This is a genomic window from Nostoc sp. JL34 (assembly GCF_017114945.1).
Lineage (GTDB): Bacteria > Cyanobacteriota > Cyanobacteriia > Cyanobacteriales > Nostocaceae > Nostoc.
In genome coordinates this window covers 173014-288356 of the sequence record NZ_JABXKQ010000044.1, presented here as the reverse complement: position 1 = coordinate 288356, position 115343 = coordinate 173014, and the positions used below count along the sequence as shown (strand labels likewise).

66 protein-coding genes, 2 tRNA genes and 4 pseudogenes (1 of these 72 running past the window's edge) are annotated in these 115343 nt (G+C 40.9%); 46 read left to right on the top strand and 26 right to left on the bottom strand.

The genetic code is table 11. The features are described from left to right. Window positions 1-39: 39 nt before the first annotated feature. On the bottom strand, window positions 40-765 hold the full coding sequence (cysH, locus tag HWQ44_RS09325) for a phosphoadenosine phosphosulfate reductase (protein ID WP_292717803.1): 726 nt from the start codon (window positions 763-765) through the stop codon (window positions 40-42). Window positions 766-1340: 575 nt separating this feature from the next. Continuing rightward, on the bottom strand, window positions 1341-2930 hold the full coding sequence (locus tag HWQ44_RS09320) for a DHA2 family efflux MFS transporter permease subunit (protein ID WP_292717801.1): 1590 nt from the start codon (window positions 2928-2930) through the stop codon (window positions 1341-1343). Window positions 2931-3215: 285 nt separating this feature from the next. Between HWQ44_RS09320 and HWQ44_RS09315 the strand changes: the two genes are divergently transcribed. Continuing rightward, window positions 3216-3812, top strand: coding sequence for a TetR/AcrR family transcriptional regulator (locus HWQ44_RS09315; RefSeq protein WP_292717799.1), 597 nt, complete (start codon window positions 3216-3218; stop codon window positions 3810-3812). A 257-nt stretch (window positions 3813-4069) separates the two neighbouring features. On the opposite strand, the gene patD is transcribed toward HWQ44_RS09315, so the two are convergent. Next, the gene (gene patD / locus HWQ44_RS09310; RefSeq protein WP_292717797.1) at window positions 4070-4423 is read right to left on the bottom strand and encodes a heterocyst frequency control protein PatD; all 354 of its coding nucleotides are present in this window, start codon (window positions 4421-4423) and stop codon (window positions 4070-4072) included. A 296-nt stretch (window positions 4424-4719) separates the two neighbouring features. On the opposite strand from patD, the gene HWQ44_RS09305 reads away from it, so the two are divergent. Next, window positions 4720-6990: a bifunctional (p)ppGpp synthetase/guanosine-3',5'-bis(diphosphate) 3'-pyrophosphohydrolase gene (locus HWQ44_RS09305; protein ID WP_292717795.1), complete on the top strand. Its 2271-nt coding sequence runs from the start codon at window positions 4720-4722 to the stop codon at window positions 6988-6990. Window positions 6991-7089: 99 nt separating this feature from the next. Here HWQ44_RS09305 and HWQ44_RS09300 read toward each other — a convergent pair whose 3' ends face one another. After that, window positions 7090-8286 carry a HAMP domain-containing sensor histidine kinase gene (locus tag HWQ44_RS09300; RefSeq protein ID WP_292717861.1) on the bottom strand — a complete coding sequence of 399 codons (1197 nt, stop codon included), beginning with the start codon at window positions 8284-8286 and terminating at the stop codon, window positions 7090-7092. 427 nt (window positions 8287-8713) lie between these two features. On the opposite strand from HWQ44_RS09300, the gene HWQ44_RS09295 reads away from it, so the two are divergent. Beyond that, window positions 8714-11713 carry a type ISP restriction/modification enzyme gene (locus HWQ44_RS09295; protein WP_292717793.1) on the top strand — a complete coding sequence of 1000 codons (3000 nt, stop codon included), beginning with the start codon at window positions 8714-8716 and terminating at the stop codon, window positions 11711-11713. Here the strand turns inward: HWQ44_RS09295 and HWQ44_RS09290 are convergent. Beyond that, complete coding sequence (locus HWQ44_RS09290; protein WP_292717791.1) at window positions 11691-11996, bottom strand: hypothetical protein; 306 nt, start codon at window positions 11994-11996, stop codon at window positions 11691-11693. The genes HWQ44_RS09295 and HWQ44_RS09290 overlap by 23 nt on opposite strands. A gap of 301 nt (window positions 11997-12297) precedes the next feature. On the opposite strand from HWQ44_RS09290, the gene HWQ44_RS09285 reads away from it, so the two are divergent. From HWQ44_RS09285 to HWQ44_RS09270, 4 genes are all read left to right on the top strand, one after another. Further along, the gene (locus HWQ44_RS09285) at window positions 12298-13014 is read left to right on the top strand and encodes a trans-aconitate 2-methyltransferase (RefSeq protein WP_292717789.1); all 717 of its coding nucleotides are present in this window, start codon (window positions 12298-12300) and stop codon (window positions 13012-13014) included. 415 nt (window positions 13015-13429) lie between these two features. After that, on the top strand, window positions 13430-14509 hold the full coding sequence (locus tag HWQ44_RS09280) for a M4 family metallopeptidase (protein WP_292717787.1): 1080 nt from the start codon (window positions 13430-13432) through the stop codon (window positions 14507-14509). A gap of 135 nt (window positions 14510-14644) precedes the next feature. After that, entirely contained in the window at window positions 14645-14944 is a 300-nt protein-coding gene (locus tag HWQ44_RS09275) for a protealysin inhibitor emfourin (RefSeq protein ID WP_292717785.1), read from the top strand. Between the two features lie 100 nt (window positions 14945-15044). Continuing rightward, complete coding sequence (locus HWQ44_RS09270) at window positions 15045-15956, top strand: DUF4437 domain-containing protein (protein ID WP_292717783.1); 912 nt, start codon at window positions 15045-15047, stop codon at window positions 15954-15956. 5 nt (window positions 15957-15961) lie between these two features. On the opposite strand, the gene HWQ44_RS09265 is transcribed toward HWQ44_RS09270, so the two are convergent. Continuing rightward, window positions 15962-17461, bottom strand: coding sequence for an amidohydrolase family protein (locus HWQ44_RS09265; RefSeq protein ID WP_292717782.1), 1500 nt, complete (start codon window positions 17459-17461; stop codon window positions 15962-15964). Window positions 17462-17578: 117 nt separating this feature from the next. Here HWQ44_RS09265 and HWQ44_RS09260 point away from each other — a divergent pair, with 117 nt between their 5' ends. From HWQ44_RS09260 to HWQ44_RS09250, 3 genes are all read left to right on the top strand, one after another. Continuing rightward, window positions 17579-18373 carry an aspartyl/asparaginyl beta-hydroxylase domain-containing protein gene (locus tag HWQ44_RS09260; RefSeq protein ID WP_292717780.1) on the top strand — a complete coding sequence of 265 codons (795 nt, stop codon included), beginning with the start codon at window positions 17579-17581 and terminating at the stop codon, window positions 18371-18373. 221 nt (window positions 18374-18594) lie between these two features. Next, window positions 18595-19602, top strand: a complete 1008-nt coding sequence (locus HWQ44_RS09255; protein WP_292717778.1) for a zinc-binding dehydrogenase — start codon at window positions 18595-18597, stop codon at window positions 19600-19602. A 38-nt stretch (window positions 19603-19640) separates the two neighbouring features. After that, complete coding sequence (locus HWQ44_RS09250; RefSeq protein WP_292717776.1) at window positions 19641-20039, top strand: nuclear transport factor 2 family protein; 399 nt, start codon at window positions 19641-19643, stop codon at window positions 20037-20039. 29 nt (window positions 20040-20068) lie between these two features. Here the strand turns inward: HWQ44_RS09250 and HWQ44_RS09245 are convergent, their stop codons facing one another. Together HWQ44_RS09245 and HWQ44_RS09240 are read right to left on the bottom strand one after the other, a co-directional pair. After that, window positions 20069-20545, bottom strand: coding sequence for a hypothetical protein (locus tag HWQ44_RS09245; RefSeq protein ID WP_292717774.1), 477 nt, complete (start codon window positions 20543-20545; stop codon window positions 20069-20071). Window positions 20546-20663: 118 nt separating this feature from the next. Continuing rightward, on the bottom strand, window positions 20664-23060 hold the full coding sequence (locus HWQ44_RS09240; protein WP_292717772.1) for a response regulator: 2397 nt from the start codon (window positions 23058-23060) through the stop codon (window positions 20664-20666). A 766-nt stretch (window positions 23061-23826) separates the two neighbouring features. Here HWQ44_RS09240 and HWQ44_RS09235 point away from each other — a divergent pair. The 11 genes and pseudogenes from HWQ44_RS09235 to HWQ44_RS09180 all read left to right on the top strand — a co-directional run bounded on the left by HWQ44_RS09235 (window position 23827) and on the right by HWQ44_RS09180 (window position 72212). Further along, a pseudogene (locus HWQ44_RS09235) lies at window positions 23827-24194 on the top strand (IS5 family transposase). A gap of 24 nt (window positions 24195-24218) precedes the next feature. Continuing rightward, window positions 24219-24395: pseudogene (locus HWQ44_RS09230) on the top strand (DUF6444 domain-containing protein); the annotation flags it as partial. A 797-nt stretch (window positions 24396-25192) separates the two neighbouring features. Next, window positions 25193-31933 (top strand): type I polyketide synthase, encoded by a 6741-nt coding sequence (locus HWQ44_RS09225; protein ID WP_292717770.1) that lies wholly within the window; start codon window positions 25193-25195, stop codon window positions 31931-31933. Beyond that, window positions 31930-42900, top strand: a complete 10971-nt coding sequence (locus HWQ44_RS09220; protein ID WP_292717768.1) for a non-ribosomal peptide synthetase — start codon at window positions 31930-31932, stop codon at window positions 42898-42900. Before HWQ44_RS09225 ends, HWQ44_RS09220 begins: the two co-directional genes overlap by 4 nt. Then, window positions 42897-47159: a beta-ketoacyl synthase N-terminal-like domain-containing protein gene (locus HWQ44_RS09215; RefSeq protein ID WP_292717766.1), complete on the top strand. Its 4263-nt coding sequence runs from the start codon at window positions 42897-42899 to the stop codon at window positions 47157-47159. Before HWQ44_RS09220 ends, HWQ44_RS09215 begins: the two co-directional genes overlap by 4 nt. 64 nt (window positions 47160-47223) lie before the next feature. Beyond that, a pseudogene (locus tag HWQ44_RS09210) lies at window positions 47224-65918 on the top strand (non-ribosomal peptide synthase/polyketide synthase); the annotation flags it as partial. Window positions 65919-66078: 160 nt separating this feature from the next. Then, complete coding sequence (locus HWQ44_RS09200) at window positions 66079-66894, top strand: phytanoyl-CoA dioxygenase family protein (protein ID WP_292717764.1); 816 nt, start codon at window positions 66079-66081, stop codon at window positions 66892-66894. Between the two features lie 217 nt (window positions 66895-67111). Beyond that, window positions 67112-67906 carry a hypothetical protein gene (locus HWQ44_RS09195; RefSeq protein WP_292717762.1) on the top strand — a complete coding sequence of 265 codons (795 nt, stop codon included), beginning with the start codon at window positions 67112-67114 and terminating at the stop codon, window positions 67904-67906. Between the two features lie 180 nt (window positions 67907-68086). Beyond that, the gene (locus tag HWQ44_RS09190; RefSeq protein ID WP_292717760.1) at window positions 68087-69193 is read left to right on the top strand and encodes a zinc-binding dehydrogenase; all 1107 of its coding nucleotides are present in this window, start codon (window positions 68087-68089) and stop codon (window positions 69191-69193) included. A 41-nt stretch (window positions 69194-69234) separates the two neighbouring features. Further along, window positions 69235-70056 carry a pyrroline-5-carboxylate reductase gene (proC, locus tag HWQ44_RS09185; protein WP_292717759.1) on the top strand — a complete coding sequence of 274 codons (822 nt, stop codon included), beginning with the start codon at window positions 69235-69237 and terminating at the stop codon, window positions 70054-70056. A 128-nt stretch (window positions 70057-70184) separates the two neighbouring features. Beyond that, window positions 70185-72212, top strand: a complete 2028-nt coding sequence (locus tag HWQ44_RS09180) for an ATP-binding cassette domain-containing protein (protein ID WP_292717756.1) — start codon at window positions 70185-70187, stop codon at window positions 72210-72212. Between the two features lie 156 nt (window positions 72213-72368). Here the strand turns inward: HWQ44_RS09180 and hpsU are convergent, their stop codons facing one another. The 4 genes from hpsU to HWQ44_RS09160 all read right to left on the bottom strand — a co-directional run bounded on the left by hpsU (window position 72369) and on the right by HWQ44_RS09160 (window position 75873). Then, window positions 72369-72950: a hormogonium polysaccharide biosynthesis acetyltransferase HpsU gene (gene hpsU, locus HWQ44_RS09175; protein ID WP_292717754.1), complete on the bottom strand. Its 582-nt coding sequence runs from the start codon at window positions 72948-72950 to the stop codon at window positions 72369-72371. Window positions 72951-72994: 44 nt separating this feature from the next. Beyond that, entirely contained in the window at window positions 72995-73951 is a 957-nt protein-coding gene (locus HWQ44_RS09170; protein ID WP_292717752.1) for a glycosyltransferase family 2 protein, read from the bottom strand. Window positions 73952-73975: 24 nt separating this feature from the next. Beyond that, window positions 73976-74911, bottom strand: a complete 936-nt coding sequence (locus HWQ44_RS09165; RefSeq protein WP_292717751.1) for a glycosyltransferase family 2 protein — start codon at window positions 74909-74911, stop codon at window positions 73976-73978. A 134-nt stretch (window positions 74912-75045) separates the two neighbouring features. Beyond that, window positions 75046-75873, bottom strand: a complete 828-nt coding sequence (locus HWQ44_RS09160; RefSeq protein ID WP_292717749.1) for a hypothetical protein — start codon at window positions 75871-75873, stop codon at window positions 75046-75048. Between the two features lie 396 nt (window positions 75874-76269). Between HWQ44_RS09160 and cobU the strand changes: the two genes are divergently transcribed. The 17 genes from cobU (at window position 76270) to HWQ44_RS09075 (ending at window position 94053) form a co-directional block, all read left to right on the top strand. Further along, window positions 76270-76845, top strand: a complete 576-nt coding sequence (cobU, locus tag HWQ44_RS09155) for a bifunctional adenosylcobinamide kinase/adenosylcobinamide-phosphate guanylyltransferase (RefSeq protein ID WP_292717747.1) — start codon at window positions 76270-76272, stop codon at window positions 76843-76845. A gap of 52 nt (window positions 76846-76897) precedes the next feature. Continuing rightward, on the top strand, window positions 76898-77317 hold the full coding sequence (locus HWQ44_RS09150; protein WP_292717745.1) for a hypothetical protein: 420 nt from the start codon (window positions 76898-76900) through the stop codon (window positions 77315-77317). 593 nt (window positions 77318-77910) lie between these two features. After that, entirely contained in the window at window positions 77911-78162 is a 252-nt protein-coding gene (locus HWQ44_RS09145; RefSeq protein WP_292717744.1) for a CTB family bacteriocin, read from the top strand. A 167-nt stretch (window positions 78163-78329) separates the two neighbouring features. Beyond that, a complete protein-coding gene (locus tag HWQ44_RS09140; RefSeq protein WP_292717743.1) occupies window positions 78330-78581 on the top strand; it encodes a CTB family bacteriocin in 252 nt (83 codons plus the stop codon). Window positions 78582-78749: 168 nt separating this feature from the next. Further along, complete coding sequence (locus tag HWQ44_RS09135; protein ID WP_292717742.1) at window positions 78750-78992, top strand: CTB family bacteriocin; 243 nt, start codon at window positions 78750-78752, stop codon at window positions 78990-78992. 191 nt (window positions 78993-79183) lie between these two features. After that, window positions 79184-79435, top strand: a complete 252-nt coding sequence (locus tag HWQ44_RS09130) for a CTB family bacteriocin (protein WP_292717741.1) — start codon at window positions 79184-79186, stop codon at window positions 79433-79435. Window positions 79436-79602: 167 nt separating this feature from the next. Further along, window positions 79603-79848: a CTB family bacteriocin gene (locus tag HWQ44_RS09125; protein ID WP_292717740.1), complete on the top strand. Its 246-nt coding sequence runs from the start codon at window positions 79603-79605 to the stop codon at window positions 79846-79848. 293 nt (window positions 79849-80141) lie between these two features. Next, complete coding sequence (locus HWQ44_RS09120; RefSeq protein ID WP_292717739.1) at window positions 80142-80459, top strand: hypothetical protein; 318 nt, start codon at window positions 80142-80144, stop codon at window positions 80457-80459. A 120-nt stretch (window positions 80460-80579) separates the two neighbouring features. Then, window positions 80580-82730: a peptidase domain-containing ABC transporter gene (locus HWQ44_RS09115; RefSeq protein WP_292717738.1), complete on the top strand. Its 2151-nt coding sequence runs from the start codon at window positions 80580-80582 to the stop codon at window positions 82728-82730. A 24-nt stretch (window positions 82731-82754) separates the two neighbouring features. Continuing rightward, window positions 82755-84158 carry an HlyD family efflux transporter periplasmic adaptor subunit gene (locus HWQ44_RS09110; protein ID WP_292717737.1) on the top strand — a complete coding sequence of 468 codons (1404 nt, stop codon included), beginning with the start codon at window positions 82755-82757 and terminating at the stop codon, window positions 84156-84158. Window positions 84159-84479: 321 nt separating this feature from the next. Next, window positions 84480-85139 carry a hypothetical protein gene (locus HWQ44_RS09105; protein WP_292717735.1) on the top strand — a complete coding sequence of 220 codons (660 nt, stop codon included), beginning with the start codon at window positions 84480-84482 and terminating at the stop codon, window positions 85137-85139. 147 nt (window positions 85140-85286) lie between these two features. Then, the gene (locus HWQ44_RS09100; protein WP_292717733.1) at window positions 85287-85964 is read left to right on the top strand and encodes a response regulator transcription factor; all 678 of its coding nucleotides are present in this window, start codon (window positions 85287-85289) and stop codon (window positions 85962-85964) included. 113 nt (window positions 85965-86077) lie between these two features. Then, window positions 86078-87967 (top strand): CHASE2 domain-containing protein, encoded by a 1890-nt coding sequence (locus HWQ44_RS09095; protein WP_292717731.1) that lies wholly within the window; start codon window positions 86078-86080, stop codon window positions 87965-87967. Between the two features lie 328 nt (window positions 87968-88295). Next, entirely contained in the window at window positions 88296-88685 is a 390-nt protein-coding gene (locus HWQ44_RS09090) for a hypothetical protein (RefSeq protein WP_292717729.1), read from the top strand. A gap of 263 nt (window positions 88686-88948) precedes the next feature. Continuing rightward, window positions 88949-89908 carry a ribonuclease Z gene (locus HWQ44_RS09085; protein ID WP_292717727.1) on the top strand — a complete coding sequence of 320 codons (960 nt, stop codon included), beginning with the start codon at window positions 88949-88951 and terminating at the stop codon, window positions 89906-89908. A gap of 572 nt (window positions 89909-90480) precedes the next feature. Further along, on the top strand, window positions 90481-92694 hold the full coding sequence (locus tag HWQ44_RS09080) for a polysaccharide biosynthesis tyrosine autokinase (protein ID WP_292717725.1): 2214 nt from the start codon (window positions 90481-90483) through the stop codon (window positions 92692-92694). Window positions 92695-92907: 213 nt separating this feature from the next. After that, window positions 92908-94053, top strand: coding sequence for a SpoIID/LytB domain-containing protein (locus HWQ44_RS09075; protein ID WP_292717857.1), 1146 nt, complete (start codon window positions 92908-92910; stop codon window positions 94051-94053). Window positions 94054-94154: 101 nt separating this feature from the next. On the opposite strand, the gene HWQ44_RS09070 is transcribed toward HWQ44_RS09075, so the two are convergent. Further along, a complete protein-coding gene (locus HWQ44_RS09070; protein WP_292717723.1) occupies window positions 94155-95453 on the bottom strand; it encodes a hypothetical protein in 1299 nt (432 codons plus the stop codon). 358 nt (window positions 95454-95811) lie between these two features. Between HWQ44_RS09070 and HWQ44_RS09065 the strand changes: the two genes are divergently transcribed. Continuing rightward, window positions 95812-96291 (top strand): hypothetical protein, encoded by a 480-nt coding sequence (locus HWQ44_RS09065; protein WP_292717721.1) that lies wholly within the window; start codon window positions 95812-95814, stop codon window positions 96289-96291. A 91-nt stretch (window positions 96292-96382) separates the two neighbouring features. Here the strand turns inward: HWQ44_RS09065 and HWQ44_RS09060 are convergent. The 7 genes and pseudogenes from HWQ44_RS09060 to HWQ44_RS09035 all read right to left on the bottom strand — a co-directional run bounded on the left by HWQ44_RS09060 (window position 96383) and on the right by HWQ44_RS09035 (window position 101968). Next, window positions 96383-96454 (bottom strand) — tRNA-Gln (locus HWQ44_RS09060). 300 nt (window positions 96455-96754) lie between these two features. Further along, entirely contained in the window at window positions 96755-97552 is a 798-nt protein-coding gene (locus HWQ44_RS09055) for a WecB/TagA/CpsF family glycosyltransferase (RefSeq protein WP_292717855.1), read from the bottom strand. A 497-nt stretch (window positions 97553-98049) separates the two neighbouring features. Next, complete coding sequence (locus HWQ44_RS33520) at window positions 98050-98295, bottom strand: hypothetical protein (RefSeq protein WP_334727367.1); 246 nt, start codon at window positions 98293-98295, stop codon at window positions 98050-98052. A 33-nt stretch (window positions 98296-98328) separates the two neighbouring features. Next, window positions 98329-98412 (bottom strand) — tRNA-Leu (locus HWQ44_RS09050). A gap of 106 nt (window positions 98413-98518) precedes the next feature. Beyond that, the gene (locus HWQ44_RS09045; RefSeq protein WP_292717853.1) at window positions 98519-99643 is read right to left on the bottom strand and encodes an alpha-hydroxy acid oxidase; all 1125 of its coding nucleotides are present in this window, start codon (window positions 99641-99643) and stop codon (window positions 98519-98521) included. A gap of 245 nt (window positions 99644-99888) precedes the next feature. Further along, window positions 99889-100813: pseudogene (locus HWQ44_RS09040) on the bottom strand (hypothetical protein). 276 nt (window positions 100814-101089) lie between these two features. Then, window positions 101090-101968, bottom strand: a complete 879-nt coding sequence (locus HWQ44_RS09035; RefSeq protein ID WP_292717719.1) for a M48 family metallopeptidase — start codon at window positions 101966-101968, stop codon at window positions 101090-101092. A gap of 199 nt (window positions 101969-102167) precedes the next feature. Between HWQ44_RS09035 and HWQ44_RS09030 the strand changes: the two genes are divergently transcribed. Continuing rightward, the gene (locus HWQ44_RS09030; protein ID WP_292717718.1) at window positions 102168-103409 is read left to right on the top strand and encodes an acetate kinase; all 1242 of its coding nucleotides are present in this window, start codon (window positions 102168-102170) and stop codon (window positions 103407-103409) included. 128 nt (window positions 103410-103537) lie between these two features. Here HWQ44_RS09030 and HWQ44_RS09025 read toward each other — a convergent pair whose 3' ends face one another. The 3 genes from HWQ44_RS09025 to HWQ44_RS09015 form a co-directional block, all read right to left on the bottom strand. Next, window positions 103538-104497, bottom strand: coding sequence for a hypothetical protein (locus HWQ44_RS09025; protein WP_292717716.1), 960 nt, complete (start codon window positions 104495-104497; stop codon window positions 103538-103540). Continuing rightward, on the bottom strand, window positions 104484-105320 hold the full coding sequence (locus tag HWQ44_RS09020; protein WP_292717714.1) for a hypothetical protein: 837 nt from the start codon (window positions 105318-105320) through the stop codon (window positions 104484-104486). The genes HWQ44_RS09025 and HWQ44_RS09020 overlap by 14 nt, the downstream gene beginning before the upstream one ends. A gap of 102 nt (window positions 105321-105422) precedes the next feature. Beyond that, entirely contained in the window at window positions 105423-105929 is a 507-nt protein-coding gene (locus HWQ44_RS09015; protein ID WP_292717712.1) for a hypothetical protein, read from the bottom strand. A gap of 526 nt (window positions 105930-106455) precedes the next feature. Here HWQ44_RS09015 and HWQ44_RS09010 point away from each other — a divergent pair. The 4 genes from HWQ44_RS09010 (at window position 106456) to ftsH3 (ending at window position 110520) form a co-directional block, all read left to right on the top strand. Next, on the top strand, window positions 106456-107241 hold the full coding sequence (locus HWQ44_RS09010; protein ID WP_292717711.1) for a hypothetical protein: 786 nt from the start codon (window positions 106456-106458) through the stop codon (window positions 107239-107241). A gap of 97 nt (window positions 107242-107338) precedes the next feature. Further along, window positions 107339-107758 carry a GNAT family N-acetyltransferase gene (locus HWQ44_RS09005; RefSeq protein ID WP_292717709.1) on the top strand — a complete coding sequence of 140 codons (420 nt, stop codon included), beginning with the start codon at window positions 107339-107341 and terminating at the stop codon, window positions 107756-107758. 12 nt (window positions 107759-107770) lie between these two features. Continuing rightward, a complete protein-coding gene (locus HWQ44_RS09000) occupies window positions 107771-108565 on the top strand; it encodes an aminotransferase class IV (RefSeq protein ID WP_292717707.1) in 795 nt (264 codons plus the stop codon). 113 nt (window positions 108566-108678) lie between these two features. After that, window positions 108679-110520, top strand: coding sequence for an ATP-dependent zinc metalloprotease FtsH3 (ftsH3, locus tag HWQ44_RS08995; protein ID WP_292717705.1), 1842 nt, complete (start codon window positions 108679-108681; stop codon window positions 110518-110520). Between the two features lie 528 nt (window positions 110521-111048). On the opposite strand, the gene HWQ44_RS08990 is transcribed toward ftsH3, so the two are convergent. The 3 genes from HWQ44_RS08990 to HWQ44_RS08980 form a co-directional block, all read right to left on the bottom strand. After that, window positions 111049-111267 carry a hypothetical protein gene (locus HWQ44_RS08990; RefSeq protein ID WP_292717851.1) on the bottom strand — a complete coding sequence of 73 codons (219 nt, stop codon included), beginning with the start codon at window positions 111265-111267 and terminating at the stop codon, window positions 111049-111051. A gap of 612 nt (window positions 111268-111879) precedes the next feature. Continuing rightward, window positions 111880-112338 carry a type II toxin-antitoxin system VapC family toxin gene (locus tag HWQ44_RS08985; protein WP_292717704.1) on the bottom strand — a complete coding sequence of 153 codons (459 nt, stop codon included), beginning with the start codon at window positions 112336-112338 and terminating at the stop codon, window positions 111880-111882. Beyond that, complete coding sequence (locus HWQ44_RS08980) at window positions 112335-112601, bottom strand: Arc family DNA-binding protein (protein ID WP_292717702.1); 267 nt, start codon at window positions 112599-112601, stop codon at window positions 112335-112337. Before HWQ44_RS08980 ends, HWQ44_RS08985 begins: the two co-directional genes overlap by 4 nt. Window positions 112602-112839: 238 nt before the next feature. On the opposite strand from HWQ44_RS08980, the gene HWQ44_RS08975 reads away from it, so the two are divergent. Then, window positions 112840-113304: a hypothetical protein gene (locus tag HWQ44_RS08975; protein WP_292717700.1), complete on the top strand. Its 465-nt coding sequence runs from the start codon at window positions 112840-112842 to the stop codon at window positions 113302-113304. Window positions 113305-113316: 12 nt separating this feature from the next. Beyond that, on the top strand, window positions 113317-115343 hold the 5' portion of the coding sequence (locus HWQ44_RS08970; RefSeq protein ID WP_292717698.1) for a hypothetical protein. Its footprint extends 25 nt past the window's final position; the window shows 2027 of its 2052 coding nt (coding positions 1-2027); the start codon lies at window positions 113317-113319; its stop codon lies beyond the right edge, outside the window.

The window sequence follows — 115343 nt, the reverse complement described above, 5'->3', positions numbered from 1 at the left end:
TTTGTCTAATACTAATGACAAATGACAAATGACCAATGACTAAATATGAATTCCGCATTCTGTTTTATCACTTCCCCGCCAGCGTCCGGCGCGTTCGTCTTCGCCTTCACCTACTTTGGTGGTGATGGGTTGGTCGCCGATGCTGGGATAACCTTGGTCGTGGAGGGGATTGTAGATGACTCCATGTTCAGCCACGTAAACCCAACTGTCTTGACGTGTCCAGGTAGCTATGGGATTTACTTTCAGCCGACCTTTACCGTCAAATTCAAATATGGGCATATTCGCACGGGTTACTGCTTGGTCACGGCGGCGTCCGGTGATCCAAGCGACGCTGTTGAGTTCGTCTAGACCCCGTAGCAATGGTTCAATTTTTGTAATGTGGTGGAATTTGGCAATATCCTTGTCCCAAAGTTTGTCACCGTATTTGGCTTCAAAGGCTTCGCGGGTATCTACATCTGGAGTTTTGAAAGTTTGCAGATCCAGGTTGTAGATTTGTATAGCTTTGCCTACTAATTCCAGGCTTTCAGGAAAGTGGTGCAAGGTATCGAGAAAGATCACAGGAACGGGATGCTTCAGTTCACTGTAAAGAATATGGGTAATTATCATGTCATCCACGTTAAAGGCGCTTGTTTGCACCAGTCCCGTTGGGATATTTTCTATAGACCATGCCAGTATTTCTTTAGGAGTGGCAGTTTCAAATTGCTCATTTAATTTTTCTAAGTCAAAAGCGATCGCTTGGTTTTTAGATGCCGTGGAGACTGTCATGATAATCTTCTATTCAAATATTTTTACCTTGATTAATTTTGATCTTATCCCATAAAGGCGCGTATTCCGCTCGGAGATAAGGTAATCATTTCGTTCGGAAATTACTACATTGTGGGAATGGGGATAAGGGACAAGAAAAATAACCATATCTAATGCCCAGTAAAAATTGTTACGTACGTAAAAATAAAAGATTTACTAAGAAACTTTACGGTAATTTAAGTTTTACAAGACTTTTATAGATATTTATACTGATTTTGATATGGTTAAGGAACTATTAATAAAAGGGATTTTACTTAAATGAACAATGCAAAATTCAGCAATCCATTAGGCCAGTCTATAATTATGGGCGCTTTAATGGTATTAACCAGCGTTGGCATTATTACAATCATGAACTTTTTCTAAAATCAATATTTCTAATTTTAGCAATAAAACTTCACATAGTCCCGCTCAAAACTGAGTGGGACTTTTACTTTTTTTATGCCGATACATCCGTGTGTATTAACTTTTTGCTGTGATTTTCAGCGTTTTTACGTAGTTTTATTTCCAATAGGGATGCGATCGCAATTTCCTTTAGCTTAGTGACCGACTGGCGCTTTCACTCCTGCACCGCCTTTACCCAGGAATAATAATAGGGGTAATGAGCAAAGGAATCCTATGCCTACGACTCGAAAGCAATCTGCGTAAGATAAAACAGCAGCTTGAGTATCTACTGTTTGACTTAATAAAGCGAGTGCTTGTTGTTGTGCTGTTGCTGCATCAATGCCTTGTCCTTGAAGTGCCCCATTGAGCAAGTCGAGACGTTGACTGGTTTCTGGGTCATAAGGGCTAAGTTTTGCTAACAGGATATCTCGATGAAAAGTCTGTCTGCGGTCAAGCAGAGTAGTAAGTAAAGCAATGCCGATACTGCCACCTAGTTGTCGAGTTAGGTTGTAGAAACCAGAACCAGCAGAAATATCTTTTTTGGGTAGCGGCCCTAAAACTGCCAAACTCAAAGGGAGAAACATAAATACAGTAAAAGCTCCGCGCCATACCAATGGCCAAAATAAATCGTCTGTCCCGCTTTGTGGGGTAATAGCTGCCAATTGAAACATGACTCCAGATGAGCCGACAGCACCGATCGCAATTAAAAATCGGGCATCAACGATACTAGTCAGTTTGCCTAATAAAACCATCCCGATCGCAGACGCTAAAGCACCAGGCGCTAACAATAGTCCTGTCTGCGTTGCTGTAAAGTGCAACACACTCTGAGCAAATATCGGCACAGCGAAGAGTGCGCCATAAAGCCCCATACCTACCACTGCTGAGAGAACGCTTCCCGCAGCTAAAGAACGGTGACGCAAAACTCTCAAATCCACAGCCGGGTGATCGGTTTTCAGTTCTCGCCAAATAAACAACCCCAAGCCGATAATACCGAGGATAGTCAGAGAGACGATGAAACGAGAGGAAAACCAGTCGTCTGTTTCCCCTTCTTCTAATACAGTTTGTATGCTACCCACAGCCACGATTAAAAACCCAATTCCCCACCAATCAACAGCTTGGTTTTGGGTATCGCTCTTGTCTTTATTCTTTGGCAAAAACGCCAAAGACATGGCTACTGCAATGATCCCAAAGGGAATATTGACAAAGAAAATCCAGCGCCAGCCTAAACCATCTACTAAGAATCCTCCTAAGGTTGGGCCAATTGCCGGGCCAGCAATCACACCCACGCCAAAAACTGCTTGGGCTAAACCTTGTTCAGCTGGGGGAAAAGTCTCGAACAAAATCGCCTGGGCTTTCGCTAGCAATCCGCCACCGCATAAACCTTGGAGAATTCGAGCCGCAATCAACATTGGTAGATTGAAGGATAGCCCACATAAAATAGAGGAAATCGTAAAACCAATCAGTGAGAAGATAAAGTAGGTTTTACGCCCAAAGTAATCTCCCAACCATGCAGATAAGGGAATTAAGACGACATTAGCGATCGCATATCCGCTAACTATCCAACCCACTTCACTGACAGTTGCACCCAAAGTTGCTTGGATATCAGTGAGAGCTACGTTGACAATACTAGTATCAATTACTTCTAAGATTGCACCAAGAGAAGCCGTAAATGCGATCGCCCACTTCAATGGCCCGTGGACATAACCAAATTCGTCAAAACTAGAATGTTTAATGTTGGTAGCCATTATTTAGCACAAGTAATATTTGGGAGATGTCAAGCAATGCCTTGGTTGGCCAAAGCTAAAATTAAGTATTGTATATATACGCTACGGTAGCGTATCATATAAAAACGGTCAAGAGAGTTTTCCATGAAAAGTGGCAGAAATACCTATGCTAAAGATGGATGGTCATTGCTGCTGTTTTAGTGCATGGGAAATGATTTCTGGACTGATTTATTCCCATCTGGTATGTTCTATGCCCAAAAATAGGAGCAAATGGCCAAGAAGATATTGCTTGGGGATGATATTTTTATGAGTAAGCAAATTAATAGCACCTCTGGACGCCCACGCAGCATCCAGGCCGACCAAGCTATTCTGCAAGCGACCTTGGATCTGCTTGCAGAGGTAGGATATGAAAGTATGAGTATAGAAGCGATCGCTTCTCGTGCTGGAGTTGGTAAAACAACCATCTATCGGCGTTACACTTCCAAAGAAGAACTAGTTGCAGACGCAATAGAAAGTTTGAGAGATGATTTAGCGATCCCCGATACTGGCAGCTTTTGGGGAGACATGGATATCCTGATTAATAATGCCGCCAAAAAAATAGATAGTCCCCTTGGTCGTCAGACACTCGCATTAATCATCAGTACAGCTTCTAGCAATCCTCAGTTTGCAGAGGTCTATTGGACAAAATATACAAAACTCCGACGTGAAGCCTTTTCTAAAGTACTTGAGCGTGCCAAGTCTAGAGACGAAATTCAGAATAATGCAGACGTAGAACTCATTATCGACCTGGTGAGCGGCTCATTATATTATGCACTGATCTTTAAACCCACAACCGAGCCAGTAGAAGCATACATGCGCCGCACCATAAATCTTCTCCTCAAAGGTATTGGGCATGGGGCATAGGGCATGGGGCATGGCGAATGCGAACAAGACTAAGATAAGGCTTCCTTAGATCAGAACTTTACAGGGACAACGAGAATAACCAATGCCCAATGACGGCAGTTGCTCCACTTGGGGAAACCCCATCGCTTTTAGCGTCTCCCCTTGGGAGAAGACCGCACTGCCTCCCCAATGCCCAATTCAACTTGTTAGCAAAATAACTTTTCACTATAGGTCATAAATGAGATGATGGAGAAATTAGAGAAAAAGGTGAACAATTGTTATTTTTCTCCCTCCGCTTCTGGTTGCAGAATGGCATCACAATATTGAATGAGGGTTGTCAAGCGATCGCTAATCGTTTGAAGTCTCGTTTGTGCAGTAGATGCCTGCCGCGCTCCTTGGAAAAACATTACATCTATTGCCAACAAGCGCAATTGCTTGCTCATTTCCGTTTGATAAGACTGTACTCGCCAGTTTTCATCAGCCAAAGGCACAATTTGTTGCCCAAAAAATTGCTGCAACGAGGCTACACGCTGCCGCAGTTCGGGCGCAACGATTTGAGTAGTTGTGGCATCAGAGCGGAATTGCTCTAACAAGGTTACGAATACCAGATATTTCTCACGGTTTAAAGACATCCAGTGCTAGTTAAGATAGTATTAATGTCAAGTAATTTTTCTTCTACAATAAACTTTCTTAAAGACTTATCACCACTAAAAGCCTCAAATTCTGGTTTGAGGCTTTGTTTGCCATCAATGGATTTTCTTTTTTTATGATCCTTGAAACTGAAACTGGATGATTACCATTAGCAATTGGAAAATCATCCTTAAACTGTTTTTTCTACCCTATTTCGGGCAACAGCATCTTTTTAAGGCGATGCTGCCAGTTTTATTTATTTTTCACTTATCTACCGATCCACTCTAAACCCAATTGTATGAGCAGCATAGCTATAAATTCATCAGTTGATCTAGCCATTCCGGAATGGTTGAAAAAATGTTTGAAGGAGTCATCGACAACTAGCGGCGCAACAGAAGATGACCGAAGGTATAGTGATACTGTATTAATTGGTCGCGCATTTGAATTTGCTTACCAACTGCATCAAGGTCAATACCGCAAATCGGGAGAACCATATATTGCTCATCCCGTTGCTGTTGCTGACTTGCTGCGTGACTTGGGAGGTAGTGCTGCTATGATAGCAGCTGGATTTCTCCATGATGTCGTTGAAGATACAGAAGTTACAAGTCAAGAAATAGAAGAACGCTTTGGCCCAGAAGTACGGCAATTGGTTGAAGGTGTCACCAAGCTTTCTAAGATCAATTTCACTAGCAAAACCGAAAGCCAAGCCGAAAACTTCCGGCGGATGTTTTTGGCAATGGCGCAAGATATTCGGGTAATTGTGGTGAAATTGGCAGATCGTTTGCATAATATGCGAACTTTACAATATATGTCAGAGGCCAGCCGCCGCCGCAGTGCCCAAGAAACGCGAGATATCTTTGCACCCTTAGCTAATCGCTTGGGGATTTGGCGGATTAAATGGGAACTGGAAGATTTGGCTTTTAAATATTTGGAACCGGAAGCTTTTCGCGAAATGCAGCAGCATGTTTCTGAAAAACGGACGGCGCGAGAAGAGAAATTGGCCAAAGCGACAGACATTTTGCGAGAACGTTTGCACCAAGCCGGAATCCACTTTCAGGATCTCAGCGGTCGTCCCAAGCACCTTTATAGCATTTACCAAAAAATGCACCGCCAGCAAAAGGAATTTCACGAAATTTACGATTTGGCGGCACTGCGGATTATTGTTCAAACCAATGAAGAATGCTATCGGGCGTTGGCGGTGGTTCATGATGCTTTTCGCCCAATTCCTGGGAGATTTAAGGACTATATTGGACTACCAAAGCCGAACCGTTACCAGTCATTGCACACTGGGGTGATTGGACTAACTGGCCGTCCTTTGGAGGTGCAAATTCGGACAATCGAAATGCATCATATCGCTGAATATGGGATTGCCGCCCATTGGAAGTACAAAGAAACAGGTGGTTCTAGTATTAGCCATTTGACAGCGACAGATGACAAGTTTGCTTGGCTGCGGCAGCTGCTGGAATGGCAAACTGATCTCAAGGATGCACAAGAATATCTTGATAGTGTCAAAGACAATCTATTTGAAGATGATGTCTATGTCTTCACCCCTAAGGGCGATGTTGTCCCTTTAAGTCCTGGTGCTACTACTATAGATTTTGCTTATCGCATTCATACAGAAGTGGGAAACCATTGTGCAGGGGCGCGGGTGAATGGGCGAATGGTGCCACTGTCAACGCGGCTGCAAAATGGCGATATTGTAGAGGTTATGACCCAAAAGAACTGCCATCCGAGTTTGGATTGGTTGAACTTTGTCAGGACTTCAGCGGCGAAATATCGGATAAAACAATGGTACAAGCGATCGCGCCGGGAAGAAAATGTCGCCCGTGGAAGAGAATTATTAGAAAAGGAACTTGGTAAAACTGGCTTTGATAGTTTGCTAAAGTCAGATGCGATGGAGACTGTCGCCGAAAAGTGTAACTATCACAGCGTAGACGATTTACTTGCAGGTTTGGGTTACGGAGAAGTGACGTTGAACCTAGTGCTAAATCGCTGGCGAGAAGTAGCGAAGGGACAACAACCAGTTTCTACTGTGTCGCCATTTATCCCCAAAGAACCAACTACATCAAAAGCTTTGCGAGATGCACCTGCAACTACTTCCCGCTCCACTGATTCGCCAATTTTTGGGGTAGAGGGGTTGGTGTATTATTTAGCTGGGTGTTGTACCCCGATTCCTGGCGAACCAATTATTGGTGTGGTGACGCGAGGTAGGGGGATTTCAATTCATCGCCAAGGCTGCCATAATCTGGAGACTGTGGAGTATGAGCGCTTAGTACCAGTTAGGTGGAACCCAGCCGCCGAAAATAGCGGTCGTCCGCACACGTACCCAGTAGATGTTCAAATTGAAGCCCTTGACCGCGTAGGGGTGCTAAAGGATATTTTGTCACGGTTGAGTGACCAAGGAATTAATGTCCGCCATGCTCAGGTGAAAACCTCTATTGGTCAACCTGCATTGATGGACTTAGGAATAGATATACGCGATCGCTCTCAACTAGAGCAAGTGTTCGTCCAAATTAAGAAAATGAGCGACATTTTAAATATCCGCCGCGTTGGTCAAATCGACGAGTAGATGTGCCAATTGTAGGGTGCGTTACACTGCGTTAACGCACCAATTTAAGTTGCGATTTTACTCTCAAGTTTTAAATTTTGAATTGTAGCAAAGCGACAGTTATACCTGAGCGATTGCTTCTAATGGCAAAAGTACTGTAAATGTAGACCCTTTTCCTAGCTGTGAATCTACTTTAATTTCACCATCCATTAACTGAACCAATCGAGAGACTATTGCTAAGCCTAATCCTGTACCATCAGAACTTTGCACTTTGGGAGCAGTTACTTCTCGAAAATAGGGATTGAAGATTTGTGCTTGAGCATCTGGAGAAATACCAATACCACTATCAGTAACGGAGATAGCCCACTGGTGTTGAGATACCGTCCAGCACTGCAAATGAATTGAACCAGATTCTGTGTAGCGAATTGCGTTACTTAGCAGATTTGTCAGAATTTGCTGAAGCCGAAGAGGATCTGTGATAACTTGACTTGGGGCGCGATCGCATTCAACAACCAAGGATAATTCTTTAGTACGCACTAGTGGGTCAATCATATCTAAAACTGAGTTGATTAAAATACCTATATCGGTTATAATCGGCTGCAATTTCATCTGTCCGGCATCATAGCGCGAAATTTTCAGAGTATCGTTAATTAACCGGACAAGAAGTCTACCACTCTTAAGAACTCGCTCGATACTTTCAAGATTTGCATAGGTGTCCTTGATTTCTGGCTGTTGACGCTGCTGGCGCAGAAATAAGTCTGCGTAACCGATAATTGAAGTCAGGGGCGTTTTCAGTTCATGAGCTAAATGAGAAAGATTATCTTTATTAGCACGAACCAAACGAGTTAGCTCTTGGTTAGTCAACCGCAACTGACTTTGGAGTTGTTTAAGCTCTTGTAATCGTCCTTGAGTATAACTGTTAAAGCAACGAGCGATCGCTTCATCAATTACTGTATCAATCAGGCGAACAGCCCTTAGCACCTCTTGTGCAGATCCCTGTAATAAGTCTTCTTCTAAAAAAGAAAAAATCACAAACCGGAGTAAACGATACTCTCGCGCAATTTCCGCTGGCTCAAATCCTTGTTGGGCGCGAAGTGTGCCGTGTTCTAAACTTGCATCTACTACTGTCTGCAAATCGCTGGTTGCAGATTCAGAAAGTACTGTTGCTAATGCTTTCAAAACGCGGGGTAAGCTATCTCGTACAGCTTTGAAAGTAAGTTCATTAGTAGCTTCAATTTGTTGATCCTGGTAAACTGCTTCTACCCATTGATCAAGAATGGCATCACTTTTTGTAATTAGAGTCTGACTAAAATCCATCTTTTGCACAACCAAAGACAGCGAAGCTTTTTCCATTAGAGGTAGATTAGTACGTTTAATGTCAAGTTCGCACCTGACAGAAGATAGAGGTTAGTGAAAAGATCAGGTTCTTGCTGAACTAATCGTTTTAGCTGATTTCATCATAAATGCAAGAGCGATCGCTTAACCAAGTAGATTGTGGTTACAGAGTAAAATAACTCAACATAATTAAGTTTTTTACTATCTTATTTATCTAACTTTATTAAGAGATGTAAAAAACCAATATTTCTACTTTTTATATAATTCTAATTTGCAAATATTTACATCAGTATACTTACAAGAGTATAGATGTACTACCATACATAAAATCCGTGCTATTAGCAATCTATAATTTTTTTACCGAGGCTACATTAAGCATGAGCTAAAAAATATAAAAGTTTGATAAAGTATGTCCAAACTTCTGGTTAGTCAATATCACACAGAAGTAGAAAGAATTATTCAATATGGCGGTTCACGTAAAGAAACATCGATTCGGGTTGCATTTCAAAACTTAGTTAATGAATATTGCAAACCTAGAGAATTTAGGGTTATTCCCGAACTAGATTATAAAACACCTAGCGGCAAACTTGTTTATCCAGATGGCACTGTTAAAGATGCTTTACGTTTGGATTGGGGCTATTGGGAAAGCAAGGATGAATACGATAATCTCGACGAAGAAATTAGCAAAAAACTTATAAAAGGCTACCCAGATAGCAACATTCTGTTTGAAGACTCGCAAACAGCAGTTTTAATTCAGAGTGGACAAGAAACCATGCGCGTTCCGATGAAAGATACTGCGGCGCTGGATAGTATAATTACATATTTTATAAATTATGTTCGCCCAGAAGTTAAAGATTTTCGTGAGGCGATTGAAATTTTTAAGGAAGATTTACCGGCTGTTTTAAATGCTTTGCGTAACTTAATCGAGAGTCAAATCGAAACAAACGCAGCTTTTAAAATAGCCAGAGCTAAATTTTGGGGTATCTGCAAAGAATCAATTAATCCTGAAGTTACTTTGCTGGATATTAGAGAAATGATGATTCAGCATATTTTAACTGAAGATATCTTTATTAGCATCTTCAATGAATCTCAGTTTCATCGAGAAAATAATATTGCTCGTGAATTAAAAGGGGTGATAGATACCTTTTTTACAGGTAGCACTAAAAAAAATACTCTTGGTACTATTGAGCGTTACTATGGAGTCATTAGAAGAACTGCTGCGAATATTTACAATCATCATGAAAAGCAGAAGTTTTTAAAAGTGCTTTATGAGAATTTCTATAAAGCATATAACCCGAAAGCGGCTGACAGGCTAGGAATTGTATATACGCCAAATGAAATCGTGCGTTTCATGATTGAAAGTGTAGATTATTTAGTTCATAAAAATTTTGGTAAGCTGCTTGCTGATAAAGATGTCGAAATTTTAGATCCGGCTACAGGAACAGGCACTTTCATTACTGAATTAATTGATTATTTGCCTAAAAACACTCTGGAATATAAATATAAGAATGAAATTCATTGTAATGAAGTAGCGATTTTACCATATTACATCGCTAACTTAAACATTGAATATTCCTATAAGCAAAAAATGGGTGAATATCAAGAGTTTGAAAATATTTGTTTTGTCGATACGCTGGATCATACATCATTTGCCGGCAAACAATTAGATTTATTTTCTATGAGTATAGAAAATACAGAGAGAATTAAACGGCAAAATGAAAGCACAATATCGGTGATTATTGGGAATCCTCCATATAATGCAAGGCAAGACAACTTTAATCAAAATAATGCTAATCGTGCTTATAAAGCAATAGACAAGCTTATAAAAGAGTCTTATATCAAATATAGTAAAGCCCAAAATCGGATTGTACTTTATGATATGTACACTCGTTTTATGCGTTGGGCTACTGATAGATTAAGTAAAAATGGAATTTTAGCATTTATCACTAATTCATCTTTTATTGACGCTAGGACATTCGACGGACTTAGAAAAGCTGTTAGTGATGAATTTAGTGAGATTTATATTGTTGATTTGCATGGAGACATTAGAGAAAATCCTAAGCTATTAGGTACGACACATAATATTTTTGGTATTCAAACTGGCGTTGCAATTATTTTTATGATAAAGAGGCAAGTAAGCAATGGTACACCTTGCAAAATATTTCATACTCGCCGCCCAGATTTTGATACAGCAGAGGAAAAGTTAAGGTTTTTAACTGAAACTAAGTTTACTGATATTCATTTTGATCATATTACCCCAGATAAAAATCATAATTGGATTAAACAATCTGATAATGATTTTGAAAATCTTTTACCATTAATTGATAAAGATGTAAAAGCTGGCAAAGGACAAAAAGCTGTATTTAATTTGTTTACAATAGGAGTTGTTACAAATAGAGATGAATGGGTATATGATCTTAGTTATCCGATTTTAACAGAAAAAATTAAACTAATGATAGGAGTGTATAACTTATCTGTTCAAAATAAAACTATGGATCACTCTATTAAATGGAGTTCTTCACTAGAAAGTTATTTGCATAGCGGAAAACAAGTTAGTTTTAACAAAAGGTTAATTCAGTTATCTCTATATAGGCCATACTTTAAGCTATATCAATACACAGAAAAAACTTTCAATCATAGATTAACTCAAAATCATTATGATATATTTTTTGAAACCTTAAATAATCACAATCAATTGATTGGTATTTCTAATATTGGCTCAAATAAACCTTTTCACTGTCTTGCATCAGATTTATTAATTGACTTGCACCTAACAGGAGATTCTCAATGCCTTCCTCTCTACCGCTACGACAAAGACGGGAACCGCATCGACAATATCACCGATTGGGGGTTAGCACAATTCCAAACTCACTACAACGACTCGACAATTACCAAGTTAGATATTTTTCACTACACCTACGCAGTCTTACATAATCCCGCCTATCGCACCAAATACGAAATTAATTTGAAACGAGAATTTCCCCGCATACCCTTCTATGATGACTTTCACCAATGGGTTAACTGGGGTAAACAGTTGATGGATTTGCACATCCATTATGAAACCGTCCAACCCCATCCTTTAAAACGAATTGATTTACCTCTCGCTAAAAATAGGACACCAAAGGCAAAACTCAAAGCCGATGCAGTCAATGGAAGCATTATTTTAGATGATGTCACCACTCTAGAAGGTATCCCCAAAATTGCTTGGGAATATCGCCTTGGCAACCGTTGTGCTTTAGAATGGATATTAGATCAATACAAAGAAAAGAAACCTAAAGACCCGACAATTGCTGAAAAATTTAATACATATCGCTTTGCAGATTACAAAGAACAGGTAATAGATTTACTACAAAGAGTCTGCACCGTCAGCGTGGAAACAATGCAGATTATTCAACAGATTCAGGTGTAATCGATTTGTTATTTTTCGGGAACAGACTAATCAATGTGCGTAAAGCCTGATTGACAGCTTCTCCATTAGGAAAATACTTCTGTACATCGGGATCAAGCATCACTGCCCGATCTTCAAGAGTAAAGTACTGTAAAACAGTTGTCTCATCAGCTTGATGAATAGTAACAGTATGTCCACACCGATAAGCTTGGTAATACTTCCCACAAACACCATCTGTAAAATCGTATTCTGGAAGCATATCATTATCTGTGATCTCCGGCTGCTCAGAATTAACTTTGTTCATAAACTTTCCGTTCTGCTTTTGTGGCTTGGCGGCAACTGATAATGCGAATACTGGATTGGCATTCTGTAGAAACTTTTTTTCATGCCATTCAAACCCCAATTCCACAGAATTACCCTCACTTTGACGACTTTAGCAACCTCTCAGCAATATTGTAGGTTGTTTTTGAAAAAGTATATTTTAGTCCATATATATTTTAGTCCATATATTTTAATACTAAAAGTTACTCCGATCGATTAGCTTATATACCTCGGTAATGATGGATGATTAATATTGATTAGTGTACCTATGAGTTTCGATCCCCATGCAACAGTTATTTCCTGGAGAGGTATTCGCCAACACTACTGATTTTGACACTGGTATTCGCCAACTCTTACCCCGATACGATGAGATGTTGGAGGTAATTGCCCGTTGTCTGCCTTCCACAAGTCGGCGTATTTTAGAATTAGGTTGCGGTACAGGCGAACTTAGTCTCAAGATACTCAACCGCTTTCCAGATGCCCAAGTAATTGCCTTAGATTACTCACCTAGAATGTTGCAATTTGCCCAAGATAAAATCACAGCAGCTGGATATCAACAACGCTGGACTGGTATACAAGCAGACTTTGGCGACTGGGCAAATAATCCAGAGAACTTGAATATTGGTAGCAAATTTGATGCTTGTGTCTCATCCTTGGCAATTCACCATCTCCACGATGAGATGAAATTGAAGTTATTTGAGCGAATTGCTGCTAGCCTCACTCAAGACGGCTGTTTTTGGAACGCTGACCCCACTTTACCAGAATCACCAGCCTTAGCAGAAGTTTACAAGGCGGTACGAGAGGAATGGTCAGTTCAACAGGGAACTAATTCAACAGAGATTCGCGCGAAGCTTGGTGCGAGCAGCACCCAAGGTTACTCTAGTCAAGACCAGCTAGCTACTTTAGATGCTCATTTACAAATGTTGAGCAAAGCTGGATTTAAGATAGTTGCAGTGCCTTGGAAATATTATGGTCTGGCGGTCTTTGGTGGCTGGCTGTGAAAATTTGAGGTTTTGGATGTCTAGATTTGGGATTTTTCTATCTCTAATGGGTATTTATAGCATTAATAGCTTGATAGTAACAAAATAGCAATAAATAACATTAATTCTCTCGATCAGAACTAATATATAAACGCATTAGGTCTGTAAAGGAGGTCTTGCTAACTCACGCAAGGTTTTTGGCTGAAACTTGCGCTAATTAAGCTAGCTTTGTGTTTTTATACAATATTTCCACATCAGAAGTACCCGTGAGGGTACTATCAATCCTCTACAGACCTATCCGAAAATACAGAGTAGAAAATTTTCTTCAGAAAAGAAACCAGGGACACGCGATTTGGATTCGTTTTTCTGCTCCTTTCTCCAGTGGAGTTAAAGCCACTGTTTGCCATCACTTAGTTTCAAAAGGAGAATATCTTGGATGGCTCGAAATAAAAAGAAATCAGCCGGGTTCAAGCATGAGCATCCACTTTCCTCTAGATGCCCGATTTGTTGTATTATCCCGCCCCACATGCTGGAAAATGTCGTTGTAAATGGGAATCCCCAGCAGCGTAGTTGGGCTTTTCATACATTAAATGTTTCGGCACAGCTTCGCGGACGCAGAGATGTCATAGGTAATGTTTCCTTTGCACCTTCTCCGGGTGAGAAGCGTCGCACTATCTACGATGCCAAATATGGCCAGCAACTTCCTGGTACACTAGTGCGGGCTGAAGGAGATCCACCAAGCAGTGATGCAGCAGTGAATGAAGCCTACGATGCTGCTGGTGCGACTTATGAATTATTTTATGAGATTTTCGATCGCAATTCCATTGACGACAAAGGACTACGTTTAGACTCCACCGTGCATTATGGCGTCAAATATGACAATGCCTTTTGGAACGGTGACCAGATGGTTTATGGTGATGGTGATGGAGAACTGTTTCAACGTTTCACGAAATCAATTGATGTAATTGGACATGAGTTAGCTCATGGTGTGACTCAGTACGAAGCGGGCTTACAGTATTATGGCGAACCAGGGGCACTGAATGAGTCATTTTCTGATGTCTTTGGTTCCTTAGTGAAACAAAAGTCCAAAAATCAGACTGCACAAGAGGCAGACTGGCTGATTGGTGAAGGTCTTTTAGTACCGACTGTCAAAGGTGTTGCCCTGCGATCAATGAAAACACCAGGAACAGCATACGATGATCCAGTATTGGGTAAAGATCCCCAACCAGCCCATGTAAAAGATAAATATACTGGCGTTGAAGATAATGCTGGAGTGCATATCAACTCAGGAATCCCTAACTATGCCTTTTATCTAGCGGCTGTTGAGATTGGTGGTTATGCTTGGGAAACAGTTGGTAAAATCTGGTATATTGCTTTACGCGATCGCTTGAATGCTAAAGCAGATTTTAAAAAAGCTGCCAGCGTCACCATTCAAATTGCTGGCGAACTCTACGGTAATGACAGTAATGAGCAGAAAGCTGTGCAGAACGCTTGGCAAAAGGTAGGAGTTATTTAGAGTTAGGAGAGACGCGATTAATCGCGTCTGTAAATAGTCAGTACTCAGGACTGATAAATCTGTTGTTTGTTGTTGCTAAAGTGGGAGGTGATAACTATCATCTCCCAATTAAATAACCCAACGGAGAGCAAAACAATGCGGGTATCATTTGAACGCACGGGCGGCTTTGCCGGGATCAGCAAGAAGACAACCGTTGATACAGACACTCTCCCGCCACATGAAGCTGCAACACTTCCGCGACTAGTAGAAGTTGCTGATTTATTTAGGCTACCTGAACTAATTACTTCGCCAAATCAAGAGAGCGATCGCTTTCAGTATAAGTTAACAGTAGAAGATAACGGTAAACAGCATACGGTGACCGTTAGTGAGTCAGCATTGCCAGGAACTTTAAGACCCCTGATTGAATGGTTACAAACTGTAGCACAAAAAAGGTAATTTACTGAATTAGCAATTGAATTTTTAGAAGAAAATCCAGTCAACGCAATATAAAATTGAATGCCTAGGGAGAAGCATCTCAACAGGAGAATGTGAAGTCATGGGCGAAGAGAAGATAAATTTTAATTCCGCAGAAGAAAACCAAACTGATGATTTTTTGCATGTAGCATCTGTAAAAGAAGATTGGGGTGGAGACGGAAGAGGGCGGATGAACCTATCAGGAAGGCGTACAGCTATCTCCAAAGAGTATGTACCTCGCCAGTACCAGTATTTTGATACGAATGCGACACCAGAGGAACACGCATGGCGCATCAGTGGAATGCCAGAGAATGTAGTAGCTGGAAGCCGTCGCTTACTTACTTGGCATGACAATGGTGCATCAACCTCAAGAGTTGTAATACCACGGCAGTTTGAAGCACCATCTGGCTTCTTTACTTCTGATTTGGAGATTTTCGTGCTTAGAGGTGCAATCCAACTGGGAGAGTGGCAGTTAAGCAAGCATGGCTACTCTTTTATCCCCGCAGGAATGAGAGTAGGCCCTTGGAAAGTGCTAGGTGACGAAGAAGCAGAAATCCTCTGGATGGAAAACGGCCCTCTCAAGTATAAATATGCACTAAATAATCATCCAGATACTAGGTTAAGTAGCTTTATCCCAGCATTGGATAGCAAATTGCTACCGTGGGGCAATACAGAAACAGTTCAATTTGTACAAGCAAATAAGAAGTGGCTAAGGAAGGATAGCAACGGGGGTGGAGTCTGGCTGCTTGCTATCTTGCCACATTATGATGGCAAGTCCCCAATGATTCAATGTTATAACGAGGAGGGGTATTGCCTAGCTGGATACTGTGATATTGGAGACTACCGATTTCTAAAGGATTACTTTGGCTATATCCCCACCTTTACCACCTCTCCTTGGCACAGAACAGATGATGGTTGCTTATTCTTTATCCGCGTTGATAGGGATTTATCAAAAGTTGCAACAGTTTTGTCATATGCACCTCAAGACACATAGGTTTTTTAAGCAGTAAGGTTTCCGTGGGGATTACTAAAAGGTCTTTTTAAATAACGTCCAGTGGGTGAACCCAAAATCTGTCCGTTGTTGTAGATAAGATTTCCTCGTAGAAAGGTACTTTTTACCCTTCCAGTTAACTCCATTCCTTCAAAAGGTGTATAACCTTGTTGTGATTCCGACTCAGCCGCACGTACCACAAAGGTTTCATTGGGGTCTACCAACACCAAGTCAGCATCATAGCCAATAGCAATATCACCTTTTTCTAACAAACCAAAGCGCCGGGATGGGTTCCAAGATAGCAATTTAGCGATATGGTTGTAAGACATCCCTCGCTTACTACCTTCACTAAATACACCAGAAAGTAAATATTCTGTACCGCCAAAACCAGACTTTGCTAACCAAATATTATTCGGGTCTTTAACATTTCTTTTTTGTTCAGCAGAACAGCAAGCATGGTCGCTAACTATCCAATCTACCTGATGATTAAGTACTGCTTGCCATAAGTATTCCACATCGGCACGGGGACGAATAGGAGGGTTGACTTTTGCCCAAATTGTATTAGGGGTATCGACATCTAATAACAAATGTCCGACAGTAACTTCTCGCCGAAAATTGATATGAGGAAAAGCAGTTTGCATAGTCAAAGCTGCTTCCATTGCTTTACGCGAACTCAGGTGCAACAAATTGATATTTGCACAGTTAGTCTCATGTGCCAAATAAGAAGCAATGCAAATTGCTAAACCTTCGGAATGAGGTGGACGCGCTGCGCTATAGGCGTGTAGTCCGCTAAGACTAGAATCAGTTTCAACTATTTTGGTATAAGCGTTGAGAATTTCTGCAACTTCGCAGTGCAAACTCAAGCTGATAGTATCTCGCGCTTCTGGATGTTTTTCCATCAAGCTAGTTAGACCACGCATAATAAATTCAAAATGGGCGAAGTCGTACCGTTCCTCTTTATTAATCATCAAAAAGAGGTTTTGCTGGTCTGACAAACCATGCAACCCATAGCCGCCATAAAACATGAAGATTTTAAACGAAGATACACCGTGTTCTTCAAACAATAAAGGTATTTCGTCGATATGCTGACTAGCTATAGGTGCGATGTGATAGCTGTAATCTACAAAAAAATTACCTGCGGATAAGGCCAACACCTCTGGAAAAAAATCGCGGTAGGAGCCGCCTTTGTTAAGATAATACTGCCCTGTACGGATGTAATTTAAGCTAGTAGTCACACCTCCCATTGCAGCTGCTTTGGTTTCAGTCACAGCATCTTTATCAAGGGGTTGATAGATACCGACGTGCATGTGGGCATCCACAACTCCAGGAAAGCCCAGTAAATTTTTGCCATCAAATACCTCTTTAGCTGTGTCTGGGCTAATATTAGGAGCAATCTGAGCAAATTTTCCATCCTTAATTCCTAAATCAAGTAGTTCGATTGCATCCTGATGGGGACGAACTACCCGCACATTTTTGATAATTTGATCTAATACGGGAGTTTCAGACACAGTAGACCTCACACTAAAATGAGTTTAGTCAGGAATTCCAACATCGAATCAGGACGAAGACCAAATCCCATTATTATATAACGCTTTTTTATGAAATCACCTTCAGGAGAAAAGACAATGGAAAGTTTTAATGAGTATCACATAGACCCAAAGGAATTTACTTTTCTTAAAAGTTTTGTAGATAACTGGCAAGTGATTAGAGATGAGTTTACACACTTTATTAAGAATGCCTCTGATGACGAGTTAAAGTTAACTCATAATATTCTTGGGCCTAAAAGTCAAACGATTAAAACCAAGGGTGATGCCAAATATAGTGCTTTTGGTATTTTATTTCAAGGTATGTTTATTGAACAATATATTCAAGCGTACCAAATACAATATCCTGATTATCGGTCAGATGATGCATCACAAAAAGCACTTGCATTAAGAGAGAAATATTTCCCAAATTTAGCTAAAGTGATAGCAAAAGTTAACTTGAGTAATGATGAGATAATTAGAAACGTGTACTATGGTACATTCCATCCAGGCTTAGATATCAGGCTGCATGTGAACTATAATCCTCATATGAACCGTGGCTATTTAGGATTAATTGTGCCAGAGGGAGATGTGGCTATGAAAATCTGCTATGAGCAGCTTTATTGGCATGAAGGAAAATTCCTAGTTTTAGATCACAGTTATCCACACTGCCCGCATAATTACACTAATTATGATCGAACTGTTTTGGTTGTAGACTTTTTTAAACCGGATAAACCTAGAGAGGAAGTAATCCGATTTGAGAAAGAACAAGTCAAACAACGGATGCAAGATAATCCTTACAGCTTAGGTGTTTTTGGTAAAAGTGATAAAGCTACAGTAGAAGATTTTATCAAGTATGGTTTAGCTCATCAATTAGAGTGGGATAAAGCCTTATAATCCTAGAGAGAGAATATCTGAGAAGGCGACTATAAATCACGGCTACACAATCAAAATCCGCCTAGATAGGTTTAAAACTAATAGTCTGCCTTCCCTGACCTCATGAAATTTTTTTCTCACGAACCGCAGAGAGAATGAATAGAGATTTTCATGAATGATTTAGGATTATTATCTACGTTAAAACTAATAATTGAGGAGTAAGGCAAACCGAAGATTTAGCAATGTACGTAAAAACTTACAGAAAGTTAAGAGCAAAGCAACTTAATCAAGATTTTAAATCTGCTATTGAAATTGTCGAAATTCCTATTTCCCAACCTGCTGCTAGTGAACTTGTAATTCAAAACAAATTTGCTGGCGTTAATGGTGGGTTTGACACTTTACTTTGTCGTGGTGATGTTCCCTATCTTAACTTAATTCCTCCCTTTGATTTAGGTGTGGAAGCTGTAGGGAAAGTTATCGCTATAGGTGAAAATGTCAAAGATTTTCAAATAGGTGATGCTGTAGTCACAACTTGGCGTGGTGGCGGCTATCGAGAATATCAGGTTATTGATGCCAACTTAGCGGTGAAGGTGCGGCAAGCAACACCAGAGCTGCTAACACTGATGCCTACAGGTGTATCAGCTTTGGTAGCACTGGAACAAGTGGGAGAAATGAAAAATAATGAAGTGGTTTTAGTGACAGCAGCAGCAGGGGGAACTGGTCATATTGCGGTGCAATTGGCAAAATTAGCTGGTAATCATGTTATTGGTACTTGTAGTTCTGAGGCGAAGGCAAAGTTACTGAGAGAATTAGGGTGCGATCGCATTATCAACTATCGGACAGAAAATCTCAATCAAGTCCTCAAGCAAGAATACCCTAATGGGATTAATTTAATCTTTGACTGTGTAGGAAAAACCGTATTTGATACCTGCGTTGAAAACTTGGCAGTGCGGGGACGCTTAGTAGTGGTTGGTTTTATCTCCGAATACACAAATCATATAGAACAAATTACACAACCACGTCTTTATCACCAGCTATTTTGGAAAGCAGCTTCTGTGAGAGGCTTCCTCATGACTCATTATAAAGAATATATGCCAGAAGCAGGCGATCGCCTCTTAAACCTCTTCTACACAGACAAACTCAAAGTTGCCGTTGACCCAACACAGTTTCAAGGTATAGAATCAATACCCGACGCGGTACAATATCTCCTCAGTGGTCATAATTGTGGCAAAGTGGTAGTGAGGTTTTAAGTAACACGGTATTAGTTTATATCCAGTCGGGGGTGAGAATGACACAAGATTCAGAAAATACTTTAAAAGTTGCTCAACAGGCATTTGAAAATCTGACGCATGGTATGGCAACAGGAGAGTGGGAAGCATTGTTAGATATGCTCACAGAAGATTTTACCCTTTGGTTTCCAATGGGAAAATTCCACGGTTTAAATGTCGGAAAAGAGCGAGCAAAAGAATTTTTTGAGTACGTTTTTGAATCCTTTAATCCTGGTTTGAACTTGACTGGTTTAGACCGTGTTACTAGCAATGAAACGACGGCTGTCTTTGAGTTTCGGGATGAGGGGCTTTTGTTTGGACAGCCTTACAAAAATCGGGTAGCAGTTTCTTTTGATGTGCGTGGAGACAAAATTTGTGGCTATAGGGAATACTTTGGCAGTGATGGAAAATCGGATTAAATAATTCGTAATTATTTAATTAACTTTTGTTAGTTCCTCTCAGGATTGAGTTCATTGATTTCTCTACATTTAGCTTCTGCGGCTTGATATGCTGCCAAGTAGTCTTGACCGCCTAACATTATATCACCGTAATATTCATAAGGTGGATCACCATAGATTGGCAATGGGTCATCTTCTGGATAATCTTCTTTTGATTCTTCAATGATTGCTTTCAGTTTTTTAACAGTGAACCTTTGTGCTGCAAAATACCAGAGTTCTTGAGGGTTTTTGTTCAGGTGCGGTAATGTGGGATCGACAATACGGATATCGGAGGCATCGCCTAGCTCAACCCAACTGTGTTCAATTGGTCTGTATGGCTTCCCAGGAAAAGCTAAAAATCCCTGAATATATCTTGCTCCCTCAGTAGACAATGCTGCTTTGTAAGCATTATCAAACGGAGTGCTAGCCTTGCTGTTTATCTGTTCAGCAATTTTGATTGACAGCGTTTCATCCAATAGTTTGTTCATCAATAGCAAGGATTAGAGCAGCCATGAAAATATATTACCACTGCTACTTACTATTTTGTTTAGGCATTGGGCATTGGTTATTCACTAATGACAAATGACTGATGACTAATGACAAACTCTACTTTGTGTTAATCACCATCTGTAAATTTCTTAACAAGTCGCTTGAGGTGTAGGGCTTGGACAAAAGGGTTTTAACGCTATTACCGAGTATTTTAATCATTTCATGATTGGAGGCTAATCCACTAACACCAATAATTTTGATGTCTGGATTAATTTTTTTCAACACATTGATAGTTGTTGGCCCATCCATATATGGCATCATCATATCAACCAACACGACACTAATTTCTTGTTGATGTTTTGTATAGAGTGCGATCGCATCAATCCCATCACTAGCTACTAGAACTTTATAGGCATTTTTTTCTAGCCAGGTTTGAGTAACCTCTCGAATTGAATCTTCATCATCAACAACAAGAATCAATTCTCCGTGCCCTGCGGGTAATTCATTCTCTCCAGCTAATTTCCTATCTGCATCGATTGTCTGCGTCACGGGTAAGCAAACTTGAAACTCTGTGCCTTTGCCCACTTCAGTAACTACATTCACAAAACCGCTGTGGCTTTTGATGATACCAAGCACTGTTGAAAGACCAAGCCCTGTGCCTTTACCCAGTTCCTTTGTTGTGAAAAATGGCTCAAAAATTCTATCTACAATTTCTCTCTTAATTCCTGTACCTGTATCACGGACGGCAATCATCACGTAAGAACCCACCTTAGCATCAATATTTATCCGAGCATAGTGGCTATCAACCCAAAAATTCTTTGCAGAAATCTCTAGAATACCGCCATCAGGCATGGCATCACGAGCATTGATACAGAGGTTCATCAGTACTTGGTGCAACTGAGTAACATCACCAAAGATATTCCATAGGTTTTGCTGAGGAACATCAATGCGGATCTCAATAGCTCTGGAAAATGTTTGCTTAACAATATTTTCAGTTTCAGAAATTAAATATTGCACCTGTAAGGTTTTAAAGTTACCTACAGATCCGCGTGAAAACCACAGTACTTGTTTAACTAAATCTGCCGCACGTTTAACGTTTGTTTCCATAATTGTCAGCCATTGCTGACTTTTTTGATCGGGGAGCTTTTCCTCTAAAAGTTGTACTGTCATCATCATGGGTGTCAGTGCATTGTTGAGATCGTGGGCGATACCACTTGCTAGCGTGCCAAGACTCTCCATCCGTTGGGCCCGGAGAAACTGCGCTTCGAGTTGCTTTTTCTCTGTAATGTCGGAGTTGACAATCAAGATAGATTTGGCTTGCTGCTGATCGTCATTTACCAGTGTCCAGCGGCTAGCAACGATTATCTCTTTGCCTTGTTTTGTAACTTGATGTAACTCACCTTGCCACGAACCACTCTCAGCTAAAGTTTTCTGGATGTTTTTGAGTTGGCAAAAATTCTGCTTTCGATATAAAAGCTGATTGGCATTCTTGCCCAGTGCTTCTTCTGCCATCCAACCGTAGAGATGTTCAGCGCCTTTATTCCAAAATTGAATTTGGTTAACTAAATCTTGAACAATAATCCCGTCTGTAGTGATGTTGAGCAAAGCAGCTTGCTCACGGATTTTCTGTTCTGCGTTTTTGCGATCGCGTAGCGCAGCTTGCTGTTCAGTAATATCAATTACAAAGCCCGCCATCCGAGCAACTTTGCCTGTAGAGTCTAAAAAGATATATCCATTATTCTCAACTGTAATATAAGTGCCATCTTTGCGACATATACGAGAAATGCGGTGGAATCGTTCTTTTGTGAATAAAACACGGTTAATCTCTTCGATAAATAAGTTTTTATCCTCAGCATGAATCAACTCTAGCCAACGGTTCAAACCTCCTAACATCTCAGGCATAGAGTAACCTAATATTCGCTCTACATTGCCAGCATATTTGATCTCGTTGGTATGCAAGTTCCAGTCGTAGAGAATCTGACCACTCGCTTGAATTAGTGCTTGATAGCGATTGTTCCACTCAGCTAATGCAGCGGAATGAGATAACAGTTTCTCCTCTACCTGCTGCCGTTCTAAGATTTCCATCTCTAAACGTTTATTTTGCTCTGTGAGTGTTCTTGTGAGGTTTCGTAAACGTAAATGGGTATTTACCCTAGCTAAAACCTCTTCATGTTCTAGAGGTTTGGTGATGAAATCTACTGCGCCAAGCTTCAAACCTTTGACTTTATCCACCTTGTCAGTAATGGCACTTATGAATATTACGGGGATATCTTGAGTGGCTGGATTTTTTTTCAAAAGTTGACAAGTTGCAAAACCGTCGATTCCTGGCATTAATATATCCAATAAAATCAGGTCAGGCAGGGCATATTCTGCCATTGTAACGGCACTTTTTCCATCTTCAGCTACTAAAACTTTAAAGTCGTAATACTCTAATAAATCGAATAATACTTGTAAGTTAACAGGAGTATCATCGACTATTAAAATGACATTTTGTTCATTGTTCTGAAAATTCATACTTGCCTCTTATTTCAATTGGTTTAAAAATTCTCAAATTTGTTTGCCTATAGGGGATGGGCTACACCCTACACATCAACGCCCTCATCTCTCCACTACCAGTTAGATAATTTAGATAATCTTCTGGTTTAGCTGTTTTCACCTCATCAATCACAAGACTATCTCCTGGCTGATTTGAGATATCACATCTTTTGCTAGATTTTTTAGATACGCGCGAATTTCGGACTTGAAAGTAAAAAGATTTAATTAAAAGTAAACTATCTCCAGGAACTACTTACATGTGTCAAGTAGGACTTGTATAAAACATCAACCGCAAGCATGAGTATAAAAAGTACCTAGCCTCTGGGTTATAGCACTGTAAGTTGATCGCTACTTGCAATTTTAGCTTGTTGAAACATATAGCTGTTTAATAAAAATCGGCGTTGCATAATTGCGAGATGATTTTGAAATTTGCGTAGCAAATAATTACCGGATCTCCACGTCTTTGTGTCAGCCTTAATCTTAGCAATGCCTAACAATCTTCTAAATCTAATTGTTACCAATTTTGAGCAATGCTTAACATTACCTAAGTATGTAATTATCAACTTGCTGCTTGTGTATAGAGAATCACAATAGAATAATTACTTATAAATGCCAACTACTATTTCATGGAAAATGAATAAATTTTGTTACAAGTGTAACAATAAATCAGATATTTGCTATTGTTGCTAGTCAATTAAAAGTAAGTTTGGGAATCAGGGAAAAACCAAAAATGAATTGCTGCTAAATGTGCATAAAGGGCAACCCACTAAGCTTCTACCTGACACCAGGGCAAGCTTGCGACCTTGATGGAGCCAACCAACTGCTACTCAACATTGTTGCTGACACAGTGTTAGCAGACAAAGGCTATGATGCTTCGGAGCGAGTAATTGAGCGACTGATTCGGCACAAGGCAAAACCGCAGTGATTCCCCCCAAGCGTAACCGTAATAATCCTCGTGACTACGACCAAGATTTGTATAAAGCTCGTCACCTGATTGAAAACTTCTTTGCCAAACTCAAGCAGTATCGAGCAATTGCAACGCGCTACGACAAACGTGCTGCCAACTTTCTCGGTGCAATTTATCTTGCTGTTTCTATTATTTGGCTCAATTAATGACACGCCCTAGAGCAAGAAAATGAAGCACTGCGGGAAAAAATAGCACAGCTAGAGAGACGTTTGGGGTTAGATAGCCACAATAATTCAGAGCCACCTTCAAGTGACGGACTCAAAAAGAAGGCGACAATAATTCGCACGAAAAGTTTAACAGAGAAAGGAAAACGCCCATCAGGGGGACAATTAGGTCATCCAGGGTAGACATTGGAACAAGTGTTGCATCCAGATAATGTTGTAGAACATCCAACACCATGCTTCTGCTCATCGTGTGGGTGCGATGTCTCCCAAATAGAAGTAGAAAAAATCATTAAGCGACAAGTATTTGATAGACCTTGCCCATTAAACGTATATCATTAATTAAATATTTTTTCAAGGTCAGTTAAGACAGTTAAGAAACTTAAGAAAGTTAGGAAAGTTAAGTGGCAGTTAAGAAAAAATATCTGTCTTAACTGTCTTAACTGTCTTAACTGTCTTAACTGTCTTAACTTAATTGTTTTAAATGCTGTTGCATTTTCTCTAGAAAAATGAGATTATGCTTAAATTGAAATTATAAGTATGTTAATTTAAAGAAAACAAGTTTGTTTCAACAATAAATTAGTCTTTATCAAAAAAGAGTAAAATCATCAGTCATATCAAGAGTTAGTTATACTGCGATCGCAGCCACCCTTACAGCGCTGGGAACTCCGTTTGGTATCGTAGGAGGTATAAAGATGTTTGGTCTAATAACGCTTGTAGGAAATAGTCCAATGGGATATGGAATTAAAGCCATTATCAAGGCTATTTATGCAAAATGTAATCAAGACTGAATCTGTAAGATTTCTTCTCAAATAAATTAAAGATTTACTTATTATAGAAAAGCTTAAGCCTTGTTATATAAGTCAACTCATTTTTATCCAAGGCGCAGCAAGGTAATATTGATTTAAATAAATAGAATATTTAGGAAAATGTAGAAGCTAATACAGTTAAAGAATTAGAGTTAGTTTTTAGTGAGTTTAATTATGAACGATGAAGCAGAAATTATTAACATTCAGTCAGAGGCGATCGCCATTATTGGTATAGGGTGTAGATTTCCAGGAGCAAATAATTATAATGAGTTTTGGGAAAGTTTAGAAAAAGGAGTTAATAGTGTAACAGATATACCTCAAGAGCGATGGAATATTGATAATTTTTATTCTTCAAATATTGAACTTCCCAATAAAAGTACTAGTAAATGGGGAGGATTTATCGAAGATGTAGATAAATTTGATGCGAAATTTTTTCAGATATCAGAGAGAGAAGCTCTGCGAACAGATCCTCAACAAAGGATCATGCTAGAGCTGAGTTGGTCATGCTTAGAAGATGCTGGATATTCACCATTAAAATTATCAGGAAATAACGTTGGTGTTTTTGTTGGCGTTTGTAATTTCGATTATAAAGAATTACAAGATAAGGGCGAAGTTATCGAAGGATATAATTCTACAGGTACATATACTTCTATTATTCCCAATCGAATTTCTTACTTTTTCAACTTTCATGGGCCGAGTATTCCTATAGATACTGCTTGTTCTAGCTCACTTGTAGCCATACACCAAGCAGTGAATTCACTCAATCAAAATGAATGTGAGATGGCATTAGTTGGTGGTGTCAGTGTATTGTGCACACCGACTAGTTATATCTCTTTTAGTAAGTTGGGTATGTTATCACCCGAAGGTAAATGCAAAACCTTTGATGCTCAAGCAGATGGTTATGTGCGAGGTGAAGGTGCAGGTGTCATTTTATTAAAACCTTTGAGAAAAGCAATTGAGGATAAAAATTATATTTATGGAATAGTTAAAGGGAGCGCCATAAATCATGGTGGTCATGCTCGTACTTTAACCTCTCCCAATGCTTATTCTCAATCACAAGTTGTAAGGTCTGCATGTATAAAGGCAAATATTACACCTGATACAATATCTTATATAGAAGCTCATGGAACAGGTACGCCGTTAGGCGATCCAATTGAAATTAATGCTTTAAAACGAGCATATACACAACTGTATCAGCACTATGGTATTGAACAAACCGCAGAAAGCTATTGTGGATTAGGTTCAGTAAAAACAAATATTGGACATTTAGAATCAGCAGCAGGTATTGCCGGGATCATAAAAGTATTATTGGCAATGAAATATAAAAAATTGCCAAGAATTAACAACTTTCAGCAATTAAATCCTCGAATAAAGTTAGATGGTAGTCCCTTTTATATAGTAAAAGAAACAAAAAACTGGCAACATTTAAAGACAAAAGAAGGAAAAATTATTCCTAGACGAGCAGGGGTAAGTTCCTTTGGTTTTGGGGGTGTTAATGCCCATGTAATCCTAGAAGAGTCGTCAGTGCCAGAAGAAGAAATAGTGGTGACGAATATTGAGCGTCCAAGCCACTTGATGGCACTTTCGGCAAAAACTGATAAGGCTCTAGAAGAACTAGCAAAAAGATATCAAACCTATTTAAAATCTGATTTGAAGATATCGCTAGCAGATATTTGTTACACCGCCAACACTGGGCGATCGCATTTTGACTACCGCCTTGCTATTGTGGCCGACTCTAGAGATCAGCTGGTTAATCAACTCACTGCTTTCGTATCTGGGAAAGACACCGCCGGCTTAATTAGCGATCGACCCGGCAAAAAGCCAGCAAAGATAGCCTTTTTATTCACTGGTCAAGGCTCCCAGTACATCAATATGGGTCGCCAACTCTACGATAGCCAACCCATCTTCCGCCAAACTATCGAGCAGTGCGATGAAATTCTCCGCCCTTATCTGAAGCATTCTTTGTTAGAAGTACTTTATCCTGTCCAAGCAGGCGAGAAAGAAGAATTTTCCCCTCTGCCCCTCTGCCCCTCTGCCCCTCTGCCTATTGATCAAACCGCCTATACCCAACCAGCATTATTTGCTTTTGAATATGCCCTGTATCAACTGTGGAAATCTTGGGGTATTGAACCAAATGTGGTAATGGGTCATAGTGTAGGCGAATATGTTGCTGCTTGTGTGGCTGGCGTTTTCAGCCTAGAAGATGGACTTAAACTCATAGCCTATCGGGGACAGTTGATGCAGCAATTGCCTTCTGGAGGCGAGATGGTTTCACTGATGGCTTCAGAGGAAAGAGTGCGGGAAGTTATAGCGCCATTTCATGACACAGTGGCATTAGCAGCCATCAACGGGCCGGAAAGTGTAGTGATTTCGGGAGCCAGTGAAGACATTGCTGCTATTTGTCAGCAACTGTCAACACAGGGGGTAAAAACGAAGCGGTTACAAGTATCCCATGCTTTCCATTCTCCATTCATGACACCCATATTGAAGGAGTTTGAACAAGTAGCTAGTCAAATAACTTACAACCAACCCCAGATACCATTAGTCTCTAATATCACCGGACAACTTGCTGACAAGAGTATCACCAATGCACAATACTGGGTGAATCACGTCCGGCAAACAGTGCGGTTTGCTGATAGTATGCAGATATTGCATCAACTTGGGCATGAAGTCTTTTTAGAGGTTGGGCCTAAGCCAATTTTGTTGGGTATGGGTCGTGAGTGCTTGCCTGAGAGTGTGGGTTTGTGGTTGCCTTCTCTGCGTCCGGGAGTGCCAGAATGGCAACAGTTGCTTTCAAGTTTGGGTGAGTTATATGTAGGTGGAATGGCAGTAGATTGGTCAGGGTTTGACCGCGACTATTTCCGCAAGAAAGTTACATTACCCACTTATCCGTTTCAACGACAGCGCTATTGGATTGAGAATACACCCCGTAAACCTCAACGCCAACAAAACTCGACAAAACTGCACCCATTATTAGACAAAAAGCTTCAGTTGCCCTTAAGCAAAGAAATCTTGTTTGAGTCTGAATTCAGTACCAAAACCCTACCGTTTTTAGTAGATCATCAAGTTTATAACCAAATTGTTGTACCTGGAGCCTGTTATCTCTCCTTGCTATTGGGTGCAGCAGGATTGACTTTCCACAGTGAGTCATGTCTGTTAGAAAATATAGTTTTCCCTCAAGCATTGGTTATCCCCGAAGATAAAGCGCGCACGGTGCAGCTGGTGCTGTCTTTTGAGCAGATTAGCGCATCTTTCCAACTCATCAGCTTTGATACAGTTCCGAATAGTAGTACTCAGGTAAGCCAGTGGTTAGTCCATGCCACAGGGAAAATCTCACAAGGCATTAACATTACATCAGAAACTATCTTTCTCCAACAGATACAGAGACGCTGTACTCAACAAATAGCTGCTGTGGAAATTTCCCAAAGTTGGCAAAAGCGGCAGATTCAATTTGGTGCAAGCTTCCAGTGGCTTGATTGTGTCTGGTGTGGAGAAGGAGAAGCCCTAGCCAAGCTTAAATGGCTTGACCTAGTAGATGATTTAGAGGAGTATCAATTATATCCAGGTCTTCTAGATTCCTGCTTGCAACTGACCAGCTTTTTCTTCCCTAGTGAAGACACTTTTGTACCCTTCGCAATTGAAAGTTTCCAATTTTACCAACGTCCCCAAAGTCAGCAGTTATGGTGTCATGCAGTACGATGTCTCCGACGGGCTACGCCTACGCAGTCTGAGAACTCTGATTCAGATAACCTTGTAGCAAATATCAGGCTATTTGACGCTAACGGGCAGTTGATTGCAGACATCAAAGGTTTTGAGGCTAAAAAAGCGACTCCTAATACTTTGTTGCAAAGTCTCCAGTTAGACTTCAAAGAAAATTCTGTAGAAAATTGGCTGTATGAAGTAGAGTGGCAACCTCAAGTGCGCTTTAGCAATGAGCAACTGTCTCCAAATTACCTGCCAGCACTTGCAGAAATTAGTCCTAAACTTCAGCCACAATATTCTCAATTGATGGCTGAACCACAGGTAAAAGTTTATGAAGCAGCAGTCAGTCAGTTAGAATCACTCAGTATTAACTATGTGCTGCAAGCCCTGACAGCAATGGGATGGAAACCGCAATTAGGGCAGCGCTTCACAACAGGTGCGATCGCTAACCAATTAGGAGTAGTCAGCCAACATCAACGGCTATTCAAGCGACTACTAGAGATGTTAGCAGAAGTAGGGGTGTTAGAGGCAAAAGCTTTGGAATGGCAAGTTATCCGCGAACCAGAAGACATCGCTCCGCAAGCTGAATTAAATGCCCTGTTAACTCAATATCCAATAGCAAATGCTGAATTCACTCTTCTAGGACGTTGCGGCCCATCATTAGCCCAAGTACTACAGGGCGAATGCGATCCATTGCAATTGCTTTTCCCCGAAAACGACTCAACTACAGCCCAATTATATGAGAATTCGCCACTGACAAAAGTGATGAATATCTTAGCTCAACAAGCCATAATTTCACTTGTCGAGCATTTACCAACTGGACGGGGATTAAGAATATTAGAAATTGGCGCGGGAACTGGGGGAACAACCTCTTACCTACTACCACATTTGTCCTGTGAGCAAACCGAATACCACTTCAGTGATATTGGGATCTCTTTTACTCAAAAAGCCCAAGAGAAATTCCAGGATTTCCCATTTGTAAAATATCAAGTATTAGACATTGAAAAAGACCCCTTTAGCCAAGGGTTTGAAAAGCAGCAATATGATGTAATTGTGGCTGCCAATGTTTTGCACGCCACCCAACATTTACAACAAACCCTCAAACACACCAAGCAATTATTAGCACCACAGGGCATATTAATTTTATTAGAAACAACTCAGCGTCAGCGTTGGCTGGACTTAATCTTTGGCTTAACTCCAGGATGGTGGCGATTTAGCGATTTGCACTTGCGCCCAGACTATCCCTTAATTAGTGCTACCCAATGGCAAGAAGTATTGCAAGAGACTGGGTTTATAAGCACAGTCAATATATCATCTACTCAACAGACTCAAAGCGTTTTATCTCCAGCAATGGTAATGCTGGCACAAGTACCACCATTACCAAATGAGTCGGTACAAGTTGAGCCAAAACATTGGCTGTTATTCGCAGATCAGCAAGGTATAGTGCAACAGTTAGCTGACAAGCTAGATACTCACTCACAACTTTGTACCTTGGTATTTGTTGGTGAGGAATATGAACAATTAAACCAGCAACAATTCAAAATTAACCCAAGCAACCCAGAACATTATCAAAAGCTATTGCAGGCAATCAATAGCAAACCCTTGAATTTGTATGGTGTCGTTCATTGCTGGAGTTTAGATACAGTTAAAGCAGCAGAACTCACCGCAACCAATTTAGCTACGGCATCTTTACTAGGATGTGGTAGCACCTTGCATTTAGTCCAGGCATTGACAGGGGCTAATTTATTTGCTCATCCTCGCCTCTGGTTAGTAACTCAAGGAGCAGTGGCGATCGCCAACCTAGAGGGAATAGCGCAATCAAGCTTGTGGGGAATGGCAAGGGCGATCGCTACCGAACATCCAGAACTCAACTGTGTGCGAGTAGATTTAGCTCCAAAGGCAGATGTAAAAGTGGTGCAAGCCTTATTTGAGGAAATTTGGTTGCCGACTACAGAAGACCAGATTGCCTTTACAGACCAACTGCGTTATGTCGCTAGGTTAGCTCGCTATCAGAAGCCTAAAGATTATCTAGAAACAGCACCCAAACCTCTAAGTTTCCGTGAAGATAGTACCTACCTGATAACTGGCGGTATGGGTGGTTTGGGTTTATTGGTAGCTCGTTGGATGGTGGAACGGGGAGCAAGACATTTGGTGTTAGTTGGGCGTAGTAGTGCAAGTGTCGCTGTTCATGAGCAACTTCAAGAGTTAGAACAGGCTGGCGCTCAAGTCAATATTATTCAGGCCGATGTGTCTGATGCCGAACAAATTACAAAAGTACTCTCAGAAATTGAGCGAATACCACCACTGCGCGGAATTATTCATTCTGTTGGTGTTTTGGATGATGGCGTTCTACAACAACAAAACTGGCAACGCTTTGCAAAAGTTTTGGCTCCAAAAGTAGAAGGAGCTTGGCATCTGCATACTTTAACTCAGAACCAGCCTTTAGACTTTTTTGTGATGTTTTCTTCTATAGCTTCTTTACTTGGTAATGCAGGTCAATCTAACCATGCGGCAGCCAATGCTTTTCTTGATGCTTTAGCCCATCATCGCCAGGCTCAAGGACTAGCAGGTTTGAGCATTAACTGGGGAGCTTGGTCACAAGTAGGAGCCTTCGCAGAGCGTCAACTTGATGAGCAAACAAAAACGCGGGGTATTGGAACGTTTGACCCAGAACAGGGATTAGTTGCTCTAGAGCAATTACTGTGTCAATCCTCTACTCAAGTTGCAGTTATGCCTATGAATTGGGTGCAGTTTTTAGAAAAATCAAATTCAGTTTCGCCGTTGTTCGCTAACTTTTTACAAACTTCAGTAAAAACTGTGGTTATGCAATCTGAGATGCTTGAACAAATAAAGACAACAAATATTACCAAGCGCCGAAAACTTTTGCAGGATCATATTTTTTCAGTAGTGGCTAAAGTCCTCGGTTGGCATCTATCAGAATCTATCGATCTACAAAAAGGCTTTTTCGAGTTAGGCATGGATTCACTAACTTCTTTAGATTTGAAAAATCATCTGCAAAAGAGTTTAAAATGCTCTTTGCCGCTAAATTTAGTTTTTAAGTATCCTACTGTAGATTTGCTAACTGATTATCTATTGGAAGAACTTAGCTTAGATTCTGATGATGAATTAGATAAAGAAGTTCAGGAGGAAAATAATGAGCCATTTCAACTAGTAAATATCAAAAATAGTAATAGGATTAAAATAGAATTATGAATTTATTAGAATTTTTACAAGATATTTCTTTTAAAGGAATTGAGTTGGGGCATGATGGAGAAAAATTGCTAATAGATGGTTCTGAAAATTTATTAACTCCTGATGTCATTGCTCAACTCAAACAGCACAAAACTGAAATTTTACAGTTACTGCGCGATCGCTCAGATATTTTAAATATTTATCCTCTTTCCTACGGTCAACAATCCCTGTGGTTTCTGTGGCAATTAGCACCTAAAAGCGCAGCCTATAATGTAGCTTTTACGTGTCGTATCTGTTCACCTATAAATGTTACAAGTTTACAAAAAAGTTTACAAATTATTCTTGAGCGTCATCCCCAATTACGTAGCAAATTTTTTAAGCAAGATAATAATGTTGTTCAACAGATCCATCAAACTCAGTTCACAGATTTTCAACAGATAAATGCCTCTACTTGGAGAGAGCAGGAGCTTGAGCAAAGAGTTTTTCAGGAATACCAACAACCCTTCAACATCGAAAACGATTCGATAATGCGGGTGCGTTTGTTCAGTTGCTCACAGCAGGAACATATCTTGTTAGTGACCATACACCATATTGCTGTTGATGCTTGGTCTGTACTATTACTAATAGAAGAGTTAATAACGGTCTATCTTGCACTAGAGTTAGGTGTTCAGCCATCTCTAACTCCTCTAAAGCACTCCTATATAGATTACGTTCGTTGGCAAAGAGAATTATTAACCAGTACTCAAGGAGAAAAACTGTGGAACTACTGGCAGCAAAAACTCGCAGGAGAGTTGCCTGTACTCAACTTGCCAACAGATAGACCAAGACCAGCCATACAAACCTATAACGGCGCTTCTCATAATTTCAAAATATCCCAAAAGCTCACAGAACAACTGAAAAAGCTAGCTCAAGCAGAAGGCGTGACCCAATACATAGTTCTGCTAGCTGCATTTCAGGTTCTCTTGTATCGTTACACGGGGCAAGAGGATATTCTGGTTGGTGCGCCCACATCAGGTAGAACTCAACCGGAATTTGTGCCACTAGTTGGCTATTTTGTCGATCCAGTGGTTATGCGGGCGAATCTTTCAGGAAATCCCAGTTTTCAAGAGTTTCTGACTCAAGTTTGCCAAACAGTATCAGAAGCATTAGCACATCAAGATTTTCCCTTTGCTCTACTGGTAGAAAGATTGCAGCCACAGCGCGATCCGAGCCGTTCTCCTATCTTTGGGGCTGTATTCAACTTCCTTTTCCAGAACTTGGGGCAGTTTGAGCATACGCAACAACTGTGGTTAGGAGGTGAAGTAGATAAAGAAGGAATTAAACTCAAACCTTTTGAAATGCCTCAGATGGAGGGTCAGTTCGATCTAAATCTGACGATCGCAGAAGCAAGTTCTTCTTTATCTGGGATTTTTAAGTACAATACTGACCTTTTTGATGTCAGCACTATCGAGCGGATGCTGGGGCATTTTGTGACCTTGCTGGAAGGAATTGTGGCCAATCCACAACAAAAGATTTCGCAATTGCCAATGCTTACAGAAGTTGAGCAACACCAGTTATTGCTTGAGTGGAACAACACACAAGTAGAGTATCGCCAGGATAAATGTATCCATCAATTGTTTGAAGAACAGGTTGAGCGAACCCCAGATGCAGTAGCAGTTGTATTTGAAAATCAACAACTGACTTACCACCAGTTGAACTGTCGCGCTAACCAGTTGGCGCATTACTTGCAGTCTTTGGACGTGGGAGCGGATGTGCTGGTTGGGTTGTGTGTGGAGCGTTCGTCGGAGACGTTGCCGGAGGCATCGCTAGAAACAATCGTGGGAATATTAGGTATTCTCAAAGCGGGTGGAGCTTATGTGCCACTTGACCCCGATTATCCGACTGAGCGTTTAAGCTTCATGTTAGAAGATGCTCAAGTTTCGGTGCTGCTAACCCAACAGCAATTAGTAGAGTCTATTCCTGAACATCAGGCGCATCTTGTCTGCTTAGACAGCGACTGGGAAAAAATTGCTCAAAAAAGCGAATCAAACCCGAAAAACATCGCGACACCCGATAACCTAGCTTATGTCATCTACACTTCTGGTTCCACAGGTAAGCCCAAAGGCGTTTTAGTCAACCATTCAAATGTAGTTCGTCTATTTGAAGCCACAGCAGCATCTTTTAGCTTCAATCAAGATGATGTCTGGACACTGTTCCACTCTTATGCATTTGACTTTTCCGTATGGGAAATTTGGGGAGCTTTACTGTATGGTGGACGACTAGTAGTAGTGCCTTACATGGTGACGCGATCGCCTGAGTCTTTCTTCGAGTTATTGTGTCAACAGAAAGTCACAATTCTCAATCAAACACCTTCAGCTTTCCGTCAGTTGATTCAAGCCGAACAGTCAACAGCAACTACTGGCAATTTGAACTTACGCTTGGTTATCTTCGGTGGAGAAGCCCTAGAACTGAAGAGTTTACAGCCTTGGTTTGAGCGTCACGGCGACCAATTGCCACAGTTAGTAAATATGTACGGGATTACGGAAACCACTGTACATGTAACTTATCGTCCACTGAGTAAAACCGATTTAAATGGCACAGCAAGTGTAATTGGTCGTCCGATTCCTGACTTACAGGTGTATGTGCTAGATGAATATTTACAGCCGATGCCAATTGGGGTTCCTGGCGAGATGTACGTTGGCGGTGCTGGGGTAGCGCGTGGCTATCTTAATCGCCCTGAACTCACAGCACAGAGGTTTATTTCTAATCCCTTCGATCAAAGCAGGGGAGCAGCACTTCGGCTCCTTTCGGCTCCGCTCAAGGCAAGCCGCTCAGTGACCGAGGAGCAGGGGAGCAAAGGGGCGAAAGAAGACCAATCCTTTAATTGCGATCGCGTTGGCGGAGCCTCTCGTAGAGAAGCGTCTACCAAGTACTCTCACTTCTACAAAACAGGAGACTTAGCTCGTTACTTGCCCAATGGCGAGTTAGAGTATTTAGGGCGAATTGACCAACAAGTGAAAATTCGTGGCTTCCGCATTGAGTTGGGAGAAATTGAGGCACTACTAGCGCAACACCCAGATGTTTGGGAAAGCGTGGTGCTGGTTCGGGAGGATGAACTTGACGACAAACGTTTAGTAGCTTACGTAGTACCGAAGGTAAAACAATCTTCTACTGCCGCAGAACTACGTCAGTTCCTAGCCAACCAACTCCCCAGCTATATGGTGCCAAACACTTTTGTGATGCTGGAATCCTTACCCCTGACATCTAACGGCAAAATAGACCGCCGCGCATTGCCAAAACCGGAGTTAGACAGCACATTGCTAGAAAAATTTGTCGCCCCACGCACCCCAATTGAAGAAATGCTGGCACAAATTTGGGCACAAGTGCTGAAAGTAGAGCAAGTAAGCATTTACGATAACTTTTTTGAACTTGGGGGGCATTCGCTACTAGCAACGCAACTGGTTTCACGCATTCGCACCAACTTGAAAGTAGAACTACCATTGCGTAGTCTGTTTGCCGCAGCAACACTAGCCGAATTGGCACAAGAGATGGGGCAGTTGCAGCAACAAAACTTAGAAAAAACCTCTTTACCCATCTTACCAAGAGCAAGGGATGCAGAATTACCACTGTCTTATGGCCAACAGCGTTTGTGGTTTTTAGACCAGTTCGAGCCGAACAGCGCCATCTACAACATACCTACAGCTTTGCATCTTCAAGGAACTCTCAAGGTTGCAGCCTTAGAACAAAGCTTGCGAGAAATTATTCATCGCCATGAAGCGTTACGCACCAACTTCATCACAGTTGATGGAAAACCTTCTCAAATCATTCAAACACAAACAAATTGGACGTTCTCAGTTGTTGAGTATCAGCATTTATCCACAACTGAACAAGAAATTTTCACACAGCAATTAGCGCAAAAACAACTTATTCAACCCTTTGATCTAGCAACTGAAGCATTAATTAGGGCGACATTAGTAGTACTTAATAAGACAGAACACGTCTTGTTAGTGTGTATGCATCACATTGTCTCTGACGGCTGGTCAATGGATGTATTTGTTCAGGAGTTAGCAGCACTATACAATGCTTATTCTCAAGGTCAAACCTCTCTACGAGACGCTACGCGAACACCATTACCACCATTACCGATACCGTTACCACCATTACCGATTCAGTACGCAGATTTTGCAATTTGGCAAAGACAGTGGTTGCAAGGGGATGTACTGCAAAGCCAATTGAGTTACTGGCAAAAACAACTGGCAGATGCACCAGGTTTATTAGTGCTTCCCACAGACCGACCAAGACCTGCTGTGCAGAGTTTTGCAGGGGCATATCAACAGTTTGCACTTTCCAAGCAGCTAACTAGTGGGTTAATACAGTTAAGTCAAGAGCAAGGAGTTACCTTGTTCATGACGCTGTTGGCAGCTTATGATACTCTACTTTATCGCTACACAGGTGTGGCAGACATTTTGGTTGGTTCACCGATCGCAAATCGCGATCGCAGTGAAATTGAAGGGTTAATTGGCTTTTTTGTCAATACCTTAGTGATGCGTACCAACTTATCAGGCAATCCTAGTTTCTGTGAGTTACTGGGTCGTGTTCGGGAAATGGCAATGGATGCATACTCTCATCAGGATTTGCCTTTTGAAATGTTAGTAGAAGCATTACAGCCAGAACGGGATATAAGCCATACACCACTGTTTCAGGTGGCCTTTGTCCTCCAAAATGCTCCCATGTCTCAATTGGAGTTGACTGGGTTAACCGTTAGTCCACTGGTAGTAGAAGGTACAACTTCCAGGTTTGATTTGACTTTATCAATGCAGAACACTGCTGCTGGACTGGTGGGGCTGTGGGAGTATAACACTGATTTGTTTGATGCCAACACCATTGAGCGAATGACGGGTCATTTTGTGACATTGCTCGCAGGTATTATTGCTAATCCCAATGAGCGAATTTCGCAATTACCACTGCTGACAGCAGTTGAGCAGCAGCAGTTACTTGTTGAGTGGAACTCTACTCAAGCTGATTATCCACTAGATAAGTGTATCCATCAGTTGTTTGAGGAGCAGGTGAAGCGTACACCAAATGCTGTAGCAGTGGTGTTTGAAAATCAACAACTGACTTACCACCAATTGAATGCCAAAGCTAATCAGTTAGCTCATTACTTGCGCTCATTGGGCGTACAAGCAGATGTGCTAGTAGGCATTTATATAGAACGCTCATTGGAAATGATTGTCGGACTGTTGGGGATTCTGAAAGCGGGTGGTGCTTATGTACCACTTGACCCAGACTATCCCCAAGAGCGTTTGAGCTTTATGCTTGAAGATGCTCAATTGAGAGTGCTGCTGACACAACAACAACTTATTGAAAGGCTGCCTGAGCATCAAGCGCAAATTGTATGTTTAGATACTGACTGGCAATCTATTTCTGTGTCAAGTCAGGATAATCCAATTACTGGTGTGCAAGACACTAACTTGGCTTATGTAATTTACACTTCCGGTTCGACTGGAAAGCCCAAAGGAGCAATGAACACTCACTTGGGGATTTACAATCGCCTACTGTGGATGCAACAAGCTTATCAATTAACACCAGTAGATTGCATTTTACAGAAAACTCCTTTTAGCTTCGACGTTTCAGTTTGGGAGTTCTTCTGGCCATTAATAACTGGAGCGCGTTCAGTTTTGGCTAAACCAGGTGGACATAAAGATACTGCTTACTTGGCCAACCTAATCCAGGAACAGCAGGTGACTACACTGCATTTTGTACCTTCTATGCTTCGGGCTTTCGTAGAAGAAGAAAGTGTAAAAAATTGTAGTAGCTTAAAACGAGTTATCTGTAGTGGCGAAGCTCTACCAAAAGAACTCCAGGAACGCTTTTTCGCTCGGTTAGACTGTGAATTGCACAATCTCTATGGGCCAACAGAAGCGGCAATTGATGTCACTTATTGGCAATGCAAACCAGATGGTAATCTTAGGACAGTGCCCATTGGTCGTGCGATCGCCAATACACAAATTTATATTTTAGACTCTCACTTACAACCAGTGCCGATTGGTATACCAGGAGAATTGCACATCGGTGGTGTGGGGTTGGCACGAGGCTACCTCAATCGCCCCGACTTAACCAATGAGAAATTTATCCCTAGCCCATTTAGCGATGACCTGCATTCACGGCTTTACAAAACTGGCGATCTTGCACGCTACTTAAGTGACGGTAATATTGAGTACCTGGGGCGTATTGACAATCAAGTTAAGCTGCGGGGCTTCCGCATTGAGTTGGGAGAAATTGAGGCCGCGCTAACACAACACCAGGCTGTGGGAGAAACTGTAGTCATCGCCCGAGAAGACGATCCTGACAATAAGCGTCTGGTAGCTTATATTGTCCCCGATCAAGAGTATGCCTTCCCAGTTCTACAACTACTTCGCTTTAAAAACAAAAGTCTGCTGAATGAAGAGTTACTCTATGAGTTGCCAAATGGCACGGTGATTGCCCATTTGAATAAAAACGAAACAGAATTCGTTTACAAAGAACTTTGGGAGGAACAAGCTTATTTAAAACATGGTATTACCATCAATGAAGGGGATTGTATCTTTGATGTGGGTGCCAATATCGGTCTGTTCGCACTCTTCGTAGGTCAAAGATGTAAAGATGTTTCTATTTACGCATTTGAGCCAATTCCACCTGTTTTTGATCTGTTACGCCTAAATACTGAGGGCTATGGCTTAAATGTAAAGCTATTTAATCTTGGCCTTTCCAGCGAGACAAAGAGTGACATTTTTACATATTATCCTCAAGTTTCCGTCATTTCCGGGCGCTTTGCAGATACCGATCAAGAGCGAGAGGTACTTAAATCCTTTTTGTTCAAACAACAAAATATTGGAGAAAATGACACAGGAGTATCTAGTCAGACAATTGATGAACTGCTAGCAGAGAAATTGCAGAGTCAGCAATTCACTTGCCACTTAAGAACAATTTCTGAGGTGATGGGTGAGCATGGCGTTGAGAAGATCGATTTACTAAAAATCGACGTGGAGAAAAGTGAGCGGGATGTGCTTTCTGGCATCCAACAAAAAGATTGGCAAAAGATTCAGCAGATAGTTGTAGAGGTTCATAACATTAACGGTAGGTTGGAGGAGATTGCAGACCTGCTAAAAGAACATGGATACGACCTAACTATAGAGCAGGATGCTGTACTAGAAAATACTGGACTCTACAATATCTATGCCAGACGACCATCCATAAACCAGTACCAACGACAGGAGTCTGGTAGCACTTTAGTCAGCGATTGTGTAAAACCAACCTGGAGCAGTTCGAGTTTATTACTCAGTGAAGTTCGCTGTTTCCTGCAAAAGAAGCTACCCGAATACATGGTGCCATCAGCCTTTGTACTGCTGGAGTCCTTGCCCCTGACATCTAACGGCAAAGTAGACCGCCGCGCACTGCCAAAACCAGAGTTAGACAGCAAACTGCTAGAAAAATTTGTTGCCCCGCGTACGCCAATTGAAGAAATGCTGGCACAAATTTGGGCACAAGTCTTGAAACTGGAGCAGGTAGGCATACATGATAACTTCTTTGAACTTGGGGGACATTCGCTACTAGCAACCCAACTACTTTCACGCATTCGCACCAGCTTTAAAGTAGAACTAACATTACGTGAGTTGTTTGCAAAAGCGACAGTAGCCGAATTGGCGCAATCGATTGGGCAGTTACAGCAACAGGACTTAGAACTAACTTCCCCACCCATCTTACCAAGGGAAAAGGATGCACAATTACCACTGTCATTTGCTCAAACACGGCTATGGTTTTTAGACCAGTTAAAGCCGAACAGTGCCTTCTACAACATACCCCTAACTTTAAGTCTAGTCGGAACTCTCAATCAAGTTGCCTTAGAACAAAGCTTACAAGAAATTGTTCATCGCCACGAAGCGTTACGCACCAACTTTATCACCGTTGATGGAAAACCTTCTCAAATCATTCATACACAAACGAATTGGACAGTCTCAGTTGTTGACTGGAAGCATTTATCCACAAGCGAACAAGAAATAGCCGCACAGCAATTAGCTCAACAACAAGCTATTCAACCTTTTGACTTGGCAAGTGAAGCATTAATCAGAGCAACATTAGTAGTGCTTAATGAGACAGAATATGTCTTGGGTGTATGTATGCACCATATTGTCTCTGATGGTTGGTCAATGGATGTGTTTGTCCAAGAACTAGCAGCACTGTACGATGCTTATTCTCAAGACCAGTTGTCACCTTTAGCGCCACTGCCGATTCAATACGCAGATTTTGCAATTTGGCAGAGAAACTGGTTGCAAGGAGATGTACTCCAAAGCCAACTGAGTTACTGGCAACAGCAACTAAAAGATGCACCAGCTTTATTGTCATTTCCCACAGACCGACCAAGACCTGCTGTGCAGACTTTCGCTGGCGCACATCAGGAGTTTGTACTGTCAGTTGAGTTAACCGATAAATTAGTAAAACTAAGCCAAGAGCAAGGTTGTACCCTCTTTATGACGCTGTTGGCAGCATTTGATACTCTACTTTATCGCTACACAGGACAAGCAGACATTTTGGTTGGTTCACCAATTGCTAACCGCGATCGCAGTGAGATTGAAGGGTTAATTGGCTTTTTTGTCAACACTTTAGTGATGCGTACCAACTTGGCAGGCAATCCTAGCTTTAGCGAATTACTTGGTCGCGTTCGAGAAATGGCAATGGATGCATACTCTCATCAGGACTTGCCTTTTGAAATGCTGGTGGAAGCATTGCAGCCAGAACGGGATCTTAGCCACACACCACTGTTCCAAGTGGCGTTTTCCCTCCAGAATGCACCCATGCAGCAAGTAGAGCTTGCTGGGTTGACTGTCAGTCCATTAGTGGTACAAGGGACAACTGCTAAGTTTGATTTGGGTTTATTAATAGAGAACACTACTACTGGACTGGTGGGGTGGTGGGAATATAACACTGATTTGTTTGATGGCAGCACCATTGAGCAAATGACTGGTCATTTTGTGACCTTGCTTGAAAGTATTGTGGCTAATCCACAGCAACAAATTTCCCAATTGCCAATACTTACAGAATATGAGCAACAGCAGTTATTAGTTGAATGGAACAATACTCAAGCAGACTATCCCCAAGATAAGTGTATCCATCAGTTGTTTGAGAGCTTTGTTGAGCGCATCCCCGAAGCAGTAGCGGTGGTATTTGAGCAGGAGCATTTGACCTATCGGGAATTAAATTGTCGTGCGAATCAATTGGCGCATTACCTGCAAACTCTGGGTGTAAAACCAGATGTGTTGGTTGGCATTTGTATAGAACGTTCAGTAGAAATGGTGGTATCCCTGTTAGGGATTCTCAAGGCGGGTGGAGCGTATGTACCGCTTGACCCCGATTACCCAACTGAGCGTTTGAGCTTCATGCTAGAAGATGCTCAAGTTTCGTTACTGTTAACTCAGCAGCGACTCGTTGATAGATTGCCTAATTCTGGGGCGAAACTTGTCTGCTTAGATGAGGTATGGTCACAAATTACCCAAAACAATCAAGGTAATCCTGTCAGTGGAGCCAGAGCTTTTCATCTAGCTAATGTGATTTATACTTCCGGTTCAACAGGCAGACCTAAAGGCGTTATGGTTGAGCATAAGGGATTATGCAACTTAGCTCAAGCTCAGATTCAAACTTTTGGCTTGACTTGGGATAGTCACATTCTTCAATTTGCCTCTTTCAGTTTTGATGCTTCTATCTGGGAAGTCGTGATGGCTTTGGGGTCAGGTGCAACACTTTACCTGGGAACAAAAGACTCTCTATTGCCAGGAAAGCCGTTAATTAAGCTATTACGTGATTATTCTATTACGCATATCACGCTACCACCATCGGCGTTAGCAGTTATGCCTGAGTCGGAACTTCCGGCACTGCAAACAGTAATTGTAGCCGGAGAAGCCTGTTCTGCTGAATTAATCAAGCAATGGTCTGCTGGCAGAAACTTCTTCAACGCCTACGGGCCAACAGAAGCTACTGTCTGTGCCACGATAGCTACGCTAGCCACAGGCAACGCAAAATGCAATGATGACGAGAAAATAACTATTGGTAGAGCGATCGCCAATACACAAGTCTACATTTTAGACGAAAATTTACAACCAGTGCCGATTGGTGTGCTTGGAGAGTTACACATCGGTGGTGTGGGGTTAGCCAGAGGCTACCTTAACCGTCCAGAGTTGACACAAGAGAAATTCATCTCCAATCCGTTTGAGGAGATAGGAAAGAGTAAATTATATAAAACTGGAGATTTGGCGCGTTACCTACCAAACGGCAACATCGAATACTTGGGGCGAATTGATAACCAAGTAAAAATACGCGGTTTCCGCATTGAGTTAGGCGAGGTTGAAGCAATACTGAGCCAACATGGTGATGTGCAGACATGTTGTGTCATAGCCCGTGAAGAAATTCCAGGTAATAAACGCTTAGTCGCCTACGTAGTAGCGCATTCACAGGCAACACCCACAACCAGCGAACTACGACAGTTCCTTTCTAATAAACTGCCTGGGTATATGGTGCCAGCCGCTTTTGTGATGCTGGAGTCCTTACCCCTGACACCTAACGGCAAAGTAGACCGTCGCGCTCTACCTGACCCAGATTTACATCAGGAACTCTCAGATTATGTAATCCCAAATACAGAAATAGAAAAAATCATTGCTGGCATTTGGCAAAAAGCGCTGGAACTAGAAAAGGTAGGAATTTACAATAATTTCTTTGAACTAGGAGGGCATTCGTTACTACTAGTACAAATTAATCAGCAATTGCAAGAAAGATTTGGTTTGCAACTGTCAATAGTTGATATGTTTAATTACTCAACTATACATACTTTAAGCCAATATTTGAATACTAAATTCAATCAAGAAGATACGTTTACAGAAAAGAGTTCTCGTATTCAACCTCATAGTGATAGTAAATCTTTAAGAAATCAACAATTACAACTTAGACAACAGCATCGTTCTCAAAAAAAAGGTAAGAAATGAAAGTAGATTCAGTTAATAATAATGATTTAAACAATTCTGAGATAGCAATAATTGCTACTGCTGGGCGCTTTCCAGGGGCAAAAGATATTGAATCTTTTTGGCAAAATCTACGTGATGGTGTAGAGTCTATCTCCTGGTTGACAGATGAAGAATTGATAAAATCTGGTGTTTCTCCAGATTTGCTGAGTAATTCTAATTATGTGAAAGCTAGTGCTGCTTTATCAGAGATTGAATTGTTTGATGCAAATTTCTTTACTTATAGTGCTAAAGAAGCTGAGTTAATAGATCCACAACAACGCCTATTTTTAGAATTAGCTTGCGAAGCTGTAGAAAAGGCTGGTTATAACCCACAAACTTACAACGGTTTAATAGGGGTTTATGGTGGTGTGGGGATAAATAGTTATTTGCTCAATAATCTCTATCCTCATCATCAATTATTAGAGACATTTAGCCTTCTCCAATTGGGAATTTCCAACGATAAAGATTTTTTGCCGTCACGAGTTGCTTATAAACTCAACTTAACAGGGCCAGCCGTGAATGTGCAAACTGCCTGTTCTACTTCTTTAGTTGCTGTTCATTTAGCTTGTCAAAGTCTATTAAATGGTGAATGTGATATGGCTTTAGCTGGTGGAGTTTCTATCAGCATTCCCCAAAAAAGAGGTTATTTGTATCAAGAGGAAATGATTCTTTCTCCTGATGGACACTGTCGTGTTTTTGATGCTCAAGCACAAGGAACTGTTGCCGGTAGCGGTGCAGGTATTGTGGTATTGAAAAGATTAAAAGATGCAATAAGCGATCGCGACCACATTCATGCAATTATTAAAGGCTCAGCGATCAATAATGATGGTGCAATGAAAGTCGGCTACACTGCTCCCAGTGTCAGTGGTCAAGCAGCAGTCATTAGCGAAGCTCAAGCTATAGCTGGTGTAGATGCCGAAACAATTTCCTATATTGAAGCTCATGGCACCGCTACACCTTTAGGAGATCCGATTGAAATCGCAGCTTTAACTCAAGCTTTTACTGAAAGTACTGATAAAAAAGGCTTCTGCGCTATTGGTTCGGTAAAAACCAACTTTGGACATTTGGATACAGCAGCAGGTGTCGCAGGTTTGATTAAGACTGCATTAGCACTGCAACATCAAATGCTGCCTCCTAGTTTGCACTTTGAGACACCTAATCCCAAAATTGATTTTGCCAACAGTCCTTTTTACGTCAATACAACCCTAACTGAATGGAAAACAAATAACACCCCTCGCCGTGCTGGAGTTAGTTCTTTTGGTATGGGGGGGACGAATGCTCATGTGATTTTGGAAGAAACTCCTTTGTTAGAGCAGGGGAGCAGGGGAGCAGGGGAGCAGGGGAGAAATTATCAACTTTTGGTACTTTCTGCTAAGACTGCAACTGCACTGGAGAAGGCGACAAATAATTTAATCACGCATTTAAAAGAGCATCCAGAACTCAACTTAGGCGATGTAGCTTATACGCTCAATAGTGGTCGCCGGGGTTTTAATCATCGACGGATGTTAATTTGTCAAGACTTAGAAGATGCTGTCAAAAATCTCAGTAGTTTAGCAGCTCAACAAGTTTTTACCAATTATACAGAGATTACAGAACGGTCTATTGTCTTTATGTTTCCTGGTCAAGGTTCTCAGTATGTCAACATGGCGCGGGAAATTTACGAAACTGAGACAGTATTTAAAGAACAAGTTGATTATTGCTCGGAAGTTCTTAAACCCTTGCTAGAGCAAGATTTACGTCATATTATTTACCCCAGTGAGGAAAAGATTGATGAGGCATCGCAGCAACTTCAACAAACAGCGATCGCTCAACCTGCTATTTTTGTAATTGAATACGCCCTAGCTAAATTATGGCAGTCATGGGGAGTGAATCCTGTAGCTGCGATCGGTCATAGTATTGGCGAGTATGTAGCAGCAACTCTAGCAGGAGTTTTTTCCCTAGAAGATGCTTTATCTCTGGTAGCAGCACGCGGACAGATAATGCAGCAACTTCCTAGTGGGGCAATGCTTTCTGTTCCCCTGCCGGCAGACAAGGTAAAATCCCTATTAGGATCGGAACTTTCTGTTGCAGCGATTAATCAACCTTTGCAGTGCGTCGTTTCCGGTTCTATAGCAGCAATAGAGGCACTACAAAATCAGCTAGCTACTCAAGGGGTTGAATGTCGCCGTCTGCATACTTCCCATGCTTTCCATTCGCAAATGATGGAACCAATCTTAGAGGCATTTGTAGAACGAGTCAAAAAAGTTACCTTAAATCCCCCAAAAATTCCTTATATTTCCAACCTGACTGGTACATGGATTACAGTCACACAAGCCACAAATCCTGAGTATTACGCTCAACATCTGCGTTCCACAGTGCTGTTTGCCCAAGGTGTAGAGAAATTATTGGCAACACCTGAGCAAGTCTTACTAGAAGTGGGGCCAGGACACACACTCACTACATTAGCCAAAAGGCATCCAGACAAAGCAGCCGCACAAACGGTGTTGACTTCGGTACGTCATCCTCAAGAAAAGCAATCCGATACTCGTGTTTTATTCAATACATTAGGTCAACTCTGGCTGGCTGGAGTCAATATAGATTGGTTTGGATTCTATAGTCAGGAGGAATATTATCGTCTTCCCTTACCGACTTATCCCTTTGAGCGCCAACGTTATTGGATTGACCCCCCACAAAAAACAACTGGGGGGCAGTTGCAAACTTTACCCACAACATCACAATTGTGGACATCGCTCATAGAAGCAGGCCAGAATCAAGCAAGTGTTAGAGATGGAGAACTCAACGAGTTAACATATCAAGAGAACAGACAGTGCTTGGATCGTTTATGTACAGCCTACATCAACTTTGCATTCAAGCAATTAGGGGCTTTTAAGAATGCCGAAGAAAAGTATTCTTTGGAGAATTTGTTAACGCAATGCCATATAACTCCTCGTTATCAACAATTAGTGTGTAGATGGTTGCAAATATTAGTGGTGCAAGGACAACTACAGCAACAGGAGGGGTTATTTACTGGACTAGTGCCATGTTCGCAAGATTTGATTCATGAACTTTTAGAAGAAGTCAGAGTGAGAATGGCTGCTAAATCTCTAACAGTAGATTTAGTACAGCGTTGTGGTGAAAATTTAGCTGCCGTTGTTGTTGGTGAACAAGAACCCTTAGAGTTTTTCAATGAACTGATTTATCAAGAAGAAAACAACGGTTCAAATTCAGAATTGGGATTACTAAATTACTACAACTCTATCTTGCGCTCAAGCCTGGAACAAGTTGTCAGGTCATTGCCATCATCAGTTCACCTGAGAGTTCTGGAAATCGGCGGGGGAACTGGTATGTCTACGCAAGCATTACTACCTGTGTTGCCTTCAAAACAAACCAACTATACTTTTACTGATATTGGTAGCGGCTTCCTGACTAAAGCCCAACAGAAATTTAAGGACTATCCATTTGTTGAATATCGATTACTAGATATAGACAAGTCGCCAACTGAGCAAGGATTTGAAAAGTCTAGCTTTGATATTATCATCGCCTCTAATGTGTTGCACGCAACTCGGAACATAGATCAAACACTCCACCATGTGCGCTCTTTATTAGCTCCTGGCGGTTTCCTCTTAGTGTGGGAAATTACTCAGCCGAAAATAGACTTTGATATCACTTGGGGTCTGCTGTTGAAACTTTTAGATGATAATAGACGCAGCCCAGGTCAGCCTTTTATTATCAAAAATGAGTGGTTTGAAGCATTACGCGCTCAAGATTTTGTCCAAGTTGCTGCTTTTCCAGAAACTGAAGCGTTTGAGCATAAGATTATTATGGCTCAAGCTTCTATACCAGTCGCGTTTAGCACAAAGTTTGGACAAAATGAGACTGACCAAAAATCACAGCTTTCATTACAAAGAAAGTCGGATAATTTTCAGCCAGAAAACTTATCTGCACTCTATTCAAGACCTGATTTGCCAAATTCATATATAGCTCCCCGCGATGAACTTGAGCAAAAAATTGCTGATATCTGGCAAGAATTCTTGGGTATCAAGCAAGTGGGAATCAATGACAACTTTTTTGAATTGGGAGGAGATTCCTTAGTAGCTGTTCAGGTTTTGTCCCGATTACGAAATATTTTTTATATCAAATTATCTCTCGCAAGTTTGTTTGAGTCTCCCACAATAGCTGAAATAGCACTAAAGCTAGAGAAACAACATCCAGAACCAGATATAAACTTAGGTGCAATTGATAGAGAAGAAATAGCAATATGATCGACATCAAATAGCTATTAATTATGAATTACGAATTAGTTGACGGTATGAAGGTAATAATTATATGAATATCAAGCAATTTGTAGCTGAACTTTCTCAGCAAGGTGTGAAATTGTGGGTTGATGGTGAACAGTTGCGTGCTAATGCTCCAAAGGGAGTATTGACAGCAGAAACTCGTGACTTATTAGTTCAGAATAAAACAGAACTTATTTTGTGGCTGCACCAGAAAAATGAGTTAGCGAAGCTCACCGGAGGTATCGCCACTGATACTGATTTACCCCCGATCAAAGCCGATCGCACTCAGAACTTACCTTTGTCTTTTGGCCAAGAACAAATCTGGTTATTGAACCAGTTAGAACCAAATAACCCCTTTTACAACGAGCAAGCAGCTCTACGACTTCGTGGCAATCTAAACGTCGTGGCACTAGAGCAAAGCCTCAACAAAATTATTGCTCGCCACGAAGCCTTACGTACCAACTTCCGAACCTTTAACGAGCAGCCAATTCAGATAATTGCTGAAAGCTTAACCTTAAATTTGTCAGTAGTAGACCTAACAGAACTACCTGAAAGTGAAAAAGAAATCGCTTGCCAGCAATTAGCCACGGCAGAAGCTATTCGACCCTTTGACCTCGCTAACTCTGGTTTAATCCGAGCTTCTGTGCTTCAACTCACAGAGGTAGAACACGTCTTGTTACTAACATTACACCACATTGTCTTCGATGCTTGGTCAGTGGGTGTATTGATGCGGGAGTTAGCAACCATTTACTCAGCTCTGTGCAATAACTTTTCCCCAGAGCTACCTGAGCTACAAATTCAGTATGCCGACTTTGCTATTTGGCAACGGCAGTGGTTGCAAACAGAGGTACTCCAAAGGCAGCTTAACTACTGGCAGCAACTACTCAAAAACGCTCCTAGCTTACTAGAATTACCCACAGACAGACCTAGACCAGCCATTCAAACTTTCCGAGGAGCGCGTCAACATATAAAACTTTCAATTGAACTGAGTGAAGCACTTGCCAATTTTAGTAAGCAAGAAAAAGCCACCCTGTTCACGACGCTGTTCACAGCTTATGTTACCTTACTTTATCGCTATACAGGCTCTGATGACATTTTAGTGGGTACGCCCATTGCTAACCGCGATCGCTTGGAAACTGAAGACTTGATTGGCTTTTTTGTCAATACCTTAGTGCTACGTACTGATTTGTCAGGTAATCCCAGTTTTAAGCAGTTGCTGAGTCGAGTGCGTCAACTGATGTCGCAAGCTTACGCTCATTCAGACCTGCCCTTTGAGGAGTTAGTAAAAGCATTGCAGCCAGAACGGGATCTCAGCCATACACCGTTGTTTCAGGTGATGTTTCTCCTCCAAAATGCTTCCATATCTCAAGTGGATCTAACTGGGTTAACTGTCAGTCCATTAGTGACAGAAAGGACAACTGCCAAGTTTGATTTGACTTTATTCATGGAAAACACTAGCACTGGACTAGTGAGTACGTGGGAGTACAACACCGACTTGTTTGATCCAGGTACTATCGAGCGGATGGCGGGTCATTTTGTAACTTTGCTAGAAGGCATTGTTGCTAATCCCAAAGAGCAAATTTCGCAATTGCCCCTGCTGACAAAAGCGGAACAACGAAAGTTACTTGTCGAGTGGAACGATACTCAAACTGACTATCCCCTTGATAAGTGTATCCATCAGTTGTTTGAGGAGCAGGTGGAGCGTACACCAGATGCTGTAGCAGTGGTGTTTGAAAATCAACAACTGACTTACCAGCAATTGAACTGTCGCGCTAACCAGTTGGCACATTACTTGCAGTCTTTGGGTGTGAAAGCCGATGTGCTGGTCGGTTTATGTGTGGAGCGTTCATTAGAAATGGTAGTGGCATTGTTGGGAATTCTCAAGGCAGGTGGGGCTTATGTGCCACTTGACCCAGAATATCCCAGCGAGCGCCTGAGTTTCATGCTTGAAGATGCTCAAGTTTCAGTGCTACTAACCCAGCAGCGACTCCTTGAGAGACTGCCTGAGCATCAAGCACATCTTGTTTGCTTAGATACTGACTGGCAGGCAATTTCTAACTCAAGTCAGCATAATGCCATCACTGGTATACAACCTGGTAACTTAGGTTATGTGATTTACACCTCTGGTTCTACAGGTAAACCTAAAGGTGTAGCCATGAATCAGCTTGCTCTTTGCAATTTGATCCTGTGGCATCTGGAAAATTTGACAATTTCTAGTGGAGCAAAAACCCTGCAATTTGCTCCAATCAGCTTTGATGTCTCCTTCCAAGAAATATTTTCTACTTGGTGTTCTGGAGGCACATTGCTCTTAATTGGGGACGAATTGCGCCGCGATGCTTTGGCTTTGTTAGCTTTTCTCCAAGAAAAAGCTGTTGAGAGACTGTTTGTTCCCTTTGTTGCCTTACAGCAACTAGCTGAAGTAGCTGTTGGTAGTGAATCAGTTACTAGTAATCTCCGAGAAATCATTACTGCTGGCGAACAGTTGCAGATTACTCCCGCCATTTCTCATTGGTTAAGCAAACTAAGTGATTGTACTTTGCACAATCATTATGGGCCATCGGAGAGCCATGCAGTCACCACTTTTACTCTGACTAATTCCGTGGACACTTGGCCGCTACTTCCTCCGATTGGTCGTCCCATCGCTAATACACAAATGTATATCCTGGATAAGTATCTACAGCCTGTACCTATCGGTGTAGCAGGAAAATTATACATTGGTGGTGTCCCTTTAGCGCGTGGCTACCTCAACCAAGCTGACTTAACACAAGAAAAATTTATACCCAATCCCTTTCAAAGAGGCAGGGGGCAGGGAGCAGGGGGCAGGGGGGAAACAGAGAACCAATCCTCTAATTCCGTTCACGAAGAGTGTACGAAGTACTCACGCCTTTACAAAACTGGGGACTTAGCTCGTTATTTGTCTGATGGCAACATCGAATACTTGGGGCGAATTGATAACCAAGTAAAAATACGCGGTTTCCGCATTGAGTTAGGCGAGGTTGAAGCAGTACTGAGTCAACATGGTGATGTGCAGGCATGTTGTGTCATCGCCCGCGAAGATACTCCAGGTGATAAACACTTAGTCGCCTACATAGTGCCGCATCAGCATTGTACGCTCACAATCAGTGAACTGCGCCAATCCCTAAAAGCAAAACTGCCAGAGTACATGGTGCCAAATGGTTTTGTGATGTTGGAGTCCCTGCCACTAACTCCTAGCGGTAAAGTAGACCGCCGCATCCTACCCGCACCAGATTTACACAGCGAACTTAAAGACAAATATATAGCCCCGCGCACCCCCGTTGAAGAAATGCTGGCACAAATTTGGGCGCAAGTGCTGAAAGTAGAGCAAGTGGGCATTAATGATAACTTCTTTGAACTTGGAGGACACTCGCTACTAGCAACGCAACTGGTTTCACGCATCCGCAACATTTTCAAAGTGGAACTACCATTGCGTGAGTTGTTTGCCAAAGCGACAGTAGCGGAATTAGCACAAGCAATTGAGCAGTTGCAGCAACAGGACTTAGATATGTCTGCACTGCCTATCTTACCAAGACCAAAAAATGCAGACTTACCACTGTCTTTTGCTCAACAGCGTTTGTGGTTTTTAGACAAATTAGAGTCGAACAGTGCCTTATACAATTTATCCATAGCTTTACGTCTAGTCGGAAATATCAATCAAGTTGCTTTAGAGCAAAGCTTACAAGAAATTATTTATCGCCACGAAGCCTTACGTACCAATTTCGTCGCCGTTAACGGACAACCAACTCAAATCATCCAAACACAACCAAATTGGACAGTCTCAGCTGTTGAGTGTCAGCATTTATCCACAACCGAACAAGAAATAGCCGTACAGCAATTAGCACAAAAACAAGCTATTCAACCATTTGATCTGGCTAGTGAAGCATTAATTAGGGCTACATTAGTAGTTCTTAATGAGACAGAACACATCTTGTTAATGTGTATGCACCATGTAGTCTCTGATGCTTGGTCAATAGGTGTGTTTGTGCAAGAACTAGCAGCACTTTACAATGCTTATTCTCAAGGTCGACCATCACCTTTAACACCATTAGCGATTCAGTATGCAGATTTTGCCATCTGGCAGCGAAACTGGTTACAAGGAAATGTGCTGCAAAGCCATCTGAGTTACTGGCAACAGCAACTCAAAGATGCACCAGCTTTATTGTCGTTATCCACAGACCGACCCAGACCTGCTGTGCAGACTTTCGCTGGCACACATCAAGAGTTTGTACTATCAGTTGAGTTAACTAATAGATTGGTAAAACTAAGCCAAGAGCAAGGTTGTACTCTCTTTATGACTCTGTTAGCAGCTTATGATACCTTGCTTTATCGTTATACAGGATCTGATGACATTTTGGTTGGTTCACCGATCGCAAATCGCGATCGCAGTGAAATTGAAGGGTTAATTGGCTTTTTTGTCAATACCTTAGTGATGCGTACCAACTTGGCAGGCAACCCCAGTTTTAGCGAATTGCTCAATCGTGTTCGAGAAATGGCAATGGATGCTTATGCTCATCAGAGTTTGCCTTTTGAAATGCTAGTGGAAGCATTGCAGCCCCAACGGGATCTCAGTCATACACCACTGTTCCAAGTGATGTTTGCACTTCAGAATGCCCCCATATCTGAAGTAGAGCTTACTGGCTTAACTATCAGTTCTTTACCAGCAGCAGGTGCAACTTCCAAGTTTGATTTGTCTTTGTTAATGCAGACCACTGCTGCTGGACTAGTGGGTGTATGGGAATATAGCACTAATTTGTTTGATGCCAGCACAATCGAGCGGATGACTGGGCATTTTGTGACGTTGCTTGAAGGTATTGTTGCTAACCCACAGCAGAAGATTTTACAGTTACCTCTGCTGACAGAAGTTGAGCAACAGCAGTTATTAATTGAGTGGAATAATACTCAAGCGGATTATCTCCAGCATAAGTGTATCCATCAATTGTTTGAGGAACAGGTGGAGCGTACACCAGATGCTGTAGCTGTGGTGTTTGAAAATCAACAACTGACTTACTTTGAATTAAACTGCCGTGCCAATCAGTTAGCGCATTACCTGAAGTCTTTGGGCGTGGGAGCGGATGTGCTGGTTGGCTTGTGTGTTGAGCGATCGCTAGAGATGCTGGTAGGGCTACTGGGCATTCTCAAAGCGGGTGGAGCTTATGTGCCACTTGACCCAGACTATCCTCAAGACCGTTTGGCATATATGCTGAATGATTCACTCTTATCAGTTCTGTTGACTCAAGAGAAATTGCTCACTAGCTTACCAGAACATGGAGCGCGTGTAGTCTGCTTAGATAAAGACTGGGAAGACATATCTACCGAAAGTAAAGACAATCCTGTTAGTGACTCTACAACTGATAACTTAGCTTATGTCATTTACACATCAGGATCTACAGGTCAACCGAAAGGCACCTTAGTCAACCATTCAAATGTAGTTCGTCTATTTGCAGCGACAAATTCTTGGTACCACTTCAACCAAGATGATGTCTGGACACTATTCCACTCTTACGCTTTCGATTTCTCTGTTTGGGAAATTTGGGGTGCTTTGCTTTATGGTGGACGACTGGTAATAGTGCCCTACATGGTGACGCGATCGCCTGACTCTTTCTATGAATTGTTATGTCAAGAGAAAGTTACAATTCTCAATCAAACACCTTCAGCTTTCCGCCAGTTGATTCAAGCCGAACAGTCAATAGCAACTACTGGCGATTTGAACTTACGCTTGGTAATTTTCGGTGGAGAAGCCTTAGAACTAAAGAGTTTACAGCCTTGGTTTGAACGCCACGGCGACCAATTGCCACAGTTAGTAAATATGTATGGGATTACAGAAACTACTGTACACGTCACCTACCGTCCATTGAGCAAAGCCGATTTGAATGGCACGGCAAGTGTAATTGGTCGTCCGATTCGGGATTTACAGGTGTATGTGCTAGATGAACATCAAAAGCCAGTACCGATTGGGGTTCCTGGCGAGATGTCCGTTGGTGGTGCTGGGGTAGCGCGTGGCTATCTTAATCGCCCTGAACTCACAGCACAGAGGTTTATCTCTAATCCCTTTAGCAATAACCCAAAAGCACGACTATATAAATCCGGCGACTTAGCACGTTATTTGCCGAATGGCGAGTTGGAGTATTTAGGGCGCATCGATCAACAAGTGAAAATTCGCGGCTTCCGCATTGAGTTGGGAGAAATTGAGGCATTACTAGCGCAACACCCAGCCATCTGGGAAAGCGCGGTGCTGGTTCGGGAGGATGAACCGGGCGACAAACGTTTAGTGGCTTACGTAGTGTCAAAGACAGAACAATCTCCCACAGCCGCAGAACTACGTCGCTTCCTCAAACAAAAGCTGCCAGAGTACATGATACCAAATGCTTTTGTGCAGTTAGAAGCTCTACCATTGACAGCAAATGGTAAGGTAGATCGTCGCGCTTTGCCTGTACCTGACACCGCAAGACCAGAATTAGAAGATGTTTTTGTCGCGCCTAACACTCCAGAAGAGAAAATATTAGCCGCCATTTGGACTAAGGTTCTCGGCGTAGAACAAGTAGGTATTAATGATAACTTCTTTGCTTTAGGTGGGGATTCTATCCGTAGTATTCAAGTGCTGTCTCAAGCTAAAGAACAAGGTTTGAGTTTCTCTGTCCAACAGCTATTCAAATATCAGACGATTCACGAGCTAGTCCAAGAACTGAAAACACACAAAACACAAAAGAATGACATCACAGAATTAGAATTAACTCAACCATTCAGTCTGATTTCTCAAGCAGACAAACAGCAGTTACCTGATGGTCTAGAGGATGCCTATCCCCTTGCTATGCTGCAAATGGGAATGATTTACCACAGTGAGTACAGCCAAGATAGTGCAGTCTATCACGATATTTTCAGTTTCCACCTCAAAACCCCTTTTGATGTTCAACTTTTACAGGTTGCTATTCAAGATTTAGTCAATTATCACGCTGTACTGCGAACTTCATTTGAGCTTAGTAGTTTCAGTATTCCGTTGCAACTGGTTCATCAACAAGTTGAGATTCCCTTGCAGGTGGAAGATTGGTGTCATTTACATCATTCCCAGCAAAAAGAAGCCTTAGCTGCTTGGTTTGAAGTTGAAAAGAAACGGCATTTTGATTGGACTCATCCTCCCTTAGTGCGTTTCTTTGTTCATCGCCGCACACAAGAGGCATTTAATCTGACTGTGAGTTTCCACCACGCTATTCTCGATGGATGGAGTGTTGCCTCAATGATGAGTGAGTTTTTTAAGCGTTACTTGTCGCTTTTAGGCGAAGGAGTCGATTATGTATCACCACAATTTAGTCTTGCGTTCCGGGATTTTGTGGCTTTAGAGCAACAAGCGATCGCCTCATCGTCAACTGGGCGATACTGGAGTGAAAGGTTAAACGACAGCACTTTTACCAAATTACCTCGCTGGTCTTTTGTGCAAACAAATACCAATGTTCGAGAAGTTGGTGTGCAAGAGATAACTTTATCCCCTGAAATTTTTGCAGGCTTAAAACAACTGGCTCAGTCCGCAGAAGTTACACTCAAGAGTGTGTTGTTGGCTGCCCATCTGCGAGTATTAAATTTCCTCACTGGTGAGTTAGATGTAGTAACGGGTGTAGCAGCTAACGGACGACCTGAGCAAAGTGATGGTGAACGAGTCCTGGGACTATTCCTCAATACATTGCCATTCCGCCTGCAATTTGCTGGAGGCACTTGGACAGACCTGGTGCAACAAGTGTTTGCAGCAGAACGAGAAATGTTGCCACACCGCCGCTATCCTTTGGCAGAAATACAGAGGAGTTTGGGTGGTGAATCTCCTCTGTTTGAGACGGCGTTTAATTTCACCCATTTCCATATCTACGAACAGGTGCTGGGACTTGATAATTTGCAGCTGCTAGGTGGAAAGTTTTTTGAACAAACAAACTTTACTTTTCTTGCTCAATTCAGCGTCAGTCCCAGTTCCTCTGAGGTAGCACTGAATTTGAAATACGATCCCTGTGAGTTATGCTCCGAACAAATCAACAGGATTAGTGATTATTACCTCAGAGTTCTTGCTGCAATGGCGAACCAGCCACAAGGACGTTATGAGTTGCACTCTCTTGTTTCTTTAGAGGAGCGTCATCAACTTCTAGTGGAGTGGAACCAGACAGCAGTAGAATATCCCAAAGATAAATGCATTCACCAGTTGTTTGAAGCGCAAGTAGAACAAACACCCAATGCAACGGCGGTGATATTTGGGGATCAACACCTTACATATACCGAGTTAAACGCCAGAGCAAATCAACTCGCCCATTATCTACAAACCCTTGGGATCAAACCAGAAGTACTGGTTGGGTTGTGTGTGGAACGTTCATTAGAAATGATAGTGGGAATGTTGGGAATTCTCAAGGCGGGTGGAGCTTATGTACCTCTCGATCCAGAATATCCCCAAGAGCGCTTAAGCTTCATGCTCGAAGACACTCAGCTATCAGTCATATTGACTCAAGAAAAACTAGTTAACAAACTAGGCGATCGCCTCCGGCGCGGCTTTACCGAACGCGAAACTTGTGTAATTTCCTTGGACTCAAACTGGGATATCATCAGCCAACAAGCACAACACAACCCAACTACTAGCATCAAAGCTGATAACTTAGCTTATGTAATGTACACCTCTGGTTCTACAGGTCAACCCAAAGGCGTTAGCATTGTCCATCAAGGTGTAGTTCGATTAGTCAAAGAAAACAACTATGTGAGCATTTCTGCTCAAGATGTGATTGCACAAGCCTCAAATTATGCTTTTGACGCTGCAACCTTTGAAATTTGGGGTGCGCTACTGAACGGAGCGCGGTTAGTAGGGGTGAGCAAAGATTTGGCACTTTCGCCACAAGACTTTGCAGCCTTTATGCGATCGCAAAGTATCAGTGTGTTATTCTTGACAACTGCTTTGTTCAATCAAATTGCTCAAGAAGCCCCCTCTGCTTTTAATACAGTGCGCCATCTTCTATTTGGAGGAGAAGCGGTCGATCCTAAATGGGTCAAAGAAGTATTGAAAAATGGTGCGCCACAGCGATTACTGCACGTTTATGGGCCAACAGAGAATACAACATTTACTTCCTGGTACTTGGTGCAGGAAGTAAGTGAAGACGCTACGACTATTCCCATCGGGCAGCCAATTTCCAACACGCAAATCTATGTGTTAGATTCTCAACTACAGCCAGTGGGCGTTGGTCTACCTGGAGAACTATACATTGGGGGAGATGGTCTAGCAAGGGAGTACTTTAACCGACCAGAGTTAACACAACAAAAATTTATTCCCAACCCCTTTAGTTCTGACGAGCATTCGCGCCTCTACAAAACTGGTGATAAAGCACATTATTTAACAAATGGTAATATTGAATACTTGGGACGTATTGACAACCAAGTTAAAATACGCGGTTTTCGGATTGAGCTAGGCGAAATTGAAGCAATCCTGAGCCAACATGGTGATGTGCAGGTATCTTGCGTCATCCCCCGCGAAGATACCCCTGGTGATAAACGCTTAGTTGCTTATGTAGTCCCACATCAAGACTGTACACCCACAATCAGCAAACTGCGGCAATACCTGAAAGCAAAACTCCCAGACTACATGGTGCCAAATGCTTTTGTGATATTGGAGTCGTTGCCGCTAACTCATAACGGGAAAGTAGACCGGCGTGCTTTGCCCGCACCGGATTTATACAGCGAAATTTCAGACAAATATATAGCCCCGCGTACACCAGTCGAAGAAACACTGGCACAGATGTGGTCACAAATGCTGGGATTAAAGCAAGTAGGAATTCATGATAACTTCTTTGAACTAGGCGGACACTCGCTACTGGCAACACAAGTAGTTTCACGCATCCGCGATCGCTTCAAAGTCCAACTCCCTTTACCAGAATTTTTCAAGGCTGCAACAATAGCTGAACTAGCGCAATCTATCGGGAAGTTACAGCAACAAAACTTAGACCTAACTGTTCCACGCATTCTACCAAGGAGCAAAAGATGATGACTGAAGAATTACCCCTATCTTATGCTCAACAGCGTTTGTGGTTTTTAGACCAGTTAGAGCCGAACAGTGCTTTCTATAACATACCTATAGCTTTGCGTCTAGTAGGCAATCTCAATCAAGTAGCCTTAGAACAAAGCTTGCAAGAAATTATTCATCGCCATGAAGCATTACGCACCAACTTCATCACCGTTGATGGAAAACCTTCTCAAATTATTCACACAGAAACGAATTGGACAGTATCAGTTTTTGAATGGCAACATCTCTCACCAGCCGAACAAGAAATCGCTACACAGCAATTAGCGCAAGAACAAGCACTTCTTCCGTTTGACCTGGCAAATGAAGCATTAATCAGGGCGACATTAGTACTGCTGTCCCAGACAGAACACATTTTGTTAGTGTGTATGCACCACATTGTCTCTGATGGTTGGTCGATGGGTGTGTTTATCCAAGAATTAGCAGCACTGTACAAGGCTTATTCTCAAGGTGAGCCGTCACCTTTAGCACCACTACCCATTCAATATGCAGATTTTGCCATTTGGCAAAGGGAGTGGTTGCAAGGAGATGTACTGCAAACTCAATTAAGTTACTGGCAACAACAATTAAAAGATGCACCAGCCTTGTTGTCGTTACCCACAGACCGACCAAGACCTGCTGTACAGACTTTCGCTGGCGCAACTCAAGAATTTAAACTCTCAGTTGAGTTGACTAATAGACTGACAAAACTGAGCCAGGAGCGAGGCTGTACCCTCTTTATGACGCTTTTGGCAGCTTATCATACCCTACTTTACCGCTACACAGGTGTGGCAGATATTTTGGTGGGGACACCAATTGCCAACCGCGATCACAGTGAAATTGAGGGATTAATTGGCTTCTTTGTTAATACCTTAGTCATGCGTGCTGACTTATCAGGCAACCCCTCTTTTAGCCAATTACTCTCTCACGTTCGGGAAATAGCTCTAGGAGCCTATGTTCATCAGGAATTGCCTTTTGAAATGCTGGTGGAAACATTGCATCCAGAACGGAATCTGAGCCATACGCCACTTTTCCAAGTGATGTTTGCACTCCAGAATGCGCCTATGTCTCAAGTAGAGCTTGCTGGCTTAACTATCAGTTCTTTACCAGCAGAAAGGGCAACTGCTAAGTTTGATTTGAGTTTATCAATGCACAACTCTGCTAATTTTGCTGAGGCTTCGCCAACGACTACGCTCAGTACAGGTGCTGGATTAGTGGGTGTATGGGAGTATAGCACTGACTTATTTGATAGCAGCACAATTGAGCGGATGACTGGGCATTTTGTGACTTTGTTGGAAGGAATTGTTGCTAATCCAAAGGAGCGGATTTCACAATTGCCAATGCTTACACAAGTTGAACAGCATCAGTTATTAGTTGAATGGAACTCGACTCAAGCAGAATATCCTTTTGATAAGTGTATCCATGAGTTGTTTGAGGAGCAGGTTGAGTGTACTCCGGATGCTATAGCAGTTGTCTTTGAAAATCAACAACTGACTTACCAGCAATTGAATTGTCGCGCTAACCAGTTGGCGCATTACTTGCAGTCTTTGGGTGTAAAACCAGATACGTTGGTGGGTATTTGTGTAGAGCGATCGCTCTTAATGGTCGTGGGACTACTAGGTATTCTTAAGGCGGGTGGGGCATACTTGCCACTTGACCCAGATTATCCTCAAGAACGCTTGAGCTTTATGCTAGAAGATGCTCAAGTTTCAGTCCTACTGACCCAACAACAACTCCAAGAGAAGTTGCCTCAGCATCAAGCGCAGATTATATGTTTAGATACTGACTGGCAGTTTATTTCTCAGTCAAATCCAGACAATCTAATCACCCTTCGGGTTCGGCAGTTTCGACTCGACGGAAACCGCCAAGACTCGAACTGCCTCACTACTGTGCAAGCAGCTAACTTGGCCTATGTGATTTATACCTCTGGTTCTACCGGAAAGCCTAAGGGAGTAATGCTTTCTCACCGCAACCTTTGCAACCACATGTCCTGGATGCAAGCAACATTCCCCCTGACTGAAAAAGACAAAGTGCTACAGAAAACTCCCTTTAGCTTTGATGCCTCGGTTTGGGAATTCTACGCTCCTTTGTTAGTAGGTGGACAGTTGCTATTAGCTCAACCCGGAGGTCATGCTGATACTGCTTACCTGTTAAAGTTAATTGCCCAACAGCAGGTAACAACTGTTCAATTTGTACCATCTTTGTTACAAATACTTATAGAACAAGGAGGACTCGAAACTTGTCACTCCCTTAAACAAATCTTTTGTGGAGGTGAAGCCTTACCAGTTGCTCTGGAAGAGAACGTGTTAAGTAATCTCAATGTGAACTTGCACAATCTCTACGGGCCGACAGAAGCTTGTATTGATGCAACCTTCTGGACTTGCAAAGCAGGAATTGAACGACAAGTTGTCCCCATCGGTCGCGCGATCGCCAACACACAAATCTACATCTTAGATGAGTATCTGCAACCAGTACCCGTGGGTGTACCAGGAGAATTGCACATTGGTGGTGCAGGGATAGCAAGAGGCTACCTCAACCGTCCAGAGTTGACAAAAGAAAAATTCATTCTTAACCCTTTTAGCAATGAACTATATTCCCGCCTTTATAAAACTGGTGATTTAGCACGTTACTTACCGGATGGCACAATTGAATACCTGGGGCGTATTGACAACCAAGTAAAAATACGTGGTTTCCGTATCGAGTTGGGAGAAATTGAAGCACGGTTGAGCCAATATGAGGATGTACAAACGTGTTGTGTCATTGCTCGTGAAGACACGACTGGAGATAAACGCTTAGTCGCCTACGTAGTGCCGCATTTAGGACAAACTCCTACAGTCAGCCAGTTACGCTCTTTCCTCTCTGGTCAACTGCCACAGTACATGATGCCTCATGCTTTTGTGATGCTGGAGTCGTTGCCTCTTACTCCCAACGGCAAGGTAGACCGCCGCGCATTGCCTGCACCAGACTTTCGTGGAGAACTGGAAGTCAGTTTTGTAGGCCCACGCAATCAAACTGAAGAAATGCTAGCGCAGATTTGGGCAGAAGTTCTCAGACTAGAGCAAGTGGGCATTCATGATAACTTCTTTGAACTTGGCGGAGATTCTATTCTCAGTATTCAAATCATCAGCAGAGCCAAGCAAACAGGATTGCATTTGACTCTCAAGCAATTATTTGCACATCAAACGATCGCAGAATTAGCGACAGTGGAAAACATAGCAAGTGTTATCCACATAGAACAAGGATTAGTCACAGGGACATTACCTCTAACACCAATTCAACACTATTTCTTTGAGCAAAATTTACAACAGCCGCACCACTTTAATCAATCATTTCTGCTCTCAGTACCATCTGACCTCAAGCCAGAACTATTAAAGCAAGTATTGCAGCAATTGCTAGTACATCACGATGCTCTGCGCCTACGTTTTACACAATCTGAGTCCACTTGGCAGCAAAGTGAATCTGCTGTTACTAATAGCGTTGCCTTCTCTCATATAGACTTATCGGCACTTCCAGAAAGTGAGCAACAAACTGCTGTTGAAACTAAAGCGGCTTCCTTTCAGGCGAGTTTGAATCTGTCAGAAAATCTAGTGCAGGTTGCCTTTTTCCATCTGGGTATTGACAAAAGGGCGCGATTACTAATAGTCATCCATCACTTGGTAGTTGATGGTGTTTCTTGGCGGATTTTATTAGAGGATTTACAAACAGCTTATCAGCAACTTGCTCAAGGTAAAGCCATTGCCCTGACTGCCAAAACAACTTCTTTCAAAGATTGGTCTGAAAAATTAACAGCTTATGCACAATCACAAGCCCTCAAATCTGAAGTGGCTTATTGGCTGAATGAATCTCGCGCCGCAGTTCCTCTCATCCCAATTGACTATACACAAGGGGCGAATACTGTTACGTCTGCCAGTACAGTATCAGTGTCATTAAATGAGATCGAAACTCGTGCCTTACTGCAAGATGTGCCAAAGGCTTACAACACTCAGATTAATGATGTGCTACTGACTGCTTTGGTGCTGGTTTTGGCAAAATGGACTAACTCAAGCTCTGTGCTGTTCAATTTAGAAGGTCATGGGCGAGAAGATATTGTTGATGGTGTGGATTTGTCACGCACTATTGGTTGGTTTACGACCATTTTCCCTGTACTTGTGGAACTGGGAGCAACAGAAAATCCAGCAGATGCCTTAAAATCTGTCAAAGAACAACTGCGCGCTATTCCCAACAAAGGAATTGGCTACGGCTTATTGCGCTATCTGAGTCAGGATGCAGAAATTGCTGCTCAACTCCAAGCATGTGGGCAAGTAGAAATCAGTTTTAATTATTTGGGTCAATTCGATCAACTTCTCAATACATCTTCTTGGATGCAGCCAGCTTGTGAGTCTGCGGGACACAGCCAAAGTTTGCAGAACAACCGCGCTCATTTATTAGATATTAATAGCGTTATTACTGGAGAACGGTTGCAAATAGAGTGGATTTACAGCACTAATGTCCACCAGCAAGCCACGATCGCAACTCTGGCGCAAGATTTTGTTAAAACATTGCAAGGGTTGATTGCTCATTGTTCATCACCAGAGAGTGGAGGTTATACACCTTCAGATTTCTCTTTGGTGAAGCTAAACCAGCTAGAACTAGACCAACTGTTGGCAAGTTTAGGCAAAACTAACTCCAAGAATATTGAAGATATTTATCCACTTTCTCCCATGCAGCAGGGGATGCTGTTTGAAAGTTTGTATGCTCCAGATTCAGGAGTATATTTTGAGCAGTTAAGTTTTACTTTAAAAGGTGAGTTGAACGTAGCAGCTTTTGAGCAAGCTTGGCAGCAAGTGGTAGCACGGCATTCAATCTTGCGGACTGCTTTTGTTTGGGAACAATTAACCCAGCCACTTCAAATCGTGTCTCGGCAGCTAGATATTAATCTCAACAGATATGATTGGCAACAGCTATCTGTACAAGAACAGCAACAGCAATTAGAGCTTTTCTTACAGTCACAGCGAAAAGAGGGTTTCCAACTGAATCAAGCACCACTGATGAGCCTCAGCCTGATTCAATTGAGTGCGGGTAGTTATCAATTCATTTGGAGTTGTCATCATTTATTGCTTGATGGCTGGTCAACGCCTTTGATTTTCAAAGACTTATTATATTTTTATCAAGCAATTTCTCAAGGTGAAACTGTAGCCGTTCAACCAGCCCAAAACTATCGCAACTATATTGCTTGGCTACAGAAACAAGACTTAACCCAAGCTGAACAATTCTGGAGAGAAAAACTCCAAGGTTTTACCTCACCCACTTCTTTGATAGTTGATAAACCATCATCAAAACGACAGCGATTAAATTCTAGTTACAGCGAACAACAAATCCAACTGACAGAGCAAGCAACAGCTACCCTACAGACTTTTGTACGGCAGCATCAACTAACGATAAATAATTTGGTGCAAGCGACTTGGGCATTACTACTGAGTCGTTACAACCAAGAAAAAGATGTAGTTTTTGGTGCTACTGTGTCAGGTCGTCCGCCCTCTCTTGTCGGTATTGAGTCGATGGTGGGAATATTTATCAACACCTTGCCAGTACGAATGCAAGTTACAGATGATACCCAAGTCTTGGCTTTGTTGAAGGATTTACAAACACAACAAGTGGAGTCTGAGCAATACTCATATAACTCATTGGTAGATATTCAAGGCTGGAGTGAAGTTTCTAGAGGAACGCCTTTATTTGAGAGCATTGTTGTCTTTGAGAATTATCCTGTGGATGAGGCAGTAAAATCGCCTAATCACAGTTTCTCTATAGAAAGTATTCACAGCATTGAACAAACTAATTATCCGCTAACTGTAATTGCTGCTCCTGGTAAGCAATTGTTGGTGAAGATTAACTATGATACCAGCCGATTTGATGATGGTGCGATCGCTCGAATGTTAGGACATTTTCAAACATTGCTTGAGGGAATTGTTACTAATCCACAGCAGCGAATTTTGCAATTGCCTCTGCTGACAGCAACTGAGGAACAGCAGTTATTAGTCGAGTGGAACAACACTCAAGTTGATTATCTTCAAAATAAGTATAAGTGTATCCATCAGTTGTTTGAGGAGCAAGTAGAGCGTACTCCAGATGCGATCGCAGTTGTGTTTGAAAATCAACAACTGACTTACAACCAGTTGAATGCCAAAGCAAATCAGTTGGCGCACTACTTGCGCTCTTTGGGCGTAGGAGCCGATGTGTTGGTGGGTATTTGTGTGGAGCGATCGCTGGAGATGATCGTAGGACTACTGGGGATTCTTAAGGTGGGTGGGGCTTACGTGCCACTTGACACAAACTATCCTCAAGAACGCCTTAGTTTCATGTTAGAAGATGCGGCTGTTTCGATATTGTTGACTCAACAGCGACTCATTGAGAAACTACCTGAGCATCAAGCAAAACTTGTCTGTTTGGATACTAACTGGCAATTAATTTCCCAGTTTAGTCAGGACAATTTCATCTCTAATGTGCAAGCAACTAACTTAGGTTATGTGATTTACACCTCTGGTTCTACAGGTAAACCTAAAGGTGTAGCCATGAGTCAGCTTGCTCTTTGCAATTTGATCCTGTGGCAACTGGAAAATATGAAAATTTCTCGTGGAGCAAAAACTCTGCAATTTTCTCCAATCAGCTTTGATGCCTCCTTCCAAGAAATGTTCTCTACTTGGTATTCTGGAGGTACATTGATCTTGATTACGGAGGAATTGCGCCGAGATCCAGTGGCTTTGTTAGCTTTCATAGAAAACAAAGCGGTTGAGAGATTGTTTATTCCCTTTGTTGGCTTACAACAACTAGCTGAAGTCGCTGTTGGCGGTGAATTATTTACTAGTAATTTGCGGGAAATCATTACTGCTGGGGAACAGTTGCAAATTACTCCTGCCATTTCTCATTGGTTAAGCAAATTAACTGATGATTGTACTTTGCACAATCATTATGGGCCATCGGAAAGCCATGTAGTCACCACTTTTACTCTGACTAATTCAGTGGAGACTTGGCCGCTACTTCCTCCCATTGGACGACCAATTGCCAATACACAGATATACATTTTAGATAAATATCTACAGCCTATACCTATCGGTGTAGCAGGAGAATTATACATTGCTGGTATCCCTTTAGCGCGAGGCTACCTCAACCGACCTGAATTAACACTTGAGAGATTTATCCCCAATCCCTTTAGCACTGACACCTACTCCCGCCTGTATAAAACTGGAGATTTAGCACGCTATTTACCGGATGGAAACATTGAATACTTAGGACGCATCGACAATCAGGTTAAGGTGCGAGGCTTCCGGATCGAATTGGGAGAAGTAGAGGCAGTACTGAGCCAACATGGCGATGTGGAGGCATGTTGTGTCATCGCCCACAAAGACACTCCCGGCGATCAGCGCCTAGTTGCCTACATAGTGCCGCATCAGCACTGTACACCGACAATTAGCGAACTGCGCCATTTCCTCAAAGCAAAGCTGCCAGAGTACATGATACCCAATGGTTTTGTGATGTTGGAGTCCTTGCCCCTAACTCCTAGCGGCAAAGTAGACCGCCGCGCATTGAGAATACTTGATTTACATAGCGGTGACTCAGACAAATTTGTTGCACCACGTAACCAATTAGAACTGCAATTAGCACAAATCTGGTCAAGAATTTTGAAAGTTGACAAGGTGGGAGTACAAGATAACTTCTTTGACCTCGGTGGTCATTCCCTTTTAACTCCTTACTTAATGGCTCAAATTAAACAGCAGTTTGGTAAAGATATTCCTATAGCCAGCCTTTACCAAAATCCAACTATTGAACAGTTGGCAACTATTGTGCAAGCGGATTCGGATTCCTCAATTTGGTCTCCCTTAGTAGCAATTCAGCCGAACGGTTCCAAACCACCTTTGTTTTGCCTTCCAGGAGCTGCTGGTACTCCTTTCTACTTGTATGACTTAGCGCGTTGTCTGGGTTCAGACCAACCATTTTACAGTTTCCAAGCAAATGCTTTTTCTGGAGGATGGGAATCAATTACTCCAGTTGAGGATGTAGCCGCCCAGTACATTCAAGCACTCTTAGTTGTTCAACCGCAGGGGCCGTATTTTTTAGCAGGCCATTCTTTTGGCGGTAAATTAGCTTTTGAAATGGCGCAGCAGTTACTTCGCAAAGGACATAAGGTTTCTTTAGTTGCCATTCTTGATACTACAGCACCTTTTTATCAGGAAAAGCCCGAAGGTTTTGATTGGGATAATGTTAAATGGCTAGCTCAATTGGCAGGCGCAATCGAAATTGTTTACGCAAAGAACCTAGATATTTCTGACGATGCTCTTGAATGTTTGGTTTGGGAAGATCAACTGAAATACGTTCTAGAAAAATTAAAAAATGTTGATATCTTGCCTCCTGATGATGAAATTACGCAGCTTAATAATATGGTGCAATTGCTCAAAGCTAACTCTCTAGTTAATTATGTGCCACAACAGGTTTCTCCAATCCGAATTACCTTCTTGCGGGCCAGCGAAACTTCCGCAGTTGAAGAGTCTCATAGTGAAGTAATTTCTGAGATTTTGAAGGATTCGACTTGGGGCTGGAGCAAGTTTTCTACCGAGCCAGTGGATATCCATTTTGTCCCAGGCAACCATGTCACGATGATGAATCAACCACATGTTCAGGTCTTAGCCGAACGGTTGAAAGCTTGTATTGAAGAAGCACAGGAAACTACGGGTGACGGGGTATGAACCTTGTTTTGATAATCAGATTCTGCTGATAAGGAACATTTTTTTATGAAAGAGCGATCGCCTGACTCAGTGTTAATCAACACAAGTTTATATTAGTGATTAGTTAATTTTAAACATCAAAACAATAGTTATATCCTATAGCAATCAGAAGGAGAAAACCATGAAATTAAACAAAGAGCAAATAGAAGATTATAGAGAAAATGGGCTACTATTTATCCCAGAGCTTTTCTCAACAAAAGAAGTTGAGGCAATGCACGCTACTGTTGAATATTTGATAGTAAGAGATATACCAGGACAGATTTTAGAAAAGGATAATAAAACAGTGCGCGCTCTTCATGGATGCCACGCCACCACGGAAATTTTAGATTCCTTGACTCGACACCCTAGCCTCCTAACATCTGCCTGTGAAATTCTCAATAGCGATGTATATGTCTACCAATTTAAAATCAACTTTAAAGCAGCTTTTGGAGGAGATATATGGCCGTGGCATCAAGACTTTGTATTTTGGGATCGAGAAGATGGTATGCCATCCCCTAAAGCATTGAATGTTGCTGTTTTCTTGGATGAATGTAATGAGTTTAACGGCCCTATGTATTTTATTCCAGGTTCTCACAAAAAGAGCCTTGTTCACTTAGGACAAATAGAGTCATCTGAAGTTAATCACCAAAAAAATGACTGGAAGTCTAATGTTAGTGCTGCTCTTAAGTACTCCCTCGGTAAAGAAACGATCGCTAAACTAGCTACTGAAAAAGGTATCGTTGCACCAAAAGGCCCTTTAGGCTCTGTCCTTTTCTTTCACTGTAATTTAGTACACGGATCGGCACCCAACATTTCTCCCTACGATCGCAGGCTCCTCATCATCACTTATAACAGCATCAACAATATACCGAGCTTCAAGGGGCAACCCAGACCAGAATTCTTAGTGAGCCGCGACCATACACCACTACAGCCTCTACTTAACAAAGCTCTGATTTAACCCACATCTCGGAGATATTAAGTGGGAAGGCTAAATGCACTTATCAATATATCTCCGAACTGAGCCTGCAACAGTGCAAAGCTTCTTCAAGTTTTACTTATTTTCAGACAGATGTAAAAGCGATCGCTAGATATTACTATCCAATTAATATCAGCTAACTTTGGCAAAATTAGATAGGTTGAATTTGAGTTGAGATTTAAATTTTAGGAGTTGGATTATGGCTACTTCTAACCAGATTAAATGCAAGGTTTGGGACAACAAGCAAGAGTATCCCTTAACTACAGAGTCTTTAAGAATGCTGTTGGAAAACCGAATTCCTTTAATTCGGTTAAAAGAATTTTCCACAAACCAAGAGTGTGAGATGTTAGTTGAACAAGCTCAATTGTTCAACTTTGACTGCTATCAAGATGTGAATCCCAAGATTGAGCGAATTGGTATCACGGTGTTTGAATATAATCGCATTAGTAAAGCAGCTTATTTCCAAGCAGTACAACGTGCAACTAAATTAAGAGACTGCATTATGGCAGCTTCTTTCAATCCATTAGAACGCTTAATGATGCAAATCCGAGAGTGTACAGGCGCGACCGTGCGAATTGCATCGGAACCATTCTACAGTAGTTATTATGCAGGACTGATCAGAAAAATAGAGCAGGGTACTCAACTTCATATTGATTATGCTCCTCTAGAACAATCTGAATGGGAAGTTGGTACAGTTATTTCTCAACTTTCTTGGAATTTGTACTTGAAATTTTCTCCTAATAATCATGGTCAAACACGCATTTACGATCGCCAGTGGCAACCAGGAAATGAACGGTATAAACTCGATTCCTACGGATATAGTGATACAGTAATTGCAGATGCAGACGCGATCGGCTTTCAACCTTATGTGGGAGATATATTCATTTTCAATACACGCAATTTTCACATTGTTGAGCCGATGGATGGACAACGTGTGACATTTACTTCGGCGATTGGATTACTTCCTAATGGTGAAATTATTTTGTGGTCTTGAAGCTGATAAGTAGGAGGTAAAATACTATAGCAATCCTAGTTGAATCTTGTTAACTTTAACTAAAAAATAAACCTCTATAGGGTAAGCTTTTAGCCAGCTTGGTTTTTTACACAATCAAATAGGATTCTCATAGCTCAATAAACAATTGGCGATTTGGTAAATATAGTGAGGAAGTAATTTATGCCCTTGGCCGCTGTGATGATTGCACCTAATCAGCCAGTTAAAGTGCAACAATTACCAGACCCGATTCTGGAGAAGGGTGGAATCATTCTCGAAACCTTATATTCAGAGGTTTGTGGAACTGATGTACATTTACTACATGGGCGTTTAGAGGGAGTACCGTATCCTATCATCCCTGGACACTTCTCAGTTGGTCGTGTGGTAGAAACAGGTGGATCGGTTCATGATGTCAATGGTAAATTAATTCAGCCTGGAGCGATCGCCACTTTTTTGGATGTCCACGAAACTTGTTACAACTGCTGGTATTGTCTAGTCGCCAAAGCATCCACTCGTTGTCCTCAACGCAAAGTTTATGGTGTTACCTACTCAGCGAAAGATGGGTTACTGGGCGGTTGGTCTGAACTGATTTACCTCAAACCAGGGGTGAAAGTTCTCACTTTACCTGAAGAAGTTTCACCAAAGCAATTCATTGCTGGAGGGTGTGCTTTACCAACTGCACTACACGCTATCGACCGAGCGCAGATTCAAATTGGTGATGTTGTGGTGGTTCAGGGTTGCGGGCCTGTGGGTTTGAGTGTGGCAATTCTAGCTTTGCTCTCAGGTGCAGGCAAAGTGATTGTCATTGATAAATTTGAGAGTCGATTAGTAGTTGCTAAATCCTTCGGTGTCGATGAAACCTTAGTAATTAAGGCTGACGATCCACGACAACATATTGAGCGGGTTTTAGAATTGACGCACGGACACGGTGCTGATGTCACGATTGAAGCCACAGGCATTCCCGTTGCTGTCAAAGAAGGCTTGAATATGACCAGAAGTGGAGGTCGCTATGTTATTGTCGGGCATTACACAAACACGGGTGAAATTCTCATCAATCCCCACTTAGAAATTAATCTAAAACATATTGATATTCGCGGGACTTGGGGAATTGATTTCAGCCATTTTTACAGAATGATTGAATTACTAAAACGCCACAGTGATTCCAGCAAGAACATTGCTTGGTCAAGCATCATTACTCGTTCATACACACTAGAAGAAATTAATCAAGCACTGACAGATGTAGAACAAGGATCTGTATTAAAAGCTGTGATTCAGCCTAATCTATCTTAATGCGAACAATATATCAACGACTTAAGTAAGAAAGAGAAGATATGCTAGAAAATTTACAAATTGCCTTTATCGGCGGTGGCACGATGGGCGAAATTATAATTAATAGATTGTTATCGACAAAAACTGTTCAAAAGCCTGAACTAATTATTGTTAGTGAACCACTTTCTGCGCGATGTCTTCATTTAGAAAGGGAGTATGGAGTACGTACTACAATCTGCAATTTAGAAGCGGTGCAAGGCGCATCCATTGTGATACTGGCGGTAAAGCCACAGGTTTTGGCCTCTGTTATGGCTATGATTAAGGATAAAGTTTCACCTGATGCTTTAGTAATTAGTATTGTGGCAGGAGCAAGTATTCCATCTCTGTGCCAAGGGTTGAATCATCCTACTGTTGTGCGTACCATGCCAAATCTTGCAGTAGAGGTTGGTCATGGAACTACGGTGTGGAGTGCATCATCAAGTGTGACAGAGATGCAGCGATCGCATACTCAAGTCATTTTACAAGCCTTAGGCAAGGAATTTGCTACCCAAAGTGAACATTACCTTGATATGGCAACGGCGTTGAGTAGCGCCGGGACTGGATTTGTGTTTCTGTACATCGAAGCGATGATTGATGCTGGGGTTCAGATAGGTTTAACCCGGACACAAGCCCAAGAATTAACATTGCATACGATTGCTGGTAGTGTAGAACTTATGTTTCAGACTCATGAACATCCAACAGTCTTGCGAAACAAGGTAACTAGTCCTGGGGGAGTGACTGCTGCTGGTATTTACGAATTAGAAAAAGGTGGGATGCGAACTGCCATTTCTAATGCAGTGCTTGCTGCTTTGAGTCGCACTGAAAAATTGGGTAATATCAGTTGAAAAAACATGCTTGAGCGCAAAGATAGTTTCAAGTGCTGAGTGCAGGTTTCTTATTCCCTATTTATGACTGATTATCTGGTACTAAAAAGTAGTAATTTTGATCAAATATTTTAATTTAATTGCATAATATGTCAACCCAAGTTCTTCAAAATCAACCCGGAACAAATCCTTTTTCAGATTTTATCCAATTCTGGAAAAATGTCAGAGCGATCGCAGCACCTTACTGGTATCCAACAAAACCAGGGGAAAGAGCATTCTCAGATGTGATTCGTGGATGGGGAATGCTTATTCTGCTGATATTATTAATAATCGCACTTGTAGGTGTAACTGCTTTTAATAGTTTCGTTAATCGTTATTTGATCGATATAATTATTCAAGAAAAAGATTATTCTAAGTTCATTAACATAGTGTGGCTTTATGCTGTTGGGCTTGTCTGCGTAAGCCTCTTAGTTGGATTTTCTAAATTTCTGAGAAAAAAAATCGCTCTTGATTGGTACCAATGGCTCAATAATCATATTTTAGATAAATATTTGACTAATCGTGCTTATTATAAAATTAATTTTAAAGCTGATATTGATAACCCAGATCAACGTTTATCTCAAGAAATTGAACCTCTTCCTAGTAATGCCCTCAGTTTTTCAGCTACTTTCCTAGAAAAAGTACTGCAAATGGCGACTTTTTTAATAATTCTTTGGTCAATTTTCCCAAAGGTCGCTATTGCTTTGCTGGTTTATACGATTATAGGCAATTTGATTGCTGTTTACTTAAATCAAGAATTAATTAAAATTAATCAAGAGGAACTTGAATCTAAAGCAGACTACAATTATGCACTAACTCATGTTCGGAATCATGCCGAATCGATAGCTTTTTTTCGAGGAGAAAATCAAGAATTAAATATAATTCAGCGAAGATTTCATAATATCCTAAAAAGTGCGATACGCAAAATTAATTGGGAGAGAAATAACGAAATTTTTAACAGAGGATATCAATCTGCTATCGAATTTTTTACGTTGTTATTACTTGCACCTTTATATATTAGTAATGAAATTGATTTTGGACAAGTTGGACAAGCTACTTTAGCTAGCTATCTGTTTGCTACTGCTCTAGGAGAATTAATAGCTGAATTTGGCACTTCTGGAAGTTTTTCGAGTTACGTTGAGCGTTTAACTGAGTTTTCAGATGCGTTAGAAGAAGTGACCAAACAACCCGAAAATGTGAGTACTATTAAAACAGTAGAAGAAAACTATTTTGCTTTTGATAATGTCACCTTACAAACACCAAACTATGAGCAGGTGATCGTCGAAGATTTGTCACTTTCTGTTCAACGTGGAGAAGGTTTATTGATTGTTGGGCCCAGTGGTCGAGGCAAAAGTTCTTTGTTGAGAGCGATCGCTGGTTTGTGGAATGCGGGGACTGGTCGTTTGATGCGACCTCCCCTAGAAGAAGTCTTATTTTTGCCGCAACGTCCTTACATAATTTTGGGAACTTTACGCGAACAATTACTCTATCCTAATACAAATCGTCAAATGACCGATCGAGAACTCAAAGAAGTTTTGCAACAAGTCAACTTGCAAAACTTGCTAAGTCGAGTCGATGGCTTTGATACAGAAGTTCCTTGGGAGAATATATTATCGTTGGGAGAACAACAACGCCTTGCATTCGCACGACTGTTAGTTACTCATCCTAGCTTCACTATATTAGATGAAGCAACCAGTGCCTTAGATTTGAATAATGAAGGAAGTTTATATCAACAGTTACAATCAACTCAAACAACTTTTATCAGTGTTGGGCATCGGGAAAGCCTGTTTGATTATCATCAATGGGTTTTAGAGCTTTCACAAGATTCCAGTTGGCAACTTTTAACCGTGCAGGATTATCGGCTTCAAAAAGCAAAAAAAATTGTCATCACTCCTACCCAAAAATCTGAAATCAAAATAGATGATTTATCCAACAAAGAATCCCAAATCCAACCAGAAAGAGCAGTAGAAATAGACACAATCGAAGGGCTTTCTCATCAAGAAATGCAGATGTTAACAAATTATTCAATTGGTACCATTAGAAGTAAGGCAAGCAAAGGCCAATCTATTACTACTAAGGAGGGCTTAACCTACCGCTATAACAAAAACCCAAAGATATTGAAATGGGTAAGACTTTAGCACCATATTTTCAACTAATTACGTCATCCTTGACTTAGAGTTTTACCTATCACGTTGCACGCTCATTCAATTGGCGTTAGCGTACCCGTTTCCTACGGAATCGCTCCACGAAAGGGGAAGCAAGCTACTCCACCTCTGACTACAAACCCGATAAAATCACGGGTTTGTGGGAGGATCAAATTTTATCCGAACCGTCTGAGGACGACAGGGACTTCCCCAACAAACTTGCCCAGAGGGCATATTAGTAAAAACACTACTACGAGCGCCAATCACAGCATTAGCCCCGATTTGCACTCCCGGCCCAACAAAACAATCTGCTGCTATCCATGCACCATTATCAATGGTGATACTCGCTGTTTTCAACCCAAAAGCAGGGTCTTGGAGATCATGACTACCAGTACACAGGTAACTTTTTTGGGAAATTACGCAGTGTTCACCGATGTGGATTTGATCGAGGCTGTATAAAACTACGTTATCTCCAATCCAACTGTAGTTGCCAACGGTGACTTTCCAAGGGTAGGTGAACCGGGCGGTGGGTCGAATTAATACGCCTTTACCGATACGAGCGCCAAACACTCGTAGCAGAGCAGAACGCAGAATATTTAACGGTTGAGGAGTGAGGGGAAAGGCGATCGCTTGTACAAACCACCATAATAAAACATACCAACTTGGACGCCCCCGATCAAACCAAGATTGGTCATATTTGCGTAAATCTACGAAAGGTTGGTCATTGGTCATTAGTCATTGGTTATTGGTCATTAGTCATTGGTCATTAGTTATTGTCAGGAGTCAATGGTCAATAGCTTTCCTTCTGCTCCCCTGCTCCCTTGCTCCCCTGCTCCTTCCTTCGGGGTAGTTGCAGTATTTAAGTGACCACCACAGCTACGTAATTCGTAAAGTTTAACGCCAATTTGATATTCATATTGACTCAGCAAACATGCATAGATATATCCTGCTTTGCCATCCAAAAAACCGCGTTGAATTATATAAAACAAAATAAACCGCAAAATGGGTTTAAATGGCAGGTGTACCCAGACTTTTTTCAAAAATCGTTTACGTTGCACGGCATCACCAAATAGATTAGCGCCGATAGTACCGCTATCATCTTTACCTGTGAGAATATTAAAATAAACGCTGGCTTCCCAGTTGGAATAGCGGTTGTGTCGTTCTAACCAGTGATAAAGGTCGCGGAAGTCTTCGTGGAGCATATCATTTTTGAGATACCCAACTTTCCCCTGCAAAATCACATGTTCGTGAACTTCGTTATCACCAGTATTGGGAATATCTTCTGTATTTAGATTTTCGTAGCGACCTTTTTGATGCTGAAATAAACGTAGATTCCAATCGGGATATTTACCACCATAGCGAATCCATTTCCCTAAGAAAAATACGCGGCGATTGAGATAATAACCTGTATATTCTTTGTTTTGAATTGCTTGGTCAATTTCTTCCCAAAGTTCGGGGGTGATGCGCTCATCACAATCTACAATTAGTACCCATTCGTTACGAAAAGGTAGATTATCCAAAGACCAATTTTTCTTTTTAGGCCAGCGTCCATTGAAGTTGAATTGTACGACATTTACACCGTGACTTTTAGCAATTTCAACGCTGTTGTCGGTACTTTGAGAATCTACTACAAATATTTCATCTGCTCTGCTCAAGCTAGCAAGGCACGCAGGCAAGTTTACTTGTTCGTTTTTAGCTGGAATTAGTACTGAAACTGGTATTTTAGATGACATATTGAGTATAAATTATGTTATTGGTTATTTCTTATTTGATGATGTAGATAAAAGACCTTGAATAGCAGCATTTAAGTAACCAATCTGACCGTAAGCATAAACAAGCTTGTCAAACCGTTCTGCTGGATCAGAAAAATATTGCAATGCTTTATACAAGCCACGCACAAACCGTTCGCTACCTCGCTGTAATTGAGCGATCCCAGCTTTACCAGCGAGTTGTTCTCGATAGCATTCACTAATACCCTGCCACCAGCCTCGGTTTAAAAACCAGGAGCGTTGGAGGCGCTCTGGGGCGACATTGTGAGCGACTAGTGCTTCGGGAAGATAAGCGACTTGCCAACCACGCTGTAGGGCAAATTCGGTCATTTGCAGTTCTTCATTAGATAAGAGATTTTTCCCTACTCGACCGAGGTGAGGATCAAAACCGCCAATTTCTTCTAAGAAACTGCGGCGGATAGAGTAATTTAAGCCTCTGGGTGTTGAGCCAGGTTGCTCGATGTAGATGTTACTGTCACCCAAGTCGTATGCACCCAGATTTGCAGCTAGTCCTGGAGATAGCCACTGTGGTTGTTGGATTCCTGGGGGCCAGATGAGAGTAACTTTGCCTCCTGCGATCGCTAGTTTAGAATTATTGTAATAGGCAAAATATAAAACTTGTAGCCAGCGAGGGCTGGCTACAGCATCGTCATCCAAATAAGCAAGAATATCACCACTGGCTACTTTTGCACCCGTGTTGCGGGCAACAGATAAACCAATGGTGGGTTCAAAAACATACTTCAGGCGCGGATTGTGGGCCCTTTCTTCTACAACTTCACGAGTGCGATCGCTAGACCCATTATCGACTACCACAATTTCAAAATCAGCAGCAAAATCCTGCGCTAAAAGACTATCAATTGCAGCCCCTAAATAGGTATCTCGATTGTGGGTACAGATAATAGCAGAGATTTGGGTGTCTGGCATAGATTTAATTTTGGATTTGAGATTTGGGATTTTAGATTAAAATCTTAAATCCAACGCACAACTGCTGAGAGTTAATCTAAACCAAAAGTTACCGACCCACCAACCGAGTTTCTTCGGAAATAATCTTTAAAACTTCACGTTTGTTGAATATGACTGTGTAAAACTACAAGAGTTTGGGCTAGTTGACTCAGGCGGGTTTCCAAGGATTGCTTGCGCCCTAACAGTTGACGTAACTTTTGGTAACGCGCGATCGCCATACTAACATTGGGAACCTGATCTGCTGGACATGGACGCGACCAGACTTTACCAGCATCATCCACACCACAGAGACGGTAGCCAGTAATAGATGATTGATAAGATACTTTCCCACCACTCGCGCAAATTTCTTCTACGTAGTTCATCAAGCGGTCAACTTCTGCATGGCGCAGTGTTGCGGTTCCTCCCGGTTCTGGTTCGGTGGGATTGGATTCTAACCAGCCATTGACAATCGGGCCTTCTAAGTAAATATCTTGAATCTGTTTCAAAATATTTTGCAATTCTGTTTGCCAATCGGCGACAGTTTCCTGAATTTCTTGTAATAGATTCATCGCCAATGCTGGATTAGCACCGTGGCGATGGCTACTAAAGCTGGGAGTTTTCAACTTGGGTAAGCTGGGTGTTTTACCACCATTATCTTGTGCTTGAAAGGTCTGCACAGAGTCGTGGTGAGGAAAGAAATTTTGCTCGTGAGGATAATCACTCTCAGTATCTGCGCTCAAGTCAACTGTTTGTTCTTGTGTATTTAGTTCCCCATTCTGAGAGGATGGAGTTTGTGTACTTTCTGTGGGTTCATTGGCTCCGACGCTAATTCTAAAAGAGAAAGGCCGTTTTGTGGTCGAATCACCTGTTTCGGCGGCAGAGGCAGTGCCGCGATTCCCTAAATCGTGTAGAGTTGCTTCAATGCGTTTTAAGCCTGCGTTCATAAAGACATCCTAAAGTTTGCTGTCCCCAGTGGTATTAAATAATTGAGAATGGGGTTGTTGGGATTTTTGGCTTTTGCCAGTTGTGGCATCAATGATGCTGGTGCTAATTTTATCCCTTAAAAGTTATTTGAAACCAAAAATCTCACCGATGAAGGAAAAAACTGCGGTGATAAATTTCAACCGTAGGCATATTGATGAAGGAGGCAGGAAGGAGGTAAGAGGTTGGAATTTATCTGTTGCTTTCAACCCCATCTAATTCCAAGCCACCAAATCGGAGATTTATGGTGTGGAACTTAAACCGCAAGCTCAGTTACGATCATAGCCGCAGGAGGCGATGACAATATTCTATCTGCCTCCTCCTCCTGCCTCTCTTGTTAAAATACTCAGTAAACAACTTTGGGTAAAATCATCTTAGTAACAGGGCCAGCACGATCTGGTAAAAGTGAATGGGCGGAAACTCTGGCCATGCAGTCAGGAAAAGCAGTTGTTTACGTAGCGACAGCCACCGATAATCCAGATGATCAAGAATGGCATCAACGCATTTTAGAACATCAACAACGTCGTCCCGAAGACTGGGTAACTTTATCTGTACCTGTCGAACTCTCTGCTACCCTCGCTGATGCGAAACCCTATACCTGCCTTTTAGTAGATTCTTTAGGAACTTGGGTTGCTAATCTCCTGGAACAGGACGAATTTAGTTGGGAAAACATCCTTGCAGAGTTGTTAGAAACGGTGGATTTACTTGCTGCTGATATAGTGTTTGTAGCAGAAGAGGTGGGTTGGGGTGTGATACCAGCTTATCCCCTGGGAAGGACGTTCCGCGATCGCCTGGGTTCTCTAGTCCGCCAGCTAAGTGTACTCAGCGAAACTGTTTATTTAGTTACTGGTGGTCATGTTCTCAATCTCAGCGTCCTTGGTTCGCCATTGCCAAATAGAGAGGATGCTGGAACATTCAGGAGTCAAGATTCTTAACTCTTGATTCAAATTAATCCAAAATCTAAAATCTAAAATCTAAAATTGTAATATGGCAACCAAACAAGAAGTTAGAAGATACCTGGCCTACTGGTTTCAGTTGGGTAAGAAAGTGATTACGGGCAACGGTAAGGCAACCTTTTTGCCCCAATCCGTGCTAAATGGCGATCGCTATAGTGCAGAATTTGAAGAGTGCTGGCAGAAAATTATCTCACCGGAATCGAGTGACTGTTACCTAGAGGGTACACATGAAACCATTGCTGAACTGTTGACACCAGCATGGGATATGCTGCCTTGTGGTCGTTGCAATATGCCAGTAGCCGCGCGAAATGTTGGAATGCCCGCGTTGTTATGCCCCTGCAATGATTTACCTAACTGGCCAAATACTGAATTGCCAGCACCGCGAGAGCCAATTAAGACTCAAGACCAACTCAAAACAATTCGCGATCGGCTTGTAGATAATATTGCATAAACAAACAACCAAGTTGTGAATCTGATAAGTTTTTTCTAATTATTTGATTATTTTAATTTCTCCTGTAATGGCTTTTAGTCCTACTACAGGATTTTTGTATGTCAGTGTTACGGGTACACAGTTAGGTCTGTATTCTACGCAATTGAGCATAGTTATAGTGCTTTTCACCTGAATCCGATACAGACCTAACTCCCAGCCTATTTTCTGCAAGGAAAGAGGAGTAAGGTTCCAAGACTCTCTCCTTTTAGCAGAGAGGTAATTGTATATTGCATATAAACAAAAAGCGCTATATATTTTCCTGCGGATAATTGGGCGAAAGTTTATTTTTTTACCTTTTTATTAAAAGCCTTTTGTGATTGATCATCCTCAAGACAGAGTAGAAAAGCAGAGTTTTATCCATACGTATTTTTCGGACAGACTACTGGCTTAATTGGGCAATAAGTTTTTCTAAACATGGTAAATAAGTTTGCATAAAAAGTAAATGACTCTCTCAAGTGCTTACCTCTATTGTATTAACAAGCAACGAGTTGAGGCGCAAATGAAGCAATCAACTAATAGCTAAAAAGCCAATTAAAATTACGAGGTTTGTAACTATGTCTCACGTATTGTTTACCGAATTATCCAACGAGCAACAAGAAGTTGTAGCTGGCGGTGTTGATTTTCAACTAGATGCAACTTTTTTTGCAGCAAAAGAAAATGTTCTCAATGGCGGTACTAGCTCTGATCCTAATGGCAGCAATGCTAACTCCAATGGTAAGTCTACAGAGATTGCAACTGCTGGACTAGCTTTTTTAGGCTTGGGAGCTACTGATGTTCCTGATATTTCAAAAGGCTACAGCCATTAAGTTGAGCAGCTAAAAAAGAGCAATCAACTAATACGTGAGTGGGATGAAAATAATTTGCTAATAGAGGAATTAGATGGAATGACAAAATTAACCTTCTAACCCTTCATTATGAACTCACGTGACTAATCTTAAAAGATCATCAACTCAAAATTACGAGGTTTGTAACTATGTCTCACGTATTGTTTACCGAATTATCCAACGAGCAACAAGAAGTTGTAGCTGGCGGTGTTGATTTTCAACTAGATGCAACTTTTTTTGCAGCAAAAGAAAATGTTCTCAATGGCGGTACTAGCTCTGATCCTAATGGCAGTAATGCTGACTCCAATGGTAAATCTACAGAGATTGCAACTGCTGGACTAGCTTTTTTAGGCTTGGGAGCTACTGATATTCCTGATATTTCAAAAGGCTATAGCCATTAAGTTGAGCAGCTAAAAAAGAGCAATCAACTAATACGTGAGTTGGATAAAAACAATTTGCTAACGAAGGAATTAGGTAGGATGACAAAATTAACCTTCTAACCCTCCGTCACCAACTCACGTATCTAAATACTCAAGGTTCGTCAACTCAAAAATCTGAGGTTTGCAACTATGTCTGATGAATTGTTTACTGAATTATCCAACGAGCAACAAGAAGTTGTAGCTGGCGGTGTTGATTTTCAACTAGATGCAACTTTTTTTGCAGCAAAAGAAAATGTTCTCAATGGCGGTACTAGCTCTGATCCTAATGGCAGCAATGCTAACTCCAATGGTAAGTCTACAGAGATTGCAACTGCTGGACTAGCTTTTTTAGGCTTGGGAGCTACTGATGTTCCTAAGATTTCAAAAGAATAGAGCCATTAAGTTGAGCAGCCAAAAAAGGGCAATCAACTAATACATAAGTTCAATGAAAAGAGTTTAGTAAGTAATAATTTAGAGATAAATACTCTAGATTATTACAAAAAATTAACCTTCTGAGCCTCCATCATTAACTCATGTAACTCATCCTAAAGGTTTATTAAATCCAAATTACGAGGTTTGTAATTATGTCTGATGAATTGTTTACAGATTTATCCAACGAGCAACAAGAACTTGTAGCTGGTGGTGCTGATTTTCAACTAGATGCAACTTTTTTTGCAGCACAGGAAAATGTTCTCAATGGCGATAGCAGTTCTGATCCCAGTGGTAGCAACGCTTGGTCTAACGGTAAATCTACAGATATTAAGACTGCTGGAGTAGCTTTTTTAGGCTTGGGTGCTAATGACCTACCCGATACTTCAAAAGGATACAGATATTAAGTTGAGGAGCTAAAAAACGGTAATCAACTAATACATGAGTTTGCTGAAAATAGTCTATCAAGGAAAAAATTAGATAGGGTCATAAAATCAACTTTTTAACCCTCAGTCGCGAACTCATGTAGCTAATACTAAAGGTTCATCAAATCAAAACTAGGAAGTTTGCAACTATGTTTCAGGAATTGTTTACAGATTTATCGAAGGAACAACAAGAAGTTGTAGCCGGTGGTGTCGATTTTCAAATAGATGCTACTTTTTACAAAGCTAGCGAAAATATTCTAAATGGTAGTAGTTATTCAGGTCCACATGGCAGCACTGCTAATTCTAATGGGAGGTCTACAGATATTAGGACTGCTGGACTAGCTTTCTTAGGCTTAGATGTTAATCACATTCCTGACCTTTTAGACTACCACTAAAAAATAATCCACCAGAGGCGTTGTTTGAAACGTCAGCATTGGGAACATTAGCGGCACAGTTGAAAAAACTTGGTACTAAAGATTCCACAGATGACCCATAATAATACGATTACATGGGTCATCTTTTATTCCCAAGCCATACCTGAAACTTCACTGTTGTACTTTTATATTTTGTGGTATTCAAGGTTAATTATTTTTGGATACTGACAAAATTACTAGGTCAAAATACTTGATTACTTTGCTGCTCATGCTGTTGCAAAATATTTAGACTCCCAAAGTATAGAGCTAATACTATGTCTAACAATATCAAACACCAAAACACTGAATTATTCATTGATTTGTCTGAAGAAGACCAAGAGATTGTGTCTGCTGGAAGTTTATTTTCTTCACTTAATTCTGATGGCTTTTTCGTCCAAAGGACAAATATAGAAACTTTCGCAACGAATGAAAGCAATATTTCTGACGGTAATTATAGTTTTTCTACCAAGCAAGAAACCGGATATGCGCTTTCACAAACCACAATTGGATTTAGCGGAAATAGTGGACAAGGTGGGAGACGAAGTAGCTTAAGTTTCTGTGATAAATTATTTCTGATATTTTTATTATGGTGAAAACTATAAATTAACTTGCTTGAGAAGATCTGAAGTTAACAGTATTTAGTAATTCAAAACATCGCGGCAAATTGACAAATTTTTAGGGTAATAGTTGTCATTATGTAAGGTAATTTACCGATGAAATACCAGTTTGTTAAACAGCATAGTGAAGAAGACTGCGGAGCTGCTTGTCTTGCTGCTATTGCCAAATATTATGGACGTACTTTTACTCTCAGCCGTATTCGTGAAGCTGTAGGTACTGGGCAATTTGGAACTACTTTATTAGGACTGAAGCGGGGAGCAGAAACACTTGGTTTTAATGCTCGTCCAGTGAAAACTTCCCCAGAACTTCTCAACCGAATGAATGAAGCGCCTCTACCAGCAATTATTCACTGGAAAGGGAATCATTGGGTTGTTTTATATGGTAAGAAAGGCAAAAAATGTTTAGTTGTAGATCCGGCTGTAGGCGTCCGCTATCTTTCTCAACAAGAGATAGCAGAAGGTTGGACAGATTGGTTGATACTTTTATTGGAACCTGATCCAATCCGCTTTTTTGCCCAAAAGGATGAGAAAGTTGGCGGATTTTGGCGTTTCTTCAAGCGTGTTTGGATTTATCGCGCTATTTTAGCTCAAGTTTTACCTCTTAACCTAATGTTGGGTTTGCTGTCTTTAGCTTCCCCTTTTCTGCTGCAAATTTTGACTGATGATGTGTTGGTTCGAGGTGATACAAAATTACTCACGACTGTAGCGATCGCAGTAGTAGTGATGAATGTTGTTTCTCGTAGTCTGTCGTTTGTACAATCTAACTTAATTGCTCACTTCGCACAACGTCTGCAATTAGGGCTAGTTCTGGAATTTGGACGGCAAATTCTGCGATTACCTCTCTCTTATTACGAAGCACGTCGCAGCGGTGAAATCGTTAGCCGCCTGCGAGATATTGACCAAATTAATCAGTTAGTTGCTCATTTAATTATTAGTCTACCCAGCCAATTTTTTATTGCACTGATTTCTTTTAGCTTCATGGCTTTTTATAGTTGGAAACTTACAGTAGTGGCTGTATTCATTGCTGTGGTGATGAGCATATCTACGGTAGTATTCCAGCCTACTTTGCGCCAAAAAACCCGTGAGCTTTTAGTTCAAGAAGCCGAAACACAAGGGGTATTAGTAGAGACATTTAAAGGTGCTTTAACTCTCAAAACTACTACATCTAGACCGCAATTTTGGGATGAATTTCAAAGCCGATTTGCTCGTCTTGCTAATGTGACATTTAGCACGATTCAAATCGGAATTATCAATAATACTTTCTCTGGCTTTGTTGCCAGTATTGGTGGCGTTATTTTACTTTGGTTCGGTGGTAATTTAGTAATTAACCCAGCAGAACACCTGAGTATTGGGCAATTGCTTGCTTTTAACTCAATGAATGGTAATTTTCTGGGTTTAATGGCAACTTTAATCAGTTTTGTTGAAGAATTTACTCGTGCCAAAACAGCTACACAACGCCTCACAGAAGTTATAGATGCCACTTCCGAAAATGAGGGCGATGAAATAAAGCCTTTTGTGGAAATTACTGCTGATGCTGATATTGTTTGTACAAATATTAACTTTCACTATGCTGGTCGCCTGGATTTAATCGATGACTTTTCTTTAACTATTCCTGGTGGAAAAGTTGTTGCTATTATCGGCAAATCAGGTTGTGGTAAAAGTACTCTTGCTAAATTAATTGCTGGGTTATATCCACTACACTCTGGCAATCTTCGGATTGGACTTTATAATCTCCAAGACCTTTCTCTTGATTGTCTACGTCAACAAGTAGTTCTTGTTCCTCAGGAGCCTCATTTCTGGAGTCGTTCTATTGTAGAAAACTTTCGCTTAGGCGCACCTCAAGTTACCTTTGGGCAGATTGTGAGAGCTTGCCAAGTGGCAGAAGCTGATGAATTTATTAGTAATTTACCCGACAAATATCAAACTGTTTTAGGTGAATTTGGCGCAAATCTTTCTGGTGGGCAACGTCAAAGATTAGCAATAGCAAGAGCCATTGTTACAGATCCATCAGTTCTCATTTTGGATGAATCTACTGGTGGACTTGATCCAGTAAGTGAAGCACAAGTTTTGGATAAATTATTTAAGCATCGCTGGGGTAAAACCACGATTTTAATTACTCACCGCCCGAAGGTAGTGAATCGCGCTGATTGGATCGTATTGCTAGATAAAGGCAAATTGAAACTTCAAGGTTCTTTGGAAGAATTGCGAACCAAACCCGGAGATCATATAGACTTTTTAATTCCTTAAATATTTCCAATTATTCGGAGAAACATGCTTTACACCCATAATCAAAAATTTCTACCATCACTTCAAAAAGATGAGTTTCTTCCTCCTATTAGTGCTTGGACATCATTAGCTGGAATATTTCTTGTCGGAACTATTGGTTCAGCGATCGCTCTTTCTTCATGGGTTAAATACAATGTCATGGTGGAAACTGCTGCGACTGTTCGTCCGATAGGCGACACCAAGCTAGTGCAACCATCCATTGAGGGAACTGTTGAAAGTATTTTTGTGAAAGAAAATCAAATTGTCAAAAAGGGAGAAGTGATCGCTCGTCTCGATACGGAGCAACTGCAAATCAAAAAAAGCCAACTGCAAGGCAATATCGAACAGGCTAGATTGCAACTAATTCAAATTGATGCCCAAACAGGCACTTTAGATACCCAGATCCTGGCTGAAAAAAGATTTATCGAGCGGAGTGTTTCTTCTGCAAAAGCAGAGTTAGCACGTAACCAACGAGAGTATCAAGAACGACAAGTCACTACTGACAGTGAATTTCTAGTTTCCAAAGCAAGTTTGCAAAAAGCTAGGGCAAATTTACAAAAAGCCCAAGCTGATTTAGACTTTGCCAAGATGGATAGCGATCGCTATGAGCAACTAGCACAAGTTGGCGCAATTGGTCGGCGCGAATTTGAGCAGAAGAAACTAGTTGTTGAGCAGAGTAAATTAATACTTGAAGCAGAAAAAATATCTATTCAAATTGCTCAAGCTAAATTGCAATCAGCTAAAGTTGTGGTCAATCCCAGTATGGCAATAATTGCGATCGCTCAAGAACGTATTGCCCAAGAAATCGCTAGAGGTGAAGCAACTATCGCTACTTTAAACCAACAAAAACAAGCTTTGATGCAGCGACAAGTTGAAATGCAAACCCAACTCAAGCAATATCAAAAAGAACTTCAGCAAATTGAAACTCAACTGCAAAATAGCATTATTCGGGCTACCAGTGACGGTATCATTCTCAAGCTCAATTTACGAAACCCTGGTCAAGTGGTGCGTGCTAGCGAATCTATTGCTGAGATTGTTCCTCAGAATGCTTCTTTGGTGATTAAAGCAATGATTCCAACCGCAGAGATTAAGAAAGTTGCAGTTGGTCAAAAAGTGCAATTACGAGTCGATGCCTGTCCATATCCTGATTATGGTACTCTCAAAGCTGTTGTTAGTGCCATTTCTCCAGATGTAATTACACCTCAAAGTAACAATATTAATGCACCTACATCCAGTCCTGCTACTGGCTATTTTGAAGCAACGATTCAACCAGAAATGCTGACATTTGGGAGTAGCACTCATCAGTGTCATATCCAATCAGGGATGGATGCCAAGGCTAATATTATCTCCCAAGAAGAGACAGCGCTGCAATTTATGCTAAGAAAGGCCAGACTTACCACTGATCTATAAGCAGAGATGAATGTAATGTCTAGTGTTTACCCGCTACAACTCATTTTTTACTGGTATAGATAGGTAAGAGAATTTTGTCCTTTTTATATTTAGCAATGGCGAAAAATCTCACATGAAATGCGTTAATGATTCACTGTGAAGTTTTCGGAAATCATCATGGCACTTTTTGTCACTTATTTTATAAACGTTGGCAGTTTTTTTGGCATAAATATATCGTGGGTTGCATATAACTTTTTTCTGATGCTATTAAAATAGCTGACATAACAAGATTATGTGATCCTGGAATTATGTACGTAAATTATACTTTGAATTGTCTACGTTATGTCCCTTGTTAGGTTTCTGACATCTTATCATAGTATTCAACAAGCATTGCAGTGGTGGTCTTCTAGGCAGTCAACAAAGCTGTTTTTAGAAGCAGAGAAAATTCGGGATGATTTATTACAAGACTCTTTTACAATCCGTCGCAACTTAGATTTGTTGTCAGTAGATAATCTAAATTTATCAGGGAATAGAATTCAGGAATGCTTAAAGCACATTGATAATTTTCATCACTCTCTAGTACAATTAAGCGATCGCTTATTTCCAGCATCCCTTCAAGATAGCTTTCCACTAGCTATTGAGTGTTTATTAGAACCTTGGGTAACATCCAATCACCAGTTATATTTTCAAATCGATATGCCAGTCTATTGGCGACATGAGCGAGTTGAACGCAGTCTGATTGTTTTAACAGCTCTAAATGAGTTGTTGACCATATCTTTAGCAGAAATTTTGGCACCAACATCAATTTATATCAATTTGAAACAACATAAAAATATAGGACAATTAATTGTAGAAATTACTTATCCTAATTTATCTACCTTTGTTCTATATTCTAACCTGCCAGAATTAAATTATCTTTGCGAAAGTTTTAAGCTTTTAACATCAGGTAAATGCTTTAGTCGTACTAGAAATCTAAAAGTTTCTTGGCATTTTTATTGGTAATTACTATTCTTGCTGCTTCTATATATATTTAATAATTTTTCTATATAGTCATCATTGAACTAATATAAATTGATAGCCAATAGTTAGCTATTGTAGATAAATAATAGTAAGCTTACAGTTTTCTACTCAATCAGCAGGCTGCTAATTATGAAACAAGAAATATCTGAGCATGTATTGGTTAATATTTTGGTAATTGATGACCATGAATCAGTTTTAGGCGGAACGGTAGACATCTTGAAAAAACATTATCCTGGGGCTGAAATTGTCACCGCTATAAATGCTAATAATGCTCTCAATCAAGTTACTAATCTTGGGCTAGACCTTGTGGTTATGGATCTTTCTATTCCGGAAGATTATGGGATGACGGCTCGACCTGATACAGGTGTTCAACTTCTCAGAACTCTGATGAAACATCATCCCAACTTAAATATTATTGTCCAAACGGCTCATGTCAGAACACTAGTGAGAATTAGACCTGATATTGATAGTCATAAAGGAGGTTTTACAGTTGCTGATAAAAGTATTTCTACCCAAGAAATGTTGACCAGAGTTGATTGGGCATTACAGGGATTAACGCATACGAAAGATATCAAAGGAATTTATTCAGGATTGGAGTTTAAACCAGAATGGCTGAGAGTGTTAACTCTCGCATTTGAGGAAGGATTACAAGATAAAACTATTGCCGAACGAATGTGTATATCTGAACGAATGGTTCGTCATTACTGGAGTAAACTACAAGACGCTTTAGATGTTTATCCTAATGAGGGTAAAAATATCCGTATTCAAACTGAAATACGAGCTAGAGAAGAAGGTTTAATTGATTAGTTAATCATCAATATTTTAGGGTCATCTGTCACTATTGGTTAGAAGAATTTAATTTTTTATTTATTAAACGTAATTAACTCATTACTTATAGCTAAAGGCTAGGAGAAAAGCTTATGCAGCCTGGACTTTGGAAAATAATCAAAAAAGAAATTAGCATTTGGCGTGTAGGTGCATTACCAGGAATTGTAGTTATTGGATTGGTAATAATTGCTCATTTTAGTGGTTCAATGCAATCCTTAGAGTGGCTAGCTTTTGATACTCTTCTCCGTCTGCGTCCTGAAGAACCTATAGATGAACGCATCGTGCTTGTGAAAATTGATGAAGATGATATTAACTATCATAAAGATTATCTAATAGATTCTTCAATATCAGATAGAGATTTGGCAGCACTGTTGTGGAAAATACACGTGTGTAAACCTAGAGTTATCGGTCTTGATATTTATCGTGATTTAGCAGTTAATCCTGGTAATGGGGAACTAGTTGCAGCTTTTAAAAATATCAAAAATTTAATTGCTATTGAAAAAGTATTGCCTAAGCAAATTGCTGCACCACGAGGTTTATCCTCTGAACAAATTGGTTTTGCGGATCAAATCACGGATGGTGATGGTAAACTAAGGCGAAGCTTATTGGCAATACCAACAACTCAAGGATACAAGTTATCTTTATCTCTACGTTTAGCAGAAGCTTATTTAGTTCATGAAGAAATTAGCTTAAAAAATAGTATTGACGATCGCACTCCCATAAAGCTAGGCAATACTGTATTACCACGATTTTTCCCTAACTCTGGGGGCTATGTACGAACCGATGCAACCGGAGTTCAAATACTGCTCAATTTTCGTAGTGGACGAGAAAGATTTAGAACCATATCTTTGAATGAGATTAAAAGCAACAAATTTAATTCAGACTGGATACGTGATCGCATTGTCATTATCGGCGTAACTGACCCTAGTCGTAAAGACTTCATAACTACATCTAACCAACTTGTAAAAGGGCGAATTTATGGAGGAGAAATTCAAGCACATGCTGTTAGCCAAATTGTTAGTGCAGTGCTTGATGAGCGACCACTTTTAGATACTTGGGAAGATGAATGGGAATATTTATGGATTTTTGCCTGGGGTTTTTTAGGAATTGCGATCGCTCGATTGACTAAATCTCCTTTAGCAAATCTGATAATTGTTGGTATTACTAGTGCTACTTTAGTAGTCACTACTTATTTACTCTTAACTTGGGGTTGGTGGGTTCCAGTAATTCCAACAATTCTTGTCTTAGCTGTCAATGGTATAGAACTTACTGCTTTATATCAATGTGACAAAGTTTTGCGATCGGGACTAAAAGCTAGACAAGATGTTATCGAACGTACATTTGAAACAATTCACAATGGGCCACTACAAAGTCTGGCTAAAGTTTTGAAACTGGTTCGATGCCACGAATTGCCAGTGAAAGAATTGCTCCCAGAACTGGAAAAAGAACTTGAAAAATTAAACCATGAACTCCGGGGAATTTATGAATTTTTACAACGAGAACCACCAACTCAAGATAGTAGTCTTTATTTAGGAAATACTCTAGTATTAAATTTGCAAGACCCTCTTCACGAAATTCTTTATCAAGTTTACAGCTATACCCTAGCACGAGACTTTCCCTGCTTTAGAACCATTAAAGTTAAAATTCGTACTTTTGAGCCAATAGATGAGCGATGCTTAAGCATTGAACAAAAGCAAGGACTTTGCCGATTTTTAGAAGAAGCTTTGTGCAATGTTGGCAAACATGCCACAGGAGTAACCCGCCTTGAGGTCACTTGTTTTTCATCTGAAGGTTGGTACACTTTGAGCATTATAGATGATGGGTTGGGTATCAACTCATCTAGAGAAGGTCGTGGCACGCAACAGTTTAGAAACTTAGCAAGGCAACTCAAAGGTAAATTTCAACGAGTACCTCTTTCTTCTAGAGGGACTATTTGTGAATTGTCTTGGCCAGTAGTCAAATTTAGGTTTGGTAATAATTGAACGATAATCTAGAATTCAGAAAGCAATATACTTTTTTACTTGAAAAATACACCAATAAAGTGAAAATAAACAGGCATATTGAGAAAGGAATCTGCTATCTATTTATTGCTAAATACTTGTATCTCATATATGTATTTTTCAGAAGTTACTGGCTTCATAAACCTCTAAAACTTTATTCTCAGCCACGTAATTATTATGTCATAAAGAACTAATGAATTTGTCAGCTAGCTTTTTATATATTGAATAATATAATTTCCAAAATATTAGATTCTTTGGGAATATTAGCCAAATCAGCAGCAAATTAACTTAATATTCATAGGGGTAAAATATGGTGGAAGCAAATTACTTGTTTACCCAATTTGAACCACGTTCAGATTTAAAAACTTCTCAACCAGATGATAAAAACGCCGAAGCGCTAGTAGACACCTGGAGTCATTACCTTAAAACTTTACATGAAGCTATTGCTGAGTCAAATACAGCCAAGCAAATTGCTCAAAAAGATTACGAAAAAGTCCAAGCTCTTGCGATCGCTTGGGAACAAAAAATGCAAATTGCCTTGAGCAACTCCAGCGAAGATCGGGTTCGTCAGGCATTAGCATATAAACAAATTTATACTGCAAGGGCACGACAACTAAAAACTTTAGTTGAACGCCATACTATCCATATCAACACCCTTCAAACCCAACTGGCTTTTTGGGAGAATCAACTACTTACTTAGGCTTTTTAGTATACTTATGCTGCTATAAAAGTTAGTAATAACACAGACAATGATGCCTTTGTGCCTAGAGGACATTGGTAAAGAGGCAGGGTGAAATGAAGGGGACAAAGAAGAAACTTGTCTCCCTTATCTCTTCCCCATGCCCAATTCCCAACCCCCTACTTTTTCATTGACCTGCCTAAGTCCTAAGTATTTTGCTCATTAACCGTGCCACTATAGAAAATAGAGCTGCAAATTGAGCAATAGGAAGACTAAAGAACACTGTGCAGATAACATTCTTAGGGACGAGTTCCGGTGTACCCACGCGATCGCGCAATGTTTCCAGTGTCGCTCTGAGATTACCCCAAAGGGCAGAACTGTGGTTATTCGACTGTGGCGAAGGCACCCAGCATCAAATTATGCGGAGTGAACTGAAAATCAGTCAACTCTCCCGAATTTTTATCACCCACATGCACGGCGACCACATCTTTGGCTTGATGGGACTTCTTGCTACTTGCGGCTTGGCTGGCAATGTAGAACGAATTGATATCTATGGCCCACCTGGATTAAATGATTACATTCAATCCGCCTCACGTTACTCCCACACGCACTTTTCTTACCCGATCAAAGTTCACGCCATCCGTCCAGGGGTAATTTATGAAGACGAGGACTTCACTGTTAGTTGCGGTAATTTGCATCATCGCATTCCAGCTTTCGGCTACCGCATAGCCGAAAAAGACCGAGCCGGACGCTTTGATGTGGAAAAAGCCAAGGCGTTGCAAATTCCTCCTGGTCGGGTTTATGGTCAACTCAAGCGTGGTGAAACAGTTACCCTTGCTGATGGACGGGTGATTGATGGCACTCAATTGTGTGGCCCCACAGAAATTGGTCGAAAAATTGCCTATTGTACAGACACAATTTATTGTGATGGTGCAGTGGAATTAGCTCATGATGCAGATGTATTAATTCACGAAGCAACCTTTGCCCATCAAGATGCAGATATGGCTTTTCAGCGATTGCATTCCACAACCACAATGGCAGCACAAACAGCTTTAGCTGCTGGGGCACATCGGCTAATTATGAGTCATTTTAGTCCCCGCTATGCTCCCGGAAATACCTTGGAGTTGAAGGATCTCCTTAAGGAAGCTCGTGCTATTTTTCCCCGTACTGATATGGCTTACGATTTTATGATTCATGAAGTACCCAGACGACGGGAAGTAGAGTTAACCAAGGTAGGCGTTTAAATTTTGGATTTTAGATTTTAGATTTCCTATTGAACCCTTCTAATCTAAAATCTAAAATTAACCAGGCTCTATCTTGGAGTTTAATAGTCCCAATCATAACGTCCAGCAAATAGACAGCAGTTTAGTTTTGTGAGTAAGTCAACTAGTTAACCAACAACTTACGGATAACTAAGTGTATCAATAACATACAAATAGTATGGTTTAAATATCTTCCTCAATGTTTTTTTTAGATTATAAGTTATCAAAATAACTTTAATATGTAGTAATTTCGTAAATCAGAGAATTTTCTACTTTAATACTTAGGAAAAATAATTAATTTTTCGTCAAGATTTTTCTTTCTTAAATAAAATATTTATTAAAAATTTATTTTTCCGACACTGATTAAGAATTTATATGCATGAATTGATGAACATGAAAGCGCCAGTTGGCATAATATTGTGCCAAGTGAGCTTGTCATCGTTGGAAGAAAAATTAAGTATGCGATCGTGGCTATTAGGTGTAAAAAAATCATTTCACATTTTTCATAAATCTTCCAAATAAATATAGTGTTTCGATATTAGAGGAGTTTGATAGTGGCTAAGACTAGTCTGAATCAAGAGCAACAGGTTACTACTTCAGCACAAAGCGCAGTTGACATCAGACAACTATCTACTATTTTGCTTCGCCGACGCTTTCTGATCTTGGGGGTTTCTTGTGTCGTTATGTCAGCTGCTAGCCTCTTGGCTGTCATTGCTAAACCGACTTACCAAAGCAATATGCAGATATTGGTGAGTTCCAATTTATCCGAAGGGGCACAATCAAATAATATTCCAGTTGCAGCAGATACTCAGGTTACTGATTCCAATTCTCAAGTTATTGATTCCACTACTCAGATGAAGCTCATGCTGAGTTCTAAGTTGCTTCAGAAAGCTGTAGATTTGCTTCATTCTGATTATCCTGATATTACCTTACAAGATATCAATGGTGAAAAAGAACATAACAGAAAAGCACCTCTAGAAGTGACTCCAGAAGCAGGAGACATCGGAGCTAATAAAGTTTTTAATCAAGTATTTGAAGTTTCTTTCAATGATGACGATCCAGTAAAAGCACAAAGAGTACTTCAAGCCCTACACAAAGTCTATCAAAATTATAATAAACAGCAACAAAAAGAACGTCTGAATCAGGGATTGGCTTTTGTAAACACTCGCCTACCTGAGATCAAAAAAGAAGTGAGTAAAGCTGAAAAAAATTTGGAACAGTTTCGCAAAAAACATAAATTACTCGATCCCGAAGTCCAAAGTAAAATTCTGCTAGAATCTCTAGCAGATATTCAACAACAGCTACAAACCGCTCGTGCTAACCTTCAAGATGTAAACGCTCGCTACGATAACCTAGAGCAACAAATAGCGTCTTCATCTCAGCAGAATACACTAATTTCTTCTCGTTTAAATCAGTCAAGCCGCTACCAAGCACTATTGAGTGAAATTCAAAAGACTGAACTAGCTTTGGCTAAAGAGCGGCTGCGTTATACAGACGATTACCCATCGGTACAAAAACTCAAACAGCAACGCCAAAGTCAACTGTCGTTATTACGACAAGAGGTGAAAGCTATTACTACTAGCAGTAAGGGAGAACCGCTATTCAAAGGGCAAATGGTAGGGGTTGATCCAACACTAGTAGATGAGTTTATTTTGGTACAGACAACTGTTTTAGGACTAACTGCTAATGAAAAGAATCTAGCCGAGTCAGAACAGCGACTCCGCTCTGAGATAAACAAATACCCAAGTTTAATAGCAGAGTATAACCGTCTGCTGCCAAAGGTAGAAACTAGTCGCAAAAACCTTGAGCAATTACTCCAAGTGCAACAGTCATTGGGACTGAAAATTGCTCAGGAAGGATATAACTGGCAAGTTTTGGCAGAACCTTCTCCGGGTACTTATATGGGTAACAACAGATTATTACTTTTGGTTGGAGGAGCAGTAATTGGGCCGATTTTAGGTATCTTAGCAGCCCTGATTTTAGAAAAATTTAATGACGCTATTTATTGTGCTGGAGATTTAAAGAAACTGACGAATCTACGTGTACTGGGGTCAGTACCAAAACTACCGCCGCGTAGTGTTAAAAATCGGCGGCTGGGCCTGCCTTGGAATAGACGGCGAAGCTCAGATTCTTCTGTAATAGAAGCCAGTATGAAATTGCCCGTCCATGAAACTTTGGACATGATCTACCAAAATATTCAAATATTAAAATATCCCTTACCCTTCAAGTCACTGATGTTTACTTCAGCACTACCAGGGGAAGGGAAGACAACCTTAGTATTAGGGCTTGTAGCTAGTGCTACCCGGATGCATCGACGGGTATTAGTGATTGATGCTAACCTACATAATCCTAGCCTGCATAAAATCCTGGAACTATCCAATGACTGGGGGCTATCTCTGTTATTAGTTGATGAGACAACTACTCATTTTCAAGATTACATCCAACCCATTCACCCCTCTATTGATATTTTGACTGCTGGGCCAGAACCAGAAGACACAGTGAAGTTGCTCAGTTCTCAACGGATGAAAGAACTAATAGAGTTGTTTGAACAAAGTTATGACCTAGTACTAATAGATGCTCCACCTATTTTAGGTACGGTTGATGCCAGAATTGTGGCATCTTTTTGCAATGGGATTGTGATGGTAGAGCGTATGGGTAAAGTAACTCGAACTGAACTGACTCAAGCAACAGAAATTTTGAGTAAGTTGAATTTAATTGGAATTATCGCTAATGAAGTGAGCAATTCTCAAAAGGTATTGGCATCGTAGATTGAAGAAGCATTGGGCATTGGAAAGAGCAAGAGGAAAGGAATTCTTCCCCTGCCTCCTTCCCCTTCATCTGATTTCTACCTGATAGCTAAAGCAAAATGCATAATTAGTAGGAGGTGGCAACCTCCTGCGTTGGAGAACTGTCTCATCTTAAAGTAGTAGACGCCATAGTTCAGAGCGTCAATTAGATACTAGTGTGATTAGATGATCAGCATGAAATTCCAACTTTACTTAGGCTCTTTATTTTCCCAGATTAAAGTCCGTTATTGGTGGGTAAGTATCCTTTTGTGGATAGCTTTGGTTGCCCCAGCCCAAGCGTCTGTAATCCTGCGCGTGGCAATTGAGAGGGGCGTTAATCAGGTAAAAGTGGGCAGTTCTACCACTGGGGTCGTCAAGGATAGTACTGGCCGGACTCTCGGACAGTTGCCAGCGATGAGTGCATATTATGCCCAAGCTGTTCCTGGTGGAGTTGCTTTAGATAAGTGGCAGTCTGGTTTGTTTTGGATTGAGCCAACGGGTAAAGGATTCGTTTATATTGGCGATCGCTGGTATCGGGGCAGAACTCTGGTTGTCCCCACAGACAAAGGCTTAACCGCTGTTAACTGGGTTGATGACCAAGAGTATCTCTACAGCGTTCTCGGTGGCGAAATGGATTCTAGCTGGCCCCAAGAAGCTTTAAAAGCCCAAGCGATCGCAGCCCGTACTTATGCCCTCTACGAACGAGAAAGACAACGGAATAATCCCGTTTACGATTTAGGCAATACCCCAGATCGTTGGCAAATTTATAAAGGTGTCATCAGTGAATCTCCTGCTACTTACGCCGCAGTGGATTCCACTCTAGGGCAGGTACTAACTTACAAAAACCGGATTATTCTCTCAGTCTTCCACGCTTGTTCTGGGGGACACACCGAAAACGTGGAAGATGTTTGGGGAAGCAAGGAGCCTTACCTCCGTGCTGTTCAAGACTACGATCAAAACATCCGCGAGTGTAATTGGGTGAAAACCTTCTTGCCCAGTGAAATTAGCGCTAAATTTCCTGAGGTAGGTAATGTCAAGGATATGATTCCAGAGACATACTCACCTTTCCGCAGTGTTAAAGTCTTGAAAATTGTCGGCAACAAGGGTACGAAGGTGCTACAGGGCGAGGATGTGCGAACAGCCCTTAAGTTAAAAAGTACTCGCTTTACTGTCACCAAGGGAGCCGATGGTAGTTTTGTACTGCAAGGGCTTGGCTACGGTCATGCTTTAGGCATGAGTCAGTGGGGGGCGTACAATCTGGCTCGGCAAGGAGTGAACCACCTGCAAATTTTGGGACATTATTATCAAGGTGTAGCCCTAACACCAATTCAGGCGAAGTAATTGGGCATTGGGCTTTGAGGCGTAGGGCAAAGGAATGCTGAGTTTTGTTATCTCCTTGTCCCCTACTCCCCTACTCCTCTACTCTCTTGCCCCTCTGCTTCCTATTCCCCACTCCCACGTTCTAAGCGCCGTTGCCATTCAGCGTCAATTTGTGCAGAACGTTCAACTTCCTGGTCGAGTAAATCAGTTTCGCTAGAATACACTAAATCTTCGTTGCCAATGACTTTTTCTGTTGCAAATTGTTGGGCATAGTTGATTTTTCGTTGCAAAGGTGCTTCAGGACTTGCCAATACCCTTGCTCTGGAAAGGCGATCGCGGTTGCGATCGCCTATTTTGCGATTACGCCACCGAATCCAGAAATAACGTAATAACGGTATCCCTAAGAAACCTGCTCCGTAAGCCAATAGCAGCCAATAAATTCCTTGCACAAAAGCTACCAGTCCACCTAATTGGATGGCAACAGTGCCATCTCTCAACAAACTTCCCAATACTAAAGCACCAACAAAATTTAGTACCCCCAACCCAGCACTCAGCATAATTTGCCCGGAACTTGCGGCGCTAAAACGCCAGGGAAATTCCTCCAAGTGATCTGATATTGCATAACGGCGCTTTTTAACTGCACTCACCTGCAACTCTGGGAAGTAATAAACAATTTGCCCTTCTGGACTTACTGATGGTTGCCCATTAAATCGCGTCAGAACGGGCAGCATATAATCTTCGTACTCTCTTGTGTATCCCTCGCCAATCTCATCTAAATATGGGGCAATTTGTTCTGCTACCACTGCACCACGGTTACTCCGAATCACCGTAGCAATTTCTTGCCAGCGACGTTCTTCTAAGTTGGCGTTAGGATTACCATCACCAAACAAAAATGAAAACACGGCTTCAAAGAAATTCAGATTGCTTTCTTCCTGCCTTTCACGTCGCCGTTCCTGGTAGTGGGTGTCATAATTTGGGCTAAGATACCAAAATAAATTTGGAAAATAGAAGAACCCCCCACCATCGGAATTACTGCCCCGATTGTTGCCGTCACGGTCTGAATTGGCAGCAGTAATGATAATGAAGATAGTAATAGTTATCAGAGCGATAGAAACAGTTAAGAAAATTCCAAAAGAAATGCGAATCAGGTAAAACAGAACACTCCAGACTTTTTTCCACCATTCCTGCAATCGTAACCGGAGGTATTTATTACGCAAAATTGCTCGAAAATTTTGTGGAAAAAGGTAAACTATATCACCTGAATCCGCTACTTGTAAATGTCCCCCAGCATCAGATGCCAGGGCTAACAAGCTTTGATTAGCTTCAGCGACGTTCAATCCTGCCTGAGTTGCCACATCACCAACGGTGACGCGGTAGCCCAGATGTTCCACAGCTTGCATGATGGTGGGACTAGGAGCCATTGCTCTCCCCTCCTATTGAAACTTTTTTCCTTTTCTTAAGTATAAAGTTTTATTTTGAGCGACTTAACAGAGGTAGGAATAAAGATGAAATCAGGGAAGGAGGCAGGAGGTTGAAATTTATCTCTTTCTCTCAACCCCATCTAATTCCAAGCCACCAAATCGGAGATTTTGGTGGGGGAATTAAACTGCCGCAGAAGGCTCCAGGGTAGTATCCTTGTGCCTCTCTTGTTACAAGTATACAAATCACATGAATTTGGCTACCCGCCACTAAAATCGATAAAGCAATAAATGACATGACACTCAACATGCTATAATTATTTGCTTCAGCTTGGTTAACCAGGAAATTTTCTGCTCAAATATGGTTCAGTACACTCTCGCTCAAAGCCCAGAAATTATCCTTACTGTTTCTGGAAAAGATTCAGCCAAAGCCCGTGATAAAGCAATGGATCAGCTTATGGAACTGATGGATGCAGGTAAGCTACCCACAGAACTGGAAGAAGGATTTGGCCCTCAACAATTGATTGAGGTTAAAGAGTCAACTGTTGATACTGCTAGCGGTGAGGATACTATCACACAAGCTGTTCAGATTCTGAGTAACCTGGCGACGCTCAAACTGAAAGTTCAAGAGTCACGAGCCGAAGCGTTGGAAATTCGCAAAGCTGTTGATGTTCTGTTTACCGATGAGTCGGTGACAGAAGAGGAAATTACTCGACTCAAGGAAGGTTTTAAAGTTCTCAAAAATTTTGCCCAAGCTAATGTGCGTTACCAGGAAGCGCGATCTAAAGCAGAACAGGCTCGGCAAACTCTGGATCAGGCTCTCAAATCGCCTGACAAGTAATAATTTACAGAATTAAATGCATTGAGACACATCTTAAAAATGCAATTAAATACTCTAAAAGACAGGCATCACAGCCTGTCTTTTAGATTTACTGGGGCGCTAGGATTCGAACCTAGGGATGGCGGGACCAAAACCCGCTGCCTTACCACTTGGCTACGCCCCAACAACTTTACTCTAGTTAATATAGCAGTTAGTCCTAGGTTAATGTCAAGTACTTTAATAGTTGATTTCAGATAATAGGTTTTTAACACTGGACATTAATTGGTCAGAATCCTTGCACTTAGACCTTTTTCATCATTTTGGGGTGAACGCATTGAATTTTTGTGGTTAAGGCACTAAATTTTGCGATCGCGATTCTTCTGTATCTAAAATCTGCTTCACTGGATGATGAACGTCTTAGGGTCTGTTTCTCCTGACTAGGGACACACTATTTATTTTTGTTGATCACCCTATTTACTTTTCCTTAATCCCCAGTCTCGTGAAGGAAGACCGCTGCAATCCGACTTGATGATAGTAATTGCTTAGTAGCCAGCCATATAAAGAGTGGAATAGTCTTAGCATAGCGGCCGCAAAGTCGGCGCGGTTCTTGAATCCATCGATATAGCCATTCCAGTCCGAAGTCTCGAACTATGCGGGGTGCCCGCTTGTGAATTCCTGCATAAACTGGGAAAACTCCACCCAGTCCAATCATTACAGCTTGTATCTTGCCCTTATGTTGAGCTATCCAATTTTCTTGTTTGGGACATCCCAGAGACACTAAGACGGCACTGGCACCACTAGAGTTAATCTTTTTAACCAAAGCTTCGTCTTCAGTTTCAGTCAGGGGACGAAAGGGTAAAGGTTCCATCGCCGCAATCTTCATCTGCGGAAATTCCTGCTCTAACCTTTTTCGCATTCTAGAAAGTATTTCTGTTTGGGAACCTACAAAGAAAATACTAAGATTTTGTGTTTGAGTTAGCTGACATAATGCTAAAAAAATATCCATCCCTGCCACACGGTCTTGGTAAAGGGCTCCCATTTTTCGCATCATCCATACCAGAGGCATACCATCAGGAGTAACTATATCTGCATTTCGTAGTACGGTGGCAAACTCTGGATTCCAATGAGCTTCAATGAGCATATGTACATTGGCTACATATACAGTTTTACTCTCGCGCCTATTTGCCCACTTAAGTATTGTTTTTATCTGGTCGTCAAAACGTAAAGCAGTAATAGGAAAATCAAGCACTTTTTTAGTAGGTAGAAGCACTCTTGCCACCATCAATAACTCCTGTGTCCAAGAAAAAAAATCCATAGATTACCTAGACCATTCCCAATATTAAATAACTCGGGTTGGATTACTCCTGACTTTTTGTAGGCTTGTGTCATCGTTGGAAGTTAACACATGGAGGTGCAATTGTCTTCTTAATATACTTTTGCTTTAATCGGTAATACTAAAACTATTTTACTGTTGTGTCCTAGCTTACTGTTTTAAGCTAAGGATTTCAGACCCTGTTTGACAAAATTCATACTTCCTTCATAATTAATTTTTGATTTGTTCATGCAAGCATTACAATTGCGAGAAATTGCTAAAGATATATACTAACAGAAGTAATATCTACTACATATAATTTACTCAGTAAAGTGAAATACCAGACACTCAGTCTGCCGATTTTGATACGTAAGTATGCGCTTAAGAGGTTTAACTTAAATTAGTATATTTTAAAGAATGATCAATAATTTTTTCTTATGATTTTTCAAATTTATTACAGATTTAATTCAGTCTAAGTTATGTATCGAAAAGTACCTAATTTTTTTCTGAAATAAAAGCCCAAAAAATAAGGGGAAGATAAACTTATCTTCCCCCGCTCTTTCGTTTTTGTTATTGTCTAGTTTGTTACTTTCCTTGAGTCTTTGGCGTAACATTTGCCTTTGCTTTTTGAGTTGACGTTTCCTAGCAGAGCCGCCTCTACCTTTGTCATTCCTGCCTTCTTTACGGGGAGATTCCCATCTTTTCAGGCGCATAAGTTTTTAACCTCTTTTGCACTTGTTTGGTAATGGGCAGGAGGAGAATCGAACTCCTATGACCGTAAGGCCGCCACATTTTGAGTGTGGTGCGTCTACCAATTCCGCCACCCGCCCTTATATCTAACCTTAACTACTATACACTAATTAAGTGACTTTGTAACAAGTCTGAAAATAATTTCTCAACGTTTTGCTGGAATAATAGCTCTAAGAATTCTCCGGCTTAAAGGCGTGGCAGGGTCAATAAACTAGAGTCAATATCCTGTAGTTTGGCACAGCCACTAAGTGCCATTCCTACATTTAATTCATCTTGTAGGAGTGAGATGACATGAGATACGCCGATTTGTCCTGCTACCGCTAGTCCCCACAAAATAGGTCGTCCGATTAGTACTGCTTTTGCTCCTAATGCCAGGGCTTTGAGAATGTCTGTGCCCCTACGAATACCTCCATCCAACAGCACTTCTACTTGACCATCCACTGCTGCTACTATTTCAGCTAGGGCATTTAAAGAAGCGATCGCACCATCAAGTTGTCTGCCACCATGATTGGAAACAACAATTGCTTTGGCTCCATATTCTACAGCCCGCACAGCATCATCTCCCCGTAAAACTCCTTTGATGACTAAAGGTAACGGAGATAAAGACTGCAACCATTCCAAATCGTGCCAAGTGACTGCTGGATTTAGCTGTTGGGCAAAATAGGTAAATAACCCAGATTCACCCTTTTCATGGGAAATATCTAGTCCTGAGATGGTGGCAAGATTAGCCAGATGTAAGTCTTGGGGTAAGGCAAACTCATTACGTTTATCTCTCTCGCGTTGTCCAAGAACGGGTGCATCTACAGTTAGACAAAGTGCTTTATAGCCTGCTTTATAGGCTTTTTCTACCAAAGCACGAGTCAATCCCCGGTCTTTATGGATGTAAAGCTGGAACCATCGCAGAGAATCTGGAAACTGATTACATGCAGTCGCCACTTCTTCAATGCTCTTTGTTGCCATTGTGCTTAACACCATACCTACACCAGATGATGCGGCAGCTAGGGCCGTGGCAACTTCTCCGTCTGGATGAGCTAGACATTGAAAAGCCATCGGCGCGATTAACAAAGGTAGTTGCAGGGGTTGTCCTAAAATAGAGGTGGTTAGATTGCGATCGCTCACATCGACCAATATCCGAGGTCGCAGCTTGACTCGCTCAAAGGCAGCACGATTATCTCGCAATGTAATTTCGTCCCAAGCGCCACTGCTATAGTAATCAAGTGTAGTTTGAGACAGCCGCTCTTTTGCTAATTTTTCGTACTCAAAAAGGTTGATGGGTTGAAAGCGATCGTCGTTGGATAAGTAGGTAGACATAATAAAATGTAAGTAGAACTTTTGTTCGTAGTGAGCCATTTATCGCTCTCCATAAGATTTTAAATGGCTAGAGCCGCTTCCTACGGGCTTTGATTTAATCAAGCCCTTCTACTTACAACTGTCATAGTAGTGGCTATGAGTTAACCAATGAAATATTTTTTAATCCGATTGTCCATCGACAAAGCTTAAATAATCATCGATTTATTAGTAAAGGTGGAGAACCTAGTATCTCTGGCTAAATTATTCTAAAGGAACCTATTTAATAATTCTTCTCTGGATAGTTGCAGTAATAAAGGAGTAAATTCCTCTGGAGATAATACCAATAAAGGTTCAATAATTACTCTTAGTTCTGTATCTAAAGAACCAAAGCGAACTCGCAATAAATTCTCTATAACATTACGACGTTCTGCTTGAATTCCTTCTTGGATTCCTTCTTGAATTCCTTCTTGAATTCCTTCTTGTTTAACTTCTGCTAATTTTTGCTCGTAAATGGGTGATAAGCGCATAATTAAATCTCTGTCTTCCTCATCTATATTTTGATTGAATTCTAAGGTAGTCTTTAAATTCAATAATAAATCAATTGCTTTGGAACGTAAGGGATTATTTTGTGGAAGGGCTTCTAGTTCATCTATGGCTTGTTGTTGGACTCTTCCCTTACCTAAAATTCTCAACCATAGTGTTTCTTCTGTACACGGTAATTGGTGAATTGCCACAATCAATTGCTGTTCTCAAATAATCACCTAAAAAATGTACTCCTATTCCCCAACTTTCTTCATCTAGGTTACTTCTAAAACCATCCAATATAGATTCAGAAGCTGTAGGTGAAAAGATCCATAGCCTTGGTAAATCTGATTCGCTAATCCGGTTTTTATCACTTTTACTCTGACGCTTTGCTTCAGCGAAAATATCAAATAGCTTATTCATACAACTACGAATTTCCGCAATTGTAGCCGCATTTCTAAATGGTTCAATTAATGCAGGTTCAGCCGCAAATTTTCCTAACAGTCCTAAATCTATTGTATCGCTTGCCGATTCGAGTGAAGGGACAAAATAAACATCAACCTCTCGGATTTCCGCCGGAACTTTCCGACTTGTTTCAACTTCTCCCAATGGTTGTAATAATTCTTTAAGATAGTCTTTTGCGAACTGGTCGTAGGGAAACCTGGTCATTAGCTGATTTTTTGGCTGTACCAATATTTTACATAAGTACGTAGACGCATACTACTAGGTCGTAGCAAGCTACGAGAAGCGGCTTGTGGACAGACATCACATTTATAATATTGACAAAATCACTAATCTATGCATCAAGCTACTGGTAAAACTTTACGAATATTCTGCATTTGCTCTCTGGTAAAAAAGAATGTAGAGACGTAGCACTGCTAAGTCTCTACAAGGATTCTGGATAACGCATATTTAATTTCACCAGATGTCTAGTGAATAGTAGCTCTACCAATTGCGCCACCCGCCTTTGCGTGCAACTTCATTATTAGTAGACTTTAGTCCATGACTTTGCAACAGAGTTTGATATTCTGTGCTGCTTGCCCAGCGGTCAATTTCTCGCGCCCGCAGCACTGGTACTGGATGGGTTAATTGGGCTGTACGGGCAGCTTTGACCATTTCACCCAGTTCTGTCTTGCTAATATCATCGTAATCGCGGGCTTGAGCAACAAAGGCATCAAGATTCAGTTGGGGCGCTAAGGTGGGAGAACCACCTGCCAACTTCATTAACACCGACATGACTACTTTGGGGTCTTGGGTTGCTAGTAATGCGGCGCGATCGCAGGTAAACTCAGCACAGCGTACCCATTCTAAAAGCTGTGCCTGTATGGCTTGGGCAAGGAAGGTTCCGACGTTGGGCACAATCGCCGCAGCTAATATTAATAAATTTACAGGAGTCAAGTAAACGCTATGGTCACACTTGAGATGCCCCAACTCGTGGGCGATTACTGCCTGTATTTCCTCTGGTGTGAGCATATCAATCAGAGAAGTGTGTAGCACAACAAAAGGCTGCTTACCCCGCACAGCAAAAGTATAGGCGTTGGGAGCCGGATGTTGCCGGACGTACAACTGGGGAGGATCTATATCCAGGATTTTACAGGCATCTAACAACAATTTGTATAAATCAGGCAGTTGCTTTTCACTCACCAGAACACTGGAGGCAATATTTTCCACATAGAAAACCTGCTCTGCCATTGGCCCAAGCCAATTTCGCACCAACATATCTATGCCTGGTATCTGCTTGAGCGCTCTGGTAGCTTCCAGGTCTAATGGATGACGAAATGAGTCAGCTTTTAAACCAATCAGCGGGGTTTTGAAGAAGGACATAGTGCAGCAAGCTATAAAAAAACACAACTATGGAATCTGGCTGGATAGATAAACAGCCTCCCACAGTTAGTATAACGATTTCAGTAGGGGGTTTCCTTTCTTGGATACTCTTAAAACCTTTATCCATCGTTGAGAAAACTAAGCATGAGGCTAGACTTAATGACATGATCAAAGGAGATCATGTTTTTATGTTGTCACTATGAAAATATTGGTGCTGAATGCCGGATCGAGCAGCCAAAAGAGTTGTCTGTATGAAATTGCAGATGAAGCTTTTCCCACCCAAGCACTCCAGCCCCTTTGGGAAGGGAAAATCAACTGGACTCAAGATCGAGGTGTGGCAGAAATTGAGGTGAAAACTGCTACGGGTGCAACGCTGCAAAAATCAATTGCTGGTGATTCTCCACAGGCACACCTCACCTATATGCTCAATACACTTAATCATGATGCTACTAAGGTAATTAATCAGTTGTCAGAAATCGATGTGGTGGGGCATCGGATAGTACATGGTGGAGAGGATTATCGAGATAGTGTGGTAATTACGGAGGATGTCAAAAAGGCGATCGCTGATCTGTCTAATCTTGCTCCCGAACATAATCCAGCAGCTTTGTCAGGTATAGAAGCAGTTGAAAACATCTTAAAAGGTGTCACTCAAATAGCAGTCTTTGATACCGGATTTCATGCCACTCTACCCGATGCAGCAGCAATCTATCCTGGACCATATCAGTGGGTAGAGCAAGGTATTCGTCGCTACGGGTTTCATGGTATCAGTCACCAATACTGTTCTCAACGTGCTGCCCAAATTCTCGGTCGAAATGTTGCATCTGAGCGGTTGATTACCTGCCATCTGGGCAATGGTTGCTCTTTAGCGGCGATTAAAAACGGCCGCAGTATTGATACTACTATGGGATTCACGCCCGTAGAAGGATTGATGATGGGTAGTCGTTCTGGTTCAGTTGATCCGGGGATTCTGATTTACCTGTTGCGGTACTGCAATTACTCAGTCGAAAGGTTGGATGAGATATTAAATAAAGCTTCTGGGTTAAAGGGAATTTCGGGTGTATCTAGCGATATGCGTGAGGTGAGAGAAGCGATGTCTACGACGTACGCTCAAGGTAATTCCCGCGCTCACCTGGCGTGGGATATCTACGTGCATCGCTTGCGTTCTGGTATCGGCGCCATGCTTGCTAGTTTGGGCGGATTAGATGCTTTAGTGTTTACAGCAGGCGTGGGTGAACACTCTCCACAAATTCGCCAAGCCGCCTGTGAAGCCTTTGGTTTTTTGGGACTGAAACTTGATCTTGAGAAAAATGAACACCAGCCTGTGGATGAGGATATTGCTACACCCGATTCAGCAGTGCGGGTATTAGTTATTCATACTCAAGAAGATTGGGCGATCGCCGGGCAGTGTTGGCAGCGGTTGAAATGTAATTATAAAGTCTGATTTAATCTGGGTAAGATTATTTGAATATGCAGTTACCCTATACTCTGACATCTCTATACCCCTAATCTTTTTCTGAAAACGGTCTCTTTCACAAGAAAATCTTTTTTTCAATGCCTCATCCCCGATTTTCAACCTAGTAACCGACGCATAAAACCTTTGCCAATTTGCCCCACTATAAAACTAAAAACCCTTTGTAATAGCGGCCCAAGTAGTGACAAAAACAGCAAAAATAAGAAATCAGTGGGAGTAAAAAGAAAAATACTAGAAGTGACACAAGTTAGTCCCCACGCCAGCCAATTTCGATACTGAGAGCTGATATAAGTCCATCTCGGAAGTTGATTAGCAAGCCAATAGCGAATAGTAGCAAATACAAAGGATGTTACTAACCCAGCAAGTATTGATAATGAAAGTGTAAGTGACTGTACTAAATGTAATTTCAAAGCGAAAAAAGCACCAGGAAACAGTGAAGCTAGCTCCCAAGCTAATAGATTTAATTTAGTCCGAAGATAGCTTAGTATTTCTTCAATAAGCCAATAATGCACATAAACAATATTTAAACACTCAGGATTTTTGATAAAATCATTCCTAATTTTGTGAATTATGTCGCCATAAAATAAGACATTGCTTTGTAAAACAATATCTTGTTCTTTCCAAAAATATAACGCTGATGTATCTTCTTTATAATAAGAATTAAAAGTAAGACCATACTGTAACGTCAATTTATTTTGTAATGATTTACTCCATAATAAGTTGAGAAAATTTACTATAAAAGTATTATCAAATATTTTAAAGTTTTTTTTAGTAATTACTAATTTATTGTATGAGATAGTATTCTTACTGAAGCAAATCTTATCGCTAAAGCAGTTGTAGTACCAAAGATAAGCTAGTAATTTTGGTGGAATGTACAGAGAGCAACCAATTTCTCGTGCTTGCTCAATTCGTTTTAAAACTGCATTATTTAGATAAAAAGTATATTGTGCTGGCTCAACCTTAATTTCAAGTTCAATAGGAGTGCCTTGAGGGATTTGCAAAAAGAAAGAGAGTTGAACATCAGCTTGATGATCTGTGTGTGTTTTATAAGCGTTCATTTCGGGATAATTTGGCGATACCTTGTACAATACCAATCAGAAAATCTAGTGTTCCACGCCACTGTTTTTCTCCAGCAACTACCCCTTCATGATGTATTTTTAAGATTAAATCTCTATCCCCTTCAGGTAATTGAAATAGCTTTTTATGGTAACGGCTGATAATATCTCCATCTAACTGCATAACAGTTTGAGCATAAATAATATCAATATCTACGCTGGTAATGTTACCACTATTAAGTGCAGCTTTCAGTTCAGACATTTTCCGCAGGGTACGAATAAATTTATCATTATTCAAAAGTGCTTCAATCTCTTGCCATCTTTGCTGCAAATCTTTTTGATTATCTTGTTCACCTGCAACAGGAGTTGGAGCAGGTAAGATTGGTCTAGCTAACTTTATGTATACCTCATCAGTTGGAACAATATTTGCTTTATGTTCCACTTGATATTTAAGACGCTCCTGATATTGTATTATCCTGGAGTCTGGCTCACTAGTCTCAGTACTTTGTTCAAGGAGAATGTAAAAATATTCTCTTTCAAGTTGTGAAAATAGACTCGTATAACGCTTGCGTAGGTCTTGAGCTTGAGTTCTTTCTGGTTCTGATAAATTATCTGGATTTGGAATTCCTTTGACATCAAAATAGTCTTTGTCATTTATTGAATAAATCTCTTCATACGCTTGCCAAGCATTAAACTTTGCGCCAGTAATTTGCTCCACAACCATCGTATTTACTTCTAAAGCTGTAATATCATCGACTAATCCATGTACAGATGATACTAGTTTTTCTAGCAAATCTCTGGCTTGTTCTTGAATTTTGTTAGGCATAGTAACAATTTCCTTGATTTCTCTAAGGCAAATTAATCTACAGGTTTGGACAAGTTCCTATGCTGTAGATATTTTATGATGATTATTAATAAATAACGACTACTATGGACGGGATGGCGATTGTTGTGAAGTTCTACGAGATTTCATAATTTCTATAAAAAATCCATACAACTTCTGCAAACTTTCTATATTTTTTTGCATAATCTCCCGACTTTCTTTGATTTGACTCAGATGAAATTCGCGAAGCTCTGTATACGAGCCGCTGCCAACAAATTGACTACCAACTTCATTATTTATATCACCATCAATTAGATTAATTATGGTGTACATTCGATTACCTGGTTGAGCAACTTGTTGTCTTTGTGGTTGTTCTAACTGAGTAGAGGAGTCTGGAACCCAAGTAGTAATTTCTAGCTCGACAACTTCAACTATTGCTGTTTGAATAGCATCAATAATGTCATCAATATTGAATCCTTCTCCCTTAGTATTTAGCTTCTTAACTTTTCTTTTAAATTCACTACTTGGTTTGCTAAGTTGACTATTGTTTTCCCCATTTTCAATGGCTTGACCATTAGCTTCTGTGTTTTCGTTAAGAGTATTATTCACCATGACGTTTTACAGGTTACAGATTTAAATATAAACAAAATACAATTTTAGGTTATATCAAAAATTTTAAGGCTTTTACTCAAAAAAAGTAACTAAAGTCAAAACAACTTAATAATTTAAGAAATTTTTACTCAAAAAAAGTAATGGTTTCCTAAAGCCAAATTTATCTTAAAAAAGAATAATACAATTTTTAGATTTTGAATCCATTGTGTTGCAGTGAGTCCAGCACTCTGGTAGAGGTTTACCCGTTGTCCTAAATATCGTGATTCTGAAATCATTATTTAATTAGCTTTTTGGCGCTTCATTGCAATAAGTATAAATTAGCTTATAATCGTATACAACTATACTTAGTACGTCTTTGAGAAAAGACAAATACAAGTATAAATAAATGCTATTAATTAAATTAATTTATTTTCGTTAACCTGTTTTTTATTTGAAATAGTAAAGCATAGACGCGCAAGTGGGGCTGACTTTTCTTCTACCACTATGTATACAATGATATCACTGTGATGATAGAGACAAGAAAAATATGTTGTTATCTCGTCAAGCTTTTGCTACACCTTTTGTAATTTGTATATGTATTTTAGGAGTTGGCTTGATTCAATTCCCCCAATTGCAAAAACTAATAAATAGCAAACAATCTGCCTCTTTAGAGACTCTAGAAAAAGAAATAAAATCTGAAAACATTCGTCTTAACTTTCTCCAAAAAATGCCTACTTTTGGTTATGATAACTTTATTGCAGATTTAGTATATCTCAATTTTATACAATATTTCGGAGATGATGAAGTTCGGGATAAAACAGGTTACAGTTTAAGTCCAGAATATTTTGAAGTCATTCTCAAACATGACCCGCGATTTTTAGCAGCGTATCGGAGTCTTTCTATCAGTACTTCATTGTATGCTGCTATGCCAGAACGCGCGATCGCATTATCAGAGAAAGGCTTAAAATCACTATCTCCCTCAGTTCCTGAAAAATCTTATTACGTGTGGCGTTATAAAGGAGTTGATGAGTTATTATTTTTAGGCAACGCTAAAGCTGCTCAGAAATCTTTTGCAACAGCGGCAAACTGGGCTGGTAATTTTTCAGATGCAGAGAGTCAGTTTATAGCAAAGACTTCTCAAAGAACTGCTGAATTTCTGAGTCGGAATCCTAATAGTAAATATGCTCAAATTGCTACATGGTCAATAGTTTTAAATAATCAAGCTGATCAAAGAACTCGCAAACGCGCCATTAGGGAAATTGAAGCTTTAGGAGGAAAAGTAATTACAACTCTTGAAGGGACTCAGAAAATTATATTTCCCCCTAAAGATTAAATTATTAGTTATCACGATTGGCTGCGAGTGTAGTAGGGAATGATATCGGCCCAATTGTTTACAAATTTCTCACGCATGATTGAGTAAGGCAATACTAATGTCAATACAATTGGCAGAATCTGACTTTCAAATATTAGAGTGTTTTCCTGTTATTTTCCAGTTGCGCCCTCACCTTGAAGAGGCTAAGTTTGTAGAACGAGTTCGATATCAAATGAAAGAAGGATATCAACTGGCATTCTTGGAAGTAGAAAAGCAAGCTGTGGCGATCGCTGGATTTCGCATTTCTAATTGTTTAGCATTGGGTAAGTTTTTATACATTGATGATTTAGTTGTTGATGAGTTGAAGCGATCGCATAGCTATGGTCAACAGTTATTTCAGTGGCTAATTGAATATGCCAGAAATCATGAGTGTAAACACCTGAGTCTGGATTCTGGCGTTCAGCGATTTGCAGCCCACAGGTTTTATCTCATGCAGCGTATGAGTATTACAAGTCATCACTTTTCAATAGAGTTGTAGCGATAAGCAGTTGTGACAAATAATATTTTTTGGTATGACGGTAAATTAATTCACTCTCAAACCCTAGAATTAAACATTAACGATCCGAGTTTACTTTATGGCGCAACTGTTTTTACAACATTGCGGGTTTATGAGAATTCGTTAGATAGTAATTTAACTAATTGGCAAGCACATTGCGATCGCTTACTCTTCTCAATACAATCTTTCGGTTGGCAGCAACCCGATTGGAAGCGTCTGCGTCAAGGCGCTCAAATTCTTCTCGCACACTTCCCCGTTCTCAGAATTACCCTTTTTCCCGATGGGCGAGAATGGATAACTGGTAGATTATTACCACAAAATTTGACAGAAAAACAAAATAATGGTATATCGTGCGCTGTTGCCAGTTCAGAATTTTCTCGCTCTCTCCCTTCTCATAAAACTGGAAACTATTTGAGTGCTTGGTTGGCAAAAACTAGCTCAGATGCTCAAGAAGCAATATTAGTCGATACTCAAGAAAATTGGCTAGAAACCAGCACAGGCAACCTTTGGGGATGGTGCGATCGCAGTTGGTGGACACCACCTTTAACATCGGGAATTTTGCCGGGAATTGTGCGATCGCAACTTGTAAACTGGTTGCAAAACCACCAGCAGCCAGTGCGAGAAGAAACTTGGAGTGTCGAGTTAGTCCAGAGATTTGAAGCGATCGCCTACACTAATAGTGTGGTAGAAATTATTCCCATTCATACCGTTAATCAGCCTTCAGGGTCGCTACAATATAATCCCTACCATCAGAGTTTTCAGCTAATAAGGGAGCTTTTTTCAGCATGACAGCCACGCCAAATTTGTTATATCTTAAGATAAGTTAACATAATTCTTAATAATGACCTTTCCGAGCAGAGAAGCTAGGCGACCGCGCGAAAAATACCGGAGGATAGACCTTAGTGAATAAAAGATGGAGAAATGCAGGGCTGTACGCGCTGCTGTTTATTGTCGTCATTGCGCTGGGAACAGCATTTTTTGACAAACAACCCCAAAGCAGAGAGACATGGCGATATAGTCGCTTTATTCAAGAAGTTGAGCAAGGCAGAGTAGAAAAAGTCAGTTTGAGTGCAGATCGCTCCACAGCACTGGTTACACCCAAATATGACCCTGCTAAACGGATTGTTACCTTAGTCAACGATCCAGACTTGATCAATACTCTGACTTCTAAAGGCGTTGATATTTCTGTTTTGCCCCAAACCGACGAAGGATTTTGGTTTAAGGCACTGAGCAGCTTATTTTTCCCTGTATTGCTTTTGGTTGGCTTATTCTTCTTGCTACGTCGCGCTCAAAGTGGCCCAGGTAGCCAAGCGATGAACTTTGGCAAATCCAAAGCCAGAGTGCAAATGGAACCACAAACTCAGGTGACATTTGGCGATGTCGCTGGTATTGACCAAGCCAAGTTGGAATTAAACGAAGTCGTAGACTTTCTGAAAAACGCCGATCGCTTTACCGCGGTTGGTGCAAAAATTCCTAAAGGTGTGTTGTTAGTTGGCCCTCCTGGTACAGGTAAAACCCTCCTAGCTCGTGCTGTTGCTGGTGAAGCAGGTGTACCCTTCTTCTCAATCTCCGGTTCGGAATTTGTGGAAATGTTCGTAGGTGTGGGTGCATCCCGCGTCCGCGATTTGTTTGAACAAGCTAAGACCAATGCTCCTTGTATCGTCTTCATCGATGAAATTGACGCTGTAGGTCGTCAACGGGGTGCAGGTTTAGGTGGTGGTAACGATGAGCGGGAACAAACCCTCAACCAGTTGCTCACAGAAATGGATGGTTTTGAAGGTAACACTGGCATCATCATTATTGCTGCTACCAACCGTCCTGATGTTCTAGATGCAGCCCTGTTGCGTCCTGGTCGCTTTGACCGTCAAGTTGTGGTAGACCGTCCCGACTACGCTGGACGCAGTGAAATCCTCAAGGTACACGCCCGTGGCAAAACCTTGGCGAAAGATGTGGATTTGGATAAAATTGCCCGTCGGACTCCTGGATTTACTGGCGCAGATTTATCCAACTTGCTGAATGAAGCCGCAATTCTGGCAGCCCGCCGGAATTTGACTGAAATTTCGATGGATGAAATCAACGACGCGATCGATCGCGTATTAGCTGGCCCAGAGAAGAAAGACCGGGTAATGAGCGAAAAGCGCAAAACCTTGGTAGCTTATCACGAAGCCGGTCACGCTTTAGTTGGTGCTTTAATGCCTGACTATGATCCAGTACAAAAAATTAGTATCATCCCTCGCGGTCGCGCAGGTGGTTTAACTTGGTTTACCCCCAGCGAAGACCGGATGGACACTGGTTTGTACAGCCGCGCTTATCTGGAAAATCAGATGGCTGTGGCTTTGGGTGGTCGGATTGCTGAAGAATTAATCTTTGGTGAAGAAGAAGTTACCACTGGTGCTTCTAATGACTTACAACAGGTAGCCCGTGTTGCTCGTCAGATGATTACTCGATTTGGGATGAGCGATCGCTTAGGCCCTGTTGCCCTTGGTCGTCAACAAGGTAACATGTTCCTCGGACGGGATATCATGTCAGAGCGTGATTTTTCTGAAGAAACCGCTGCTGCCATTGATGAAGAAGTCCGCAAACTTGTAGATGTAGCCTATACACGCGCTAAAGAAGTGTTAGTAGGCAACCGCCACATTTTAGATCAGATAGCGCAAATGCTGGTTGATAAAGAAACGGTAGACGCCGAAGAGTTGCAAGAAATTCTATCGAATAACGATGTGACAACCGCTGCCTTTGCCTAATTGCATGAGAAGTGATGAGTGAAAAATAATTTTTAGCTCGTAACTTTTAAAATTCGGGGTAATTCTGGAAAATCCCAGAATTACCCCAATTTTTTTTAATTTCTTGTCAAAAGCCCGGCCTTCATGGCCGGGCTTTTAATTTGAAATGGGGTTATATTCCCCGAAGGTTCGTTATAGAGTTTCAGTATAAATCGGTAGTCTGATAGAGACTACCATCTGAGCATAATCAATTCCGGAAAATTAGAAAAATTTTTGTCGATATACCAAAATTAAATTACTAACGCCGAAAGAACGTGCCCAAATAGCTGGCACAGAGGTTGCGCGAACTCGGTATAGATCCTGATTCTCTCCCGTGAAAACTAGAAATCAGGGTAATTCGGAGATTTTACGAATTACCCTGATTGTGATCAATGCAAAAGAATCTATGCATTCTGTGGCGCACCCCTTATGGCGATCAAGTAGATAACTTTCTAAATTCTTTATAAGACTAGCCTAAACAGTAACTCGATACTCAAGCAGTCGCCGATCTTAAACTCTGGATGTCGGTTTCAAAAATAGCCACGCCACAAAGAACGTAGCCGCTGTGAATAGTTGCGTCAAATCCAAAGCAGATAGATAGCCATCTGCAAATGAAGCAATACTGCGATCGGTAATGCCAAATACCCAAGATGACAGGCCAAACAGCCAAATCCCATTCTTGAGATTTCCGACGAATTGCTTAGAGTCTGATGGTTCTTGGTCTTTCATGATCTTCTGTTCCGTTGGTGAAGAATCTGGTGATTGATGCGAAATACCTACCATTAGGAATTTTTTCGGATTCCTGACGTTGAATTTACACTTACTATCTATTAATAATATTAATAAATATTTCACCTACTTGACTTCTCTACCCAAAGGTACATCTGATAATCATGACATTCCTCCTTTGCTTCTGTTACCTCCGATAAACGATAATGCGTTGATGTCTCAGCTTTACAAGGTTGGGTTTGAATCCTAAAATTACATTATCTTTAAAAAAATATATAAATATTTACTCACTGTTATCATAAAATACCCCGTAAGATAGATGTGTTTTAATAAACCATTCATGTCTCAATTGTGTGGATACTTTATAGGGGCGCACAGCTAACTGTGCGTCCCAAGACCCAAAATGCGTAGTCGTTAAAAATGGGTGCTTCAGATTAAGGCAATGGGTAAATCTAGCAAAAAAAGCACCACAAATGCCAAAATCTGCTTAACCCTTTGATATTTCAATTTTGGGGTTTAAAGCTTATAACTCACTGATCCGGAGTTACTTTGTTATGCGTTTACTCTAAATTCCAGCATCTTTGCACTGCGTGAAATTTTCGACAATCGCTTCTACATTGACTGCAACGATGGAACCTCGAAGTCATTAAACGAGGAAACATTGTAAGACGAAGCGGCTATTGCCTTCACTAGCTTACCGTCCAGAGTCAGCAAAGTAGCATTAACCTGTTGTGAAAGTGCAACATAAGAGCCATCGTAGGCGGAGATTCCATAATTTAATGCGATCGCGACTGCATCCGCCATCAAATCAGCTGTGGAGACAACACGCAACGGAAAAGCTTTGAGGGTGGCTAAATCTGTCTGAACCTCAGCAGCAGTGTACATCCTTGCACGGACGTACTTCAATAAGGCGTTAGCACACTCAATGTAAAAGAGGTCTGGAACAAATATTTCCATCTGTGGATTTGCAAAATGGTCGAAAAGTTGATTAACTTTGGGAGTTAATGGATCAGCAATAAAATACTTGATACACACACTGGTATCTAACACGCATCTTAGAGGGGTTGTCATCTGTCCCGATCTTCTCGAATCAGTTGAGTACTATCAGGTAATCCGAAGTCTGCTGGATTCACACGGCGACGCTGGCGGCTTTCTTCTAGGACTTTAAGTACATTCTGTTGTTTTTGGTCTTCTATTTGCTGTGCTTCAGTTTTTAAAGCTTGTTCTAACAGAGTTATAACTTGGGCGTTAATGGAACGGTGTTCAGATGCCGCTAACTCTTGCAGTTTTGCATACAAATCATCGGGTAAATTTCTTACATAAAGGGTAGCCATCGCTTTACCTCAAAGTAGAATTTATCAAAATGATAGCATAATGCAAGCAGAAGGGGGTGCGATCGCATCTCTGCTTTTGAGAAAGTGTAGCCAAGTTGCAATTATGATTATAATATCCAAAAAAATCACTCAAGTTTTGACTTGATACTCAAAACCTATGATTCCTAAATGGAAACTAATTTGATAGTTAAATTTAATCTAACTATTAATTAATAATTATTTTGGAGAATTAATTCTTGTGATCAGCAATAGTTCAAGTCCATTAAAGCTTATTGTTTGGCAACCTTGTCGTTGGGAAAAAACATACTTAGACATCAATACAAATGCTTTAGTCGATCCGACATTTCATCAACAACCAATTTATTCTTGGGAACCGTTTGGAGATCCCTTTGGTTCAATGACTAGCAGTGAGCAAACTCAGCGACTAAGAGAAGAACTAATTGAAAAATTTACACTAGGAACGAAACCAGAAAAACGAGGAATTGAGCAGTTCAAACAAGTTATTCAAGTAATAGACGAGATATTATCTAACGACGAATCATCTTGGAGTGACTCAGAAGAACTTGAACCCTTATCTAGACGCTTATCTAATAGTGATACTGTCAACCTTCGTCAACATCAACTTCTAGCCTTACGCCAACATATTCAGTGGGTATGTGATACATTTGTTAATGTTCCAGATGTCAATGTGTCTCTTCATTAAAATAATAAGCATATGGAATTAAAATTACTCAGTAAAGAAGATGCACTAAAATGTATCGCCCAATTAGGTAATAATGGAGAACCATTTGAAATATTTCTTGGTGAAGATATTTGTTTTGGGCGTGAAAAATGGGTAAATTTAGGAACTATTTCATTACAACCAGGAGAGAAATATACTGAAAATGAACCCAGATATGATGAGTATTGTGCTGCTAAATTTGGTGGGTTTGAATTGCAATTACCATCCTCAGAAAAGCTCAATGAGAATATTGCTAAAGCTCTTGAAAATCCACAGACTAAAGATAGTGTTCAGAAAGCTTTCAGGGAAGGATTACAGGATGTATTACGAAGAACTCTACTACTTTTACCAATTTTTGATGTTGAAACTATTGCCAAAATACCTTTACAGAAGCCGATCACAGTTGTTACAGATACATCAGCCGTTCATCAAGGAGGACTTGATTTTTTATGTCGCTTTCTTACGCCTTGGGTAAGAATTAAAGTTCCAGCGATAGTTCATATGGAAATACTTACACAAGTAGATAATTATCTTTCTAAAATTCGCTGGAGTAATGAAAATAAGAACAAAACTAAAAATCATCCTGCAACACTTCGTCAACATCTTCTTAGTCAAGGAGGGCAAAGAACTTTACTTCGTCTAGAATTACATTCGGATGCAGAAATAGAACGTGGTGATTTAGGTGCTGATCCCCTACGTGGAATTGTGACATCTAGCCCAGATTCTGAAGATAAAGCTTTAGGCTTACAAAATGTAACTAGAAGTTTTGCTGATCGTCTCATTTTAGAAACTGCACGACGCTTTCAAACCCAAGTTCGCCCAGATCATGCACTTGCCCTTCTTACCAGCGATCAAGGTCTAGCTAGAATGACAATGGCTGAAGGAATGGATGTATTCTTTTTCCAAGCTCGTTCTGTTCCTAAATTTGATAGTAGAAAACTGACTGGCTCTCTTTTTCATCCTTTCAGTCAAGAAATATATACAGTACCACTAACAGATGTCCTTTGGGAATTAGCTGTATCTTTTGGTTGCCTGCGCTTGCAAAATTACAACACTAATGAGTCATTAGAGCTATGGGGCATACCTAGTGGGGAATATAGTTGGCAACCACATCACGTTAAAGATGATCTTCTTTGGGGAAATTTTAACTCTGGAACATCCTCTGTAACAACAGATAATACCTCCATTGTGCTATCAACCGACATAGAAAGCCAAGATCAAACTGATGCAGTTTCTAGCCCAAATATAGAAGCAATAGCTAAGACATATGCATTTAGTCCAGATCAGATGTTCTTACTAATGAAAATGTTAGTAGACAAAGGAGAACTAACTAATCAAGAGGCTCAAGAAAAATTGGGTTTAACACATCAATCTCGCTATAGTTTGTATAAAAATTTTCTGCATAGTGGAAAATTTGTTGAGCTTAATGATAATAAAATTTTATGTACAGAATTACTAAAGTTTTTATGGGAAAGTATCCTAAACGAAGATTCTATAAAAGTTTTATATTTTTTGAAGAAAATACCATCTTTTGACGCAATATGTAACTATGTAAATCAAAACAAAAGTGTTGAATATAGCACATTACCAATTTCAAACAAAGCAAAACCAACCTACATCAAGCTCGGTGAGGCAGCCTGTGCTTGGTTGAATATACAAAACCAAAAAATTGTTGCCACTGATAACATCCCTAAATTAGCAGATTTTGCTAATTTAGCAGTAGAGGTTTATAAATTAATTCGTTCAAAGGAAGACACAGAATGGATACTTACTGGTCGCTGGTTAGAAGAATTGGCTATTAGATATGCTGTTCATCCCATATTATCTAGAAAACTGCTGAAAGAAGCACAAGAACAAAACTTAGTGAATGTCTATGCTGAAGGATCTACTCCAGATACTCGTTTTGAACAGCACGATTTGTGGATAATTAAGACAAGTGACAGACTTCCCCAGTTAGAAAAAGTTTATCTGTATCATGGAGATTTTCTTATACCTGGTACATCTGCTGTACGTATCAAGCT

Excerpts from the sequence above, each read along its gene's own strand:
- HWQ44_RS09125 (WP_292717740.1), top strand. The coding sequence starts at position 79,603 with ATGTTTCAGGAATTGTTTACAGATTTATCGAAGGAACAACAAGAAGTT.
- HWQ44_RS09015 (WP_292717712.1), bottom strand. The coding sequence starts at position 105,929 with ATGGTGAATAATACTCTTAACGAAAACACAGAAGCTAATGGTCAAGCC.
- patD (WP_292717797.1), bottom strand. The coding sequence starts at position 4,423 with ATGTCTTTAAACCGTGAGAAATATCTGGTATTCGTAACCTTGTTAGAG.
- HWQ44_RS09100 (WP_292717733.1), top strand. The coding sequence starts at position 85,287 with ATGAAACAAGAAATATCTGAGCATGTATTGGTTAATATTTTGGTAATT.
- HWQ44_RS09140 (WP_292717743.1), top strand. The coding sequence starts at position 78,330 with ATGTCTCACGTATTGTTTACCGAATTATCCAACGAGCAACAAGAAGTT.
- HWQ44_RS09220 (WP_292717768.1), top strand. The coding sequence starts at position 31,930 with ATGAATTTATTAGAATTTTTACAAGATATTTCTTTTAAAGGAATTGAG.
- HWQ44_RS09165 (WP_292717751.1), bottom strand. The coding sequence starts at position 74,911 with ATGCCAGACACCCAAATCTCTGCTATTATCTGTACCCACAATCGAGAT.
- HWQ44_RS09200 (WP_292717764.1), top strand. The coding sequence starts at position 66,079 with ATGAAATTAAACAAAGAGCAAATAGAAGATTATAGAGAAAATGGGCTA.
- HWQ44_RS09285 (WP_292717789.1), top strand. The coding sequence starts at position 12,298 with ATGCAACAGTTATTTCCTGGAGAGGTATTCGCCAACACTACTGATTTT.
- HWQ44_RS09075 (WP_292717857.1), top strand. The coding sequence starts at position 92,908 with ATGAAATTCCAACTTTACTTAGGCTCTTTATTTTCCCAGATTAAAGTC.
- HWQ44_RS09270 (WP_292717783.1), top strand. The coding sequence starts at position 15,045 with ATGGGCGAAGAGAAGATAAATTTTAATTCCGCAGAAGAAAACCAAACT.
- HWQ44_RS09035 (WP_292717719.1), bottom strand. The coding sequence starts at position 101,968 with ATGTCCTTCTTCAAAACCCCGCTGATTGGTTTAAAAGCTGACTCATTT.
- HWQ44_RS09030 (WP_292717718.1), top strand. The coding sequence starts at position 102,168 with ATGAAAATATTGGTGCTGAATGCCGGATCGAGCAGCCAAAAGAGTTGT.
- HWQ44_RS09195 (WP_292717762.1), top strand. The coding sequence starts at position 67,112 with ATGGCTACTTCTAACCAGATTAAATGCAAGGTTTGGGACAACAAGCAA.
- HWQ44_RS09250 (WP_292717776.1), top strand. The coding sequence starts at position 19,641 with ATGACACAAGATTCAGAAAATACTTTAAAAGTTGCTCAACAGGCATTT.
- HWQ44_RS09255 (WP_292717778.1), top strand. The coding sequence starts at position 18,595 with ATGTACGTAAAAACTTACAGAAAGTTAAGAGCAAAGCAACTTAATCAA.
- HWQ44_RS09130 (WP_292717741.1), top strand. The coding sequence starts at position 79,184 with ATGTCTGATGAATTGTTTACAGATTTATCCAACGAGCAACAAGAACTT.
- HWQ44_RS09320 (WP_292717801.1), bottom strand. The coding sequence starts at position 2,930 with ATGGCTACCAACATTAAACATTCTAGTTTTGACGAATTTGGTTATGTC.
- HWQ44_RS09245 (WP_292717774.1), bottom strand. The coding sequence starts at position 20,545 with ATGAACAAACTATTGGATGAAACGCTGTCAATCAAAATTGCTGAACAG.
- HWQ44_RS09290 (WP_292717791.1), bottom strand. The coding sequence starts at position 11,996 with ATGAACAAAGTTAATTCTGAGCAGCCGGAGATCACAGATAATGATATG.
- HWQ44_RS09170 (WP_292717752.1), bottom strand. The coding sequence starts at position 73,951 with ATGTCATCTAAAATACCAGTTTCAGTACTAATTCCAGCTAAAAACGAA.
- HWQ44_RS09120 (WP_292717739.1), top strand. The coding sequence starts at position 80,142 with ATGTCTAACAATATCAAACACCAAAACACTGAATTATTCATTGATTTG.
- HWQ44_RS09055 (WP_292717855.1), bottom strand. The coding sequence starts at position 97,552 with ATGGTGGCAAGAGTGCTTCTACCTACTAAAAAAGTGCTTGATTTTCCT.
- HWQ44_RS09005 (WP_292717709.1), top strand. The coding sequence starts at position 107,339 with ATGTCAATACAATTGGCAGAATCTGACTTTCAAATATTAGAGTGTTTT.
- HWQ44_RS09070 (WP_292717723.1), bottom strand. The coding sequence starts at position 95,453 with ATGGCTCCTAGTCCCACCATCATGCAAGCTGTGGAACATCTGGGCTAC.
- HWQ44_RS09305 (WP_292717795.1), top strand. The coding sequence starts at position 4,720 with ATGAGCAGCATAGCTATAAATTCATCAGTTGATCTAGCCATTCCGGAA.
- HWQ44_RS09295 (WP_292717793.1), top strand. The coding sequence starts at position 8,714 with ATGTCCAAACTTCTGGTTAGTCAATATCACACAGAAGTAGAAAGAATT.
- HWQ44_RS09145 (WP_292717744.1), top strand. The coding sequence starts at position 77,911 with ATGTCTCACGTATTGTTTACCGAATTATCCAACGAGCAACAAGAAGTT.
- proC (WP_292717759.1), top strand. The coding sequence starts at position 69,235 with ATGCTAGAAAATTTACAAATTGCCTTTATCGGCGGTGGCACGATGGGC.
- HWQ44_RS33520 (WP_334727367.1), bottom strand. The coding sequence starts at position 98,295 with ATGCGCCTGAAAAGATGGGAATCTCCCCGTAAAGAAGGCAGGAATGAC.
- HWQ44_RS08990 (WP_292717851.1), bottom strand. The coding sequence starts at position 111,267 with ATGAAAGACCAAGAACCATCAGACTCTAAGCAATTCGTCGGAAATCTC.
- HWQ44_RS09190 (WP_292717760.1), top strand. The coding sequence starts at position 68,087 with ATGCCCTTGGCCGCTGTGATGATTGCACCTAATCAGCCAGTTAAAGTG.
- HWQ44_RS09095 (WP_292717731.1), top strand. The coding sequence starts at position 86,078 with ATGCAGCCTGGACTTTGGAAAATAATCAAAAAAGAAATTAGCATTTGG.
- HWQ44_RS09150 (WP_292717745.1), top strand. The coding sequence starts at position 76,898 with ATGGCAACCAAACAAGAAGTTAGAAGATACCTGGCCTACTGGTTTCAG.
- HWQ44_RS09300 (WP_292717861.1), bottom strand. The coding sequence starts at position 8,286 with ATGGATTTTAGTCAGACTCTAATTACAAAAAGTGATGCCATTCTTGAT.
- HWQ44_RS09115 (WP_292717738.1), top strand. The coding sequence starts at position 80,580 with ATGAAATACCAGTTTGTTAAACAGCATAGTGAAGAAGACTGCGGAGCT.
- HWQ44_RS09275 (WP_292717785.1), top strand. The coding sequence starts at position 14,645 with ATGCGGGTATCATTTGAACGCACGGGCGGCTTTGCCGGGATCAGCAAG.
- HWQ44_RS09280 (WP_292717787.1), top strand. The coding sequence starts at position 13,430 with ATGGCTCGAAATAAAAAGAAATCAGCCGGGTTCAAGCATGAGCATCCA.
- HWQ44_RS08980 (WP_292717702.1), bottom strand. The coding sequence starts at position 112,601 with ATGGCTACCCTTTATGTAAGAAATTTACCCGATGATTTGTATGCAAAA.
- HWQ44_RS09160 (WP_292717749.1), bottom strand. The coding sequence starts at position 75,873 with ATGAACGCAGGCTTAAAACGCATTGAAGCAACTCTACACGATTTAGGG.
- HWQ44_RS09315 (WP_292717799.1), top strand. The coding sequence starts at position 3,216 with ATGAGTAAGCAAATTAATAGCACCTCTGGACGCCCACGCAGCATCCAG.
- HWQ44_RS09180 (WP_292717756.1), top strand. The coding sequence starts at position 70,185 with ATGTCAACCCAAGTTCTTCAAAATCAACCCGGAACAAATCCTTTTTCA.
- HWQ44_RS09105 (WP_292717735.1), top strand. The coding sequence starts at position 84,480 with ATGTCCCTTGTTAGGTTTCTGACATCTTATCATAGTATTCAACAAGCA.
- HWQ44_RS08985 (WP_292717704.1), bottom strand. The coding sequence starts at position 112,338 with ATGACAACCCCTCTAAGATGCGTGTTAGATACCAGTGTGTGTATCAAG.
- HWQ44_RS09010 (WP_292717711.1), top strand. The coding sequence starts at position 106,456 with ATGTTGTTATCTCGTCAAGCTTTTGCTACACCTTTTGTAATTTGTATA.
- hpsU (WP_292717754.1), bottom strand. The coding sequence starts at position 72,950 with ATGACCAATGACCAACCTTTCGTAGATTTACGCAAATATGACCAATCT.
- HWQ44_RS09090 (WP_292717729.1), top strand. The coding sequence starts at position 88,296 with ATGGTGGAAGCAAATTACTTGTTTACCCAATTTGAACCACGTTCAGAT.
- HWQ44_RS09065 (WP_292717721.1), top strand. The coding sequence starts at position 95,812 with ATGGTTCAGTACACTCTCGCTCAAAGCCCAGAAATTATCCTTACTGTT.
- HWQ44_RS09025 (WP_292717716.1), bottom strand. The coding sequence starts at position 104,497 with ATGAACGCTTATAAAACACACACAGATCATCAAGCTGATGTTCAACTC.
- HWQ44_RS09215 (WP_292717766.1), top strand. The coding sequence starts at position 42,897 with ATGAAAGTAGATTCAGTTAATAATAATGATTTAAACAATTCTGAGATA.
- HWQ44_RS09240 (WP_292717772.1), bottom strand. The coding sequence starts at position 23,060 with ATGAATTTTCAGAACAATGAACAAAATGTCATTTTAATAGTCGATGAT.
- HWQ44_RS09225 (WP_292717770.1), top strand. The coding sequence starts at position 25,193 with ATGAACGATGAAGCAGAAATTATTAACATTCAGTCAGAGGCGATCGCC.
- HWQ44_RS09110 (WP_292717737.1), top strand. The coding sequence starts at position 82,755 with ATGCTTTACACCCATAATCAAAAATTTCTACCATCACTTCAAAAAGAT.
- cysH (WP_292717803.1), bottom strand. The coding sequence starts at position 765 with ATGACAGTCTCCACGGCATCTAAAAACCAAGCGATCGCTTTTGACTTA.
- HWQ44_RS09135 (WP_292717742.1), top strand. The coding sequence starts at position 78,750 with ATGTCTGATGAATTGTTTACTGAATTATCCAACGAGCAACAAGAAGTT.
- HWQ44_RS09045 (WP_292717853.1), bottom strand. The coding sequence starts at position 99,643 with ATGTCTACCTACTTATCCAACGACGATCGCTTTCAACCCATCAACCTT.
- HWQ44_RS09020 (WP_292717714.1), bottom strand. The coding sequence starts at position 105,320 with ATGCCTAACAAAATTCAAGAACAAGCCAGAGATTTGCTAGAAAAACTA.
- HWQ44_RS09260 (WP_292717780.1), top strand. The coding sequence starts at position 17,579 with ATGGAAAGTTTTAATGAGTATCACATAGACCCAAAGGAATTTACTTTT.